The sequence below is a fragment of the Acidobacteriota bacterium genome, from assembly GCA_016716905.1.
Lineage (GTDB): Bacteria > Acidobacteriota > Vicinamibacteria > Vicinamibacterales > SCN-69-37 > SYFT01.
Genome location: JADJUS010000022.1, coordinates 459,553 through 574,895 on the forward strand (window position 1 = coordinate 459,553; position 115,343 = coordinate 574,895).

At 66.1% G+C, this 115,343-nt stretch carries 76 protein-coding genes (2 of these 76 only partly in view); 42 read left to right on the forward strand and 34 right to left on the reverse strand.

All coding sequences use genetic code 11. The annotated features are described in order from the left end of the window. The 12 genes from IPL75_18165 to IPL75_18220 all read right to left on the reverse strand — a co-directional run. Positions 1 to 574, reverse strand: the 5' portion of a protein-coding gene (locus IPL75_18165) for an FtsQ-type POTRA domain-containing protein (GenBank protein MBK9242123.1). Its footprint begins 299 nt before the window's first position; only the first 574 of its 873 coding nucleotides appear in the window; the start codon lies at positions 572 to 574; its stop codon lies off the left edge, out of view. Beyond that, on the reverse strand, positions 571 to 1,980 hold the full coding sequence (locus IPL75_18170; GenBank protein MBK9242124.1) for a UDP-N-acetylmuramate--L-alanine ligase: 1,410 nt from the start codon (positions 1,978 to 1,980) through the stop codon (positions 571 to 573). Before IPL75_18170 ends, IPL75_18165 begins: the two co-directional genes overlap by 4 nt. 2 nt (positions 1,981 to 1,982) lie before the next feature. Further along, positions 1,983 to 3,083, reverse strand: a complete 1,101-nt coding sequence (gene murG / locus IPL75_18175) for an undecaprenyldiphospho-muramoylpentapeptide beta-N-acetylglucosaminyltransferase (GenBank protein MBK9242125.1) — start codon at positions 3,081 to 3,083, stop codon at positions 1,983 to 1,985. Further along, entirely contained in the window at positions 3,080 to 4,246 is a 1,167-nt protein-coding gene (ftsW, locus tag IPL75_18180; protein MBK9242126.1) for a putative lipid II flippase FtsW, read from the reverse strand. Before ftsW ends, murG begins: the two co-directional genes overlap by 4 nt. 159 nt (positions 4,247 to 4,405) lie before the next feature. Next, positions 4,406 to 5,797 (reverse strand): UDP-N-acetylmuramoyl-L-alanine--D-glutamate ligase, encoded by a 1,392-nt coding sequence (murD, locus tag IPL75_18185; GenBank protein MBK9242127.1) that lies wholly within the window; start codon positions 5,795 to 5,797, stop codon positions 4,406 to 4,408. Next, positions 5,797 to 6,876: a phospho-N-acetylmuramoyl-pentapeptide-transferase gene (locus tag IPL75_18190; GenBank protein MBK9242128.1), complete on the reverse strand. Its 1,080-nt coding sequence runs from the start codon at positions 6,874 to 6,876 to the stop codon at positions 5,797 to 5,799. The genes murD and IPL75_18190 overlap by 1 nt, the downstream gene beginning before the upstream one ends. Beyond that, a complete protein-coding gene (murF, locus tag IPL75_18195; protein ID MBK9242129.1) occupies positions 6,876 to 8,303 on the reverse strand; it encodes a UDP-N-acetylmuramoyl-tripeptide--D-alanyl-D-alanine ligase in 1,428 nt (475 codons plus the stop codon). Before murF ends, IPL75_18190 begins: the two co-directional genes overlap by 1 nt. Then, entirely contained in the window at positions 8,300 to 9,832 is a 1,533-nt protein-coding gene (locus tag IPL75_18200; protein ID MBK9242130.1) for a UDP-N-acetylmuramoyl-L-alanyl-D-glutamate--2,6-diaminopimelate ligase, read from the reverse strand. The genes murF and IPL75_18200 overlap by 4 nt, the downstream gene beginning before the upstream one ends. Then, positions 9,829 to 11,931 (reverse strand): transpeptidase family protein, encoded by a 2,103-nt coding sequence (locus IPL75_18205; protein ID MBK9242131.1) that lies wholly within the window; start codon positions 11,929 to 11,931, stop codon positions 9,829 to 9,831. The genes IPL75_18200 and IPL75_18205 overlap by 4 nt, the downstream gene beginning before the upstream one ends. A 32-nt stretch (positions 11,932 to 11,963) precedes the next feature. Further along, on the reverse strand, positions 11,964 to 12,353 hold the full coding sequence (locus tag IPL75_18210) for a cell division protein FtsL (protein MBK9242132.1): 390 nt from the start codon (positions 12,351 to 12,353) through the stop codon (positions 11,964 to 11,966). After that, complete coding sequence (rsmH, locus tag IPL75_18215; GenBank protein MBK9242133.1) at positions 12,350 to 13,240, reverse strand: 16S rRNA (cytosine(1402)-N(4))-methyltransferase RsmH; 891 nt, start codon at positions 13,238 to 13,240, stop codon at positions 12,350 to 12,352. Before rsmH ends, IPL75_18210 begins: the two co-directional genes overlap by 4 nt. Continuing rightward, positions 13,237 to 13,677, reverse strand: a complete 441-nt coding sequence (locus IPL75_18220; GenBank protein ID MBK9242134.1) for a division/cell wall cluster transcriptional repressor MraZ — start codon at positions 13,675 to 13,677, stop codon at positions 13,237 to 13,239. The genes rsmH and IPL75_18220 overlap by 4 nt, the downstream gene beginning before the upstream one ends. 187 nt (positions 13,678 to 13,864) lie before the next feature. Here IPL75_18220 and IPL75_18225 point away from each other — a divergent pair, with 187 nt between their 5' ends. The 22 genes from IPL75_18225 to IPL75_18330 all read left to right on the forward strand — a co-directional run bounded on the left by IPL75_18225 (position 13,865) and on the right by IPL75_18330 (position 40,527). Further along, positions 13,865 to 14,902 (forward strand): glycosyltransferase family 4 protein, encoded by a 1,038-nt coding sequence (locus IPL75_18225; GenBank protein MBK9242135.1) that lies wholly within the window; start codon positions 13,865 to 13,867, stop codon positions 14,900 to 14,902. Between the two features lie 6 nt (positions 14,903 to 14,908). Beyond that, positions 14,909 to 15,883: a glycosyltransferase family 2 protein gene (locus IPL75_18230; GenBank protein ID MBK9242136.1), complete on the forward strand. Its 975-nt coding sequence runs from the start codon at positions 14,909 to 14,911 to the stop codon at positions 15,881 to 15,883. Next, the gene (locus tag IPL75_18235) at positions 15,883 to 16,746 is read left to right on the forward strand and encodes a glycosyltransferase family 2 protein (GenBank protein ID MBK9242137.1); all 864 of its coding nucleotides are present in this window, start codon (positions 15,883 to 15,885) and stop codon (positions 16,744 to 16,746) included. Before IPL75_18230 ends, IPL75_18235 begins: the two co-directional genes overlap by 1 nt. Next, a complete protein-coding gene (locus IPL75_18240) occupies positions 16,733 to 17,989 on the forward strand; it encodes a glycosyltransferase (GenBank protein MBK9242138.1) in 1,257 nt (418 codons plus the stop codon). Before IPL75_18235 ends, IPL75_18240 begins: the two co-directional genes overlap by 14 nt. Positions 17,990 to 17,997: 8 nt before the next feature. Then, on the forward strand, positions 17,998 to 18,744 hold the full coding sequence (locus tag IPL75_18245) for a glycosyltransferase family 2 protein (protein ID MBK9242139.1): 747 nt from the start codon (positions 17,998 to 18,000) through the stop codon (positions 18,742 to 18,744). Then, a complete protein-coding gene (locus IPL75_18250; GenBank protein MBK9242140.1) occupies positions 18,741 to 19,757 on the forward strand; it encodes an NAD-dependent epimerase/dehydratase family protein in 1,017 nt (338 codons plus the stop codon). The genes IPL75_18245 and IPL75_18250 overlap by 4 nt, the downstream gene beginning before the upstream one ends. Positions 19,758 to 19,780: 23 nt before the next feature. After that, positions 19,781 to 20,869 (forward strand): DegT/DnrJ/EryC1/StrS family aminotransferase, encoded by a 1,089-nt coding sequence (locus IPL75_18255; GenBank protein ID MBK9242141.1) that lies wholly within the window; start codon positions 19,781 to 19,783, stop codon positions 20,867 to 20,869. Positions 20,870 to 20,875: 6 nt separating this feature from the next. Continuing rightward, complete coding sequence (locus tag IPL75_18260; GenBank protein ID MBK9242142.1) at positions 20,876 to 23,362, forward strand: glycosyltransferase family 39 protein; 2,487 nt, start codon at positions 20,876 to 20,878, stop codon at positions 23,360 to 23,362. Between the two features lie 5 nt (positions 23,363 to 23,367). Continuing rightward, positions 23,368 to 24,531: a glycosyltransferase family 9 protein gene (locus tag IPL75_18265; protein MBK9242143.1), complete on the forward strand. Its 1,164-nt coding sequence runs from the start codon at positions 23,368 to 23,370 to the stop codon at positions 24,529 to 24,531. Position 24,532: 1 nt separating this feature from the next. Next, positions 24,533 to 26,389, forward strand: a complete 1,857-nt coding sequence (locus tag IPL75_18270) for a hypothetical protein (GenBank protein MBK9242144.1) — start codon at positions 24,533 to 24,535, stop codon at positions 26,387 to 26,389. Further along, positions 26,386 to 27,366, forward strand: coding sequence for a GDP-mannose 4,6-dehydratase (locus IPL75_18275; protein ID MBK9242145.1), 981 nt, complete (start codon positions 26,386 to 26,388; stop codon positions 27,364 to 27,366). Before IPL75_18270 ends, IPL75_18275 begins: the two co-directional genes overlap by 4 nt. Positions 27,367 to 27,370: 4 nt before the next feature. Further along, positions 27,371 to 28,321, forward strand: a complete 951-nt coding sequence (locus IPL75_18280; GenBank protein MBK9242146.1) for a radical SAM protein — start codon at positions 27,371 to 27,373, stop codon at positions 28,319 to 28,321. A gap of 311 nt (positions 28,322 to 28,632) precedes the next feature. Beyond that, the gene (locus IPL75_18285) at positions 28,633 to 29,343 is read left to right on the forward strand and encodes a hypothetical protein (GenBank protein MBK9242147.1); all 711 of its coding nucleotides are present in this window, start codon (positions 28,633 to 28,635) and stop codon (positions 29,341 to 29,343) included. A 357-nt stretch (positions 29,344 to 29,700) separates the two neighbouring features. Further along, complete coding sequence (locus IPL75_18290; protein MBK9242148.1) at positions 29,701 to 30,396, forward strand: methyltransferase domain-containing protein; 696 nt, start codon at positions 29,701 to 29,703, stop codon at positions 30,394 to 30,396. Further along, positions 30,393 to 31,661, forward strand: a complete 1,269-nt coding sequence (locus IPL75_18295) for a glycosyltransferase family 39 protein (GenBank protein MBK9242149.1) — start codon at positions 30,393 to 30,395, stop codon at positions 31,659 to 31,661. Before IPL75_18290 ends, IPL75_18295 begins: the two co-directional genes overlap by 4 nt. Then, entirely contained in the window at positions 31,658 to 33,091 is a 1,434-nt protein-coding gene (locus IPL75_18300) for a glycosyltransferase family 39 protein (GenBank protein ID MBK9242150.1), read from the forward strand. The genes IPL75_18295 and IPL75_18300 overlap by 4 nt, the downstream gene beginning before the upstream one ends. Before the next feature lie 4 nt (positions 33,092 to 33,095). Further along, positions 33,096 to 34,571 carry a lipopolysaccharide biosynthesis protein gene (locus IPL75_18305; protein MBK9242151.1) on the forward strand — a complete coding sequence of 492 codons (1,476 nt, stop codon included), beginning with the start codon at positions 33,096 to 33,098 and terminating at the stop codon, positions 34,569 to 34,571. Continuing rightward, entirely contained in the window at positions 34,561 to 36,279 is a 1,719-nt protein-coding gene (locus tag IPL75_18310; GenBank protein MBK9242152.1) for a glycosyltransferase family 39 protein, read from the forward strand. The genes IPL75_18305 and IPL75_18310 overlap by 11 nt, the downstream gene beginning before the upstream one ends. Positions 36,280 to 36,283: 4 nt before the next feature. Beyond that, the gene (locus IPL75_18315) at positions 36,284 to 37,513 is read left to right on the forward strand and encodes a radical SAM protein (protein ID MBK9242153.1); all 1,230 of its coding nucleotides are present in this window, start codon (positions 36,284 to 36,286) and stop codon (positions 37,511 to 37,513) included. Further along, positions 37,510 to 38,964 carry a radical SAM protein gene (locus IPL75_18320; GenBank protein ID MBK9242154.1) on the forward strand — a complete coding sequence of 485 codons (1,455 nt, stop codon included), beginning with the start codon at positions 37,510 to 37,512 and terminating at the stop codon, positions 38,962 to 38,964. Before IPL75_18315 ends, IPL75_18320 begins: the two co-directional genes overlap by 4 nt. A 7-nt stretch (positions 38,965 to 38,971) precedes the next feature. Beyond that, positions 38,972 to 39,289 (forward strand): hypothetical protein, encoded by a 318-nt coding sequence (locus tag IPL75_18325; protein ID MBK9242155.1) that lies wholly within the window; start codon positions 38,972 to 38,974, stop codon positions 39,287 to 39,289. Then, positions 39,271 to 40,527 carry a methyltransferase domain-containing protein gene (locus IPL75_18330; protein ID MBK9242156.1) on the forward strand — a complete coding sequence of 419 codons (1,257 nt, stop codon included), beginning with the start codon at positions 39,271 to 39,273 and terminating at the stop codon, positions 40,525 to 40,527. Before IPL75_18325 ends, IPL75_18330 begins: the two co-directional genes overlap by 19 nt. Before the next feature lie 45 nt (positions 40,528 to 40,572). Here IPL75_18330 and IPL75_18335 read toward each other — a convergent pair whose 3' ends face one another. The 12 genes from IPL75_18335 to IPL75_18390 all read right to left on the reverse strand — a co-directional run bounded on the left by IPL75_18335 (position 40,573) and on the right by IPL75_18390 (position 70,918). Continuing rightward, entirely contained in the window at positions 40,573 to 41,916 is a 1,344-nt protein-coding gene (locus IPL75_18335; protein ID MBK9242157.1) for an ABC transporter ATP-binding protein, read from the reverse strand. A gap of 37 nt (positions 41,917 to 41,953) precedes the next feature. Continuing rightward, positions 41,954 to 43,189 carry an ABC transporter permease gene (locus tag IPL75_18340; protein ID MBK9242158.1) on the reverse strand — a complete coding sequence of 412 codons (1,236 nt, stop codon included), beginning with the start codon at positions 43,187 to 43,189 and terminating at the stop codon, positions 41,954 to 41,956. A gap of 17 nt (positions 43,190 to 43,206) precedes the next feature. Then, positions 43,207 to 44,298, reverse strand: a complete 1,092-nt coding sequence (locus tag IPL75_18345) for a glycosyltransferase family 4 protein (protein MBK9242159.1) — start codon at positions 44,296 to 44,298, stop codon at positions 43,207 to 43,209. A 346-nt stretch (positions 44,299 to 44,644) separates the two neighbouring features. Next, on the reverse strand, positions 44,645 to 49,477 hold the full coding sequence (locus tag IPL75_18350) for a hypothetical protein (protein MBK9242160.1): 4,833 nt from the start codon (positions 49,475 to 49,477) through the stop codon (positions 44,645 to 44,647). Between the two features lie 340 nt (positions 49,478 to 49,817). Further along, positions 49,818 to 50,444: a hypothetical protein gene (locus tag IPL75_18355; protein MBK9242161.1), complete on the reverse strand. Its 627-nt coding sequence runs from the start codon at positions 50,442 to 50,444 to the stop codon at positions 49,818 to 49,820. Continuing rightward, positions 50,408 to 58,117, reverse strand: a complete 7,710-nt coding sequence (locus tag IPL75_18360) for a M36 family metallopeptidase (GenBank protein ID MBK9242162.1) — start codon at positions 58,115 to 58,117, stop codon at positions 50,408 to 50,410. The genes IPL75_18355 and IPL75_18360 overlap by 37 nt, the downstream gene beginning before the upstream one ends. Before the next feature lie 96 nt (positions 58,118 to 58,213). After that, positions 58,214 to 63,322: a M36 family metallopeptidase gene (locus IPL75_18365; GenBank protein MBK9242163.1), complete on the reverse strand. Its 5,109-nt coding sequence runs from the start codon at positions 63,320 to 63,322 to the stop codon at positions 58,214 to 58,216. Between the two features lie 7 nt (positions 63,323 to 63,329). Beyond that, positions 63,330 to 63,743 (reverse strand): hypothetical protein, encoded by a 414-nt coding sequence (locus IPL75_18370; protein MBK9242164.1) that lies wholly within the window; start codon positions 63,741 to 63,743, stop codon positions 63,330 to 63,332. 223 nt (positions 63,744 to 63,966) lie between these two features. Beyond that, complete coding sequence (locus tag IPL75_18375; protein ID MBK9242165.1) at positions 63,967 to 64,845, reverse strand: VWA domain-containing protein; 879 nt, start codon at positions 64,843 to 64,845, stop codon at positions 63,967 to 63,969. Beyond that, on the reverse strand, positions 64,842 to 66,167 hold the full coding sequence (locus IPL75_18380) for a hypothetical protein (GenBank protein ID MBK9242166.1): 1,326 nt from the start codon (positions 66,165 to 66,167) through the stop codon (positions 64,842 to 64,844). The genes IPL75_18375 and IPL75_18380 overlap by 4 nt, the downstream gene beginning before the upstream one ends. Further along, positions 66,164 to 66,559: a hypothetical protein gene (locus IPL75_18385; protein ID MBK9242167.1), complete on the reverse strand. Its 396-nt coding sequence runs from the start codon at positions 66,557 to 66,559 to the stop codon at positions 66,164 to 66,166. The genes IPL75_18380 and IPL75_18385 overlap by 4 nt, the downstream gene beginning before the upstream one ends. A gap of 81 nt (positions 66,560 to 66,640) precedes the next feature. After that, on the reverse strand, positions 66,641 to 70,918 hold the full coding sequence (locus IPL75_18390) for a hypothetical protein (GenBank protein ID MBK9242168.1): 4,278 nt from the start codon (positions 70,916 to 70,918) through the stop codon (positions 66,641 to 66,643). A 138-nt stretch (positions 70,919 to 71,056) separates the two neighbouring features. On the opposite strand from IPL75_18390, the gene IPL75_18395 reads away from it, so the two are divergent. Next, the gene (locus IPL75_18395; protein MBK9242169.1) at positions 71,057 to 72,508 is read left to right on the forward strand and encodes a glycosyltransferase family 4 protein; all 1,452 of its coding nucleotides are present in this window, start codon (positions 71,057 to 71,059) and stop codon (positions 72,506 to 72,508) included. After that, on the forward strand, positions 72,505 to 75,060 hold the full coding sequence (locus IPL75_18400; GenBank protein ID MBK9242170.1) for a glycosyltransferase family 2 protein: 2,556 nt from the start codon (positions 72,505 to 72,507) through the stop codon (positions 75,058 to 75,060). The genes IPL75_18395 and IPL75_18400 overlap by 4 nt, the downstream gene beginning before the upstream one ends. A 261-nt stretch (positions 75,061 to 75,321) precedes the next feature. Here the strand turns inward: IPL75_18400 and IPL75_18405 are convergent, their stop codons facing one another. The 5 genes from IPL75_18405 to IPL75_18425 form a co-directional block, all read right to left on the reverse strand. Further along, positions 75,322 to 80,190, reverse strand: a complete 4,869-nt coding sequence (locus tag IPL75_18405) for a BACON domain-containing protein (GenBank protein ID MBK9242171.1) — start codon at positions 80,188 to 80,190, stop codon at positions 75,322 to 75,324. Positions 80,191 to 80,253: 63 nt separating this feature from the next. Continuing rightward, the gene (locus IPL75_18410; GenBank protein MBK9242172.1) at positions 80,254 to 81,399 is read right to left on the reverse strand and encodes a hypothetical protein; all 1,146 of its coding nucleotides are present in this window, start codon (positions 81,397 to 81,399) and stop codon (positions 80,254 to 80,256) included. A 140-nt stretch (positions 81,400 to 81,539) separates the two neighbouring features. Continuing rightward, the gene (locus tag IPL75_18415; GenBank protein ID MBK9242173.1) at positions 81,540 to 83,342 is read right to left on the reverse strand and encodes an SGNH/GDSL hydrolase family protein; all 1,803 of its coding nucleotides are present in this window, start codon (positions 83,340 to 83,342) and stop codon (positions 81,540 to 81,542) included. Next, positions 83,339 to 84,445 (reverse strand): hypothetical protein, encoded by a 1,107-nt coding sequence (locus IPL75_18420; protein ID MBK9242174.1) that lies wholly within the window; start codon positions 84,443 to 84,445, stop codon positions 83,339 to 83,341. Before IPL75_18420 ends, IPL75_18415 begins: the two co-directional genes overlap by 4 nt. Positions 84,446 to 84,456: 11 nt before the next feature. Beyond that, complete coding sequence (locus tag IPL75_18425; GenBank protein ID MBK9242175.1) at positions 84,457 to 85,683, reverse strand: SGNH/GDSL hydrolase family protein; 1,227 nt, start codon at positions 85,681 to 85,683, stop codon at positions 84,457 to 84,459. On the opposite strand from IPL75_18425, the gene IPL75_18430 reads away from it, so the two are divergent. Then, the gene (locus tag IPL75_18430) at positions 85,682 to 85,849 is read left to right on the forward strand and encodes a hypothetical protein (GenBank protein MBK9242176.1); all 168 of its coding nucleotides are present in this window, start codon (positions 85,682 to 85,684) and stop codon (positions 85,847 to 85,849) included. The genes IPL75_18425 and IPL75_18430 overlap by 2 nt on opposite strands. Here IPL75_18430 and IPL75_18435 read toward each other — a convergent pair. Beyond that, complete coding sequence (locus tag IPL75_18435; protein ID MBK9242177.1) at positions 85,829 to 88,969, reverse strand: hypothetical protein; 3,141 nt, start codon at positions 88,967 to 88,969, stop codon at positions 85,829 to 85,831. The genes IPL75_18430 and IPL75_18435 overlap by 21 nt on opposite strands. A gap of 75 nt (positions 88,970 to 89,044) precedes the next feature. Here IPL75_18435 and IPL75_18440 point away from each other — a divergent pair, with 75 nt between their 5' ends. From IPL75_18440 to IPL75_18450, 3 genes are read left to right on the forward strand one after another with little or no spacing between them, the layout of a single operon-like run. After that, on the forward strand, positions 89,045 to 90,280 hold the full coding sequence (locus tag IPL75_18440; protein MBK9242178.1) for a class I SAM-dependent methyltransferase: 1,236 nt from the start codon (positions 89,045 to 89,047) through the stop codon (positions 90,278 to 90,280). Further along, the gene (gene rfbC, locus IPL75_18445; protein MBK9242179.1) at positions 90,280 to 90,813 is read left to right on the forward strand and encodes a dTDP-4-dehydrorhamnose 3,5-epimerase; all 534 of its coding nucleotides are present in this window, start codon (positions 90,280 to 90,282) and stop codon (positions 90,811 to 90,813) included. The genes IPL75_18440 and rfbC overlap by 1 nt, the downstream gene beginning before the upstream one ends. Before the next feature lie 10 nt (positions 90,814 to 90,823). Beyond that, entirely contained in the window at positions 90,824 to 91,705 is an 882-nt protein-coding gene (locus IPL75_18450; GenBank protein ID MBK9242180.1) for an NAD-dependent epimerase/dehydratase family protein, read from the forward strand. A 282-nt stretch (positions 91,706 to 91,987) separates the two neighbouring features. Here IPL75_18450 and IPL75_18455 read toward each other — a convergent pair whose 3' ends face one another. Continuing rightward, a complete protein-coding gene (locus tag IPL75_18455) occupies positions 91,988 to 92,848 on the reverse strand; it encodes a glycosyltransferase family 2 protein (protein MBK9242181.1) in 861 nt (286 codons plus the stop codon). Positions 92,849 to 92,903: 55 nt separating this feature from the next. Here IPL75_18455 and IPL75_18460 point away from each other — a divergent pair, with 55 nt between their 5' ends. Beyond that, complete coding sequence (locus IPL75_18460; GenBank protein ID MBK9242182.1) at positions 92,904 to 94,811, forward strand: O-antigen ligase family protein; 1,908 nt, start codon at positions 92,904 to 92,906, stop codon at positions 94,809 to 94,811. 107 nt (positions 94,812 to 94,918) lie between these two features. On the opposite strand, the gene IPL75_18465 is transcribed toward IPL75_18460, so the two are convergent. Further along, positions 94,919 to 95,908: a glycosyltransferase family 2 protein gene (locus tag IPL75_18465; GenBank protein MBK9242183.1), complete on the reverse strand. Its 990-nt coding sequence runs from the start codon at positions 95,906 to 95,908 to the stop codon at positions 94,919 to 94,921. Between the two features lie 74 nt (positions 95,909 to 95,982). Here IPL75_18465 and IPL75_18470 point away from each other — a divergent pair, with 74 nt between their 5' ends. Together IPL75_18470 and IPL75_18475 are read left to right on the forward strand one after the other, a co-directional pair. Then, a complete protein-coding gene (locus IPL75_18470) occupies positions 95,983 to 97,809 on the forward strand; it encodes a hypothetical protein (protein ID MBK9242184.1) in 1,827 nt (608 codons plus the stop codon). Positions 97,810 to 98,130: 321 nt separating this feature from the next. Next, positions 98,131 to 98,529: a GxxExxY protein gene (locus IPL75_18475; protein MBK9242185.1), complete on the forward strand. Its 399-nt coding sequence runs from the start codon at positions 98,131 to 98,133 to the stop codon at positions 98,527 to 98,529. A 185-nt stretch (positions 98,530 to 98,714) separates the two neighbouring features. On the opposite strand, the gene IPL75_18480 is transcribed toward IPL75_18475, so the two are convergent. Next, positions 98,715 to 100,121: an MBOAT family protein gene (locus IPL75_18480; protein ID MBK9242186.1), complete on the reverse strand. Its 1,407-nt coding sequence runs from the start codon at positions 100,119 to 100,121 to the stop codon at positions 98,715 to 98,717. Positions 100,122 to 100,723: 602 nt separating this feature from the next. Between IPL75_18480 and IPL75_18485 the strand changes: the two genes are divergently transcribed. Continuing rightward, complete coding sequence (locus IPL75_18485) at positions 100,724 to 102,070, forward strand: hypothetical protein (GenBank protein MBK9242187.1); 1,347 nt, start codon at positions 100,724 to 100,726, stop codon at positions 102,068 to 102,070. 106 nt (positions 102,071 to 102,176) lie between these two features. On the opposite strand, the gene IPL75_18490 is transcribed toward IPL75_18485, so the two are convergent. Next, on the reverse strand, positions 102,177 to 102,965 hold the full coding sequence (locus IPL75_18490; protein ID MBK9242188.1) for a polyprenol monophosphomannose synthase: 789 nt from the start codon (positions 102,963 to 102,965) through the stop codon (positions 102,177 to 102,179). A 22-nt stretch (positions 102,966 to 102,987) separates the two neighbouring features. Here IPL75_18490 and IPL75_18495 point away from each other — a divergent pair, with 22 nt between their 5' ends. From IPL75_18495 to IPL75_18540, 10 genes are all read left to right on the forward strand, one after another. After that, a complete protein-coding gene (locus tag IPL75_18495; protein ID MBK9242189.1) occupies positions 102,988 to 104,604 on the forward strand; it encodes a glycosyltransferase family 39 protein in 1,617 nt (538 codons plus the stop codon). Next, positions 104,601 to 106,382, forward strand: a complete 1,782-nt coding sequence (locus IPL75_18500) for a glycosyltransferase family 39 protein (protein MBK9242190.1) — start codon at positions 104,601 to 104,603, stop codon at positions 106,380 to 106,382. The genes IPL75_18495 and IPL75_18500 overlap by 4 nt, the downstream gene beginning before the upstream one ends. Next, positions 106,366 to 107,208, forward strand: a complete 843-nt coding sequence (locus tag IPL75_18505; protein ID MBK9242191.1) for a class I SAM-dependent methyltransferase — start codon at positions 106,366 to 106,368, stop codon at positions 107,206 to 107,208. The genes IPL75_18500 and IPL75_18505 overlap by 17 nt, the downstream gene beginning before the upstream one ends. Positions 107,209 to 107,210: 2 nt before the next feature. After that, positions 107,211 to 108,254 carry a GNAT family N-acetyltransferase gene (locus tag IPL75_18510; protein MBK9242192.1) on the forward strand — a complete coding sequence of 348 codons (1,044 nt, stop codon included), beginning with the start codon at positions 107,211 to 107,213 and terminating at the stop codon, positions 108,252 to 108,254. After that, complete coding sequence (locus IPL75_18515) at positions 108,251 to 109,327, forward strand: hypothetical protein (protein ID MBK9242193.1); 1,077 nt, start codon at positions 108,251 to 108,253, stop codon at positions 109,325 to 109,327. The genes IPL75_18510 and IPL75_18515 overlap by 4 nt, the downstream gene beginning before the upstream one ends. An 8-nt stretch (positions 109,328 to 109,335) precedes the next feature. After that, positions 109,336 to 110,481, forward strand: coding sequence for a glycosyltransferase (locus IPL75_18520; GenBank protein ID MBK9242194.1), 1,146 nt, complete (start codon positions 109,336 to 109,338; stop codon positions 110,479 to 110,481). Between the two features lie 14 nt (positions 110,482 to 110,495). Continuing rightward, the gene (locus IPL75_18525) at positions 110,496 to 110,951 is read left to right on the forward strand and encodes a GatB/YqeY domain-containing protein (GenBank protein ID MBK9242195.1); all 456 of its coding nucleotides are present in this window, start codon (positions 110,496 to 110,498) and stop codon (positions 110,949 to 110,951) included. A gap of 166 nt (positions 110,952 to 111,117) precedes the next feature. Beyond that, positions 111,118 to 112,758, forward strand: coding sequence for a murein biosynthesis integral membrane protein MurJ (gene murJ, locus IPL75_18530; GenBank protein MBK9242196.1), 1,641 nt, complete (start codon positions 111,118 to 111,120; stop codon positions 112,756 to 112,758). A gap of 30 nt (positions 112,759 to 112,788) precedes the next feature. After that, on the forward strand, positions 112,789 to 113,454 hold the full coding sequence (locus IPL75_18535) for a rhomboid family intramembrane serine protease (protein ID MBK9242197.1): 666 nt from the start codon (positions 112,789 to 112,791) through the stop codon (positions 113,452 to 113,454). Between the two features lie 315 nt (positions 113,455 to 113,769). Next, positions 113,770 to 115,343: the 5' portion of a dehydrogenase E1 component subunit alpha/beta gene (locus IPL75_18540; GenBank protein MBK9242198.1), read on the forward strand. It continues 550 nt past the right edge of the window; 1,574 of the gene's 2,124 nt are visible here — the first part of the coding sequence; the start codon lies at positions 113,770 to 113,772; its stop codon lies beyond the right edge, outside the window.

Here is a 115,343-nt window from a genome sequence, read left to right on the forward strand (position 1 = left end):
GCGCGGGATCGATCGATGATCCTCCGTCGGCGGCCGGCGACGCCATGCCGTCCACAATCGGCAAATCGAAGTCTGCGTAGTCGGGGCCGTAATCGTCGATGATCACGCCCCCGCCATCCACCAGATACAACCGCTGTCCCAACCGGGCAACCGCCACGGGATCCCGTTCGACGATGCGAACGTCGATGGTGGACGGGAAGCTCCGGCGCACGGTCACCGACGCCACCCATCGCGAAGCGAGTACGAGTTCCTGAAACTGCTTCAGGTCCACGCGCAGCAGGCTCTGCCCAAGCACGCTGTCTTCCAGCGTCTTGACCGCGTTGGGCGACAGACGTACCTGACCGCGCACCACCACACGATCCACGGCCAGGATTCCTGCATCCACCACCCGCGTGGACGCCAGGACGACCACCGCCACGAGCGCCCCGCCAAACAGGACGCCGCCGCCGATGCGCCACAACCGCGGCGTGATCCGGCGGTACTTTCCGGGCCGGTCAGGCCGCTTGAAACGTTTGTCGGCCACCGACGCACCGCCGCCGGGCAATCCGCGCCGCCGGCCTGGGGCTTCGCTCATTGCGCCACCTCGCGTCCATCAAGACCGGCCATTTGCCGCAACGCGGCGAGCACACGGTCGGCCACAAGCCCGATCGAACCGGCGCCGAGCGTGACAATCAGATCGCCGTCGCGCGCCAGCATCGCCACATGGCCCGGCACGTCAGCCACCTGCGGCACCACCACTAATTCCTTCACCTGTTCACGCACGCGCGCGGCCAGCGTCTCAAGCGTGACTCCGGGGATCGGCGCCTCGCCGGCCGCATAGATGTCGGTCAGCACCACCACGTCGGCCAATCCCAGCGCGGGTCCAAACTCCGCCATCAGGTCACGTGTGCGCGTGTAGCGATGGGGCTGGAAGACCGCGACCAGCCGCTGCGGTGATCCCTCACGCGCGGTGCGCAACACGGCGGCCACTTCCGTGGGGTGATGCCCGTAGTCGTCCACCACGGTCACGCCGGAGACTTCGCCGCGCACCTGATACCGGCGCTCGGCGCCGTGGAACTCGTGCAGTGCGGCGGCCATCCGGTCAAACGGCACGCCGATCTCCCGGCCAATCGCGACGGCAGCCAGCGCATTCAGCAGGTTGTGACGGCCGGGCACGCCGATGGTCAGCTCCTGGCGCCGGGTCTGGCCGCCATCCACCGTGCGCACCATGCAACGGCCCACGCGCCCATCGCTGACCGCGCCTTCACCGCGCACGTCGGCGCTCTCCGAGAATCCGTACGTGATGACGCGGCGCGTCAGCCGCGGCAGCAGGGCCGCCACCGCAGGGTCGTCCACACACGCGACCACGGCGCCGTAAAACGGCACCTTGTTGCCGAACGTCACGAACGCGTCGCTCAAATTTTCGAACGTGCCGTAGCTCTCCATGTGTTCGTGGTCGAGGTTCGTGATCACGGCGAACGTCGGCGACAAGAGCAGGAACGATCGATCGCTCTCATCCGCTTCCGCCACCATGTACTGGCTGCTGCCCAGGCGCGCGTTGCTGCCGAATGCCGACAGGCGTCCACCGATAACCGCTGTGGGATCGAGACCGCCCTTTTCAAGCAGCAGCGCCACCATCGACGTGGTGGTGGTCTTGCCGTGCGCGCCGGCGATGGCAATTCCGGTGCGCAGGCGCATCAGCTCTGCCAGCATTTCGGCGCGTGGGATCACCGGCACATGCGCCGCCCGCGCCGCCAGCACTTCGGGGTTGTCCACTGCCACGGCCGACGAGGTCACCACCACGTCGGCGTCGCCGATGTGGACGGCGTCGTGGCCAATCGCCACGCGCACACCCAACTCCGCGAGCCTGTCGGTGGTCTCGGACCGCCGCGCATCGGACCCCGACACCACGTAGCCGAGGTTGGCGAGCAACTCGGCGATGCCGCTCATGCCGATGCCCCCGATCCCGACGAAATGCACGCGCCGTGTCCGGCCCATCATGGTCATGCAGCAAGCTCCAGGATGCGCGACACAATGGCGTCGGCTGCCCCCGGCCGCGCGGCCGCGCGCATGGCGGTGCTCATCGCGGCACGGCCCGCCTCGTCGCCCACCAGGCCGGCGATGGTGCCCGCCAGCGTGACCGGGCCCTCGGGTTGATTCAGGACGCGCTCGTCCACGAGCTTCGCGGCTCCCAGATCCACCAGCACCTGCGCGTTCTTGCGCTGATGGTCGTCGGTCGCCGTCGGCAGCGGGATGAAGATGGCAGGGCGGCCCAGCGCCGCCAGTTCCGCCAGGGTCGTGGCGCCCGCGCGCGACACCACAACGTCGGCGGCCGTCATTTCGTCGGCCATCGCATCAAGGAACGCCACCACGCGCGCACCGATGCCGGCGGCCTCATATTGCGCCTGCACCCATTCGCGATCGCGGGCTCCGGTCTGATGCACGATCTCCACACCGGGGCACTGCCGCATCAGTTCAGGCGCCGCCGCCGTCATGGCCACATTGATCGCGTGCGCACCCTGCGACCCGCCGACGATCAACACCCGCGGTGGATGCGGCGCCCTGGCTGCGTCACTCCCGGCGCCCACGAACTCGGCGCGCACGGGATTGCCCGACACAAAACCCTTGCCGCCGAAATGCTCCAGCGTCCGCTCGTAGTTGACCGCGGCGGCGCGCACAAACGGCGCCAGCCACCGGTTGGTCAGGCCCGGCACCGCGTTCTGCTCCAGCACCATCGTCGCCATCCCGCGCAGCGAGGCGAGCAGGACCACGGGACCGGAACTGTATCCCCCCACGCCCACCACCACGTGTGGGCGGCGGCGCGAGAGCAGGCGCCAGGCGTCCAGCAGGCTGGCGGGCAGGAGCGCAGCACCACGCAGACGGTTGGCGATCGACTTGCCCTTCAGTCCGCGGCTGCGAATCACATCCAGCTCGAACCCCGCCTCGGGCACCACGCGCGCCTCAAGGCCGCGCGACGTGCCGGCAAACGACACCTGCGCGTCAGGCACCCGCGCCATCAGCGCGCGCGCGACGGCGAGGCCCGGATAGAGGTGTCCTCCGGTGCCGCCACCGGCAATGACAATCGTCAGGGGACCGCCGGTCAACCTTCTGCTCCTGCGGGTTGGTCCAGCCTCGCCGTGTGCGCGGCACGCGTCACGCGTCCGCCCGGGTCGACTGCAGTCGCATGCTGGGTGATGTTGAGGATGATGCCCATCGCGATCATGTTCGCGAGCATGGACGACCCGCCGTTGCTCACAAACGGCAGCGGAATGCCCTTGGTCGGCAGCAGGCCCAGCACCACGCTGATGTTGACGAAGGCCTGCACAGCGATCATCGCGGTCAGCCCGGTGGCCAGCAGGGCGCCCAGCCGATCGGGCGCAAACATCGCGGCGCGGATGCCGCGAACGGCGATGACACAAAAGCAGATGAGGACGGCTGTCGTGCCGACCAGGCCCAGTTCCTCGCCGATGATGGCGTAAATGAAGTCGGTGTGAGCTTCGGGAATGTAGAACAGCTTCTGCACGCCGTCCATGAAGCCACGTCCGAACGGGCCTCCCGACCCGATCGCGATGATCGATTGAAGCAGCTGGAAGCTGTCGCCGGTGGGGTCACTCTCCGGATCGAGAAACGACATCAGTCGCCTGACGCGGTACTGCTCCATCACCACCACTGCGCCGGCCACCGGCAACAACACGCCAACGACCACGGCCATATGCCTGAACGACAGCCCGGCGGCGAAGATCATGACGAGCACCACTCCTGACAGCGCTGCCGACGTGCCGAAGTCGGGCTGCAGCACGATGAGGCCGGTCAGGACGCCAGTGACAATGCCGATGGGGAGCAGGGCGTATATGGGTTCATTGATCCGGTGCATCCGGCGCTCTAGGAGCGCGGCCGTAAAAAAGATGGCAGCGAGCTTCGCGAACTCCGACGGTTGCAGCGTGAAGCCGGGAAAGGAGATCCACCGGCGCGCGTTGTTGATCTTGTCGAAGCCGAACACCGCAAACAGCAGCACGACCACAACGGCCAGCGCCGTCCAGATGACCGCAGGCCGACGATACACGTGATAGTCCACGCGCATGGCGACGGCGAGCAGCAACAGGCCGAGACCGATGTACGCCGACTGCTTGATCAGAAACTTGTTCTGCGAGTCGAACTTGTCCTGGGCGTAGACCGCCGAGGCGGAGTACACCATCACCAGGCTGACACCCAGCAACAGCACGGTGGCCCAGAGGAGCCACTTGTCCGATTTCAGCGTTCTTGCCACAACAGTCCCTTTCCACCCACCACGCCGGCCCTAAAGCCCGGCGCCTATCGTGCCGACACTGGACACAGCGCTGAACGATCGACAGTCATCAGTCGAGCCTCGGGTAACGACACCAGCCTCACAAGCCGGAAATGGCCTGTGTTCCCAGCGGCCAGCTCTTCACCGCGGTGCCAAAACTGATGACTGTCCATCGTTCAAGCGCTGCACTTCCTCCACAAACGCGCGCCCGCGCGCGCTGTAATCCGCGAACATGTCAAAACTCGAACACGCGGGCGCCAGCAGCACCGTGCCGCCCTCGGGCGCCATCGTGCGCGCCTGCCGCACCGCGTCACCCATCGTGGCCGCGTCCTGCACAGGTACGACGCCGGCCAGGGCGGCGCGTACCAGGGGTTGCGCTTCGCCAATCGCGACCACGCCGGCGCACTTCTGCGCCACCACGTCGCGCAGGTCCTCGAAGCGGCCGCCCTTGTGACGCCCGCCGAGAATCACCACCACTCCGGGCTCACAGCTGTCGATCGACTGGCGCGCCGACACGATGTTGGTGGCCTTTGAATCGTTGATGAACGTGATGCCGCCGATGACGGCCACACGTTCCAGTGCATGCGCGAGTCCGTGGAAGCCCTCCACGGCCCGATGCATGGCGTCGGGCGGCACACCGGCCAGGCACGCCACCGCGGCTGCGGCCAGCACGTCGCTCAACAGGTGTCGCCCGGGCAGCTTGACGGCGCCAAGCGGCAGCAGGGGCGCGCTGATGCCGCCCGACCGTCGCACGATCACGCCCTGCTCCACCGTCACGCCATCCACCAGGGTGCCGTCGAGCGAATAGTCGAAGCGCCTCGCCCTGGCGCCGCGCGCGAGCGCCACCGCCGCCGGGTCGTCGGCGTTGACCACCGCCCAATCCGCCCCGGTCTGATTCATGAAGATGCGGGCCTTGGCGGCCGCGTACGCTTCGAAGGTGCCGTGCCGATCGATGTGATCAGGCGAGAGGTTGAGCAACACGGCGATCCACGGGTGGAACGTGTCGATCGCGCTCAGCTGAAAGCTGCTGACTTCCACCACATGATGGGTGGCCGGTGTGGACGCGGCCACTTGTGCGCCCAGCGCGTCGCCGATATTGCCACCGGCCGGCGCGTCCAGGCCGCCTTCGGTCAACATGCGCGAGGTCAGGGTGGTGGTCGTGGACTTGCCCTTGGTGCCGGTAATCGCAATCACCGGTCCCAGGAGCCAGCGCGACGCCAGCTCGAGTTCCCCGATGATCGGCACGCCGGCCTGCCTGGCCTGCTCGAAGGCGGGCTGCTCGAGCGGCACGCCTGGGCTCACCACCAGCAGCTGCGCCTGCAGGAACTGATCGCGTGTATGCGGCCCAAGCTCCAGACGCACACCACGCGTACGCAGATCTTCTGCGCGAGACTCGTCGGCCAGCTGCGGCGCGGAGTCAGCCAGGGTCACGCGCGCGCCTTTAGACTGCAGCAGGTCCACGGCGGCCAGCCCGCTGCGCGCGGCTCCCACCACCGTGACGTTGAGATTCCTGACGCTGAAGTCCATGGGCATCACCTGAGCTTCAGCGTGGTGAGACTGAGCAGGGCGAAGATGATCGCGAGAATCAGGAATCGCGTGATCACCTTCGGTTCCGCCCAGCCGATGAGTTCGAAGTGATGATGCAGCGGTGCCATCTTGAAGATGCGCTTGCCGCGCAGCTTGAACGACCCCACCTGCAGAATGACCGACAGTCCCTCAAGCACGAAGACGCCGCCCACGATCGGGAGCAGCAGTTCCTGTTTGATGAGCAACGCCACCGTGCCCAGGGCCCCACCCAGGGCGAGTGACCCGACATCGCCCATGAAAATGTCTGCGGGGTGCGAGTTCCACCAGAGGAACCCCAGGCTGGCGCCGACCAGAGTGCCGCAAAAGATCGTCAGCTCCGCAGCCGGGGCCGACGGCGCGATGAGCAGATAGTCGGCGATGGCGCGATGGCCGGTCACGTAGGTCAGCGCGGTGAATGTGGCCGCCGACACGGCAAACGTGGAAATCGCCAGGCCGTCGAGCCCGTCCGTCAGGTTCACCGTGTTCGACGAACTGACAAGCACCAGCATGGCAAACGGCACATACCACCAGCCGAAGTCAGGCACCCACTCCTTGAAGAACGGGATCATCAGGCGCGTGTGGTACTGCGCGGGATTCCCATCGGCCAGGGCAATTAACGCCCCGCCAACGGCCAGCCCCACCACGACCTGCGCCAGCAGCTTGTAGCGCGCGAACAATCCGTGATGGCTGCGGCGCGCCACCTTCAGGTAGTCGTCCAGAAACCCGATCGCGCCAAAGGCCGCCGTGGCCAGCACCGCGATCCACACGTAGGCGTTGGTCAGATCCGCCCAGAGCAGCGTGGGCACAAACACGGCCGTCAGAATGAGCAGGCCGCCCATCGTCGGTGTGCCCGACTTGGCCTGGTGGCTCGCCGGGCCATCTTGTCGGACCACCTGCCCCACCTGGAACGCACGCAGCCGCCGGATCATCCACGGCCCAAGGAACAGGCCGATCGCAAACGCCGTCAGGCTCGCGGCCGCCGTGCGGAACGTGATGTAGCGCGCGATGTTGAGGCCAAGCCATTCATAGAGGAGGTGGTACAGCATCAGGCCACCTCCGCCAGTCGGTTCGAGACAAGTTCGGTGTGTGTGCCGCGCGAACCCTTGACGAGCACCAGGTCGCCGGCACGAACGATCTCGGAAACGGCCCCGGCAGCCGTCCCGCTGTCGGCGAAGCGGAACAACTGCGAGGCGGTCATGCCGGCCTCACAAGCGCCGTCGATCAAACCATCAGCGGCTGGCCCGCCGATGGCGACGAGCACATCAATGCCGGCAGCGCCGGCCGCGCGGCCGCACGCCGTGTGCAGCGCCAATGCCGCGTCGCCGAGTTCCCGCATCTCGCCAATCACGGCCACTCGTCGCCCGGTCGTCGCCGTGGCCGCAAGCGTCGCCAGCATGGCGGTGACCGCCGCAGGACTGGCGTTATACGAATCGTCCACCAGACGCACACCAGACGCGAGGTCACGCACCGCGCCGCGCTGGCGCAGCGCCTTGAGACCCGAGGCCGCGCGCGCCACGTCGGCCGGGGGCACGCCCAACTCCAACGCCACGGTGGCCGCCGCCAGCACATTCAGCACATTCGCGCGTCCGGCCAGGGCAAGCTCAAGCGAAAGTGCTCCCCACGGCGTAGTCACGGATGTCCGCGTCCCGTCAAAGCCGCGGTCCTCGAACTGCGCCGCACGGACGTCTGCATCTGCCTGAAAGCCGAATGTCCGCACGGTGGCCGGGCATCGCGACACGTGCTGCATCACCCGCGCATCGTCGGCATTCGCCACCACGATGGTGGCCGCGCCTGCGCCCTCCAGAAGTTCGGCCTTGGCGTCCGCGATCGCATCGGCCGAACCAAAGTGCCCGATGTGGGCATCGCCGACGTTGGTCCACACCCGAACGTCGGGCTCAGCCAGCGCCACGAGCGTGCTGATTTCGCCCGCGTGATTCATCCCGAGTTCTACGACGCCCACGTCGGCGCCATGCCGGAGTTCCAACAGCGACAGCGGCAAGCCGATGTGGTTGTTGAGATTGCCCACGCTGCTGAACACGCGGTACCGCGGCGCCAGACATGCCGCGGTGGCTTCCTTCGTCGTCGTCTTCCCCGCGCTGCCCGTGATGGCCACCACGCGCGCGTGTGAACGCCGGCGCACTTCGTGCCCAAGGCGCTGCAATGCCACCAGTGGATCGGAGACGACGATGACGGCCGCGTGGGTGACGATGACGGGCGGTACTGCCACCAGCACGCCGGCCACACCCTTCGCGATGGCATCTGGCAGGAACGTGTGACCGTCAAACGTGGGCCCGCTCAGCGCTATGAAGAGCGTGCCTGCCCCGCGTGCGGACGCGGGCACCGGCATCAACGTGCGGCTATCGGTGGAGATCGCATCAAAAACGCGGCCGGGATCACCGGAAATCAACTGCCCTCCGGTGGCCTCAGCCACAAGACCGGCTGTCAACAGGAACGCGCTCACAACGTCACTCACACGCCTGACGCCACTCGGCGCTGGGAAAGGGCCACTCGCGCGACCTCGACATCGTCAAACGGCAACGTCCGGTCGCCAATCACCTGATACTTTTCGTGTCCCTTGCCGGCAATCAGCACGACGTCGCCCGCACGTGATGCGCGGATGGCCTGCTCGATGGCGATGCGGCGGTCCTGATGTACCAGCAGGTGGGTGCCGGCGCGTTTGGGCGCGCCCGTGTCACTCGGCGGCACGATGCCGCGTTTGATTTCGTCGATGATGCGCTCGGGATCTTCGGAACGCGGGTTGTCGGACGTCAGCACCACGACGTCGCTGAGGCGGGCAGCCACGGCACCCATCAACGGACGCTTCGAGCGGTCGCGATCGCCGCCGCAGCCAAAGACAGTGATGAGCCGGCCGTGGGTCAGGGGCCGCGCGGTCTCGAGCAGGTTCTTCAGCGCGTCGTCGGTGTGGGCATAGTCCACAACGACGCGCACATCATCATCGGCGCCCGACACGACCTGAAAGCGGCCAGGCACGCCGTCGAGCTGCGCGAGTCCTTCTTCGATGGCGCGCGCCGGGATGTCGAGGGCGAGCGCGCACGCGACCACGCCGAGGATATTGGATACGTTGGGCCAGCCCACCAGACGCGAGCGCACCGAGAGGCGTTCGTTCGCGGTCACCACATCAAACACGAGGCCGTCGAGCGTGGACTGCACAGACTCAGGACGCACGTCGGCTGCGCGGTTGACGCCAAACGTGATGGCGCGCGGCAGAGAGGCGGCCAATTCGGCGCCGCGCGGGTCGTCGAGGTTGATGGCCGCCGGCGCGCCGGCGGGCAACAAATCAAACAACCGGCGCTTGGCCTCGAAGTACTGCGCCATGTCGCCGTGGAAATCGAGATGATCGCGGGTGAGATTCGTGAAGATGGCTGCCGCGAAACGCAGCGATGCCACGCGATGCAGCACGAGCGCGTGTGATGACACTTCCATCGCGCAGGCACGGCAGCCACGCGTCACCATCTCGCGCAACAGGCGCTGCACTTCGTTCGATTCTGGCGTGGTGTGCGCAGCGTCTGTCTCGTCGCCAGGCACGGGTCCGGTGCGCACGCTCACCGTTCCGAGGCGTCCGCACGGAAACCCGGCCGCATCCATGACGGCCGCGAGGAGGTACGTGGTGGTGGTCTTGCCGTTGGTCCCAGTGACGCCGATCACTGTGAGCTGTTCACTGGGATGTTCGTAGACGATGGCCGACAGTTCCGCCAGCGCGAGGCGCGCATCGGCGGTGCGCAGCCACGGCACGCGCACGCCGTCAGGTGCCGGCGATTCTGCGACAACGGCCACCGCGCCCTGCGCGATGGCCTGCGCCGCGAACTGGGCGCCGTCCGACCGGCGGCCCGGCACGGCCACAAACACGGTACCCGGCACGACCGCGCGCGAATCATGCGCAATCGACGTGATCTCGGTGCCCAGGATCCCCGCGTGCGCGAGGAGCGACGACGCGTCCGCAGCGAGCAGACGCGAGGCCGCCACCAGGGCGCCGGCGGTCATTGGCCTCCTCCGCCGGCAGGCACCGCGACGACGGGCCTGGCGAGGCGCAGTTGCAGGATGGCCGTATCACCGGCTTCCACCGGCATCCCGGCCTCGGGATACTGCGACGCGACCATGCCGTTGCCGGCGATCTGCACCGTCAAGCCGGCCTTCGTCAGGACGCGCGTGGCTTCCCTGGCGCTGAGGTTCAGCAGTGAGGGCATGACCACCTGGCCGCCGTTGGTGTAGGCCACGTGCTCGATCGTCGGATTCGTGTTGACGGGCCGCGCAGCGAGCGTGGCGTCGGCCGAGATGATCACCGGCGCGACGGGGTTAATCGTCGCGGGCACGCCGAGATGACGCAGAGAAGCCGAGGCGATCTTCTGGAAGACCGGCGCGGCCACAGCACCACCGTAGTACGCGCCATTGCGCGGCTGGTCGATCATGACGATGATGGCAAGCGCCGGCCGGCGCGACGGGACGAAGCCGACAAACGATCCGTAGTGCGCGGAGTCGGAGTAGACCTTGTTGATGAGCTTCTGCGCGGTGCCGGTCTTGCCGGCAACCTGGTAGCCCGGAATCAAGGCCGCAGTGCCGGTGCCGCGTTCAACGACCGCTTCCATGATGGTGGTGAGCGTGGCGGCAGTGGCCGGTAGGACGGCCGAGCGAACGGGCACTGGTGCGATGGCCTCGCGTTTGCCGTCGCGGATGATCGCGCGGACCATGTGCGGCTGAAACAACGTGCCGCCGTTGGCCACGGCCGCCACGGCGTTGACCATCTGCAGGGGCGTCACACTCACCTGGTATCCCATGGAGACCGATGCCAGCGCACCGGCGTTCAGCGTCTCAGGCGCCCACACTTTGCCGGCGGTAGCCCCGCGGAAATCCTTCGACAACACTTCGCCAAACCCGAAACGCCGCACATACCGGTTGAGCCGTTCGGCGCCAATCATCCAGCCGGCCTTGATCGCGCCGACGTTGCTCGACTTCACAATCACGTCCTCAAACGTGAGCACCCCATAGCGATGTGTGTCGGGCACGACGCGGCCCTTGCTCACCAGAATGCTGCCGGCCGAAACATCGATGAGATCCGTGGTGGCAAGGACGCCTTCTTCAATCGCGGCAGCCGCGGTCACGATCTTGAACGTGGACCCGGGCTCGTAGATGTCTTCCACCGCGCGGTTGCGACGTTGCTCGCCGGTCACCGATCCGGGATCGTTGGCATTAAAGGTCGGGTAGGTCGCCGACGCCAGGATCTCGCCCGTCATCGGATCCATGACGATGGCCGTGCCGGACACGGCGTTCTGGGCCAGGACTCCGGCTTTGATTTCGCGTTCGGCGATGTGCTGGATGGTTTGATCGATCGTCAGCTCGATGGCGGCGCCCGCCGTGGGCGCGAGTTGCACCTGCCGATCCACCGAGCGCTGGTGCGCGTCGTTGATGCGCAGCACCTTGCCGGCCTTGCCGCGAATGTCTTTGTCGAATGCCAGCTCGATGCCGGCCAGGCCGACGTTGTCGCGATCCACAAACCCAAGCACGTTCGCTGCCAGTTCTTTTTTCGGATAGTAGCGTTTGGTTTCGCTCTCAAGGCGCACGCCGGCCAGTTCGAGCGCCATCACTCGTCGCGCCACGTTTGGCGACACGCCGCGCCGGACGTTGTGAAACGACTTCGGCTTGCTCAACTGGGCGGTGAGGTCCGCGACCTCTTTAGCCGAACAGTCGCCGAGGGCCGCGCATAGCGCCTTGGCGGTGGCGGCCTTGTCTTTGACCGCGCGGGGATTCGCCACTACGGTGTCCGCATCCACGGAATACGCCAGCACTTCGCCGTTGCGGTCCAGAATCTCCGCGCGTTTGGGCGCCAGCACTTCGATGTCCAGTTGCTGCTTGTTGGCCTTGGTGAGGTACGCCTCATGACGGGCGACCTGGAGGTAGGCCAGACGCGCCTCAATCCCAGCCGTCCACACCGCGAGTACCGTGCCCACGATCAGGAGGCGACGCCGGTAGGCCCTGCGCCACGTGGCTTCAAATGTTTCGTCGGGGCGGTCGTTGACGAGCAGCGGGTCCAGAGCCTCGCGTGACAGGGCCGGCCGGCGCTGTTGATCCTGTTCCTGTCCCATCATGCCCCTCCCTTGCCGCCGAAGACCGACCGTGCTTAACGCGCGCGGGCCACGATTGCCCGTGGGGCGGTCGCGGCATTGACCCGTTCGATCACCACGGCGCGGTCAACCGCCGGGTACACCATGCCGAGTTCTTCCATGGCGCGCCGTTCCACCAGTGCCGGTGCGCGAAGCGCGTCCAGTTCCAGTCGCAGGCGGCGATTGAGCCGCTCCTCCGCCTCCTGCTTGCCGAGCAGGACCTGCGTCTTGTAGCCGTGGTCAATCAGCAGGTACTGCTGTGAGGCCCAGAACAGCAACATGCCGACCACGGCCGCGGCCAGGAACACACCGCGCGCGAACTCGCGCCGCTGCTCGGGGTCCACGCTGCGGACAACGGGGTTGTTCCGGACGTCTTTTTTGATGGCGTATTCAACGTCGATACTCATGCGACCCTCTCCACCACCCGCATCCGGGCGCTGCGCGCCCGGGGATTACGTTCCGCTTCCTCGTCCGACGGCATCACCGGCCGGCGCGTCACCACGCGCACCGCGCCGTCGCCCTCTGCCCCCAGGCGACGGAACGTGTGTTTCACCACGCGGTCTTCCAGCGAGTGAAATGCAATCACCACCACCCGGCCGCCCCGCGCCACCAACTGCGCCGCCGACTCCAGAAACGCCTCGAGGCCTTCGAGCTCGCGATTGGTCCAGATGCGCAGCGCCTGGAATGTCCGCGTCGCCGGATCCAGCCGCTGCCACGTGCCGCCACCCGCCGCCCGCCGCACCACCGATGCCAGCGCCGCCGTTCCCGTCAACGCACCGGCATCGCGCGCTTCCACAATCGCCCGTGCCACCCGGCGAGACTTGCGCTCCTCGCCAAACTCGTAAATCACGTTCGCCAGCGTGGTTTCATCCACGTCAGCGAGCATGTCGGCCAGCGTCGGCCCCTCCGACCGGTTCATCCGCATGTCCAGCGGTCCGTCCTGTCGAAAACTGAACCCGCGCTCCGGTTCGTCGAGCTGCATCGACGACACCCCCAGATCCACCAGCACCCCATCCACGTCGTCGCGACCGGCCTCGCGCGCCACCCGCGGCAACTCGCGATAGTCGGCATGCACGTAGACCACGCGATCCCCGTACTTCGCCAGCCGCTCCCGCGCGATCGCCAACGCATCGCGATCGCGGTCGATCCCGATCACCCGGCCCGCGCCCGCCTCGAGCAACGCCGCCGTGTGCCCCCCCAGCCCCAACGTGCAATCCACGTAACACCCGGCAGGCGCCGGAGACAGGTACGTCACGGCCTCGGCCACCAGGACCGGCTCGTGCGTGATCGTCAGATGCCGAACTCCGCCAGCGCCGAAGCGTCGGCATCGGTGAACGGGTCACGCTCGAACTTCGCCAGCAGGCGCTCGTGGTTCCACACCTCGAGGTAATCCACCTGCCCCAGGACATCCACATCGCCCGACATCCCCGCGCTGTCGCGCAAGCGCGGCTGCAGGGAGACGCGGCCCTGGTTGTCAAACTCGCTGAGCTGTCCGTAGTAATTGACGCGGTCGAGAAACTTCAGGCGCGCCGGATGCGTACTTGGCATGCGACGGAGGCGCTCTTCAACGCCAAGCCAGACCGGCATGGGGTAGATCCGCACTGACTCCCCCGTCACACTCGTGAGGTAGAGGCCGGCGCCGTGCTGATCCTCCACGAGTGCCCGGAAGGCATTCGGAATTTTCAGACGCCCCTTGTCGTCAATCTTGGCGGAATAATTTCCCCGAAGCACCTTTTACTCCACTTTGCTCCAAATAGGTCCACTGCGATAGTAGGAGTGTGGATGGGCACTGTCAATCGCAAAGTGTGGCAGGAATTAGGCTTACGTCTAATTTTCGCTCCGTGTTACCATCGGCCGTTCGCATGCCTGAAGCCCCCTCCCCACTACCCATCCGGCTGTCAGCCCTCCGGGCCACAAGATGAAGACGGTTCTGGTCTGCGAAGCGCAGGTTCCTTTTGTTCACGGGGGTGCCGAATATCACGTCCGGGAACTGGTCGCGCAGCTGCGCGCACACGGCCACATGGCCGAGCTCGTGAGCGTCCCGTTCAAGTGGTATCCGAAGGAAGAAATCCTGGCGCACGCCGCTGCCTGGCGCCTGCTCGACTTATCAGAGAGCAACGGCCGCCCCATCGACGTGGTGATTGCGACGAAGTTTCCGACGTACTTCGTGCGGCACCCGAACAAGGTGGCGTGGCTGATTCACCAGCACCGCGCCGCATACGAACTGGCGGGCACGATTTTTAGTGATTTTTCTCACACCGAGAGTGACGTCGCGCTGCGCGCCAGAATTATCGCGCTCGACACCGAGATGCTCGGAGAGTGCCGGCGTCTCTACGCCAACGCGCAGAACACCGCCGATCGGGCATCGCGGTTCAACGGCGTCCCTGCCGAGGGGCTGTACCACCCGCCGCGTCTGGCCGATCGCCTCGCGCCGGGGCCCTATGGCGACTATATTCTCTCGGTGGGCCGGCTCGAGTCCGTCAAGCGCGTAGACCTGGCCATTCGCGCGCTGGCCAACGTTCCGGGCCGGCTTCGCCTCAAGGTGGCCGGCACCGGCACACAGGCCCACACGTTTCAGGCGCTCGCCGAATCACTGGGCGTGGCCGACAGGGTGGACTTTCTGGGCAGCGTGGACGACGATGCGCTGTTGGCGTTGTATTCGGGGGCACTGGCGGTCGTGTTTCCGCCGTTCGACGAAGACTTCGGATACGTCACACTTGAAGCGTTCCTCTCGCGCAAAGCCGTCATCACGACGGTGGACGCCGGTGGACCGAACGAGTTTGTGGTGGACGGCGTGAACGGCTTTTCCTGTGCTCCGGATGCCGCCGCCCTGGGCCACGCGATGGCGACGCTCGACGCCGATCGGCGCCTGGCCGCTGAGTATGGCGACGCGGGCTACGCGAGGGCGCGCGAGATAACGTGGACGGGTGTGATCGAGCGCCTCGTGGGCGCCTGAGGCGACGTGACCAAACTCATCATCCAGATTCCCTGCCTCAACGAGGCCACCACCCTGCCGGCCACGCTCGCCGACCTGCCACACACCGTGCCGGGCGTGGACGTGGTCGAGTGGCTGGTCATTGACGACGGCTCACGTGACGGCACGGCAGCGGTGGCGCGCGCGCACGGCGTGCATCACGTGGTGCGGTTCCGCCGGCACAAGGGACTCGCCGCAGCCTTCACCGCGGGCATCGACGCGTGTCTGAAAGCCGGCGCCGACTACATCGTCAACACCGACGCCGACAATCAGTACGCCGCGCAGGACATCGCGCGGCTGGTGGCGCCCCTCATCGCAGGCGAAGCCGACATCGTCATCGGCGATCGCAACATTCGGATTCTCGCGAGCATGTCGTGGCAGAAGAAATTGCTGCAGCGGCTGGGCAGCTGGGTGGTGCGCAGGGTATCGAATACGCAGGTGCCCGACACCACCAGCGGATTCCGCGCCTACACACGGGAAGCCGCGCTGCGCATGACGGTGGTGTCGGAATTTTCGTACACGCTTGAATCGATCATCCAGGCGGGCAAGAAGCGCATGGCTGTGGCGCACGTGGAAATTGGCACCAATCCCAACACGCGCCCCTCGAGACTCTTCAGCAGCGTTTACGGCTACATCAAGCAGTCGGCAGCCACCATCGTGCGCACCTACACGATGTATGAGCCGCTGAAGGTGTTCAGCTACATCGGCGGCACCATCTTCGCGGTGGGCGTGGCGATCTCGCTGCGGTATCTCTATTTCCTGCTGAAGGGCGACACGTTCGGTGATCGCCATCTGCAATCGCTGATTCTCTCGGCCGTGCTGATGATCGTCGGCTTCCAGGTGATCCTGATCGGCCTGGTGGCTGACGCGATCTCGGGCACGCGCAAACTGCTTGAAGACCTGCTCTATCGCGTGCGCAAGCTGGAACTGGGCGACGATAAGACGCCGAAGGACGACCGCTGATGGCGGCACCCGCGCAAGTCTCCGTTGTCATTCCCGCGTATAACGAGGCCGACTCGATTGCGGCCGTCGTGCAGGAACTGCGCGCCGAGGCCAACTGGCACGAGATCCTGGTGATTGACGATGCGTCGACCGATGAGACGGCGGCGCTGGCGGAGCAAGCCGGCGCCCGCGTGGTGCGGCAGCCCTACAACAAGGGCAACGGCGCGGCGGTGAAGGCTGGTATCCGGGCGGCGACGGGTGAGTACATGCTCATCATCGATGGTGACGGGCAGCACAAACCGTCGGATGCCGTGCGGCTCGTGACGCAGCTCGGCCGCCATGAACTGGTGGTGGGCGCACGGTCATCGGCGACGCAGGCCGGTCCGGTGCGGCGCATGGGCAACGCGCTCCTGAACTGGCTGGCGGGGTATCTGGCCGAGCGCAAGATCCCGGACCTCACGTCGGGATTCCGGGCGGCCCGGCTCGAGCAGATGCGCGAGTTCCTCTTCCTGCTGCCCAACGGATTCTCGACGCCGACGACCACGACGCTCGCGTTTATCAAAGCGGGATACAGCGTGCACTTCGAACCGGTGGCGGCGCGCCAGCGATCGGGCCACTCGAAGATCCGGCTGTCGAGCGACGGCGTGAAATTTCTCGTCATCATCCTCCGTGTGATCACGATCTACAGTCCGATGCGCATCTTCCTGCCGGTGGCGGGCCTGACGTTTGGGCTCGGGGCTGCGTATGCGGCATGGGCGATTGCGACCGAGCCCCGCCAGATCACCAACTGGTCCGTGCTGCTCATCCTGTTCGGCGTGGTCGTGTTTCTTGTCGGCCTCGTGTCGGAACAAATCTCGGCCCAGCGTTTCGATGGGCGCAAGTAAGGGCGCGGCGCACGGGAGCGCCGGGCGCGAAGTGGTGGTCATGGTCACCACGTCGTACCCGCGATTTCCTGGAGACGGTATCGGCAGTTTCATCGAACCCATCGCCAAGGGCGTGGCCGCGCTTGGCCATGAAGTGCACCTGGTGGCGCCCTGGCATCCGGAGATCACGCGCGGTCGGGAAGAGGACGGCGTGTTCTTCCATTTCTTCAAATACGCGCCCGTGCCTTCGCTGAACGTGTTTGGCTACGCTTCGGGCCTGCGCGCCGACACGGATGTGCGGCTGGCGGCCTGGGCGGTGGCGCCGATGGCGCTTGCGGCCGGCTGGTTCAAGGCGTGGCGCGTGGCCAAGAAGCGCCACGCCACGGTCATGCATGCGCACTGGGTGATTCCCGGTGGTGTGATGGCCGCCGCGGCGGCGCGCGCCTTGCCACTCGTGGTCAGCCTGCACGGATCGGATGTCTTCGTCGCCGAGCGGCATGCGGTGATCGGCGCCGCGGCCCGTCGCGTCTTCGGGCGCGCCGGCGCCGTGACCGCGTGCAGCGACGACCTGCACAGACGCGCCATCGCACTCGGCGCCGACCCGGCGCACACCGAGACGGTGCCGTATGGTGTGGACACGGTGCGTTTCGCGCCCGACAACGGTATCCGCGCCGACGTGCGCCAATCACTGGGCGTGGGAAACGCGCCGCTCGTGCTGGCCGGCGGGCGGTTGGTGAGCAAAAAAGGGTTCGAGTACCTGATCGATGCGGTTGGCACGCTCGCAGGCAGCCACCCTGGCCTTCAGTTGCTGATTGCCGGCGAGGGTGACCTGGCCGAATCACTGCGCGCCCGCGCCGCCGGACTGCCCGTCCAGTTCCTCGGCAACCAGACGCAGGACGCGGTGGCCCGTTTCGCGGCCGCCGCTGACGTCATCGCCGTGCCCTCTGTGCGCGACGATGCCGGGAATGTGGACGGGTTGCCGAACTTCGCGCTCGAGGCGCTCGCGTCGGGCACACCTGTGGTGGCGACAGTTGCCGGTGGTCTGCCGCAGGCCATTACCGACGGCGACAACGGGTTGCTGGTGCCCGAGCGCGACCCGGCCGCACTGGCGGCCGCGATCGCGCGCCTGCTGGCGTCACCGGCGAGCGCGCGCGAGATGGGCGCGCGGGCACGCGCCCGGGTGGCCCGCGACCATTCGTGGGCGCACACGGCGGAACGAATGGCCGCAGCCTATGCGCAGGCGCGACGGCATGTTAGCGTTTGAGTGGATCGATGGTCAGCGCCACTTCACCCACAGCCCCCGGACTCAGCATCTTTTTTCCGGCGTATAACGACAGCGGGACCATTGCCAGCCTGGTGATCGCGGCCCGGTCCAGCGCGCAGAAACTGACGAACGACTTTGAGATCCTCGTGGTCAATGACGGCAGCGCCGATCACACCGCCGAGATTGCTGAAGAACTGGCGCAGACCTACCCGGAAGTGCGGGTCATCCATCACCCGGCCAATCGGGGCTACGGCGGCGCGCTGCGCACCGGGTTCTCCGAATCACGCAAGGACCTGATCTTCTATACCGACGGCGATGCCCAGTACGACCCCACGGAAATGGAAGCGCTCTGGCCGAAGATGACCCCGGGCGTGGACGTGGTGAACGGCTACAAGATCAGCCGGTCCGACCCGATGCACCGCATCATCATCGGCCGCGTCTACCACCACACCGTCAAAATCCTGTTCGGCCTCAAGGTGCGCGACGTGGATTGCGACTTCCGCCTGATTCGACGCACGGTGTTCGACCGCATCACGCTTGAACACAACAGCGGCGTCATCTGCCTCGAACTGATGAAAAAGCTGACCGATGCCGGCTGCCGCATCGAGGAAGTGCCCGTGCACCACTATCACCGCACGCACGGCAAGTCGCAGTTCTTCAACTTCCCCCGGCTCTGGCATACCGCGCAGGACGTGTTCAAGCTGTGGATGAAACTGGTGGTGGTCGGCACCCACCGGAAGACGGGCGCGGCATGAGCGACTACGGTGGCTTCTACCGCGACCGGCCGGTGCTCATCACCGGCGGGCTGGGCTTTATCGGGTCGAACCTCGCTCGCCATCTGGCGGACCTGGGCGCCGACGTCCTCCTGGTCGATTCGCTGATTCCCGACTACGGCGGCAACCTGTTCAACATCTCGGGCCTCGAAGGGCGCGTGCGCGTGAACGTGGCCGACGTGCGCCAGGCCAGCACAATGAACTACCTGGTGCGCGATCGCGAGGTCATCTTCAACCTCGCCGGCCAGGTCAGCCACATCGACAGCATGCGGGATCCGGAAACCGATCTCGACATCAACTGCCGCAGCCAGCTCATCCTGCTCGAAGCCTGCCGGCGGCACAACCCCGCCGCCAAGGTCGTCTACGCGAGCACGCGCCAGATCTACGGGCGTCCCGACCGGTTGCCGGTGGACGAGTCACACCTGGTGCGGCCCACAGACATCAACGGCATCAACAAGGCCGCCGGAGAGCAATATCACCTGGTCTACAACAACGTCTTCGGCGTGCGCGCGTGTTCGCTGCGCCTGACCAACGTGTATGGACCCCGGCAGCTCATCAGGCACAACCGCCAGGGATTCATCGGCTGGTTCATCCGCCTGGCCCTGGACGCCGGCGAAATCCAGATCTTCGGTGACGGCTCCCAGGTGCGAGACTTCGTCTACGTGGATGACGCGGCCCGCGCCTTCCTGCTGGCCGGGGCCACCGACGAGGTGAACGGCCTGGCACTCAACGTCGGGGGCCACGAACACATCGCGCACCGTGATCTGGTGGAAACGTTGATCGACATTGCCGGCACCGGACGCGTGCGCTACGTGCCCTGGCCCGAAGAGAAAAAGAAGATCGATATCGGGTCGTTCATCACCGACTCAGCGCGCTTCAGGACCGCCACGGGCTGGCAGTCCACCATCGACCTGCGCGAGGGCCTGTCACGGACGCTGGCGTTTTATCGCGACCATCGCCGACACTATGTGAACGACTCGGAGACGCCCGCGTGACTACCCCTGCCGCCATCCCGTTCATGCACTTGACGCCGGGCGCCGACGCCGGCGCCATTCGCGCGGCCATCGATCGCGTGATCGCACGCGGGTGGTTCATTCTGGGCCCTGAACTCACGGCCTTCGAAACTGAATTTGCGCAGGCTTCGGGCGCCGCCCATGCGGTGGGTGTAGGCACAGGAACGGACGCGATTGCGCTCGCGTTGCGCGCGCTCGGCATCGGCCCCGGCGACGAAGTGATCACGGCGCCACTCTCGGCCGCGTACTCGGCGTTGGCCATCATGATGGCGGGCGCCACGCCGGTGTTCGCCGACATCGACATCGACCGCCTCACGCTCGACCCGGCGCAGGTGGATGCCCTGGTGACGCCACGCACGGCGGCGATTCTGCCGGTGCATCTGTACGGGCAACCGGCCGACATGACGGCTATCGCGGCCATCGCGACGCGCCACAATCTGGTGATCGTCGAAGACGCCTGCCAGGCGCATCTCGCAAAGTCTGATGGACGACCGGTCGGCACCATCGGCGCAGCCGGCGCGTTCAGCTTTTATCCCACGAAGAACCTGGGCGCCCTCGGCGACGCCGGCGCCATCATCACAAGCGATGCCGCGCTGGCCGACAAACTCCGACGCCTGCGCAACGGCGGCCAGAAGGATCGGTATCACCACCTCGAGTTCGGCGTGAACACCCGCCTGGACGAGATGCAGGCGGCGATCCTGCGCGAGCGCCTGGCGTTGTTGCCGGCGTGGACGGACCGCCGCCGCGAAATTGCCGCGCGGTATCGCACGGCCCTGGTTGGCGCGCCCGTGATTGTGCCGCCCGAGAAAGACCCGGGCCACGTCTACCATCTCTTCCCCGTGCGATCGGCTCACCGTGAACAGGCGCAGGCGCACCTGCGAAACAACGGGATTGAGACGCTCATTCACTATCCGGTGCCCATTCCGCGCCAGCCCGCCCTGGCCGGAATACCGGCGGCGGCAAGTCCAAACGCCGATCGGGTGTGCGACGAAGTGTTCTCGCTGCCCCTGCACCCTGCCCTCTCCAACGACGAGGTCGATCGCGTGGCCGATGCGGTGCACAGGTTCAGCGCCGCGGACGCCGACGGCAGGTAACGCGTGATGATCGCGACGCTGGTCGCGTTGCTGCTGGTCGCCTATCTTCCTGGCGCAATTCTGTATCGCCTGCCGCTCTGGCAGAGAGACCGTCGCAGCGCGCTCGACGCCGAGGAACGCGTGTTCTGGCACGTGAACCTCAGCATCGCCTGGTCTCTCACGGTGGTGCTCGCCCTCGCGGCCGCGGGCGTCTATCGATTCGAATGGCTGCTCGCCGTCAACGGGACCGTCGCGGCGGTGATGCTCCTGATCGCGCGCGGACGCCTGGCGTATCGCGGCACCGCCACACACCCGACATGGACCATCGTGCTGCCGGTCTGCCTGATCGTGCTTGGCGTGTGGCGATTCTGGCCCGCATCCGAGTACATCATCGGTGGCAAAGATCCGGGCGTGTACGTCAACGAGGGCGTGCAGATCGCGCAGCGCGGCACGCTGGTGATCACTGATCACGCCATTGCCTTGGTGCCGGACTTTGCGCGTGATCTGTTCTTCCCTTCACAGCACATGGTTGAGTACTACAGCCAGGGATTCATGGGGTTCTTCATCCACGACCCGGCCAAGGGAAGTGTGGTGGGCCAGTTCCCGCACCTGTTTCCGGCGTCGATCGCCGTCGCCTATGGCTTCGGCGGGATCACCGGCGCGCGCCAGACCGTCGGATGGTGGGGCCTCGCCGGACTTCTGGGCGTGTACTTCGTGGGCGCGCGCCTCTTCGGCCGGTGGACGGGTTTCGCGGCGGCGGCGCTGCTCGGACTCCACGTTACACAGGTCTGGTTCGCGCGATATCCGAACAGCGACATCGTGCTGCAAGCCGGCCTCTTCGTGTCGCTCCTGGCATTCGCGCGGGCGCACCAGGACGATGATGCGTTCTTCGGACCTGTGGCGGCGTGGGTGATCGGCCTGCAGCTGTTCTCGAGAGTGGAAGCGGCACTGCCGATCGTGGTCATGACAGGCACGGCAGTGCTCGTGTGGCTGGTCTCCTCAAAGGACCGCCTGAAAGTGCGATTCCTCCTGCCGATGGCAGCAGCCTCATGGGTGGGCTACTACTACCTGTCGGGTCTGATGCGCGGCTACTTCTGGCGCCCGAATATCTACCTGACCAACCTGCCCCAAATCAACGTCATCGGCGGCATCGTCGCTGGCCTGGCCCTGTTGAGCTTCCTGTGGTGGGCCCGTCGGCGTCATCCGGGCGTGGCCGCACGGTGGATTCCGATCGGACTTGCAGCCGTGGTGGTGGCGCTTGCGACGTACGGGTATTTGTTCCGCGCGCAGGGCGGCAAACTGGCGCAACACGACGCCGACGCTGTGCGGACGTTTGTGGATATTTACCTGTGGTGGCCGATGCTGGTGGCCGCGATGGCGGGCCTGGTGCTCATTGCGCGCAAGGGCTTTTGGCGCGACCCGGCATTTGTGCTGTCGTTCGCCGCCTTTGCCACGTTCCTGCTCTACAAGATCCACATCGTGCCCGAACATTTCTGGTTGTCACGACGGTTCCTGGCGATCATCCTTCCGGGTGCGCTGCTCCTTGCAGCCTCGGCGGCACTTGGCCCGTTGAGCGGTCGTCTTCGCGGCATCGCCCTCGTGCGGCCCATCGCCGGCGCGTTGTTTCTGGGTGTGGTGGCACAACACTACGCGGTGGCGGCCGCGCCACTTATCCCGCATGTGGAATATCGCCACATCATTCCGTACGTGGAGCGGCTGGCGGCACGGTTCACCGAGCGTGATCTCATCATCATGGAGTCGCGCGACGCGGAGTCCGATATCCACGTCCTGGGACTGCCCCTGTCCTACATCTACGCGAAGCCCGTGCTGGTGCTCAATTCCGCGAGGCCCGATCGCGTCAGGTTCCGCGTGTTCCTCGAAATGGCACTCAGGGAATATGACCGGGTCTTCTTCGTCGGTACGGGCGGCACGACGCTCTTGTCGAAAGGCCTCGTCGCCACGCCGATCGACAGCGACCGCGTGCAGATCGACGAGTTCGAAGTGACAACCGATCGCCTGCCGCGGGCGGTGCGCCGCAAGGAATTTGACTACGGCGTCTATCAACTGACGATCGGCCAGAGCCCGAGCGGCCCCTTCACGCTCGACCTCGGGGTGCGCGATGATCTGCATGTGCTGCGATTCCACGCCAAGGAACAGGTCGACGGTCGCACCGTCCGCTGGACGCAGGACCGGTCCTTTGTCGCCCTCTCAGGGCTTGAAGGCGGGGAGCGATCCGTGACGATGGTGATGAGTGATGGTGGCCGGCCCGCCGGCGCCACACCGGCGCGCGTGCGAGTGCTCCTCGACGACGTGTTGATTGGCGAGACGGCCGTGGGGCCGGGATTCCAGACCTACGTGTTTCCCATTTCCGAGGCGCTGGCGGCCAAGGCCGCCGCATCGGTGGTTCCGGCGGAGCTGCGATTCGAGTCCACACTCTGGAGGCCGAACGAGCACGGGCGCGCCCTCGACACGCGCTACCTCGGCGTACTCGTGGACAGCGTGGCGGTGCGGTAGGCGCGATGTTTGACCACCTGCAGATCTACAGGCCTCGCGAACGGCTGCTGGTGGGCCTGGCCGACATCGCGTTGACCCCGCTCGGCTGGCGCCGCCCCGAGCGCCCCGCCGGGCCACCCAAACGTGTGCTGCTGCTGCGTCTTGAACGCATCGGCGATCTCCTCATGGTGCTGGACGCCGTCGCCGCCGCTCGGGCCGTCTGGCCTGACGCCGCGATCGATCTCGCCGTCGGCAGTTGGAACGTGCCGCTGGCCGAGTTGATTCCCGGCGTGGGCCGCGTGGACAGCATCGACGTCCCGTGGCTGGCACGCGAGGGCACCGGCCTCTCGTGGAGTGGCCTGCTCGCGCGCGCGGGTGCGTGGCGCGAACGGCGCTACGACATGGTGATCGCCTTCGAGCCCGATATCCGCACGAACCTGCTGGCGTGGCGCAGTGGCGCCCCGCATCGCCTGGGTTATTGGACCGGCGGCGGTGGACACTTCCTCACCGACGCGCTCGCGTACGACCGGAACTCGCACGTCTCGGCCAACGCCCTCGCGTTGATTCAACATGCGTCCGGCGGCGCGACGCCACACCCGGCGCCGGGGCCGCGGCTGGTGCCCAACCGCAGCGCGTCGGCTGCCGCTGACCGCGTGCTGGCCGGCCGCGACGCCACGCGACTCATCGGCCTGCACGTCAGTGGCGGCCGCGAGTCCAAGCAGTGGCACCTCTCCCGGTTCGCGGCCGTCGGCCGCGCGCTCACCAACGAGCCCGGCGCCACCGTGGTGCTCACCGGCGCCGCCGGCGACAAGGCCATCGTCGATCAGGTGCGCCGCGCGATTGGCGACCGGCCGATTATTGACACGGCCGGGGCCCTCGACTTGCCAGGCACGGCCGCCCTGTTGGCGCGGCTGGATGTGCTCGTCACCGGCGACACCGGCCCGATGCACCTGGCGGCCGCCGTGGGCACGCCGGTGGTGGCGCTGTTCGGGCCGTCAGACCCGCGACGATACGGCCCGCTCGCCACGCAGCAGCGTGTGTTGCGCGTGCAACTGCCGTGCAGCCCCTGCGGCCAGGTGCGTTTGCCACCTGAGCGCTGCCGCGGACATGTGCCCGACTGCATGGACGGCATCACGGTGGACGCCGTAGTCCGTGCCGCGCGTGAACTCATGGCCGAGAGCGCGCGCTGACATGGCCGACACCCGGGTCACGTGCATCTCGGCGCAGGGAGCCGCACACGAAGTGGCGTTCACCGCGCTTGCCACGCCCGATCTGGCCGACCGTGCACGCGCAGAGACCAACGCCTGGATCAAGCGGCTGCGCCTCGTCTCGTACGGCGGCGTGTCGATGCGTGACCGCTTCCGGTACCGGGACGACTCGTTGTGGTGGTTCACCGAGTTGTATCTGCAGAAGATGCGGCAACTCGACCAGGCGGTGCTGACGGTGCTGGCGCTCGACCACGCGCGGGCGCAGCATGCGCCCGCGCGGCTCGTGGTGACGGCGGCCGACGCCGCCACCATCGCCGCCGCGCGCGCCTTCGGCGCCGCGCGGGGCGTCCCCATCGACGTGCGTGGCGGCGCTTCCGCGCCGCCACGCCTCTACTGGCCCGGCGCGAAGGTCGGCGTCACCGCCGCCCTGTCGCGCGCGCGCCGCACGGTGTCGCAGACCGCGGGGCGGCTGCGGGGCAGCCGCCCCGCGCCGCCCACACCAGGCGCGATCGCGGCCTTCGTCCACACCGCCTTCTGGCGCGCCGGTGAAGACGCCGACGGCGGGACGGAAGGCTACATCGGCCCCGTCCTCGACGCGATCACCGCCGCCGCACCAGACGCGTTGCGTCTGGTCGGCGTAGGCCCCAAGCGCAACTTCACGACGCGGCGCTGGTGGGACCCCATCACCACGGCGCCCACGTCCGACACGATCACTCCGGTCGAAGATCTGGCGCCGTGGTCCGCACTCAGCGGATCGCTCGCGCTCTGGCGCGACCGATCCGCGCTCGCCGACGAGGTGGTCGGCGGCGAGGGCATCCGAGCCGCCGCCCTCGTCTACGGCTGCGACCTCTGGCCCGTGCTGAAGCACGAATTGCGTGGCGCCGCGCTCGTGCAGTGGCCCTGGTCCGCGCGCGCGATGGATGAAGCCGGCGCGGCCATCGACGCTCTCGAATGCCACACCGTGGTCACCTACGCCGAAGCCGGCGGATGGGGCCGCGCGCTTGTGCTTGAAGCGCGCCGGCGCGGTGTCGCGTCGGTGGGCCTGCAGCACGGCTTCATCTATCGCCACTGGCTCAATTACCTGCACGAGCCCGACGAGATGCTGGCGGCAGGCGCCGACCGGGGGTTCCCCTTGCCCGACAAGACACTGCTCTTCAACAGCTACGCCGAGGCGCACCTGCGCTCGGCCGGCGCGTTCCCCGCAGATCGCCTCGAGGTGACCGGCAGCCCGGGACTCGACGCGCTGGTCACGCGCATGGCGACATTCAGCGACGCGGATCGCGCCGCGATGCGAGCGCTCACGGGCAGCACCGGCGCCGGTCAGAAGCTGGCCGTGCTCGTCGCGAAGTTCACAGAGGTCCGCGACGCCCTGCCGGCACTGGCGGACCTGATGCGCCAGAAGCCCGAAATGCGGCTGGCCATCAAGGCCCACCCGGCCGAGACCGGCGACGTCTACGCACCGTACTTCTCAGGCCTGGGCAACGTCACGATTCTGGCGGCCGACACCGATTTGTCCAGGGTGCTGTCGGTGGCCGACGCTGTGCTCACCCGCAACTCCACCGTGGCCATCGATGCCCTCGTGCTCGGCCTGCCGGCGCTGGTGCTGGGCCGCCCCAGCAACCTCAGCCCTTTCGTGGACGAGGGCGTGATGGCCGGCGTCGATGCGGCCGACAATGCGATCGGGATCGGGGAGACGCTCGAGCGCCTCCTGTATGATCGGGAGGTTCGGGCCACTGTGACCGCTGCCGCCGACGCCTTCGTCGCCCGGTACGGCCTTCGGCCGAAGCAGGGATCCGCCGCGCGGGCAGCGGACGTCATTCTGGAGATGGCAAGACGATGAGAGCGTTGTTGACGGGCGGAGCGGGATTTGTGGGGTCGCACCTGGCTGAGGCGCTCCTCGATGCGGGCCACAGCGTGGAGGTCATCGACGACCTCTCCACGGGGTCGCTCGACAACATCCGGCACCTGATGGAACGCCCGCACTTCCGCTACACGGTCGACACGGTGATGAATGAGCCGCTCGTGGGCGAGATGGTGGACCGCTCCGACGTGGTCTTTCACCTGGCCGCGGCCGTCGGCGTGAAGCTGATCGTCGAAGCCCCGGTCCGGACCATCGAAACCAACGTGCATGGCACCGAGGTGGTGCTCAAGCAGGCCAAACGCGGCAAGCAGCGCGTGATCGTGTTCTCAACATCCGAGGTTTACGGCAAGAGCACGGCGGTGCCCTTTACCGAAACGGCAGACCTCGTCATGGGCCCGACGAGCAAACATCGCTGGGCGTATGCGTGCAGCAAGGCGCTCGACGAATTTCTGGCGCTGGCGTACTTCAAGGAATACGAGTTGCCGGTGGTGGTGGTCCGGCTGTTCAACACCGTCGGGCCGCGACAGACCGGCCGCTACGGCATGGTGATTCCGACGTTTGTGGGCCAGGCGCTCGCCGGGCAGCCGATCACGGTCTTTGGCGACGGCACGCAGTCGCGCGCGTTCACGTACGTGGGCGACGTGGTGAGCGGCCTGTTGCGGCTGGCTGAGGCGCCCGACACGATCGGCGAAGTCTTCAACATCGGCAATCACGAAGAGATCTCCATGATGGCCCTAGCAGAGCGGGTCAAGGCGATGACGGGATCCGCTTCAGACATCGTGCTCATTCCCTACGACCAGGCGTATGAGGCCGGGTTCGAGGACATGCCGCGGCGCGTGCCCAACCTGCAGAAAATCAACGCGGCCGTGGGATACACGCCAAAAGTGGGTCTCAACGAGATTCTGCAGCGGGTCATCGACCACGAGAGGGCCGCGGCGGCCTCAAGGCGAGAATAGAGACGTGCCAGGACTTTCCACCCGCGCGCGGAAGCTTGTCGAGCGCGCCCTGCTCCGGAATGCGAAGACCGTCAGGGCGGCCATGCTCAAGGCCGGGCGCGAGCGCACGCCCCGCTGGCCCGACATCGTCCAGATCGAAAGCACCAATCTGTGCAACGCGAAGTGTGTCTTCTGCCCGCGCGACGAGATGCACCGGCGCCAGGGCGTCATGGACATGGACCTGTTCAAGAAGGTCGTTGACGAGTGCGTCACGCTGGGCATCACGCACGTCCGGGTCCATAACTACGGTGAACCCTTCCTCGACAAGCAGCTCGTCGAAAAGGTGCGCTACGCCAAGGAGCGTGGCATCGCCGAAGTGGGCATGATCAGCAACGGATCGCTCATCACCGAGGACATCGCGCAGGGCATGATCGACGCCGGGCTTGATGCGATCAACATCAGCGTGGACGCCTCGGGCAAAGAGGTGTTTGAAAGCACCCGCCTCAACCTCGACTACGACGTCGTCATCAACAACATCGAAACGCTGGTGCGGCTGCGCAAGGCGAGCGGCCGCGTCCGGCCGAAGCTCATTCTCTCGTTTGTGCGGCAGAACAACTCGGTGGACGAGCAGCAGTTCATCGAACACTGGCGGAAAATTGCCGACAAGGTGCACATCACCGACCTGCACAACTGGGCGGGCACGCTCAACGCGACGTCGGACGTGAATTACCCGTGCTACCGCATGTGGCAGACGTTCACGGTGTTGTGGGACGGCCGCGTGTCGCTCTGCTGCGCCGACTTCGACGGCCGCCACATCCTCGGCGACCTACGGACCTCCACAATTGCCGAGGTCTGGAACGGCCCGGCCTACCTCGGCGTGCGACGGCAGCACCTCGAAAATGGCGGGCCTGAAATCTGCCGCTCGTGCGATCTGCCCAAGAAGGATTCGCCGCTCTGGGTGTCTCGGCTCATTTGAGCCTCGCCTGAAAATGGCGAAATGCCACAAATGTCCGAAATGGCGAACTGCGGACAAACCAATTGCAGGGCAGAATCCTGGAATGTCTTTGCCCTCCAATGGTTGAATCTGCTGCTCCAGGGTCATTCGCCCATTGCGCGCCTTCGACATTCGAGCATTTAGCCACTCCCGCATTGCAGACAATTCGCCATTTCGGACATTTGTGACATTTCGCCATTGCGCCGACGCCCTTCGCGGCCTCCGAGGCGCCCGGCCTTCCCTGCTCCCGCGGCGTCCAAACGAGGCGTAGAATGGAAGTGAGGTCCACAGTAATGGTCAGACAGGTAATCGTCGGCGTCGCCTCGCTCTTCATCGCGGCTGCGGCCTCGCAGGCCCAGGTGGCCTCGCGCAAGTTGGAGATCTCGTTCAACGAGGGCCGCGTAACGCTCGTCGCCGAAAACGTGACTCTGCGCGAGATCCTGGCCGAATGGGCGCGTAAGGGCGGGAGCCGGATCACGAACGCGGACAAGATTACCGGCCCTGCCGTGTTCCCGATGGAGTTCCGCAACGAACCTGAGGCTGCGGTATTGCGCACGTTGCTGCGCGACCTGCCGGGCTACGGTGCGTCGATGCGTATCGCGCCTTCGCCCAACGTGTCGGTGGTGGAGGCCGTGTTCATCCAGGCCACCCGGTCGATCACGTCAGGCGGGTCGTCAGGCTCGTATGCCACGCCGCCGCCGGCCACCCGGATGAACTTCCAGGAGCCGCCGCAGCCGCAGGCCGCGCCCCGCATGATTCAGGGGTCGCCAGACGATGAGATTCCACCGGTGCGTCCACTCGTCGGTGACAGGCCGCCGGTGACACCCGACACACCGCCTGCGGGTCAGCCCACACCCAATTCGTCGAACCTGCGCGTGGGCCCAGGCGGCGTGGTGACGTCCACGATTCCCGGCGTGATCATCCCCGTGCAGCCCGGCACCACCGCGCCAGGCGCCAAACCGCCCACCACCACCGGCCGCGGCGGCGGGGGCGGCGGCCGCTAAGAATTTTCACCATGGAGCGCATGAAGCTCCATGAAGGCGCGGGGTTGGGTGCCGCCTTAGGCGGCATGCGCGACCGGAGGGAAGTCACACACGAACGCAGCGACCGTGCAAAACGACCTCTGAGGTAATTACCCTGAACAATGCAGGTAATTACCTCAGAGGTCGTTTTGGTTATCAGAGGTCGTTTTGGCTCTTGGCTGCGTTCGTGTGTGACTTCCCTCCGGCCGCGCTGGCCCAGCAAAGCTGGGCCCCCAACCCCGCGCTTTCCGACGGCACGCTGAACTTCATGGATCTTCATGGAACTTCATGGTGAAGAATCCTGAAGCTACCCGTCAGCGCGGTACAATCTCCCACGGCATGACCGGCACCCCCACGGGAGAGTACGCAGTCCGCGGCGACTACCATCGCGAGCCTTCACCCGACTGGGAGTTCTACCCCACCTACCTCGCCAAGCTCACCTACGTGCGCAGCTACCTCGCGGCGTTGCCACGCGAAACTCGGGTGCTCGACGCGGGGTGTGGCGAAGGCGTGCTGGTTGAGGAGTTCCGGAACCGCCTCGCTATCGAGGGGATCGACCCGAACTACAGCTCGGAGTGCGTCACCCGAGGGTCGCTGCTCGCGCTGCCCTACCCCGACGCCTCGTTTGACCGCGCCACCTGCCTGGACGTGCTTGAACACCTGACCTTCGAAGATCAGCCGAAGGCGCTCGCGGAGCTGTTTCGGGTACTGCGCCCCGGCGGCGAATTACTCGTCTCGGTGCCGAACCTGGCGCACCTGCAGTCACGCGTTCACTTCCTGCTCCAGGGCCGGCTGATTCATACGGCGAGCCTCGAGAAACATCCCGGCGATCGGCCGATCGGCGAATACCTCGACCTGGCGCGGCGCACGGGCTTCCGCCTCGTCGAACGGCGCGGCATCTTCCCGACGGTCCCGATTCTCACGCGCTGGATTCGCAAGTCACCCGCCCGGCTGCTGCCGTTGCACCGCGCGCTCACCCGGCTGCTGCCGATTCCGGGCTGGTGCTTCCTGAACCTGCTGCGCTTCACACGATGACCGCCAGGTTCATTACCGGCGCCGCGCTGCTCGGACTGGTGCTGCGCCTGGGATTTGGCCTGGTGTACTGGGTGGACAAGCCGCTGATGAAGGACGAGCAGGAGTACCTGCTGCTCGCCACACGCGTAGCCACCGGCCACGGCTTCACCTACCCGGCATCCACCCACTCCAGCGGATTCTTCGAGCGGCCACCGGGGTTCGTGGTGTTCCTGAGCACCATCCTGGTGGCGACACAAGACCCGCTGGTCACCACAAGTCCGCCGGCCAGTTTGGCCGACTTGCCGCCCACCTCGTCGCACATCCCGACGGCGGTCAAGGTGGCCCAGTGTGTGATGGGCACGCTCGTCATCGTGCTCGTGGCGGCACTGGCCGGCCGCGCCGGAGGTCCGCGCGCCGCGAAACTGGCCGCACTCGCGGCCGCCGTCTATCCGCCGATCGCCTGGGTGTGCGGCTACGTGCTCACCGAGCCGCTGTATTCCGCGCTCGCGCTCGCCACCGTCTGGGTGCTGCAACGGGCCGGTGACGTCACCGGCGGACGGCAACTCCGACTGGGCCTCGCCGCGGGCCTCATCGCCGGCGCGGCACTCCTCACCAAAGAGGCGATGCTCTTTTTCCTCCCGCTCGCCGCACTCTGGCTGCTGCTGCACAAACGTCGTCAACTGTGCGTGGCGTTTACGCTTGGCGTGGCCCTTCTGGTGCTGCCGTGGATCGGGCGCAACTACGTGGTCCACGGGCAGTTCATCCTCACTGCGGCCCACGGCGGCGTGACGTTGTGGACGGGCAACAACCCACTCGCACACGGCGAGGGCGACCTGGCCGCGAATCCCGACATGGGCCTGGCGCGCAAGGCGCTCGAAGACCGCCACCCTGGACTCAGCAACCAGGCGATGGACGACGTGTATTACAGCGAAGTGATGAAGTTCGTGAAGGAACAGCCGGGCAGATGGCTGCTGCTTGAAGTGAGGAAGTTCTTCTACACGTTTGTGCCGATCGGCCCGTCATACACGCTGCATTCCAACCGCTACTACATCGCGTCCCTCGTGTCGTACGGACTGCTCGCGCCATTCGCGCTCGTCGGCTTGTGGGTGCTCCTGCGCCGGCCCGGCGTGTCGCCACTGTGGGCGCTCGGCCTGCTCGCGCTGTCGTCGGTGATCGTATGCCTCGTGTTTTTCCCGCAGGAGCGATTCAGGATTCCGGTCATTGACCCGGCCGCAATCGTGGCGGCGGCCGTGGCCCTGGCGTCACGCCGCCCCTCGGCATCATGAGGACGCCGATCGTCGACGCGCCGGCGTGGCGGCGGGCGGCACTCATCGTACCGGTCGCCTTCGCCGCCGCGCTGCTCGTGCACATCTACGTGCTCCAGGGCTTCGCCAACTCGGGTGACGAATACGCGTACGTGTGGCAGGCGGAAGCGTTTGCCGAAGGGCGCGTCACCGCCGAGTCTCCGCAACCGGCGGAGGCCTTCAAGCAGAATCACCTCGGCGATGTGGGCGGGCGCCGCTTCAGCAAATACCCTCCGGGCTGGCCGTTGCTCCTGGCCGTCGGCGCACGTGCGGGATGGCCGGGTCTCGTCAATCCGTTGCTTGCCGCGCTCGCACTTGCCGGCATCTATCGACTGGCCTGTTCCTGGGTGGGCCCGCGCGCCGCGGCTTTCGGCGTGCTCGTGATCGGCCTCTCGCCGTTCTTCCTCCTCAACGCCGGGTCGTACCACAGCCACCCCGCGTGCCTCTTTGCGCTCACAGGACTCGCGCTGTCGCTCGCGTGGGCCGCAGAACGTCCGGGCGCCTGGCCGCTGCTCCTTGGGGGCGCCTGCTTCGGCCTGGCCGTCCTTGTGCGTCCGTACACGGCCCTCCTCATCGGCCTGCCGCTCATCGTCGGACTCGGTCGTCCCATCATCCGGAATGCGTGGGCCGCTGATCGCAGCGCTGTACCGCTGGGCGCGTGGTTCGCCCTCGGCGGCGTGCCGGCGCTGGCAGTGCTGCTCGGCGTCAACATGGCCGCGACGGGTTCCCCCTGGACGCTTGCGTGGAACCAGTTTGATTCCAGCGAAGCGCTGGGCTTTACCAGTTACGGCCATTCGCTCTTCCGCGGACTGAAGACGGCCGTGGTCCTGTGCGGCGAGGGCGTGGTCTACACCTCGTTCGTCGCAGTGCCGCTGCTACTCGCCTCTCGCGGCCAGGCCGTCGCGCATCGCCGGCTCCTGTGGCTGATGCTCCTCGCGCCCATTGTGGGTTACGTCTTCTGGTGGTCGCACGGCGGCAACCGCTACGGCCCGCGCTTTTACTTCGAAGCCCTGCTACCCATGACCCTGCTGGTGGGCGCCGGCCTGGGCCACCTCGCGCGCACCCGGTACGCCTGGGGCGTGCTCACCGCAACCACGATTGCCATCATCGCGTCGGGCGCGGTGCTGGGCCAGCGCGCTTACACCCAGGTCCTGGCGCGCCGCGACGTCTACCGCGTCGTCGAAGCCGCCAAGCTCGATCGCGCCATCGTGCTGCTCAAGACGGCCTCTGCCGACATGGTGCGGCTGGATCTCAACCGCAACCCGCCCACCTTCCGGGATGCGCCGGTGTTATTCGGCATGGCGACCCCGGAGCTGGACCGTGAAGTGACGGTGGCGAACCCCGGCCGGCAGGTGTTCTACTACGAGTGGCGCGAGACCGGCGGCCAGTTGTCACCGGCGCCGAGACGATAAGCACGTGAGAAAACCCCTTGGCGCGCTCACCCGCAACGTGGCGATCTACGGCGCCGGCGACGTCGCCGTCACCGTGGTCAGCATGGCCCTGCTGCCGTTGTACCTCAAGGTGCTTTCCCCGGCCGACAATGGCGCGCTGGGGCTGCTGGTCGTCACGGAGACGCTGGTCAAGATCGGATTCCGCTGGGGGCTTGACGGCGCGTTCATGCGCTTCTATCTCGATCGGGACGAGGGCCCGCCACGACAGAAACTCGCCAGCACGCTGCTGACGTTTCTGGGCGTTGCCTCCGGCGGGCTGCTCCTCCTGCTCTTACTGACGGCACCAGGGCTGGCGGGCCACCTCTTCGGTGACGCCGCGGACGAATACCTCACGGCGCTGCGACTGGTACTGGTCAACACCTTCCTGCTGACGTTCACGTTTGTGCCGTTTCACGTGATGCGGATGCGGAAGGAGGCCGTGACCTTCTCGGCCTTCACGTTCGGTCGCTCTGTCGCCACGCTTCTGCTTCGCTTTGGATTCGTGCTCTACGCCGGCTGGGGCATCACCGGCATGATGCTGGCCGACCTCATCGTGACGATCGTACTGTTGCCCCTGCTCTGGCCCTGGATCCGCGCGATGTGGCGGCCGGTCTTTTCTGCCAATGAACTGCGCCTCTGCCTTCGCTTCGGCCTGCCGCGGTTGCCGCACGGCCTGGCGCAACAGGCGCTTGATGCGGGCAACCTCTACCTGCTGGGCCGGTTCATTCCGCTCGACCGCCTCGGCGTCTACCAAATCGGCACCACAATCGGTCGCGCCATCAAACTGTTTCTCTCGGCGTTCGAAACGGGCTGGGCGCCGTTTTATTACGAGACGGCCAAACAACCCGATCCGCAGATGGTCTTCAGGAAAATCACCACCTACGGCATCGCCATGTTGTCGCTCCTCGTTGCGGGCACCACCGCCATTGCCACCGATCTTGTGAAGATCCTCACGCCCGCGGCCTACGACGATGCAGCGCTTGTGGTGCCGCTGATCGCGCTGGGCATCGCGTTTCAAGGCGTCTACCTGCTGACGTCCATCGGGCTCAACCTCACCAGCCAGACGCGGTACTACCCGCTCTCCACGTTTGCGGCGGCGGTGGTCGGCCTCGGTAGTGGCTGGATCTTGATGCCGCGTTACGGCGTGGTGGGCGCGGCCGTGGCGTTTGCGCTGTCATACGCCACACTGGGCGCCGTGGCCGGATTCTTCTCGCGCTGGCACTACCCCATGACCTACGAACGCGGCCGCATCGCGCGCGTGGTGCTTGCTGGCGTCGTGGCCGCTGCGGCAGGAGTGGCGCTGCCCGATATGCCGCCACTGGCAGGACTCTTCGCACGGGGAACGACGACGGTAGTAGTCTTTGGCGTGTTGTTGTGGTCGGGGGGATTCCTTCGCGCCAGTGAGCGCGCGCTGCTGACCTCGGTGTGGCCGCTCGCGCGACGGAAGGCCCGTGCGTCGTAGCCTGGCGCTCGCCCTCGTGGCCGTCGCTTGCGCCCTGGGACTCTGGCTGCGCCTGAGGGGACTGGGCTACGGCCTGCCGGCGGTCTACAACATGGACGAAGTGGCGATCATGAATCGCGCACTGGCGTTTGGCACCGGCAACCTCAACCCGCACAACTTCCTCTACCCGACGTTTTACTTCTACGTGCTGTTCGCGTGGCAGGGCCTCACGTTTGCGGCCGGCTGGGTGATGGGCTGGTGGGATTCGCTGGCCGCTTTCCAGCGCGAGTTCTTCGTGGATCCCTCGCGCTTGTATTGGTCGGGTCGCCTGTTGTCTGCGCTCTGTGGCGTCGCCACGATCGCGGCAGTGGCGGCGCTCGTGGCCCGGCTGTTCGACAGAAGCGCGGCGGTCATCGCGGCGCTCATGATGGCCGTCATGCCCATCGCGGTGATGGATGCGCACTACGTGAAACACGATGTGCCGGTGACGCTGCTGATCGTGCTCGTGCACGTGTGGCTGGCCCGCGTCGTGACGACCGACGGACGGGCGCGCTCCAGAGACGTCCTGGTCACAGGCGCACTGGCCGGGCTCGCGATGTCTACGCACTACTACGCGGTGTTTGTGGCACTGCCGGTGGCTGCGGCGCTGCTGAGCCAGCCCGGCGTAACGTGGGCAGACCGGTTGCGCGACGGCCTTCGAGCCGGTGCAGCCGCGACGGCGGTGTTCCTCGCCGCCTCGCCGTTCCTTCTGCCGGAGCTGCAGACCGCCTGGATCGACATCACCCAGAACCAGGCCATCGTCATGGGCCGTGTCACCGAGTCCAGCAGCCTGTGGGCCGGTCTCGGGCGCTACCTCACCTTGCTGAAGGAGCACGGGACGCAACCATCGGCGTGGGCCGTGTCGCTCACAGGGTTGGTGTTTGCCTGGCAGCAGCCGCGGCGCGGTTTGCTGGTGACGCTGTTTCCACTCGTCTTTCTGCTCTTCATCGCGAACGCAGTGCCGGCGACCCGTTATCTGAATCCCATCCTCCCCTTCCTGGCGGTGGGCACGGGCGCGGCGCTGACGACGATTGCGAAGGCGTTCCCGTCCAGGCCGTGGGGCATCCTGTTCGTCGCGATCATCGGCCTCGGCCAGGTCATCCGGGGCCTGGAGCCCAGCATCACCGTGGGCTCGTTCTTCAGCCAGACAGACACACGCACGCTGGCGCAGCGGTGGATTGAGACCGACATCCCCGCCGGCGCCTCGGTCCTGATTCAGCCCTACAGCGTGGCTCTGCGGCAGTCGCGCGAGGGTCTGATTGAGGCGCTGCGGCACACCGTGGGGTCGGAAGACCGCGCCACGATCAAGTTCCAACAGCAACTGGCCCTGTCGCCCTACCCGGCGCCGGCCTACCGGACGATTTATCTCGGTGACGGCGGCCTGGACAAGGACAAGATCTACATTTCTCCACGGGAATTCGACAGCGCCCCCACACTGGCGCCGCTCAAGGCGCTCGGGGTGCAGTACGTTGTTCTGAAGCGGTACAATGTTCCGGACGCGTCGCTGGCGTCGCTTGATCGAGCGCTGGCGAGCGGCGGACGTATCGTCGCCACGTTTTCCCCGTTCCGATCGGACGTCGATCAGGGACGGCTGGCGATGGTGCCGCCGTTCCTGCACAACACTGATGCCCGTCTGGATCCCGCACTCGAGCGGCCAGGTCCGGTCATCGAGATCTGGAAGATCGACTGACCGCATGAGCCTGAGCACACGTCTTCGCGAAGTGGTGGCCCGCCGTGCGCGCAGCGTACCGGCCCTGACCAGCCTCTGGGCCAAGTACCGCCGCCAGAAGTACCGGAACCACATCGAGCGTTTCGAGCGCGAGAAAACCGGCGACGCCGGACGCCTGCCCATCGGCGTGGTCTACGAAGCGACGATGCGGTGCAACCTGACGTGTGAGTTCTGCTACGTGGGCGACTTGCTGAACCTGGAAGGCGAATGGCGGCAGGAGATGCCGATCGATGTCCTGCAGCGCGCGTTCCCGCCGCAGGACGGCCTGCAGGTGAGCCTGACGGGCGGCGAGATCTTCATGCGCAAAGACATCCTGGATGTCATGGAGATGTTCCGCGACAAGGGATACACGTGCGGCTATCTCACGACCAACGGCACGATCATCAATGACGAACGTGCCGAGGCGCTGGCGGAGCTGGCAGCGAAGGGATTCCTGAAACACATCAGCGTGTCCATCGACGGCCCGGGCGAGGTGCATGACCTGGCGCGCGGTGTGAAGGGCACCTTTGAACGGACGTCGGCCGGACTCACCCGCCTGCAGGCCGCGGCGAAGCGCAAGGGCGCACCGCTGCGCGTCAGCATCAACACCACAGTGACGCACGAAAGTCTGGACGTGCTCGATCAGATGGTGGATGTGGCCGAGTCGCTCGGCGTGGATGCCATCGGGTTGAACCACCTGATGTTCAGCACGCCTGACGAAGTGCAACAGACCATCCGCATGCTCGGCACGGACGACCCCAAGGTCATCTCCACGTTCGTGACCGACAACCCGGGCCTGGATGCGGCGCGCGTGCAGACACAGGTGGACGCGCTCGCAGCGAAATGCCGTGCCCGCGGCGTCCGCTTCGATATGCGGCCCAAGGTGCGCACGCCGATTCTGAAGGACTACTACACGCCCGGCACGCCACTCAGCGGCCGATGCCTCTACCCATTCCTGTACGCGCGGGTATCATTCAGCGGCAAGGCCTACTTCTGCCCGTTCATCCGGCTCGAGGTGGGGGATTTGACGACGCAGTCGCTGGAAGAGGTGTGGACGGGCCCGCGATACATGGAACTGCGGAAGAAGCTGGTGGAAGAAAAACTGTTCCCGGTGTGTCGCCGGTGCTGCAAAGTGGAACTCGATGGCGCGCCGATGCTCAATGGCGTGCCGATGATGGACACGCAGGCACTGGTGGCTGAAGGGGTGGCGGAATGATCGGCGACCGCACACTTCTGGTGAATCCCCCGCTGGTGGGCGGCATCGCGTTTACGCGGCAGGGCCGCTGCCAGGAACGCGAAGAGGTGCTGGGCACCACCAAGCCGCCCTACACGCTGGCGCTCATGGCGGCGCTCCTGCGCCAGCGTGGCCAGCAGGTGCGGCTGGTGGACCTGACCGCGTCCCGCCGAAGCGTGGCGGACCTCATCAAGGACCTGGACGCGGAAGGCTTCGCGCCCACGCTGATTCTGTTTCCCAGCACCACGCCGACGTTGGTCGCCGACGCGGCCGCGATGGCCGAGCTCAAGGCCCACTACAAGGCGCCGATGTTCTGCTTCGGCCCCCATGCGTCCACGACGCCGGCCGAGTCCATGGCTCGCGCGCCGAAGGTGGATGGCATGTTCGTGGGCGAGCCCGAAGACGGCGCTCTGGAACTGGCGGCGTTGACGGACATGAACGAGATCGGGAATGTCGCCAGCCTGACGTATCGACGCGGCGCCGAAGTCATTCCGCACCGCGCGCACGGCAGCTTCAACGACTTCCTGACGGCGCCGATCCCGGCCTGGGACCTGCTCGACCTCTCGCAGTACACCCTGCCCCTGGCCAATCAGTCGTATGTGATCCTCGAGTCATCCCGCGGCTGCCCGTATACCTGCGACTTCTGCGTCGCACCCATTCACCAGGGCCACAAGTTCCGCGAGCGCAGCGCCTCGTCGATCGTCGATGAAATGGCGCATGTGGTGCGCACCCACGGCGTCAAGTTCTTCTACCTCTGGGGCGACACGGTCACGCTCAACGTGAAGTCGTTCAGCGCGATCTGCGAAGAGATCATCGCGCGCAAGCTCGACGTGCAGTGGTTCGGCAACGCGCGCGCCGACAACCTGCAGGATCCTGCGTTTGTGGATCGCCTCAAGCGGTCGGGCTGCTGGATGCTGGCGCTCGGGATCGAGACCGAAAGCGACGACACGCGCAAGGACATGATGAAGCGCCTCGAGAGCGAGAAGATCCGCAAAGCCCTCATCAACATGCGCGCCTCGGGCGTGAAGTCGTTTGGGTTCTTCATCCTCGGCTACCCCGGCGAAGATGCGGCCGCACTGGAGCGCACGATCAACTACGCGATCGACCTCGACCCCGACTTCGCGAATTTTTATCCGGCGGTCCCGTATCCAGGCACCGAGCTCTACAACAAGGCCAAACGTGAAGGCCTGCTCGTCAGTGAAGACTGGACGAAGATGGAGTACTCGTACTACCTGCTCAAGGGCAACGGCCTGGACGAGCAGACGGTGATGGCGGCCACCAACCGCGCAAAGCGCCGGTTCTTTCTGCGCCCGAAGTACATCGCCCGCCACTTCGGCGACATCGTCAAGCTCGCCCTCACCAAGCGGCACGTCGCCTGGGAAATCGGCACGCGGATGATCCTGGGGTCCAAAGTCACCGACGCCAAGACCTAGGATCACCATGAAGAACATGAAGATCCATGAAGGCGCGGCGTTGGGGGCCCGGCTCCGCCGGGGCCGCACGATCGAAGGGACGTCACGAACGAACACAGCGCTTGAAAAAAGACGTCGGGTGTCTTTTTGCTCGCCGCCGCCAAAAAGACACCCGACGTCCTTTTTTCGCCTCGCTGTGTTCGTTCGTGACGTCCCTTCGATCGTGCGTGCCGCTGAAGGCGGCACCCAACGCCGCGCTTCTGACTGCGTCACCAACCCTTCATGGACCTTCATGGACCTTCATGGTGAAGAAATCAGGGAGGCGGCGTGCGCTATTCCCTCCTGAATTTCGTCGTGTGTCCGCGGTGCCATGGTGACCTCACGTGTGTCACCGTGACCGAGATCCCCTGTGGGGTCTTTCCGCAGGGGTTCAAGCCGTTTGATCGCGTGTCACCGGGCCCAGGCGTGGGACCGGCGCCTTCCACGCCCGCCACAACTGACCTTGGCCGGGCACTGGCCAGGCTCGCGTCACCGGCCGCCCCGCCCGACCGCAATTACGAAGTCTGTGTCGAGACCGGCGTCCTGACCTGCGGAGGTTGCGGCGCGTGGTTTCCGATCATCAAGAGTGTGCCGGAGGTGCTGTCCGACCACCTGCGGAACGCTGACCGTGAACGCGAGTGGCTTGCGGGAATCAGCAGCCAGTTGCCGGCCGAGTTGGTGGCCATGTGGAACACCTTCACGCTGGTGGGCGCCGCCGATGCGGGCGCGCACCACAAACTCGCCGAAATCGCGCTGCCCGCCAAGATCACCGACCCGTTCTTCTGGGGCCCCGGCCATGCGGCACCGTTTAATCTGTGGGCCCCCGAGCACACGTGGCACCTCATCAGGAACCTCGTGGTGTCTGAACCCCTGTTGCAGCTCACCAGAGGCAGCGTGGTGCTCGATGTGGGCTCTGGGTATTCGTGGACGACCGAGTGGTTCCTGCGCGGCGGCTACGAGCCCATCGGCATGGACATCTGCCGCGAGTACCTCGAGATCGCGATTCATCGGATCGGCATCAATCGCCCGCACCTGCTGGTGGGCGATGCCGAAAACCTGCCGATTCGCCAGGCCAGCGTCGATGCCGTGCTCGGGTTCGAGGCGTTTCACCACATCCCGAATCGCCCGGCGGCCATGCGCGAATTCAGCCGCGTCCTGCTCAACGACCGGCCCGTGGTGCTGGTGGAACCGGGCGGCGCGCACGAACATGCGGCCGTGTCCATCGAGGCGATGGAAAAATACGGGACGCTCGAAAAGGGCATGGACCTGGTGGACGTGGCCGGATACGCGGCCGGCTCCGACCTCGGCGACTGCCGCCAGCACTTCATGCACCGGACGTCGCCCGGACTGCACCCGGTGGAACTGACGGCCAACAACGTCTACACGCTTCGCAAGGGCGCCCCCGCGGGCATCGCCGAAGTCCCGGCCGACCTGCCGCCCCCGCCGCCACCACCCGCGCCCGCCCTGCAGCTCTCTTTCCGGCGCGCACTCATGTCCTCCCCCGCCGGCCCCTTCCTCAAACGCATCAAACGCCTGTTGGGGTAAGCAAAACGACCTCTGAGGTAATTACCTCAGAGGTCGTTTTGACCGTTACCGCGTCTTTCGCACCACGCGATACACGGGCTCGCCCCGCGGATGGCCGGCGCGGTCCACCGGCTCCACGGTCACGTCGATCGTGACGGCCACGCGCGTGAGCACTGCCAGGTGCTCGGTCAGGTCCGACGGCACCGCCAGGAACAACTGACCATTGGGCAGCAGGTGGCCCACGGTGGCCGCCACGGCACGGCCGAAGTCTTCGGCCGACACACGATGCGCCAGCGAGTGCGCCAACGCGAACGCAAACGGGTGCGGGCACTCACTCAAGTCGAAGTGCCGGTTCACGATGAAGTGCCCAAGCTCGGGCCGCAGCCCGGCATTCGGCAGCTCGATGCGCACCCCGTCCTCAAACGCACCACGGTTCGGCTCAAAGCCCCAGTACGCCCCTGGGGCCATCGCCGGCAGCATCGCGATGGTGACGGGCAATGACCCGCACCCGAGGTCCAGCACGTGCTCGTGCGGCTGCAACCCCCGCGTCATCAGGAAATCAAGCGCCCAGGCTCCCAGCTCCGACCACGCGCCGCCCATCAGCTTTCGATGCGGGCGGTCATCCAGATCTTCCGGCTCCTCCACAACTACCTCTTCGGGAGGAGCGGCCCGCGCTTCGCTGCCTGGCAGCGCGGCATCCTCGCGGTCCTCAATCAACTCTGCATACTGCCCAAGCGCGTCGTCCACCGACCCATCAAAGACCAGCCGGCCGGCCTCAAGCAGGCACGCACGCTCGCAGATGGCCTGCACCGCGGGCGCCGAGTGCGAGACAAACAGCACGGTGCATCCGCGCTCCCGCACCTCCGCCATCGTCTCCAGGCACCGCCGCTGGAAGTCGGCGTCGCCCACCGCAAACACTTCATCGATGAGCAGCATGTCGGGCTTCAGGTGGGCCGCCACCGAGAATCCAAGGCGCATGTTCATGCCGGACGAGAAGTTCCGGATCGGCACGTCCATGAAATTCGCCAGGCCCGAGTACTCGACGATGCGCGGGTAGATGTCATCGATTTCGGCACGGAGCAGGCCGTAGATCGAGGCGTTGAGATAGACGTTTTCCTTCGCGGTCAGGTCGCCGTGAAAACCGATGCCCAGTTCGATCATCGTGCCGATGCGCGCCGACCGGGCGATCGACAACCGGCCCGACGTGGGCACGTGAATGCCCGCGATGAGTTTGAGCAGCGTGCTCTTGCCCGACCCGTTCCGGCCGACCAGTGCGAGCGCCTCGCCCTTGCGCACCTCGAACGAGGCGTCGCGAAGCGCCCAGAACTCTTCCACGCGCTCACGCCGCCGGCGACCGGCCGCCGCCAGGAACGCATCCTTGATCGAACCCGTGCGGTCATGCCGCAGCATGAAACGCTTCGACAGGTGCTCGGCCCGGATGACGACGTCAGAACTGTTCGGCAAAGTTCTCCTCACAACTGGTGAAGAGCGCGGCGCCACCCAGGAACGCCGTCGCCGTGTAGAGCAGGCACGTCATCCAGACGGCCGCATCGGGCCAGCTCTGGTAGTAGAAGAGGTCGTGATAGATCGAGATGAATGGTGCCATCGGGCTCAGCATCAACACCGACCGCAGCTCGGCCGGCCGGCCCGCCACCTCATACACAATCGGCGTCGTCCAGAAAATGACCTGGAGGGCAATTTCCAGGAAGTGACGCACGTCCCTGAACTTGGCCGTGCCGGCTGACAAAGCCATGGCCACGCCAAAGGTGAATACCGTCTGCAGCCCAACCACCACCGGGAACAGGAGCATCATCGGCGTGGGCGTCACCTGGTAGAAGATCAGCATCATCGGCAGGAACACCACGGTGGTCAGCAGGTACTGCGAGAGATTAAAGAGCACGGTGGCCAGCGGCAGGATCAGCCGAGGGAAGTACACGCCCTTCACGAAGCTTCCGCTATCGATGATCGAGCCTGTGGACATCGACGCGGACACCACGAAGTAGTTCCACGCGAGCAACCCCAGCAGCAGATACATCACAAACGCCCGCTGGGTCACGCCGATGACCACGATGAAGGCGAGGGTGTAGATGGCGGTCATGATCAGCGGATTGAGCAGCGACCAGACGAAGCCGAGCACCGATCCGCGGTACTTGAGTTTCAGGTCCTTGATCACGAGGTTGCGCAGCAGTTCGCGGTGGGCAATGACGCCGAAGAGACCGAGCGTGCGCTTGCGGGAGACGTCGCGAAGTTCCAGGCCGCCGGCGCCTTCGTCACCCTCTGCCTCCGGCCGTGTCCACGCCGACGCGTCGTGCAGGATCCACGCGCTGCGCCAGGCCAGGCCGAGCAGGAAGTAGATCCAGATGAAGCTCCCGGCCACGCCTCGGGGCAGGCCGTCCAGGCCCTGTTCGTTCCAGATCCACGCGGCGCCCAGCAACGGGCCAGCTAACGCCCCCATCGTCAGAGTGGAGATGCTGCGACCGTCGCGTCCCAGCGCCATGAGCAGGAACAAGACGATGCCGACCGCGGTGATCAGGATGACGGCATTCGGCATCCACTGGGAAAACTGACCGGCGAACTCGGCCGATGTCAGTCGGATGCGCCACGCCAGCGCCAGTGCCACTGCCGACAGCACCAGTTCGCCCGGGAGAATCGCGAGCGTGGTGACGCGGGTATTCGGTCGCACGGATCGTGACTGTAGCATCACTTGGTACGGAGGCTGCGGTAGACGTCGGCGGTGAGCGCGGCGGTGGCGGCCCACGTGAATCCGGCGGCGCGGGCCAGGCCGCGGCGAGACAGATCGGCGGCATGGTCCGGCTGTTCAAGCACCTCGCGCAGTGCGCGTGCCCATCCTTCCCGATCGTCGGGTTCCACAAGCACGCCTGCATCTCCCACGACCTCGGTGAGCGACGACCCGCGGCTGGCCACGACCGGTGTGCCGCAGGCCATGGCTTCAAGGAGCGGCAGGCCAAAGCCTTCGTAGCGCGAGGGGTAGGCAAGCACCGCTGCGCGCTGATACCACGCGCACAGGTCCCGCTCGCGGACGGTGCCCGCCACTTGCAGCACGTCGGATGCGTCAAGGGTCTTGGCGAGTGCGGTGAGCGACGCGGCTTCGCCCCTGTCGGTGCCCACCAGCACGAGTGTGAGGCCCGGGATGGACAGACTGAGTCCGGCTACGACCTCAAGCAGCAGGCGCAGGTTGCGGCGTGTGTGCAGATCGCCCACGTGCAGGATGATGGGCTCGCGGCGTGAAGGCGGGCCAGGCCGGAAATCGGCGGAGACGCCGAGCGGAATGACCGCGATTTTTGCAGGGTCCACGCCGTAGGCCGCCACGATCTCATCACGTGAAAACGTGGAGTCGGTGATGATGCGATCCGCGCGTTGAGCCGACCGCCGGTAAAACGCCTGGCGAAGGGCGCCCGAGGAGTGCGGGTACCACTCCGGGTGCCGGGCATACGACACGTCGTGGATGGTGAGCACCAGCGGGCGCGCGCCCCAGAGCGGCGCGGTGTAGGCCGGCGCATGAAAGACGTCGGGGCGCAGCTTGCGGACCGCGCGTGGCAGCGCAAGCGCCGACCATCCAAGGTTGGTGGGCAGGAGCGAGCCGACGCGCTGGTGCGAGAGGCCTGCCGCACGTGCGCTGACGGCGTCACCGCCGAGCGCCACGCCCGTCACCTCCGGTTCGACACGTCCCATCGCGCGCCAGAGTTCGGTCACGTACCGGCGCACGCCTGCTGCCGGCCCACTGAGAGCCCGGCCGTCGATGGCAATACGCACACGTTCCCGCTCTGTCACCCAGAGATCATAGTCGGCAGGCGGTTTCCTGTCAGAGCTTTCACCATGAAGGGCCATGAAGATCCATGAAGCGGTCAGGCGATGGGGTGCCAGAAGCGCGGGGTTGGGGGCCCGGCTACGCCGGGGCCACAGGATCGGAGGGACGTCACAAACGAACGCAGCCGGAAACCAAAACGACCTCTGAGGTAATTACCGAGACAACTGCCCGGTAATTACCTCAGAGGTCGTTTTGTCCTTCGGCTGCGCTCGTTTGTGACGTCCCTCCGATCCTGCGTGCCGCCGAAGGCGGCACCCAACCCCTCACCCTTCATGGACCTTCATGCACTTCATGGTGAACATTCCCTGCTTACCGACCGCCAACCGTGACCGTCACCGTGATGCGGTCACCGCCACGGATAAACACCAGCCTGTACGCGCCCGTGTAGCCGGCCGGGGGCGTCCACCCGAACTGTGCGCCTGAGAGCGACGAGCCCACCGGCAACGGATGCAGTTTGCCTTCCGCCACCAGGTACCCGGCATCCACGTCGGCGCCGAGCCACAGCTCGAGCCGGCCCAGTTCCGCCAGGCGCACCGCAAACGTGCCGTCGTCTTTCGCGTGCATGGCTGCCCACGGCGTCGTCAGACTAAATCCAGCCCGGCTCCACACGCCGTCCGTGCCGGGCGCGTGCACGTCGAGGGTGGCGGCGGCGCCGAGCACCTTCGACGGCGCAGCCAGAAGCGCATCCTCAACGGCGGCCACGGGCGCGCCATTGAGCACGTTGAAGAACCGCGACCCGATGCCTTCATTCCGGCCCGCCGAGTCCGTCACACTCCACGCGATCGTGTGCAGGCCATTCGCCAGGCTCGCGGTGTTGAACGTGTAGGCGCCGATGGGCGCGCGCGCAGCATCCAGGTTCCTGAACTTCGTCGGGTTGCTGGTGCGCGGCGCATTCGGCGTCAACACCGGCGTCGGGTTCCCGAAGATGTTCGACACATCGTCGTTGCAGTAGACACCAGGGGGGACGGGATTCCCGGCGGTACCGCGGCACTGGTTGTAGGCCACGGTCGATACCGGCAATCCGTCGATGAACACGGTCATCGTGGAGCCGTTGGTGGGCACCAGGATGTCGGTGCCATCAGCGACGGTGTTCAGGTCCGGCGTGATCACCCACCCGAAGTTGTTGAAGATGCCGCCGATCGTCTGGCCCTGGCCCGGCGTATCGATCGCGCCGAAGGGTTTCGCGATCGTGTCATTCGCCATCGTGAACGTCGTCGGTGTCGAGAAGTCCGGCCCCGGCACAAACGTCCGTCCCAACAACGTCTTGTTGGCCGACGAGTCGGTGGCGACGATGTAGAGCGTGAGCGGCCCCTGGCCGCCAAAGGGCTGCGCATTCGGCACGTGCGGCAGCATCGGCGTGAGCATCAGATAGCCCCACCCGGCGCGCCCGCTTTGCGGATGCGTCGGGAAGGCGGCGGCCACGTCGGGCCGCGCGCCGGCCAGGAACGCGGCGTCGCCGATGTAGACCACGCTGTTGCCCAGCACGTTCTGGCAATTGCCCGGCTCGAACGCGAGGCAGTTGCGATAAATCTGCACGCTGCTCACGCCGCCGTCGTCGAGCGCCCAGCCGGTCACACCAATCGCGCCCTGCACGCCGGTGGCATTCTGCGTCGGGGTATCGACTTGGCCGAACGCCGGAGCCGGCACGCCGGTGGTGAAGGCCCAGAACATGGTGGCGTCGGCTTCGGCGTACGTCGTGCCCGCGCCGTTGAGCCCACGCACATGCCAGTAGTGCGTCGTGTTCGACGGCAGGCCGATCATCGGCACGCTGGTCGCCGAGCCCACCGGCACCCACGGCCCATCACACGCATTGTTATTGTTCGTGTCCACGCAGTACTCGTACCCGAATGCCCCACTGCTGGCGTTCCAGCTCAGCACAGGGTTCACCGGCTGGCCGGTTGCGCCACTAGCCGGCGTGGTCTTGCCAAACGCGCCCGGCAGCGGTGCCGGTGTCGTGAAACTCCAGAAGGTGGCGGCGTTGCCTTCGGCGTAAGTCGTGCCGCCGGGATTGATCGCGCGCACATGCCAGTAGTGAGCCGTGCCGGCCGCAAGGCCGGTCAGGCCTACGCTGGTGTTGGTCCCGGTGGAAACCCAGGTCGTGCAGGCACTGTCGTCCGTCGTGTCGATGCAGTACTCGTAACTGGCCGCACCGGTGCTCGTGCCCCACGAGAGTGTCGGGCTCGTGGACTGCCCGGTCGCCCCGTTCGCGGGACTCGTATGGCTGAACGCCGCTGGCGCCGTCACCTGAGTGGTGAAACTCCAGAAGCTGGCGGAGTTCCCTTCGGCGTAGGTCGTGCCGCCGGGGTTGATTGCCCGCACGTGCCAGTAGTGCACCGTGCCTGCGACCAAGCCGCTCAGGCCGATGCTCGTGTTCGTACCGGTGGAGGTCCAAGCTGCGTCGCACGCACTGTTGTTGGTGGTGTCGATGCAGTACTCGTAGCTCGCTGCGCCGCTGCTGGTGCCCCACGCCAGGGTCGGGCTGGTGGGAAGGCCGGTCCCGAAGTTCGCCGGACTCGTATGGCCGAAGGCGCCCGGAGGCGCGATCACGCCAGTCCCCGAAGCGGCGATGGTGTCCGTGCCACTCGTCTTGTCTGAATTGACCGTCACCGTCCCGCCGTAGCCGGTGGCGGCGACCGGCGCAAACGTCACGGACACATCCTGAGACCCACCAGCCGGGATGGATCCACTCCATGCGCCGCTGAAACCGGAAGGATACGCGAGAGCGGTCACCGTCAACGACGCGTTGCCGGCGTTGCTGATCGTCAGTGTCCGCGCCGCAGTGGTATCGACGGTGACATTGCCGAATGCCAGATTCCCAGAAAGGCCGATGACCCTCGTCTGACACGGGCTCGTGGTGACCGACATGTTTTGACCGGTCCTCGTGCCGGCCGAGTTGGTGCCGGTCGCGCGGTATTCATAGGTGGTTCCGCACGACAGTACGGCGGCCGCCGAAATGCTCTGCGCAGTGGACCCCGATTGCGTCTGGGCCGCAATCGTCAGGCCATACCCGGTGGTGAGGCCGTACTCAAACGCTGTCGTGGTGGACGCGCCATTCGGGTTCACAGTGCCGTTGAACGTGGCCGTGGTCTCCCCAATCGCACTCGCCGCAACCGTGGTGACCTCTGGCGGGCCCACAGCCGCGTTGGCATTCAGGATGGCGTTGCGCCCGGCGTCTGAGATCTGGGAGGGGTCGCGCATGCCGGAGGTATGACACCAGCCGATGGTGTGCCCCTGATTGACACCACTCGCCAGCTGCCCCCGTACCTGTTCGACCACGCCATCATTGGGCGCATCCAGAATGATCTCGGTAATGGAATTGCAGTAATCATCCACGCCCGGCGAGTCTGTGTAGGACGTCGTGTAGTAGTTGACTGCCGCGCGTTTGGCCACGGGAATGCCGGCCAGCCAATTCGCCGCGCCCGTGGGAGTCAGATCGGTGTTGGCACCGCACCCGATTCCCGCAAGCTGAGCCAGGAAGGCGTTGACGGAGAGAGCCAGAGGCGTGCCGAGGTAGGGAGTGCCTACCGACTGAATCAGGCGGCCGGGTCCCGCATTGTCCAGACCGCTCCAGTAGTTCGCGTACAGATGCAGCGCCGCCATCCCACCCTGACTGTGGGCGACGATGGAGTAGGAGTTGACCGCCAGAGCCTGGTTCAGGATCCGCTGGGCGAACTGATCGTTCGATCGGTTCTGAGTCAAGTCCAGAAACCGCATGTTGTTGGTGAACTGGGCCGCCACAGGCGCCCAGACATCACTCGAGCAGTACCCATGCACCAGCACCAACTTGTGCCCCACGCCGCTCGTGTAGAGATTGTTCGCCGCGGGCAACGTGGCAGGCCTCGGCCCCACCAGCATCTCGTCATCAATGGCGATCTGATCGCCGCGCAGGATCGTGGCCGGCAGCGTCGGCATCACGATCCGCAGGCGGTCCGCCGACGCCACCGTCACATACACATCCGGGTCTTCGACGCGCAGATGCCGCAACTCGAATGGTTCGAACGCACCGGCCCTGGTAATCCAGCGCCGGTCGAACCCGAGATTCAGCGAACCGTCCGCAATCGCCACCATCCCCCCGACCCAGGCCACAGGCCGCGATGGGGCGGCGCCGGGCGTCGCCGCGCCCCACACCTGGGCCACGACGCGATAGTGCCGGGTGGGCTGATCCGTCACCACCCCTACACGTATCCGCAGGCGGTGTTCACTGAGCACATCAACCACGGCCTCCTGCCCGCCGAGGTCAATGCGATCTTCGACGATCGGGATGGAGTGCTCGGCTGTGCGGACAAAGCCGGTGCCGACATTGTCGCGGCCGCGCACGATGACTTGCGCGTTGAACGCGCCTGCGACGTCCGCCGCGAAATCACCGCCGTAGACGCCGTCGCCGGCCCCGCCATCACCGCGCAACCCATCGTCGTACATACCGCTCGTCGTCACCGTTCCATCCGGGGCCACAACGCGAAGGACGGCGTCTTCAACATTGCCGAGCCGAAGCGGCTGCGGCCCGTTATCGCGGTCGTACACGTGTGCCAGGATGCCGATGCGCCTCCCGACCCGCTGGTCGAACGACACCTGATGCGAGAGCAGACGCGTGGCGCCCGATCCTTCGATCAGGACAAATCCCTGTCCCGGTCCCGCGGAAGAAATGGAGAGCTGGCCCGTACCTGGGTCAAGCCCCTGGAACACATAGTAGGTAGCGGGAATGCCGCTGCCCGCCGACAGGCCAAACGACTGCGACCCGATCGCGGCCACCTCTTCGGGGGCAGCCGCGCCGGTGGTCCTGCGGAGCGCCACGGTCCAGGACTGGCTGTTGCCTGCGACGGGTGCCCCGAATCTCGACGTACCGGACACGACGGCAAAACGCAGATGGCGTGCCTCGAGAGGAATGTCGGATTGCCACACCCACCGACCGCTGCCATCGTCTTCCAATACGACCGGCAGCAGGGCGCTTTTTGAATGCGTGGCCGAGCGCACCGGATCGGCCGGGGCCATGTCGGCAAACTCGTCTGGGGGGCCCGATAGTTGTTTGAACTGCGCCGACAGGGCCGCGCCTTGCGGTGCCAGGTCAAGGCGATCCACTTTCACGGGCACAGTCGCCGCGATGATCGCGCCCAGAATCAGAAACGTACGTGGGAATCGGGCCAAGAGACTGTGTATCTTACCCGCGTCTTTCAGAGCTTTCACCATGAAGCTCCATGTAGATCCATGAAGGGTCCAGGAGAGGCGGGGCGTCAGAAGCGCCTGGGTGGGAGCCCGGCTCTGCCGGGCTGCGCGATCAGAGGGAGGTCACGAACGAACACAGCCATGGGACAAAACGACCTCTGAGGTAATTACCGGCAATTGACCGGGTAATTACCTCAGAGGTCGTTTTGGTTTCCGGCTGCGTTCGTTCGTGACTTCCCTCTGATCGTGCCTTCCGCCAAAGGCGGCGCCCACCCAGGCGCCTTCATGGACCTTCATGCACTTCATGGTGAATATTCCCTGCTTACCGTCCGCCAACCGTGACCGTCACCGTGATCCGGTCGCCGCCACGGATGAACACCAGCGTGTACGCGCCTGTGTAGCCGGCCGGTGGCGTCCACCCGAACTGTGCGCCTGAGAGCGACGAGCCCACCGGCAACGGATGCAGCTTGCCTTCCGCCACCAGATACCCGGCGTCTACGTCGGCGCCGAGCCAGAGTTCAAGGCGGCCCAGTTCCGCCAGGCGCACCGCAAACGTGCCGTCGTCTTTCGCGTGCATGGCTGCCCACGGCGTCGTCAGACTAAATCCAGCCCGGCTCCACACGCCGTCCGTGCCGGGCGCGTGCACGTCGAGGGTGGCGGCGGCGCCGAGCACCTTCGACGGCGCAGCCAGAAGCGCATCCTCAACGGCGGCCACGGGCGCGCCATTGAGCACGTTGAAGAACCGCGACCCGATGCCTTCATTCCGGCCCGCCGAGTCCGTCACACTCCACGCGATCGTGTGCAGACCATTCGCCAGAGTGTTGGTGTTGAACGTGTACGCACCGATCGGCGCACGCGCGGCATCGAGGTTGCGGAACTTCGTCGGGTTGCTCGTGCGCGGCGCATTCGGCGTCAACACCGGCGTCGGGTTCCCGAAGATGTTCGACACATCGTCGTTGCAGTAGACACCAGGGGGGACGGGATTCCCGGCGTCCCGCGGCACTGGTTGTAGGCCACGGTCGATACCGGCAATCCGTCGATGAACACGGTCATCGTGGAGCCGTTGGTGGGCACCAGGATGTCGGTGCCATCAGCGACGGTGTTCAGGTCCGGCGTGATCACCCACCCGAAGTTGTTGAAGATGCCGCCGATCGTCTGGCCCTGGCCCGGCGTATCGATCGCGCCGAAGGGTTTCGCGATCGTGTCATTCGCCATCGTGAACGTCGTCGGTGTCGAGAAGTCCGGCCCCGGCACAAACGTCCGTCCCAACAACGTCTTGTTGGCCGACGAGTCGGTGGCGACGATGTAGAGCGTGAGCGGCCCTTGACCGCCAAAGGGCTGCGCATTCGGCACGTGCGGCAGCATCGGCGTGAGCATCAGATAGCCCCACCCGGCGCGCCCGCTTTGCGGATGCGTCGGGAAGGCGGCGGCCACGTCGGGCCGCGCGCCGGCCAGGAACGCCGCATCGCCGATATAGACCACACTGTTGCCCAGCACGGTCTGGCAATTGCCCGGCTCGAACGCGAGGCAGTTGCGATAAATCTGCACGCTGCTCACGCCCCCGTCGTCGAGGGCCCAGCCGGTGACGCCGATCGCGCCCTGCACCCCGGTGGCATTTTGCGCCGGGGTATCGACTTGGCCGAACGCTGGAGCCGGCACACCGGTGGTGAACGCCCAGAACATGGTGGCGTCGGCTTCGGCGTACGTCGTGCCCGCGCCGTTGATCGCGCGCACATGCCAGTAGTGGGTGGTGTTGGACGGCAGCCCGGTCACTGACGCGCTGGTCGACGTGCCAACCGCAACCCAACTGGCGTCACACGCGTTGTTGTTCGTCGTGTCGTAGCAATACTCGTAGCTGGCCGCACCACTGCTGGCGTTCCAGCTCAGCACGGGGTTCACCGGCTGGCCGGTCGCTCCACTGGCCGGCGTGGTTTTGCCAAACGCGCCCGGAGGCAGTGCCGACGTGGTGAAGCTCCAGAAGGTGGCCGAGTTGCCTTCGGCGTAGGTCGTCCCACCGGGATTGATCGCTCGCACATGCCAGTAGTGCGCCGTGCCGGCCGCGAGGCCGCTCAGGCCAACGCTCGTGTTCGTCGCGGTGGAGACCCAAGTCGTGCACGCACTGTCGTTCGTCGTATCGATGCAGTACTCGTAACTCGCTGCGCCCGTGCTCGTGCCCCAGCTTAGCGTCGGGCTCGTGGACTGGCCTGTCGCGCTATTGGAGGGGCTCGTGTGACCAAACGCCCCTGGGGCCGCCACCTGAGTGGTGAAGCTCCAGAAGGTGGCGGAGTTCCCTTCGGCGTAGGTGGTGCCGCCGGGGTTGATTGCCCGAACGTGCCAGTAGTGCGGCGTCCCCGCCGCGAGGCCGCTGAGGCCAACGCTCGTGCTTGTGGCGGTCGAGACCCAGGTCGTGCAAGCACTGTCGTTCGTCGTATCGATGCAGTACTCGTAACTCGCCGCGCCCGTGCTCGTGCCCCAGCTTAGCGTCGGGCTCGTCGACTGCCCTGTCGCGCTATTCGCCGGGCTCGTGTGAGTGAAGGCTCCCGGCGCCGCTACCTGCGTCGTGAAGCTCCAGAACGTCGCGGAGTTTCCTTCGGCGTACGTGGTGCCGCCGGGATTAATCGCCCGCGCGTGCCAGTAGTGCGCGGTGCCGGCCGGCAGACCGCTCAGGCCCACACTGGTGTTGGTGCCGGTCGAGATCCAGGTGGTGCAGGCACTGTCGTTCGTCGTATCGATGCAGTACTCGTAACTCGCTGCGCCCGTGCTCGTGCCCCACGAGAGCGTCGGGCTCGTCGACTGCCCCGTCGCACCGTTCGCGGGGCTCGTATGGCTGAACGCCCCGGGCGCTCCGACCTGGGTCGTGAAGCTCCAGAAGGTGTTGAGGTTGCCGTCGGCATAAATAGTGCCGCTGCCATTGATGGCCCGCACCTGCCAGTAATACGCCGTACCGCCGCCCAGACCACTGAGTCCGACGCTTGCGGTCGCGCCGGTTGAAATCCAACTCGTGTCGCATGCGCTGTTGTTATTGGTGTCGAGGCAGTACTCGTAGCTCACCGCGCCGGCGCTCGCACCCCAACTCAACGTCGGGTTCGTCGCCTGGCCCGTTGCACCGTTCGCCGGGCTCGTGTGACCGAAGGCAGCCGGCACGGCCAACGTGGTGAAGTTCCAGAACGTGGCAGCGTTCGCCTCTGCATAGGTGGTGCCGCCGGGATTAATCGCTCGCACGTGCCAGTAGTGCGCCGTGCCGGCAGGCAAGCCGCTCAGGCCCACGCTCGTGTTTGTACCCGTTGACGTCCAGGACGCATCACAGGCGCTGTTGTTGACCGTATCGATGCAGTATTCGTAACTCGCAGCACCACTGCTCGTACCCCACGCGAGCGTCGGACTCGTGGATTGCCCTATCGCACCATTCGACGGACTCGTATGTGTGAACGCTCCCGGGGCGGCCACCTGCGTCGTGAAATTCCAGAACGTGGAGGTGCTCCCCTCGGCGTACGTCGTCCCACCAGGATTGATCGCCCGCACATGCCAGTAGTGCGCCGTCCCAACCGCAAGGCCGCTCAGGCCCACGCTGGTGTTGGTGCCGGTCGAGACCCAGGTCGTGCAAGCACTGTCGTTCGTCGTGTCGATGCAGTACTCGTAACTCGCAGCGCCGGTGCTCGCGCCCCAGCTCAGCGTCGGGCTCGTGGACTGCGCGGTGGCGCCATTCGCCGGACTTGTGTGACTGAACGCACCCGGTGCTGCCACCTGCGTCGTGAAGCTCCAGAACGTGGCAGAGTTCGCCTCTGCATAGGTGGTGCCGCCGGGATTAATCGCTCGCACGTGCCAGTAGTGCGGCGTCCCCGCCGCGAGGCCGCTGAGGCCAACGCTCGTGCTTGTGGCGGTCGAGACCCAGGTCGTGCAGGCACTGTCGTTCGTCGTGTCGATGCAGTACTCGTAACTGGCCGCGCCAGTGCTCGTGCCCCAGCTTAGCGTCGGGCTCGTGGACTGGCCCGTCGCGCTGTTGGAGGGGCTCGTGTGACCAAACGCCCCTGGGGCCGCCACCTGCGTGGTGAAGCTCCAGAAGGTGGCGGAGTTCCCTTCGGCGTAGGTCGTCCCGCCGGGGTTGATCGCGCGCACGTGCCAGTAATGCGCCGTGCCGGCTGCGAGGCCACTCATGCCAACGCTCGTGTTCGTGCCGGTCGAGAACCAGGTCGTGCAGGCACTGTCGTTCGTCGTGTCGACGCAGTACTCGTAACTCGCAGCACCGGCGCTCGTGCCCCAGCTCAGCGTCGGGCTCGTGGACTGGCCCGTCGCGCTATTGGAGGGGCTCGTGTGACTAAACGCCCCTGGGGCCGCCACCTGCGTGGTGAAGCTCCAGAAGGTGGCGGAGTTCCCTTCCGCGTAGGTGGTCCCGCCAGGATTGATCGCACGCACATGCCAGTAGTGCGCCGTCCCCGCCGGCAACCCGCTCAGGCCGACGCTGGTGTTCGTCCCCGTCGACGTCCAGGACGCATCACAGGCGCTGTTGTTGACCGTATCGATGCAGTATTCGTAACTCGCGGCCCCACTGCTCGCGCCCCACGACAGCGTCGGGCTCGTCGACTGCCCCGTCGCCCCATTTGCCGGACTCGTGTGGCTGAACGCACCGGGTGCAGCCACCTGCGTCGTGAAGCTCCAGAAGGTGGCGGAGTTCCCTTCCGCGTAGGTGGTACCGCCAGGATTGATCGCACGCACATGCCAGTAGTGCGCCGTCCCCGCCGGCAACCCGCTCAGGCCGACGCTGGTGTTCGTCCCCGTCGAGGTCCAGGTCGCATTGCACGCGCTGTTGTTGCTGGTGTCGATGCAGTACTCGTAACTCGCGGCGCCACTACTCGTGCCCCACGACAGCGTCGGGCTCGTCGATTGCCCTGTGGCGCTATTCGCCGGGCTCGTATGACTGAACGCCCCTGGGGCCGCCACCTGCGTGGTGAAGCTCCAGAAGGTGGCGGAGTTCCCTTCCGCGTAGGTGGTACCGCCAGGATTGATCGCACGCACATGCCAGTAGTGCGCCGTCCCCGCCGGCAGCCCGCTCAGGCCCACGCTGGTGTTGGTGCCGGTCGAGACCCAGGTCGTGCAAGCACTGTCGTTCGTCGTATCGATGCAGTACTCGTAACTGGCCGCGCCAGTGCTCGCGCCCCACGACAGCGTCGGGCTCGTCGATTGCCCTGTGGCGCTATTCGCCGGGCTCGTATGACTGAACGCCCCAGGGGCGGCCACCTGCGTCGTGAAGCTCCAGAACGTGGCGGAGTTCCCCTCGGCGTACGTGGTCCCGCCGGGGTTGATCGCCCGCACGTGCCAGTAATGCGCCGTGCCGGCAGGCAAGCCGCTCAGGCCGACGCTGGTGTTCGTCCCCGTCGACGTCCAGGTCGCGTTGCACGCGCTGTTGTTGCTCGTGTCGATGCAGTACTCGTAACTCGCGGCACCAGAGCTGGCACTCCACGACAGCGTCGGACTCGTGGACTGTCCCGTCGCCCCATTTGCCGGACTCGTGTGGCTGAACGCGCCGGGCAGCGGCGCACCACAATCAAACGCCGTCAGCCGGACCACGACCGTGTCCACAGACCAGCCGAAGGTGCCGTAGACAGCGTCCGAGCCGATGCGCCACCGCAACTGAATGTTCTGGCTCTGCGAGGCTGCCGGAAGGTTTACGACAGTGGTGATGTATCCCCCTGAGATGCTGGTCCACACCGATCGCGTAGGAGTGAATGCGCCACCGCTGGTGGACGTGCCGTTGTATCCCCCACTCACGAAGCTCCCGCCGGCCGTCACGATGTCCTGAAACGCCCCACCGGCAATGGAAATCTCAAGCACGCCACCGTCCCAGCCGGGCTCCATCTCGTACGCGTGCCTGAAGGTCAGCGTGGCCGCGCCTGCCGGCATCGCGATGCTCGGCGACACCAACACGCTGTGGCTGGCCGAACCGAGGTCCGTGGCAAATGCGCGGTTGGGCGCAGTGTCTGGCTTCGTCACGCTCGTCGCCCACAAATTCGCCGTGCCCGACAACGTGCTCGTGGTCCATCCTGCGGGCAGCGCAGGCGCGCCCACGCCGTCGAAGTTCTGCGAGAGGATGACCACCGGGCTGCCCACCTGGAACGCATACGTCAGGTTCTTCGACGGTCCGCCGCTCTCGGTGATCCCGAGCGTCGCGGTCAACGTGGCACTGCACGCCGCGCTCACCGTGAACGAATAGGTGCGGCACTCCGACGCACCGGCGCCAATCGTGCCGTAGCTCTGCGCGCCCGACGGCGACGACACGCCGCCACTCGCCGCCAGTGTGCCCGTGACGCTGCCGCTGGTGCTCGGGCCGTTGTTCACGATGCACAGCGACACACTCACCACTTCGGTGGGGTCGATCCGCGAGTTCGGAATGGACTCGGCCGTGAGCGACGATGAGCCGGAGACGAGGCCGGGAAGATCAAAGGCCTCGACCACAGTCCCGGTGTTCGGATTGACGATGAGCGCGCTGGCGCCCATGCCGCGCGTGGCGAATCCCGCCCAGATGTCGGCGATGTCGGCCGCCGTGCCGCCGCCGGCGTTCGCGGCCGCGAGAATCGAATCGCGCCCCTGCAGCAGCGTGGGGTTCCACGGATCCAGCTTCATGCCGTCGGTCACGAACTGCAGGATGCGCTGGTTGCCGGTGGCCCAGCCCAACCGGTTGATGAAACGGGCGCGCACTTCGAACAGCGCCGCCGCCCATACTTCGCCGATGTTGTGCACCTGGAACGCCGTGGCCGACCCGATCGGACCCCGTGCGTATGCGCCGTCCGTCAGGTTGATCTGCGCCGGGTCGATATCGGCAAACGTCAGCGGGTTGTGCGGCTTGCCGTTGCTCCCCAGGTTCGTTTTCACCGCGTGCGGGAAGCGCCGGATCCCGTAGTAGTAGTTGTCGGTGAACCCGGCAACCATCAGGTTCGTGACATAGCCGCCCATCGAATAGATGCCGTTCACGTCTTCCGCCGCTGTGGAGAGGATGGCGCGCGCGTAGAAATCGGACCACCCCTCGCCCATGCCACCCGACATGGTCGCGAGCAGCCCGGACGCGTTGCCGTGCAGGCGGTTCGACGTGCCGTGCGTCAGCTCGTGCAGCAGGACGTCGTGATCGAGGCCGGACGTCCGGTCCGGCGTCGGCCCCGTGAACACATACATCTGCATGCGGCCGCTGGTGCCATCCGGCAGTGTCGAAAAATTGGCGTTGTTGGTGCCCGAGTAGTCCTGCGCCTCAGCGCGCACCCGGTCTCCGGCCACACCGCCGCGTCCGAAATTGTCGTTCTGGAAATTGCCTGCGGCCTCCGTGAACCCGAGCAGGTACAGCTGATCGTGGTACTTGTTGGTCCAGTAGAACTGGTTGATGACTTCTCCCACCCGGTAGTTGTTGGTGCTCGGCGCGTCAACAGCCGGGTCGTACGTGGAATTAAACACGCGCAGCGCGCCGGCAGCGACGACCTCGATGCCGTCAGGGGAGACGAGGTCGAGACCGGCCTGCACGTTGTTGCCGTCGGTCCAGCCGTTGCCGCCATTCACGCCGTCGGTCATCCACCCCAGGTTGTTGAACGACAGGGGCCCTTCGTTGCCGATGAGCGTGAGGGGTGACCGCAGGATGTACGGAGCCTGGGTGCCCGACCCCGGCAGCATCGTGCTTGGCGACATCGGTGCGGGGCTGTCGTCGTTGTAGACGTGGTACGTGGCCGACTGCGTCTGGTAGTTCGTCGCGTTCTTGCGGAAGAGCACCGTGCCGTCTTCGGCGTCAATCAGGATCAGGAACGCGTCGGGGTCGCCCCAGAGTTCCATCGCCCACGCGAGGCGCGCCGCGCCATGCGCCACGGGGAAATACACCAGCCACGCGCGCGCGTCCCCCGCCATCGTGCCTCGCGACACCATGGTGCTGCCGTTGCGGCCCGGCGATTGGTGCAGGGCCGACGCCTCCTGCGTCCAGCCCACACTGCCGGCCGCGCGCGCCACCGCTTGCGCCGCAGTGAACGCCGAGGTGGTCGCAAGACTGCCCGGATCAAATACCGACGCCAGTGTGCCGGTGGTGCGCGCCAGTTCCCCTTGAGCCGTGAAGCCGCCGCGGACCAGGCCCTGGAACACGGGGATGCCGTTGATGGACTGCTCGAACTCCACCCAGGCCATGTTGCCGGATGGGTTTGCGTAGTTGGAGAGCAGCGAGAGTGCATCCGCCTCGACCGCCGACACGCCGTAGGCATCCGAGTAACGCGACAGGAACGTGCGCATCGCGCCCACACGGTCGGGCGAAGGCCCGGTCAGAAATCCCGTGCCCGGTCGTGCGCTCACCACTTCGAGGGTCCCCAGGGTGGAACTCGACACGACGTCCACGCCGCTCATGTCGGCCTGAAGTGCGGCCAGGCCCTCGGCGCGCGCGGCCGATCGCAACTGCCGCCCGGCTGCAGCGGCTGACGCCGCCCGCTCCACATACCCGGCAGCTGCGGTGCTGCGCTCCGTGCGGATGTCGAAGTTCGGCAGCGCGCTGGTGTCGATCAACTGCGCCCCGGTGCCGTCCACCAGCAGCGCGGCGACGACTGTGACGAACGCGGCAACGCGCCACGGGAGGCGGCGCCGGGGAATGGCGGGAGTTGTGTGGGTCATGGCAGGGGCCTTCGTACGGCCGCTATTGTACAAGGCCGGATTAAAACGACCTCTGAGGTAATTACCTCAGAGGTCGTTTTCAGAGGCCGCGATCGCCTACCGAACCACCACCGTCACACTCCGCGAGTCTTCCCACCGTTCGGTGCGCTGGTTCCACGCATACGCAGTGAGCGTGTACGAGCCCGGCGCCAGCTTGGCAGTGAGCGCGAAGCGGTCACGGTCAAGCGTGGCAGCACCAAGGAAGACCGGCGAAGCCGCTCCAGGAACCCCGGGACCCCAGGCCCCCAGGACCCCAGACTCGTTCACGCGCGTAGCCCAAACGTGAACCGCATCGATGCCAGCCCCAATGGCGGCCTGCGGGTCGGCCGCGGCGCCTGTGACCCTGACCTCGCCCGCGCTGTGGCCCTCCGCCGCCAGCTCCATCCGAATCTGGCGCTCGCCGTCCACCGCCTTCGGACGTTCCACCACGGTCACCTTCACCGTGATGCGATCGCCGCCGCGGATAAACGCGAGTTCATACGTGCCCGTGTAGCCGGGCGGCGGCATCCACGCAAACTGCGGGCCCGTCAGCGACGCGCCCACCGGCAGCGGATGCAGCTTGCCTTCCGCCACCAGGTATCCGGCCTCCACATCCGTGCCCAGCCAGAGCTCCATGCGACTCAGTTCCGGCAACCGCACCGCAAACGACGCGTCGTCGCCCGCGTGCATCGCGGCCCACGGCGCAGACAGGTTGAACCCGGTCCGGCCCCACACGCCGTCGACGGCCAACTGGTTCGCGGCCAGGGAGTCGGCCGTACCCACCACGCGAGCCGGCGCATCCCGCAGCGCGTCTTCGCTGGCGGTGCCGCCTGTCAGCGGCGCCCCATTCTGCACGATGAAGAACCGCGACCCGATGCCTTCATTACGGCCCGCCGAGTCGGTCACGCTCCACGCGATTGTGTGCAAGCCGTTCGTCATCAGATTCGTGTTGAACGTGTACGCGCCAATCGCCCCCCGCGCCGCATCCAGGTTGCGGAATTTTGTCGGGTTACTGGTGCGCGTCGCCAGCGGCGTCAACACCGGCGTCACATTGCCGAAGATGTTTGCGACGTCGTCATTGCAGAAGATCCCCGGCCCCGGCGGGTTGCCGACACTGCCGCGGCACTGGTTGTACGCCACGGTCGACACGGGCAACGAGTCGATGTAGACAGTCATCGTCGATCCATTCGTGGGGATGAAGATGTCCGAGCCATCGACGATGGTGTTCAGGTCGGGGGTAATCGCCCATCCGAAGTTGTTGAAGACGCCACCGATCGTCTGGCCCTGACCCGGCGTATCGATCGCGCCGAACGGCTTCGCGATCGTGTCGTTGGTCATGCTGAACGTGGTCGGCGTGGTGAAGCCCGGCCCAGGCACAAACGTCCGGCCCAGCAACGTCTTATTCGCGTTAGTGTCGGTGGCGACGATGTAGAGCGCGAGCGTGCCCTGGCCGCCGAAGGGCTGGCTGTTGGGCACGTGCGGCAACATCGGCGTCAGCATCAGATAGCCCCACCCAGCGCGGCCGTTTTGCGGATGCGTCGGGAACGCCGCGGCCACGTCGGGCCGTGCGCCCGCGAGGAACGCCGCGTCGCCGATGTAGACCACGCTGTTGCCCAGCACGGTCTGACAGTTGCCGGGCTCAAACGCCAGACAGTTACGGTAGATCTGGATGGTGTTGACGCCGCCGTCGTCGAGCGCCCAGCCGGTGACGCCGATGGCGCCCTGCACACCGGTGGCGTTTTGCGCGGGCGTATCCACCTGACCGAAAGCCGGTCCCGGTGACCCGGTGGAGTACGACCAGAACGACGTGGCTGCGCCTTCCGCATAGGTCGTGCCACCTCCGTTGTTCGCGCGCACCTGCCAGTAGTGCGCGGTGTTCGCCGGCAACGGGCTCAACGTCGCGCTGGTGGCCGTACCAGTCGAGACCCAACTCGTGTTGCACGCGTTGTTGTTCGTCGTATCGATGCAGTACTCGTAGCTGGTCGCTGCACTCGCCGCACCCCATGTCAGCATGGTCGCCATCGGTTGATTGACCGCGCCGTTCGTGGGGGTGGCCTTGCTGAAGGCCCCGGGCGGCGAGACGACCGCGCCACACGTGAACGCTGTCAGTCGGACGATGACGGTGTCTACAGACCAGCCGTAGGTGCCGATGACTGAGTCCGATCCCATGCGCCACCGCAACTGGATGTTCTGGTTCTGCGAGGCTACGGGCAAGTTCACCACCGTGGTGATGTAGCCCTCCGAAATACCGCTCCAGACATTGCGCTGCGGACTGTAGGCACCGTCGAAATTAGAGAACATGCTGTAGCCGCCGCTGACGAAGCTTCCACCGGCAGTGACGATGTCCTGGAACACGCCGCCGGCAACACCGGGGATGGCGATCTCGAGCACGCCGCCGTCCCATCCGGGCTCCATCTCGTACCAGTGCCGGAACGTGAGGGTGGCCGCGCCGGCCGGCATGGCGATGCTCGGGCTGGTCAGGGCGCTGTGGCTTGCGGTCCCTAGGTTGAGCGCATACGCACGGTTCAACGCTGTGTCGGATTTGTTCGCGACGGTCGTCCACGGATTCGACGTGCCGGAAATGGCGACCGAGGTCCAGCCCGCGGGCAGGCCGGGCGCACCCACACCGTCAAAGTTCTGCGACATGATGATGTTGGGGCTGCCCACCTGGAGCGCATACGTCAGGTTCTTCGACGGCCCGCTGGTGTCGGTAATGCCCAGTGTCGCCGTCACCGTGGCGCCACACGACGCACTGACCGTGAAGGTATACGACTGGCACGAGATGGCGCCGGCGCCAATCGCGCCGAAGTTCTGGGCGCCTGAGGGCGACGTGACGCCGCCCGTGGCCGCAAGCGTGCCCACCACGGTGCCGGTGGTGGTGCCGCTGGTGTTGGAAACACACAGCGAGACACTCACCGTTTCCGTGGGGTCGATGCGGCCATTCGGAATGGACTCGCCCGTCATGAACCAGCCGCCGTACGCCGTGCCTGGCAGGTCGAAGGCTTCGGTCACGGTGCCGGTATTCGGATTGACGACGCGCGCGCTCACGCCCATGCCGCGTGTGGCGAAGCCCGCCCAGATGTCTGCGATATCGGCCGCGGTGCCGCCGCCGGCGTAGGCCGCGGCGATGATCGAGTCGCGGCCCTGCAGCAGCGTGGGGTTCCACGGGTCCAACTTCATGCCGTCGGTCACAAACTGCAGGATGCGCTGGTTGCCGGTGGCCCAGCCCAGTCGATTGATGAAGCGGGCGCGCACTTCGAACAGCGCGGCGGCCCACACTTCACCAATGTTGTGCACCTGAAATGCCGTGGCCGAGCCGCCAGGCCCTTTGGGGTAAGCACCGTCGGTGAGGTTGATCTGCGCCGGATCGATGTCGGCAAACGTCAGCGGGTTGTGCGGCTTGGTGTTCGCGCCCACATTCGTCTTCACCGCGTGCGGAAAACGCCGGATGCCGTAATAGTAGTTGTCGGTGTACGTGCCGCTGAACATCAGGTTCGTCACCCACCCGCCCATCGAATAGATCGCGTTCACGTCCTCGCCGGCGGAGGAGAGGAGCGCACGCGCGTAGAAGTCAGACCAGCCCTCGCCCATGCCGCCCGACATCGTGGCCAACAGACCAGAGGCGTTGCCGTGCAGGCGGTTCGACGTGCCATGCGTCAACTCGTGCAGCAGCACATCGTTGTCGAGGCCCGACGTCCGATCCGGTGTTGGTCCGGTGAACACGTACATCTGCATGCGCCCGCGTGTGCCGTCAGGGAGCGTCGTGAAGTTCGCGTTGTTCGTACCGCTGTAGTCCTGCGCTTCCGCGCTCACGCGATCGGCCTGCACTCCGCCACGGCCAAAATTGTCGTTCTGGAAGTTGCCCGCGGCTTCAGTGAAGCCCAGCAAGTAGAGCTTGTCGTGGTACATGTTCGACCAATAGAACTGGTGGACGACTTCGCCAAGCCGGTAACCGATCACGCTCGGCGCCTCCACCGCAGGGTCGTACACGGAATCAAACGTCCGGTTCACGCCACCGACGATGGTCTCGATGCCGTCGGGAGAGGCCACATCGAGGCCGGCCTGCACGTTGTTGCCGTCGGTCCAACCGTTGACGCCGTTGGTGTTGTCCGTCATCCAGCCCAGATTGTTGAACGACAACGGCCCTTCGTTGCCGATGAGCGCGATGGTCGAACGCGCGATGAAGGGCGCCTGCGTACCGGACCCGGGCAGCATCGTGACGGGCGACATGGGCGCCGGGCTGTCGTTGTTGTAGACCGTGTACGACGCTGACTGCGTCTGGTAGTTCGTGGCGTTCTTGCGGAACAGCACGGTGCCGTCCTGGGCGTCGATCACCATCAGGAATGTGTCGGGGTCGCCCCAGAGTTCCATCGCCCACGCCAGGCGCGCGGCGCCGTGCGTCACCGGGAAGTACACGAGCCACGCGCGGGCGTCGGCGGCCATGGTGCCGCGCGACACGTTGATGCTGCCGGCACGTCCGGGCGTTTCGGTCAACGCGTTCGCGTTCTGTGTCCAGCCCACGCTGCCGGCCCCACGGGCCACCGCCTGCGCGGCCGTGAAGGCGGACGTCGTCGCCAGCGTGCTCTGGTCAAAGACAGAGGCCAGCGCCCCGGTGGTGCGCGCGAGCGCGCCATCAGCCGTGAAGCCGCCGCGCACCATGCCCTGCCACACCGGAATGCCGTTGATGGCCTGTTCCATCTCCACCCACGCCATGTTGCCGGCGGGATTGACGTAGTTGGACACCACAGTCAGGCCGTCCATCTCGGTGGCGGACACGCCGTACGCGTCTGAGTATCTGGAGAGGAACGCGCGCATGGCGCCTACTCGATCCGTTCCTGGGCCGGTGAGGAAGCCGGCGCCGGGCTTGGCGCTCACCACCTCCAGCGTGCCGAGCTGCGCACTCGTGGTGACTTCCACGTCGGTCACGTCAGCCTGAAGCGCGGCAAGCCCGTCGGCGCGCGAGGCGGATCGGAATGCCTGCCCTGCCGCGGCCACTGACGCCGCGCGCGCCACATAGCCCGCGGATGCCGCGTCCCGATCGGTCCTGATGTCGAAATTGGGCAACGTCGACGTGTCAATCCTCTGCGCTCCCGTGTTGGCAAACAGAGCGGCGGCCGCAGCGCCAACGAAGGCGGTGCGCCACAGCAGGCGACGGATGGGGGACGAGGTTGTGGGTGTGTGGGTCATGTATGAATCACTTTCGTGCAATCAACAACGTCAGTCGGTAGTCTTCGGTGCGCACGCCGCCCGTGGCTGTCGGGGCTGGCGTGACGGCCTGGATGCTGATCTTCCAGGCGCCATACGTGGTCTCTTTTGCAGTGTCGAGGTTGGTGTGAAGCGTGGCGGTGGCGGGCGCAAGGTCCGGCGCGGCCAGCCGAATTCTCACCGCCGCATCACCGGCCCAGATGCACTGGACGCCGGTCGGGCACCTGGAATCTTCCACCACGGCCTCAAAGGTCACGGTGAGGTCAGTACCCGCGGCGCGCTTCGGGGCGCCGATCGCCAGCACCACCGTGCCCTCCGCCGGCGCCGGCTCCTGCGTTCTGGCGGCCGGAGCTGACGCACAGGCGGCCAACAGGAGCGCAAGCGTAAGTGTTGCTATTGGCACGTGCATCCCTAGCGCGCCAAGCATACAGCAGGAGCCAGCTGCCGTGGCGTGGCTGACGCCACGCCACGCAAACCGCGGCCTTGAGACCCAGGCCGCGCTACGAGAACCCAGACCGCGCTACGAGAACCCAGACCGCGCTACGAGAACCCAGGCCGCCCTGCGACCGCCACGCGCCGCGGCCCTGCGAGGCCTCCATCCGGAATTTCGTAGCGCGGCCTGGGTCTCAAGGCCGCGGCTCTTGGATCGCCCCCGCGAGGTAGCCGGGGCGCGCCCTGACCGTGGTGTTGCGTTGTTTCACGCGCACGTCGATGCGGTGCCAGCCTTCCCGGCCGACGCCGGTTGGGGTGTAGCTCAGCAGGTAGCGCTCTCGATATTCATTGAGCAATCGCACGAACGTGGCGCCCACGTCCGTGGTGCTCTTGACCTCGAGCAATTCACCACCGGTGGCATCCGTGAGGTCGCGCAGGAACGACTGCCTGGGCGCGGTGCCTGCCACCACGGCGTAGGTGACGACGTCCGCGCTGCGAGCGGTGGCCATGACCTTCTCGGCCGTCAGCCAGCTCGCGGTATCAACGCCGTCGCTGAAGACCAGCAACAGCGACCGGCCCACCTCCGAGGTGCCCAGCATCAGCCCCGCGAAACAGCCGTCGATGAGAGCCGTGCGTCCGCCGCCGGCAGGTTGCGCCAGCGCCGCGCGCACCGCCGCACGATCCTGCGTCAGCCGCTGTGCCACCGTGACGGCAAATCCAAAGGTCAGCAACGCCGCGCCGTCGCGCTCGGTCAATTCATCCAGCAGCCCGCGTCCGGCATTCTGCAAATCGCTGAGCCGGCTTCCGGTGACGCTGTCCGACTGGTCGAGCGCCATGACGACGTTGAGTGGCAGGGTGTCGGCGCTGAGCAGCGTGGCCTGCTGAAGGACGCCGTTGTCCCTGACTTCGAAGTCGGCGCCGGAGAGGCCACGCATCGGGACGCCGTTCTGCATCACAAGCACGTCCACGCGCACGGCCTCGGCGCGGCTCGAGAACACCGCCTGCTGCGCGTCGCCCGACGCAGACGCCACGAGGGCGAACACGACGATGATGGCCGCCAGCAGCGGTTTCATTTCCGCACGTGCTCCGCGGCCATGTGCCGCAACTGATCGACCAGGACGGCCACATCAAGGACGGCCGACAACTCGTACGTCCACCATGGGTCTTCGCGGCTGCCCGTCGCTGACGGCGCTGCGGCCAGCCCGTCGAGCACCACATCCGCACCGGCGCGATCGGCGCGTTGCCACGCGAGCTGGCCCAGTGCCAGATACGGCGACTGGGCATTCGGAAACAGCTTCCTGGCACGCTCGTACGCCGCTTTCGCCTGCGCAGCGCGACCTGCGGCCTGCTCCTCGGCGCCGAGAAACAGCTCGCCGTAGTACCGATGCCGATCGCCGGTGAGGGTCAACAGCGCCTGCTTGAGTTCAGCCACCGCCTGCGGGTGACGGCCGAGCAGGCCGATCACACGCCCGAGTCTCATGCGCGCGGGCGCAAGGCCGGGATCAAGTTCAAGCGCGCGACGATAAAACATCTCGGCCAGTTTGAGTTCCTCGGCGGGCGACTCGACGTGCGGATTAAACGTGCGCGAACTGATCGCCTGCAGCGCGGCCTGCACGGAAGCGCCCCCGTACGCTTCGTGCACCACGCCGGAGTAGAGCTGCAGGTAGGGTTCCTTCGGCAGGATGATCCGCGCCCTGGTCAGATGCGGCACCAGAAAGCCGTACTCGCGGCGAAACAGGAGGTACGCCGATGTGGCGCGATACCACGCGGCCACCAGTGGATCCTCACCTGCCTTTGGCCGCACTCCGTCCAGCGCGGTCCGTCCAAACTCCCAGTGAATCGGCCGCGAGTCCCAACCCGAATCCTGGCCATCCACCACACGCCGCGTAGTGGCCGCCAGGTCCGCGCCTCTCGGTGCGGCGATCGTGCCGCCCGGCGTGCGCGAGAGCATCACCACGTCGGTGTGCAGTATCGCGACCCGCTTCATGAATTGGGTGACGTCAGCGTCGCGGACACGGATCAAATTGGGGACGTCTTCGGCCCTGATCGTGCGCGGGCGGGACGTGGGCCTGGCCATCTCGGTGGGACGCAGGATGCGCCCGTCGCTGGTGTACTGAACCACGGCCGTGGATCCAGCGCCGCCGCTGACAAGCGCCACCACCGCCGCCAGGTCCACTCTCGCCGCGGACAGGTCTGCCGGCGACCACAACTCAATCGCGCGCACCGCGTCGTCGAATTCACCCGGTGTGTGCGCCCAGACAATGCCCGCCCACTCCTGGAAGCGCTCGAACCCTTTGACGGGCTGGACGTCACGCTGCGAGTGGGCGCCTGACGCGGCCATGCCCGCGCTCGCGAGGGTCGCAACGATCGCCAGGACGACGACGGGCCGGGTCATGGTTTGATGTCGAGCCTCACCGTGAAGCGCATGACATTGGGCTCGCAGGGCTGTTCGCGACAGCGCGTCCGCGACGTGAGCGTGACTTCTGATTCGCCCGCCTTGAGCGCGCGCCACACCCAGCCACGCACGTCGGGATTGGGCAGGTCGGAGGCGGACGTCAACAGGCGCAGGGCCTCGGGGTCAAAATCCAGCTGCCATTCGACGTTGGTGGTGGGCGGTTGTACGCCCAGCGTCTGGCCCACGCGGATGAGGGTGGGCGTATCGAAGTTCGTCAGACGAACGTCGGCCTTCCTGGCGTCAGGAGCCACCACCGGTGCCTGTGCGGAGATCGGGGCACAGGCCGAAGGCAGCACCACAAGGATGAGCGCCAAGAACTGTCGCAGGACCACGGGTCCATCATGCACCGTTTGGGTCGCCGAGGCGTGTCTTGACCTTCAGCCTTCACGCCTCGTGTAAAACCCAAGGCGGCGCTATTTTTCTCCCACGATGACCGTGACGTCGATACGCTCGCCACCGCGAATAAACACCAGCGTGTACGCACCGACGTAGCCGGCGGGCGGCGTCCACCCAAACCGCGAGCCGTTCAGGGACGAGCCCACCGGCAGCGGCTGCAGCTTGTCGTCTGCCACCAGATACCCGGCGTCCACCGACGCCCCGAGCCACAACTCCAGGCGACCCAACTCCGGCAGGTTGACCACAAGCGCCCCGTCCTCATTTGTGCGGAGCGGCAGCCAGGGCGTGGAGAGGTCAAAACCCTTGCGGCCCCACACCCCGTCAGTGCCTGGGGGTTGCGCGTGCAGAGACTCGGCCGCGCCCAGGACGCGAGCAGGCGCTGCGCGCAGCGCGGCTTCAGTCGACGCGCTGTGCGCGTCGGCCGATCCGTTCAACACGATGAAGAAGCGCGACCCGATGCCTTCATTGCGCCCTGCCGAGTCCGTCACGCTCCACGCGATGGTGTGCAGTCCGTCGGCCAGTGTCGCCGTGTTGAACGTGTACGCCCCGATAGGCGCGCGCGCGGCATCCAGGTTCCGGAATCGCGTCGGATTGCTCGTGCGCGTGGTCCCTGGCGGCTGCGGCGTCGGGTTCCCGAAAATATTCGACACATCGTCATTGCAGTACAGGCCCGGCGGCACCGGATTGCCCACATCGCCACGGCACTGGTTGTAGGCCACGAGCGACACCGGTAGTCCGTCGATGAACACGGTCATCGTGGAGCCGTTGACCGGCACGAGAATGTCGGTGCCGTCGGCAATCGTGTTGCTGTCGGGTGTGATGGCCCAGCCAAAGTTGTTGAAGATGCCGCTGATCGTCTGCCCCTGGCCCGGCGTGTCGATCGCGCCAAACGGCTTGGCAATCGTGTCGTTGGCCATGGTGATCTGGGTCGGCGTATTGAAGCCGGGGTTGTTCGGGTCGAACGACCGGCCCAGCAATTTCTTGTTGCCAGCCTGGTCTGTTGCGATGGCGTAGAGCGTCAATACACCCTGTCCGCCAAACGGCTGGCTGTTGGGCACGTGCGGCAGCATCGGCGTCAGCATCAGATAGCCCCACCCGGCTCGCGTGTTGTTGGGATACGAGGGATACGCCGCCGCCACATCGGGCCGCGCGCCATCGAGGAACGCCGCGTCGCCGATGTACACCACGCTGTTACCCAGCACGTCCTGGCAATTGCCGGGCTCGAACGCCAGGCAGTTGCGATAAATCTGCACCGTGCTCACACCCACATCGTCGAGTGACCAGCCGGTGATGCCGATGGCGCCTTGCACACCGCCCGCCCCCTGCGCCGGCGTGTCGACCTGCCCAAACGGCGGCGCCGCCGCAGCGGTTGTGAAACTCCAGAAGGCCGTGGTGCTGCCGTCAGCGTAGGTTGTGCCGTTGCCGTTGATGGCACGCACGTGCCAGTAGTGCGAGGTACTGAGCGCCAGCGCGCCCAGCCCCACACTGGTATTCGCACCTGTGGACACCCAGCTCGCGTTGCACGTGTTGTTGTTGCTGGTGTCGTAGCAGTACTCGTAGCTCGTCGCCCCGCTGGCTGCAGCCCAGCTCAGCACCGGATTCGTCGGCTGCCCCGTGGCGCCGGTGCCTGGCGCGCTCTTGCCGAACGCGCCCGGAGGTGGCGGGGGCGCGGTGGTGAAACTCCAGAACGCCGTGGGGCTCCCTTCCGCATACGTGATGCCGCCGGTGGTGGCGCGTACATGCCAGTGGTATGTGGCGCCGGCCGTCAGCCCGCCCAGGCTCACACTGGTGTTTGCGCCTGTGGGCAGCCAACTCGTGTCGCACGCGTCGTTGTCGACCGTGTCGTAGCAGTACTCGTAACTCGTGGCCCCGGCGCTCGCGCCCCACGTCAGCATCGGGCTTGTGGACTGTCCAGTGGCGCCATTGGCCGGACTCGATTTGCCGAACGCACCATCAGTGCTTGCCACAAACAGGCCCCGGCCATGCGTGACGGCCACCAGGTTCGTGCCCATCCAGAACAACTCGTCCACAGAAACGTTTGCCGGTCCATCGTGTGGCACGGCCCACGTGGCACCGCTGTCTACGCTGGCGAAGATCCCCACCTCGGTGCCGGCATAAATCCAGCTGGTGTTGGTGGGGTGAATGGCGAGTGCATACACAGGCGCGGCGGGCAGTGCCGTGCCACCACTGCCGGTGACCTGTGTCCACGACGCGCCCAGATCGGTGGTCCGCCACACGTTGTTGGAGTTGAACCCGCCAAACGACGCGTACGCGATGTTTGAGTTGCCGGGGTCTACCACCACTCGTGTGGCGGTGCGGCCGGGCAGCGCCACCGCATTGCCATCCACCTTGGTCCAGGTGGGGCTCACTGCAGTGCCGTCGGTGGTCACATACACGTCGCCGTTGTTGTGCCCCACCCAGACGATGTCGGAGTTACCGGGGGCCACGGCGATGGTGTTGATGTTGCTGTTGCCTGTCGTGGGCGCCTTGATCACGGCCCACTGGGGCCCCGTGCCCTGGCCGGTGTTCTGATCACCCGGCGCCTTGACGTCGTTGGACCGCCACAACGAACGGCCGCCCACCAGCATGCGATTGGCGTTGTTGGGATCGAGCACCAGCGGCGGAATGAAGTTGATGGTCTTGTTCCACGCGTCGCTCAGGCAATGGGGCGCGGCCTTGCACGTGCCGAGGCTGTTTGAATAGCCGAAGATGTAGCGCGAACTGCTGCTGCCGCCAGTGGTGTTGCGGTGGACGTAGCCGTATTGCACTTCGCCGTAGAGGTAGTTGACGTCGGTGGGATCGGCCGCCGAGTAGCCGCCATCTCCCCCGAATGGCGTGGTCCAGGCATTGGCGCCTGTGGCCGGCCAGTAGATCACGGTGCTGTTGTCCTGCGTGCCGCCGATGATCTTGCCACTGGTGGTATTCCCACCCGCTCCGTAAAACTGCGTGATGCCCAGGTTGTTGTTGAGCGACACGAAGGTGCTGCCGGTGGTGATGTCGTCGTTCTTGAACACCCCCCCGTCGTTGCCGATGTAGACGCGTTTGTTTGTGGTGCCGTTGTAGCCGGGATCGCTCACGAACAAGTGGAAGTCCGTGTGAATGCCAGAGAGCTGCGTCTGATTGGTCGCAAATCCGTCCGTGCTGCGATACGCGTTGACGCCTGCCGCCACCACACGATCCGAATTGGTCGGGTCCACCCAGATCGTGTTGTCGTACCACCCCTGCGAACTGAGGTGCCCCGTAGTGCGCACGAGCGCGTAGCTCTGGCCGCCGTCCACACTCTTCCAGATCTGGCCGGAGGTTGACTGCTGGCTGAGGTGATCCACTGAGAGATACACCGTCGCAGGCGTCGCCGGGGCCACACCAATTTCCACGCGATTAAACGTCCCTGTGGGGCCCATGCCCGCAGCCGGCACCCACGACACACCGGCGTCGGTGGTGAAGTACGCGTTCGTGGCAAAGCCCGAGGCCACAGCGTTCACGCTGCTGCCGGGCAGGAACTTCACATCCACCACGTCTCTTCGGGTGGTGTTGGCGATCTGGTAGAAGTTGGTCCACGTCACACCCGCGTCGGTGCTGCGGTAGATGCCCACAGACGTGCCGGCCAGCAACGTCTGGCCGTCGGCGGAAAACGCCAGACGATTCACATAGTGGAAATTGGAACTGGTGGTGGAAGGCAGCTGAGCCCACGTCGTGCCGCCGTCCACCGACTTGAAGATGCCGGCGCCGCGGATGCGGTCGAAGTTGAAGAACCCTTCGCCTGTGCCCGCGTACATGACCGACGGGTTGCCGGGCTGGAACACGAGCGTGGTCACCGCCAGATTGGTCATGAAGTCATCAACAGGCGACCAGCTGCCGCCGCTGTTCGTGGTCTTCCAGATACCGCCGGCCACGCTGCCGATGAAGAGCGTGGACGTGGTGGTGGGATGCACCACCACCGCACGAACGCGCCCGCCCTTGTTGCCGGGCCCAAGCCACGTCCAGCCCTGCCGGCTGATGCCGGCCACCGACGACATGCCGGGGTCGGCCCTGAGCTGCGCGGCGCGCAAGCCTTCCACCTCGGCCTTGGCCCGCATCAGGCCTCCCGGGGCGATGGCGCCGTTTTCACCGGCCATCAACATGTGACGCCGGCTCGCGGCCGCCTGCGGGCCTTCGGTCTTTGGACCCGCAACGGTCGGCCCGCTCACCCTCGGCCTCACGGTCGGCGGCCCGGCCATCAGCGACACCAAGCCGGCCACGGCCACCACGGACGCCAGCGCCCGACTCCACGCGAACTGATTCTTCTGAAACGCCATTGTCAACCCTCAGGCTTGCGTACGCCGCATCGTGCCATGTGATGCACTTTCCATGCCGCCGCCCGATCGCCGCTCGCGTGGTACCTGCGCGCGACGAGCTGCTCCTGGGCACGCCTGAAGTACACTTCCGTGCGATACATGACGCCCGACTCGCCCGATCCGGTACGCGCGCTCGCCGACCTGCAGGCGGCCTACGACCGGCTCGCCACAGAGGCAGAGGCGCTGCGGCTTGAGGCCGGCGACACCACGCGCGCCCTGCTCCGCGTGATCGACGAACAACGCGCCGCCCTCGAAGACGCCACCGGCATGGCCGCCACCAGGGCCGCCATTGCGGCCAGCAATTCGGGCCGGTTGCTGCGGGTGATGGCGGGGGTGCGGCGGCGTGTGCGGGCCGCGCGCATGCATGCGCGCCGCCAGAAGGCGATGCGGGCCGCCGGCCGTCGCGTGCTGCAAGTGCCCGCCGCGGTGATGTCGGCACCGATCGGCGTCAACTGCTCGGGCTACCTCAACGCCGAAAGCGGCATGGGCGAAGCAGCACGGTGTGCGCTGCGCGCGCTGTCGCGCGCGGGTGTGCCGTTTGCGCTCAACAACGTCAAGGGACCGCAACGCGCGGCCGACACCACCTTCACCGACTTCACCACCGAACATCCGCATCCGTTCAACCTGGTGCACCTCAACGCCGACAACATGGCGTGGTTTGCCGACGAACGCGGCGCCGGCTACTTCAAGGACCGGTACACGATCGGCTACTGGTTCTGGGAGCTCGCGCAGTTCCGGTCCGACTGGTTGCACGCCTTCCAACTGGTCGATGAGGTGTGGGTGGCCAGCGAGTTCAGCCGCGTCGCCATTGGCGCGGATGCGCCGGTGCCGGTCGTGCACATGCCGCTCGGCATTGAGGCTCCCGTGCCGGGGCCGTACGGCCGCGCGCATTTTGGCCTGCCGGAAGCGCCGTACATCTTCCTCTACACGTTTGATGTGTCGAGTCAGATGGAACGTAAGAACCCGATGGGCGCGTTGCGCGCGTTCCGCCAGTCTGGCTTCAAGCGACACGAAGCGGTGTTGCTGCTCAAATTCACCAACGGGCACGCCGACCGCGCGGCCGTGCGTCGTCTGGCCGAGGCGGCCTCTGGACTCAACGTCATCATGCTCGACGTGGCGCTGTCGCGGGCCGAACAAAACGCGCTGATGCAGTGCACCGACGCGTGCCTCTCGCTGCACCGCGCCGAGGGGTTCGGCATGACGATTGCTGAGCAGATGCTGCTGGGCCGGCCGGCAATTGCCACCAACTACTCAGGCAACGTGGACTTCATGACGCCCGACGTGTCGCGGCTGGTCAACGCGCCCATGGTTTCTCTCACGCGCGACTACGGCCCGTACCTGCGCGGGTTCTCGTGGGCCGATCCAGACACTGCGGAAGCCGCGAAGTACATGGTGGAACTGGTGCGCACACCGGGACTCTCCGCCGACCTGGGCGCACGCGGCCGGGCGCACGTACAGCGGGTGTTGGACCCGGCGCGCACCGCCGATTTGATGCTGACGCGACTGCGGCAAATCCAGGCCGGCCAGATTCGGGTGGAAGGACGCGCATGAGCCTGCCGCCCGACCAGGATCCACTCGCCGCGCTTCAGGCCACGCGCCAGGAACTGCGCCGCGCCGGTCGCCGCGCCACCGAAGCGCTGGATGAAGCGCAACAGGTGCGGCAGCGGCAGTTTGACGCGCTCGAAGAACTGCGCGACTCGCCCGAACGTCGTTTGTGGCTCCGCGGCCGGCGCACGTTGCTCGCGCCGGTACGCGCGCTGCGCCACCCGCTCAGGGCGCTTCGCGGCGCGGGCCACCGCGTCCTCACGGCCTCACGCCTCCATCGCCTCGGCCCACTCGCCGAACACGCGGCCTGGACGAGCGTCCCGCTGCGCGCCCACCCACCGGCGCAACAGCACACCGACCAGCCGTCGCTCTCTGACGCCCTGCGATGGATGGGCCCGGTGGACGTGCGTGGCGTTCGCCGCCATGCGCTTCTCGCACACCCGACCTCCACGATCACCTGGCGTCTGCCTGTCAGCCGGCCCGCCACACTCGTGGTCTCGTGCGCCCTCGTGCCGGAAGTCGCCACGCAGAATCGCCACGGCGTGGTGTTCAGCGTCGCCGTGCGAGTTCCCGGCGGTACAACGCCGCTGACCACCGAATTGCTGGTGCGTCCCAGTGTGTACGGCGCCGATCAGTATTGGCGTTCGCTCAGGATCGACATCCCCGGCAGTGCCGAAGGCGAAACCGAAATTTCGGTGACCACGTCGCTGCCCGAACACGGCGCGCCGGACTTCGCATGGGCCTTGGTCGGCGAGCCGCGCCTGCTGTGGCGGCGCAGCCCTTCTGAAATCGCGAGCCGGGTCAAAGGGTTGCTGCGCCGTGACGGGCTGCGCGGCCTCGTCGCGCGCGCCCGCCAGGCGGGTCCGGCTGAGATCCAGGCCGACTACCGGCGCTGGGTCGCCGACCATACACTCACGAACGACGACCTCGCGCGGCTCACAGCCGAAGGTGAGGCATTCGCCCAGCACCCGACATTCAGCATCATCACGCCCGTCTACAACACGGAAACCCGATGGCTGCGCGCGTGCATCGACTCGGTACTCGCGCAGGTCTATCCGCACTGGCAACTGTGTCTGGTAGACGACGCCTCGACGTCGGCCGAGACGGTGCGGGTGCTTGAGGAGTACAGCACACGCGACCCGCGAATCACGGTGGTGCGCCTGGCGGAGAACGGTCACATTTCGCGGGCGTCCAACGCCGGCCTTGACGTGGCCACGGGCACGTTCGTGGCGCTGCTCGACCACGACGACACGCTCTCACCCGACGCCCTGCTCGAGATGGCGAGGGCCATCAACGCCTCGCCGGATCTGGACTTCCTGTACAGCGACGAAGACAAACTCGACGAAACCGGCGCGCGGTGCGACCCCTATTTCAAGCCCGACTGGTCGCCCGAACACTTCCTCAACTTCATGTACACGAACCACCTGATGGTGCTGCGGCGCTCGGTGGTGGAGCAGGCCGGCAGGTTTCGTGTGGGATACGAAGGGTCGCAGGATTTTGATCTGGCGCTGCGCGTGATCACACACAGCTCCCGGGTGGGGCATGTGCCGCACGTGTTGTACCACTGGAGGAAAATCGCGGCGTCCACCGCAGCCGACGCCGGCGCCAAACCCTGGGCACTCGACGCTGCGCGCCGTGCCCTCAAGGAACATATCGCCCGCACCGAACCCGACAGCCAGGTGCTCGACTCCTACGCGCCGGGCCTGTTCCGCGTGAAGCGCCCCATTCGCGGCAACCCGCTTGTGTCGCTCGTGGTCACCACCGACGACCGCAGCCGCAACCTCAACGGCCGGATGGTCGCCCTGCTCCCGCACCTGCTGCAAAGCATCCTGCAAAAGACCAAATACTCAAACTACGAGATCGTCGTCATCGACAACGGACAGCTGTCGGACGCCACGCGCGACGTGCTCGCGGACATCCCGCACCGGCGGGTGTCCTACACGATTGAGGGCGCGTTCAACTTCGCGCACAAGCTCAACTTCTCCATGCGCCACGCGCGGGGCGAACACGCGGTCATCCTCAACGACGACATCGAAGTCATCTCGTCCGAATGGTTGTCAGCCATGCTCGAGTACTCGCAGGATCCGGCGATTGGCGCCGTCGGCGCGCGGCTGCTCTATCCCGACGGGCGGCTGCAGCACATCGGTATGGTGCTCGGCGTGTGCGGCGTGGCCGCGCACGCGTTCCATCAGGCGCCGGGCCACAGTTCCGGCTATGCGGGCTCCGCACTGGGCCCGCGCAACTACTCCGCCGTCACCGGCGCATGTTTGATGACCCGCAAGGCGGTGTTCGATGAGGTGGGCGGGTTCAACGAACAACTCGCGATTGACTTCAACGACGTGGACTATTGCCTGCGCCTCCGCCGCGCCGGCTACCGCATCGTCTATACGCCGCACGCGGAGTTGTATCACCTGGAGTCGGGCAGCATTTCCGATCGCACATGGAACCCGGCCGAAACGCGCCTGATGGAGGCCACGTGGGCCGACGTCATCGCGCGCGATCCGTACTACAACCCGAACCTCACGCGCGCGTTCCCTGACTATCGATTGCCGGGGTGAGGCAGATCTTTCCGGAAAGTGCTTTTCACCATGAAGAGCATGAAGATCCATGAAGAGCGCAGGGTTGGGGGCCCGGCTACGCCGGGGCCGCACGATCGAAGGGAAGCCACAAACGAACGTAGGTCGTGGTGGTCCCCTACGCTCGTTTGTGGCTTCCCTTCGATCGCGCGTGCCGCCGAAGGCGGCACCCAACCCGGCGCCTTTCTGACACCCCCGTGAATTCCTTCATGGAACTTCATGGAGCTTCATGGTGAAGCTTCTTTAGCGCACCGAAACGACGGTGGCGCGCGAGGCTTCCCAGCGCGCGGTGCGCTGGTTCCAGACGTAGGCCGTCACTTCGTAGCGGCCGGGCGTCAGCGTGGCCGTGAACTCGAACCCGGCGTGGCTGAAGCGCGCGCCGGCCGTGCGTGCGGCGTCGGGACGCTGCACGCCGAGGGTGGCCTCGCCCAGGAAGACCGGCGACGAGGGAGCGTCATCGCCGAGGCGGCGCGCCCACACGTGCACGGCGTCCACGCCGGCGCCGATGGCGCTGCCCGGATCCACCGCCCAGCCGCTGATCGTGACACCGCGGCCCGTCCACCCGCCCGTGGATGGCGCATCCAGGTGCATGCGCACCTCAGACTCGCCTTCCTTCGGCGTGCGCGACTCAATGGTCACGAGCACGTCGATCCGTTCGTCGCCGCGCAGGAAGACCAGCGCATAGTTACCGACCAGGCCCGGCCCAGGCGCCCAGGTGAAGTTTGCGCCCTGCAGGCTCGACCCTGGAGGCAACGCCCGGAGCGTGCCGTTGGCAGAGAGGTACGCCCGATCCACCGGCGCGCCCAGCCACAGGTCCAGCCGGCCCATCTCGGGCAACAGCACGCGGCGTTCACCGGCGCTGTCGAGCGGCATCGCCTGCCAGGCCTGTCGCGGGTCAAATCCGGTGCGGCCCCACACGGCCTCGGTGCCGACCGGCGTCGAATCGAGGTCGGTGGCCATCATGCGCGCCGACGTATCCTCGGCGCCGGCAAACGTGAGTGACGACGAGAGGGGCGCGCCGTTGGAGACGGTGAAGAAGCGCGAGCCCACACCTTCGCTGCGGCCGGCCGAGTCCACCACCGACCAGCTGATGGTGTGGAGTCCGTTCGTCAGAGTGTTGGTGTTGAGCACATACGAGCCGATGGCACCGCGCTGCACATCGAGGTTGCGGAAGCGCGTCGGGTTCGACGTGCGCGTGGTGTTCAGCGGCTGCGGCGTCGTGTTGCCAAAGAGATTGGCAATGTCGTCGTTGCAGTAGAGCCCGGCGGGCACGGGATTGCCCACGCTGCCGCGGCACTGGTTGAAGGTCACGGGGCCTTTGAGGAGGCCGTCGACGTAGACGTTCACCGTGGACCCGTTGATCGGAATCTGGATGTCGCCACCATCGTTGATCAGGTTGGTGTCTGGCGTCAGCGCCCAGCCGAAGACGGCGTAGACGCCGCCGATGGTCTGGCCCTGTGCCGGCGTGTCGAGCATGCCGAAGGGTTTGGCAATCGTGTCGTTGGCCAGCGTGATACTGGTCGGCGTGTTGAACGCCGGGTCACTCGGCACGAACGAACGGCCCAGCAGCTTCTTGTTGCCGCTGTTATCCGTGGCCACGGCATACAGCGTCAGCGCCCCCTGGCCACCGAGCATGAGCTGCGACGGCACGTGCGGCAGCATGTTCGTCAGCACCTGCACACCCCAACCCGCGCGATTCGCGTTGGGATAGAACGGGAAAGCGGCTTCCACGTCAGGGCGCGCGCCCTGCAGGAAGACGGCCTGCCCCACAAGCACCACGTTGTTGCCCAGCACCAGTTGGCAATTGCCCTGCGGTTCAAACGCGAGGCAGTTCCGATACACGGTCACGCTCGACACCAGCGTGTCGTCAAGCGCCCATCCTGTGATGGCGATGGCGCCCTGCACGCCAGTGGCGCTTTGCGCCGGTGAATCCACCTGGCCAAACGGATCGGCCGGCGCCGGGCCCGCGGCCACGGCCAGACTGACCGGCAGCGTTGCCGGCGAATTCACGGCACCTGGCGCAGTCACGACGATGCTGCCGCTCAGCGAAGTCTGCGAACCGATGACGTCGGACGGATTGATGACGGTGACCGAGAACTGGCCGTTCCCCGTGCCCGACCCACCGGTGACCTGCAGCCACGGCACCGTACTCGCCGCGGTCCACGCGAAGGGCGTGCCCGTGAACGTGACCGGCACCACCTGCGGCAGGAAACCACCGATGGTGGCACCGGACTTGACGATGGTGAACGCGAGGTTCGTGGGAAGGGCGACGCCGTTGGCGGTACCGCCGCCAAAGATGGGCCCGGGCGTGTCGGAGGCACTCAGGCTGATGCGCTGGACGTAGTTCGCGGCGTAGTTGACCGCCATCGAGATGCCGAACTGGCCACCCTCACCCACCGCCATGTCGGGACTGTACGTACCCGTCGTCGCGGCCGGCGTGGACAGCTGAGTGAACGGCCCGAGTTGCACCGCGCCCATGGCGTCAAGCACGGCGCCGTCAAAGTTCGGGCACGTGTCATTCGGACACCCGCCACTGCTCTGAAAGGCCATCAACACCCGGCGCGAAATCGCGTCGTAGATGCCCATCGGCTCGTCTTCGCTACGGGACGTGCCCGCCAGCGTGTAGACGCCGGCCGGCATGGTGCCGACCGTGCCGGTCGCAGACGACACGAAGCGCGCCTGCACATCGCGCCCTCCGCCCACGGGAAACGAGGTCCAGGCCACCATGAAGCCGTCGCGCTCTGGGAGAAATACCGGAATCGCGTGGATCGTGAAGCCCGACCCTACGGTCAACATATTGGTCAGCAGGGCGCCGGTTGTTCCGTCCACCACCTTGGCCCATAGACCGAGAATTTCCTGCTGAGGCGACGGACTGGCCGGTGACACACCTTCGTAGGCCACCATGATGCGATTGGTTTCCCAGTCCACCGCCAGGCGCGCGTGGTTCTGGGTCCAGTTCCCGTTGCTCACATTGACGATGCCGCCCGACGGCGTGCCGTCCACATTAAAGAACCGCAATTCGACGTCGGTCTCGGCGTTGCCCGAATACACGCGCCCCCAGGCCGCCACGAACTTCCGGGTGAACGGGTTAAAGACGATGTCGTTGGGAATTTCGTACGAGCCTTCAGACGCGAGGAACGCGTTGCCCACCAGGGCCCCGCCCGTGCCGGTAAAGCTCACGCGCTGGATCCACGCGCTGGGAGGCCCGTCAAACTGTTTGCCGCGGTCCGTCGCGTACATCACGAAGAACACGTCATCCGCCGTGTCGTTTGAGTACGCCACCATGGGGTCGTTCGCGTAGGCGATGCCGGCCTGCGACGAGATGACAAACGCATTGCCGACGGTTGCGCCGGCCGCATTGACGAACCGGCCCTTGACGCCACCGGCCACGCGGTCGTCATAGACCATCAAATAGACGTCGTGCCGCGCCGCATAGGCGATCCCGTGTTGCACCGAGAGGCCCGTGTGCACCTGGGTGGCAGACAGAATGGTGACGGCGCCGCCCGAGGGCGCCACGGTCAGGCTGACCGGCACAGTCACCGGGGAGTTGGGCGCGCCTGGCGCGGACAGCGTCACCGTGCCATTCAGAGACGTCTGCGCGCCGATCACGTCGCCAGGATTGATGATCGTCACGCTGAACTGGCCGTTGCCGTTGCCGGAGCCGGAGCCAACTTGCAACCACGGTGTGGACGTGGTCGCCGTCCATGCCACGGGCGAGGTTCCAAACGAGACGCCGACGTTCTGCGGCGTAAAGCCGCTGATGGTTGCGCCGTTCTTGTTGATCGTAAACGCGAGGCTCGAGGGCGACGCCGACACGTTGGGCGACGGCCCGCCACCACCAAAGATGGGGCCAGGCGTGCCGGCTGCCGGCCAGCTCGCACGCTGAACCCAGTTCGAGTTGTATCCGGCGGCCATCGAAAAGCCGAACTGTCCGCCCTCACCCACCGCCACGTCGGGGCTGTAGGTGCCGGTCGTCGAGGCCGGCGTTGACAGTTGGGTGAATGGACCGCTCTGCACCGCACCCATCGCGTCAAGCACAGCGCCGTCAAAGTTGGGGCAGGTATCGTTTGGACACCCGCCGCTGCTCTGGAACGCCATCAGCACCTTGCGCGAGATCGCGTCGTAGATGCCCATCGGCTCGTCTTCACTCCGGGCGGTGCCCGCCAGCGTGTAGACGCCGGCCGGCATGGTGCCCACCGTGCCGGTGGCCGACGAGACAAAACGCGCCTGCACGTCGCGCAGAGGATTAAACGCCGTCCACGCCACCATGAACCCGTCGCGCTCGGGCAGAAACACCGGGACCGCGTGAAGCGCGAAACCGGACTGCACGGTCAACATGCCGGTCAGCAGGGCGCCGGTGGATCCGTCCACAACCTTGCCCCACAGGCCCAGAATTTCCTGCTGGGGTGACGGGCTCGCCGGCGACACGCCCTCGTAGGCCACCATGATGCGATTGGTTTCCCAGTCCACGGCCAGGCGGGCGTGATTCTGGGTCCAGCTCCCATTGCTCACATTGATGGCGCCGGACGCTGCAGTGCCGTTGGCATTAAAAAACCGTACTTCGACGTCGGTTTCGGCGCTTCCGCCATACACGCGTCCCCAGGCCGCCACGAACTGCTGCGTGACCGGGTTGTAGACGATGTCGTTGGGGATCTCGTACGTGCCCTGAGACGCCAGAAACGCATTGCCCACAAGCGCCCCGCCCGTGCCGGTGAAGCTCACACGCTGGATCCACGCACTGGGCGGCCCGTCAAACCCTTTGCCGCGGTCCGTCGCGTACATGACAAAAAACACATCGTCGGCCGTATCGTGCGAGTACGCCACCATGGGGTCGTTTGCGTAGGCGACGCCGGCCTGCGACCCAATCACGAACGCATTGCCGACGGCGGTGCCAGCCGCGTTGACAAAGCGGCCCCAGACGCCACCGGCATTGCGGTCGTCATAGACCATCAGGTAGACGTCGTGCCGCGCCGCATACGCGATGCCGTGCTGCACCGAGAGCCCCGAGTGCACCTGGGTCGCAGACTGGATGTTCAGTTGGGCCGCGGCAGGCTGCCCGATGATCAGCAGACCGAGGAAAAAGGAAGCAATGAGGGCAATCCGTCGGTACATAAATTCAGACTCCGGTCGGCGGTGTATCGGCATCTAGGAGGTCAAACATTACGAGGGCGGCCTTCACAGGCCCGTTTGGCGAGACCGGCGGGCGGCCGCAGCGGTCACGGCAACGGCAGCGGCCAGGCGCACGGCCTCGTCCTCACTGGTCAGGCGCTGCACGATCTCGGCCGTGGCGCCCAGGTCCAGACGCGCCGCCACAGCCAGCCATCGCTCGCGCAGTTGACTCGACCCGTCGCGCACCCACGTGCGTACCCGGGGCAGGACCGACGATGCGGCGCCGAGGGTCGCGAGAATCTCGGCCGCGCGCAGAGCCTCGTGCTCGGCGCCGATGTTCACAAGGCTGACCAGCTCCGGTGTTCCGGACGGTTCTTTCCGTTCCGCGCGACCCTGTGCCAGCGTCAGCCGATCGGAGACCGGCAACTGCCCCTGAATTGGCGCGAGAACCTGAACGCTCTCTGGGTCGCCGTGGCGAGCGAGCCCGACCAGAATCTGATTGCGCGCACCGGGATAGGTCAGCCGGCCTTCGGCCGACAGCCGTCGCCAGATCGCCAGCGCTTCGGGCCCGGGGATGGCCTGCAGCGTGGCGAGCGCGGTAATGAGCGTCGCCCTGTCTTGACTCACCAGCATGGGCTCCAGCAACCGAACGCGCGAGGCCGGCGGCAATTCAGACCAACTCGCCGCTTCGACCGCGCTCGAGCCGGTGATGGCAGCTTCCCACCCGTTGGGCAGCGCGGCCGGCTGTTCGCCCATGACCCGCCGCAGCACCCACAATCGCGCGCGGTCCATCGCGTGGCCCTGGGTGCCGCGGGTGACCGCGTCGAGGAACTCCGTGCAGCCCGCGTCAGCCGACGTCCGCACGACCACCGCGCAAGCCGTGAGGCGGATGTCGTTGGCGGCGCTGGCCCCCTGGCTGATCCCCGAGCTGATCAATGACATCCGCGCAGTGCGGTCGCCCAGGAACGGCAGCCGGGTCACGGCCACGAGTGGTGTCTTCGGTGCGAGCGCCAGTTCAACTGCGGCCGCCACGGTTGCCGGTTCGGCAGGCAGCCTGTCAAGAATGGCCCACGCATCGTCGTTTCGGCCGGCTGCGGCCGCCGCTCGTACGTCCGCCACGGTGGCCTGAGCCGCCGCTTGAACCGATGCGCTGGCGAATGCCGTGGGACTGGCGGCCAGGGTCAGCAGGCAGCCCACCACCAGTTGTTTCATGACATCTATTCTAGCGGGTTTGCCTGGACTGGACCTGCAGCGCGGTCACTCACAAACGCGGTCCAACAAGTCCTCGGCCTTGAGGAACAGGCCGAGCTACGTCCCGGCTTGATCTCCCCGTGCGTAGCTCGGCCTGTTCCTCAAGGCCGAGGCCCTTTCAACGCCGCGTACCAATCAGCCAGGTAATCGGCCATGAATTGGTGGCCGGCGGCCGACCAATGGCAGTCGGCGCGCAGGTAGAGGGCCGGGGCGTCCGCGGGCCGCGTGCGCAGGAAATCGCGCATGGCGGCAGATGGGTCGAGGAGTTCGAACTTGTGCTCCTGAGCCACCGCGCGGAGCCAGGCCTGGATGCCTGAATCGGGGGGCAGGAGCCGATCGTCGCCCAACCCCACGAGCGGGCGGGAGACCGGACATTCGGCGGATGACACCTGGAAGGAGTTGGGGACGTACAGCACGACCAGTCGCCCTCCATCTGCGGCCACGTCCTCGGCAAACAAGCGCAGCTTCTGCGCCGTTTTTGCCGCGGCCAGTTTCTGGTCGTCGGTCCAGCGTTCGAGCGGCCGAATGCCCGGCCAAAAACCTGTCTCGCCGATCTGCCGTGCACGGGGAGAGAGACGTTCCATCGGCTCGGTCAGGAGGGCGTCCGCTTCATCCGGAGACAGAATGGCCTCGCCGGCTGTCTTCCTTGCGAGGGCCACCGCACTGGTGAGATCGAGCCCGCCCGCCTTCTCTCCAAGTCCGGAGACAGAACGCTTCACGGAGGCCAGTTCGAGCCGGTTGGCCATCTCACCGGCCAGGCGCATGGTGCGGAGGTGCGAGTACCAGACCCACCACGGTTCAACCGGCACATCGAAGTAGTCGGGGCGTCCGTCGGGTCGCATCACCGCGCGAAACGTCCGCTCCTCGTCACCGGTCGTCCAGAGATCGTTCCAGAAGAAGAACAAGACCACGGTGCGTGGCTGCAGCCGGCGGCCCGCCTTCAAGTACCAATTCCATTCGAGCAGCGGTGACCAGCCTCGCACGCCCTGGCTGACCACTGTTGCGTTCACCGACCTCGCGGCCAGCGTCTGCGGCAGGCGCGCGCCCAACGTCTGGTCCCACGGAAGCTGCCGCGCCTCCACCATGCTGTCGCCGATGATCAGGAGATCCACGGGCGCCGGGGGCACTTCCGGCCCGCGAGTGCCGAAACCGTTCGTCTCAATCAGCGTCGGAGGGAACTCGTCCAGGGCTGCCGGCTGATTGATGTATGCCGACCGCGGCGGAATGATGTGGTGGAACTGCCTGACCGCGCTCGCATCACCGACCTCGATCACGCTGTCGCCGATATGCAACACGCGGATGGCGGCTTCGGCCACGGCAAAGCTCAGCATCGTGCTCATGGTGATCGCCACCATGTTTCCGTAGATGTGGGAACGTCCGTAACGCGCGACCGCGAGGGTTGCCGCGGCCACACAGGCCATCACTGCGGAGACCCCGGCCCCAAACGGCGTCAGCCCCGAGACCAGGCCGCCAAGACTGAGTGCCCAGAGACCGACCGCGATGCCAATCAGAACACTTCGCGCGATCCGTCCCGTGCCTGGCACGGATGGCCACGGCCCGGCGCACCAGGCGCCCGACCACGCCGCCATGACGCAGAGCACGAACAGCCGCAGCGCTGAAGCCTGCTGTGTCCACCAGAGTGCGTTTGTGGCCGTGAGCACAGCCACGACCGCCCACGGCGCGACGATCGCGACCACCCGCAGGCGCGTGCGGGCGCGCGTGAGCGGGGATGGTATGAGCAGGGATAGCAGCGCGAGGGCGACAACGACACCGCCGCCGGCGAGGACGCCGCGATACAGCGCCGAGAATGGACCCAGTCGCCAGTACAGCGCCGCATACGTTGCCGCCAGCGTTGCGACGGCAATCACATGAACCAGCGACGGACGGTTGGCCTCTGCGGTCACGGCCGTGGCAACTCCGCAGGCAGATTGAGCATCCCACTGCTCCGAAGAAACACGAGCAGTGCGTCGGCGACGGCTGAGTGGCCACGAGGGGAGAGGTGGGCCGTGGTGCGAAGGAATATTCCGGCCGCATCCGGTTGCCGGGCCAGGTCCGGCTGGATATCGCGCACCGGAATGCCGAGAGGCGTCAGCGCCTCCTGGAAACGACGGGACGCGCCATTCCGATCCATCTCGCCGCCCGCCTCTTTCACGATCGCGCGCAGGTTGCTGAAATCTTCATCGTTGACCTGCAGCCGCGCCGGCATCAGCACGATGCCGGTTTGCGCGCCGACGGCACGGGCGCGGCCGGCGATTTTCTCGAACGCGCGCCGGCTCACCTCGAGCCCGTGCTGCACCACTGGCGGCGGATCGGTCAGGTACGTCGCCAGCGGGCGCTCGGGCGTCCCGGTCGCCACCCGGCTGCGCAACTGGTCCCATCGCACACGCGCGAGCTGCAGCACCGCGCTCGATCGCACGACGCGCCGGATGTTTGTCACCGCGGGCTGAGTCGGTCGAATCCGGCGCCCGGCTTCAAGCGACGCCTCACCGTCGGCGGCTTCGATCGCGTCGTTGCCCACGTAGGCCACGACCAGCACGATGTCGGGTTCAAACTGGGCGGCCACCTTGTCGAAAAACAACCAGTAGTCCACCGGACCGTAGCCCTGGACACCGCCGTTGATCACCCGCCAGCGCGTGCCGCCTGCCCCTTCGTTGAGCTGCCGTTCCAATTGCTCGCAGAACGTCTGCGTCTGTGCCACCTGCACCGAGAGGACCAACGAGTCGCCCAACACCACAATCCGTCGCTCGCCCGGGGCCTTGGCTCCGATCGGCTCATCGTCACGCACCCCCTGGTCGTTGATGGCGATGTCAGTGGTGAATTCGACGGTGGAATAGCTGATGCGGGCGTTCGGCCGCAGGCGAACGCCCACCTGCGGGTCGTCCATGAAGAGCGTCCGGAACTCCGACGAGCTCTCGAACGCGCCCCAGGTGCGCAATCCCGCTTCCAGTGCGGCAAATTCCAGAACCAGAATGACGCCGACAAGGGCGGCGCGTCGAAGGAAGAACATCAATGGAGAGACTACCGCGAGGGCAGGCCTTCACGCGAGAGCCACGCCGCGATAATGCCGGCCGCCATCTTGTGACCGCGGCCATTCCAGTGCCCGTCCACGGGCGCGCCGGTCATCTGCTCGCCGGCTTCAACGGCCGCATCCACGGCTTCACCAATACCCGGGATGAAGCGCACACCGGCACGGCGGCACACGTCAGCCCGCGACCAGAACGAGAAGAACTCTTCCGACCTCACGGAAAACGCCACGACGGGCACGCCTGCGCGCCGCCGGATCATCGTCAGCAACTCCACCGTGGCGTCGGTGGCACGTTTGACGTCGGGATCGTCCGCCTGCAGCGACGCTTCGATGGAACCGGCCGAGCGCGAGCGGAAAAACAACAGGTTGGCGTTGAGCAGACGCAGGAGATAGGAGTGACGTACCAGCCGGTACAACGCGCCCCAGTCGCGGTTCTCGGGAAAACGTTGCACCACCTGCCCTTGCTCCCAATAGGGCCGTGTCATCTGGTTGTTGTTGGTGGTGCTGCGCGACTCGATGGCGTGTGAATTATTGATGAGGTCGTTCGGGTGCATCTGCAGCAGCACGAGGTCAGGCTTCACGCGATCGATGACCTGGTCCAGCAGCATGTATTCCTGGAGCGTGCCGTAGCCGGCGGCGCCGATGGCAAAGAACTCGATGTCCGGACGCGCGGCCGCGAGGTGATGGTAGTACGCCTCGCCGTCGGAAACCATCACGGCTTCGGTAAACGAATCGCCAACGGCGAGCACTTTCAGTTTGGCCGAATTGGGATCACCGAACAGCCGGAAGCCGCCCTGCACGGTGGAATAGCGGACTCGCCCGAAGCCCGGAACGTCGCGGTCCATCGCGACGTGTTCCACCGGCCGCCAGCCGATACCGGCGGCAATCTCACGGTCCGGTGGATTGACCCAGTCTGAGACGCCGAACCAGAGGCGCAGACCGCCTTCGGCCAGCCCAAGCGCAAACACGACCGCGGCCAGTGAGAGCAGCATCTGCCGCCAGGGCGCGGCGCCACGCTTGATGAGCAGCAGCGCGCCGGCGCCGAGCGCGACGACGTCGAAGAGGCCGAGCAGGATTCGACTAGTGGGGTTGGTGACCCGGCCGGCGCGTGTGAGCCACGCGCCGAGCACCCATTCGTTGGCGACGAGTGCGGCGGCGATCAGCAGCGCGCCGACGGCCGCGAACGGCCACCCCGCACGCATGAGTGGCGGGCGCCGCATGGTGCCTCACTATACCATCCGGCCTGCGGCCGAGGTTCTCGCGCTTGAAGAACAGCGCGAGCTACGTGCGATCGGCGCGAGCTACGTACGACGCGGGCGCGGTGCGGCGTACGACGCGGGCGCGCGACGCGGACCCGGCGGTGCGTCAGCGGCGGGTGACGTGTAACGGCCGGCCGACGGTGACGATCACGGTGATGCGCTCGCCGCGGCGGAGGAACGCCAGTTCATACGCGCCGGCGTATCCCGCCGGTGGCATCCAGGCGAACTGCGCGCCCGCGAGTGACGAGCCCGTGGGCAGCGGTTGCAGCGTGCCGCCCGCCACGAGATAACCGGCATCCACCGGCGCACCAAGCCACAGTTCCAGGCGCCCCAGTTCCGGCAGGCGCACCGTATAGGTCCGCGTGGCATTGGCGCGCATCGCTATCCAGGCGGTCTCCATGTCGAAGCCCGTCCGGCCCCACACGCCGCCCGTGCCAACGCGATGCCGGCCCAGCATCGCGGTTGGCCCGACGACGCGTGCGGGTGCTGCACGCAGCGCGGCATCGCGTGCCGCACCAGGCACGGCGTTGAGCACATTAAAGAACCGTGAGCCGATGCCTTCATTCCGCCCCGCCGAGTCGGACACGCTCCAGGCGATGGTGTGCAAGCCGTCTGTCAGCGTGCTGGTGTCGAACGTGTACGCGCCGATCGGTGCGCTTGCACTATCGAGGTTCCGGAACAGAGTGGGATTCGACGTGCGCGTGGTTGTTGGCGGCTGCGGAGACGGATTGCCGAAAATGTTCGACACATCGTCATTGCAGTACACACCGATCGGCACCGGGTTCCCGACCGTGCCACGACACTGGTCGTAGGCCACAAGCGAGACGGGCAGGCCATCAATAAACACGGTCATAGTGGACCCGTTGGCCGGAATGCGAATGTCGGTGCCGTCAACAATCGCATTCATGTCGGGCGTAATCGCCCAGCCGAAGTTGTTGAAGATGCCGCTGATCGTCTCGCCCTGCCCTGGCGTATCAATGGCGCCGAACGGCTTCGCGATGGAGTCGTTGGCCATCGTGATGAGCGTGGGCGTTGCATACTCGGTGCTCGCCGGATTCGAAGACCGGCCCAGCAGAGTGCGGTTACCTTCAATGTCGGTGGCCACTGCGTAGAGGGTCAGTGGCCCCTGTCCCCCATACGCCTGCGCATTCGGCACATGCGGCAGCAGTGGCGTGAGCATGAGATAGCCCCACCCTGCGCGCGTGTTCATCGGATAGTTCGGGAAGGCGGCCGCCACGTCGGGACGCGCCCCATCGAGAAATGCCGCATCGCCGATGTAGACCACGCTGTTGCCCAGCACCGTCTGGCAGTTGGCTTGCAGTTCGAACGCGAAGCAGTTGCGGAAGACCTGCACGGTGGCGACGCCGACGTTGTCGAGAGACCATCCGGTGACACCGATCGCGCCCTGCACACCAGCCGCGTTTTGCACGGGCGTGTCCACCTGGCCGAACGCCGGAACTGCCGCCCCTGTGCTGAAGCTCCAGAAGGCGGTGGCGCTGTCTTCAGCGTAGGTGGTGCCATTCACGCTGAGGGCGCGCACGTGCCAGTAGTACGCAGTATTGAGGTTCAGGGCTACCAGCCCCACGGTCGTGCTGGTGCCCGTTGAAGTCCACGTCGTGTCGCAGATGTTGTTGTTCACCGTGTCGCGGCAGTACTCGTAGCTGGTGGCTCCGCTGCTTGCCCCCCAACTCAACGTGGGAATCGTGGACTGCCCGGTCGAGCCGTTCGGCGGGCTCAGTTTGCTGAAGGCCCCGGGTCCGGACGCCTGTTGGGTGATGCTCACCGACTGTCCGGCCACTGTCAGGGTGGCAAAGCGGGCCACGCCCGAGGGTCCCACGGCATACGACGCACCGCCCGAACCGCTCGACGACGACCCACTGGTGATGGTGGCGACCGATGTGTCGCTCGACACCGAGTTCCAGCCGCATCCACTTGCGGTCGTCACCGACACCGAGCCGCTCCCGCCGTCAGGTCCCACCACGATGGCGTTTGAGCTGAGGACAAAGCTGCAGGCGCTGTTGCGGAAATTGGCGGCCGGCACCGACGTCAGGTTGAGTGCCGCCGCATTGTTTTCGGTGGGCGTGCCGGCCACGACTGCGGACCCCGGAAACGGGACATTTGGCGATGAGAACACGGCCAATCGCGGACACGTGCCGCCGGTGGCGCAGTCGTACGCCATGACGGTGCGGGCAAACCCCGGCACGGTATAGCCGTAGGCGTAGTCAAAGGCCGGGAGGGAGCCGGCATTGGGGCGATCGTGCTGCAGGCCGATGTTGTGGCCGACCTCGTGCGCCAGAGACAGGTTGCCGTTTGCGCAGCCGAGCGCGATGGTCACGTTGAACGCGCTGGTGTGAAAAAACGTGCTCACCGACGACGGCCCCATGAGATATCCCACGCCGCACACGTCTGTGGCATTGGTCAGGAGCGACACCACGTCGGCCTTGTAGGTGTCGCGCAGGCCATGCACCTCGTCCATGTAGCCGTCACTCACCGAGCGCAGTCGCGACAAGTCGGTGCTTGACGTGCCCGACTCCGTATACCCCACCTCACCGAGATACACGAGGCGATAGCGATGCACCACGGCCGAGTTCGACAAGGCCAGATTCGCATTGTTCACGGCGGCAATCGCTTCGGCCTGGATCTGTGCGGTGCCACCAAGCGTCACGCGTGCTGACGGCGTGTAGACGACGAGCAGGTCCACCAACGCATTGGAATCCTCAACGGTGGCGGCGGCGCTGCGCGACACCGGTGGAGTGCCTCCGGCCACTTCGATGGGGTCGCCATCGCGAGGCATCGCGTCAAGATCCACTTCCACGAGTTCGTGAAACGACGAGTTGGCGAGCCGGCCGATCCGGAACAGGCGGCCGTCAAACACGATGCGACCCACGAGGATGTCGCCGACCACGGTGAAGGACATGTCGCCGTCGATCGGGCGACCAGCCGCGGAGGTGGCGACGATTGGTCCTGCCGCGAAAAATCCACGGCCCTGGGCTTCGAAGTGGCGAAGGCGCGCGATGACGTCAACGCCCGGGAGCGAGATCTGCACATCCGACCCGCGACGGCCCGCCTGCTCCAGGTCGGCCATCCTCGGCCGGACCACCAATGCGGGCCGCTGCAGGTTCCCGCCCGTCGCAATTCTCTCAAGGACCTGCACGGGCCGGCCCTGCTGCGCAGACACGGTCAGGAGGGGTGTCAGCGCAACCGCAACCAATGCGGCGAGGAGAACCTTGAACGACGGACGCAGCATTGGCAAATACCCCTGCTGGTATCATGCGACCGGCACATGGCTGGCGAAGTACCTTTTGGCACAGGTGGGAGCACCATGCCCCCTGAATCATTGCGCTGCCGGGCCTGTGGCGCGGCCCACTTTCATCCCGTCCTGTCGCTGGGCCAGACGCCGCTGGCCAATGCGTTGCTGAGCGAGGCGGATTTGGCGAACCCCGAGCCGGTGTACCCGCTCGACGTGGTCCTGTGCCGCGCCTGCACCCTGGTCCAAATCACGCTGAGCGTGCCGCCTGAGCGCCTGTTTTCGGACTACGCGTATTTTTCGTCGTTCTCGGACGCGTGGGTGGCGCACGCGCAGCGGCTGGCCGTGAGCCTGATCGAAAGCCGGGGCCTCACAAACGAGAGCCTGGTGGTGGAAGTGGCGAGCAACGACGGCTACCTGCTGCAGCACTACCAGCGCGCGGGCATCCCGGTGCTTGGCATCGAACCGGCAGAAAACATTGCGCGCATCGCCGAGTCGCGCGGCATCAACTCCATCGTGCAGTTCTTCGGTCCCGACCTCGCGCAGGACCTGCGCGCGTCAGGCCTGCTGGCCCAGGTTATCCATGCCAACAACGTGCTGGCGCACGTGCCCGATCTGACCGGGGTTGTCCGCGGCTTCCACACGCTGCTGGCGCCGGGCGGCGTGGTGGTGGTGGAAGCGCCGTACGTGCGCGACATGATCGACCACGGCGAGTTCGACACGATTTACCACGAACATCTCTGTTACTTCTCGCTCACGGCGCTCGTCGGCCTCTTCGCGGCGCAGGGCCTGACCACGGTGGGCGTGGAGCGTTTGCCCACGCATGGCGGATCGTTGCGGATCTTCGCGGAGCGGACAGAAGACCAGCCGGTGGTGGGCCCAAGTGTTGACCTGCTGCTGAGAGAAGAAGCGGCCTGGGGCATCGGGCAGCCGGAGCGCTACGACACATTCGGCGCGGATGCCGCACGGATTCGCCGGGATCTCGTCGCGTTCGTGGCCGAGAGCCGTGCCGCCGGCCGTCGGATCGCCGCCTACGGTGCTGCGGCGAAGGGCGCCACGATGCTCAACTACGCGGGCCTCACCTCACGCGACATCGACTTCGTGGTGGATCGCAACACCTACAAACACGGCCGGTTCATGCCAGGCGCACATGTGCCGATTCTGCCAGTGGAAGCGTTGCTCGATTGGCAGCCCGACGACACGCTGCTGCTCACCTGGAATTTTGCGGACGAGATTCTGGAACAACAGGCGGAGTACCGCCGCCGTGGCGGACGTTTTGTCATCGCCGTGCCGCGTCTGGAGATTCGATAGTGAAATTCATCGAACAGAAGATCGCAGGCCTCGTGGTGGTGGAATCCGACGTCTTCCCTGATGCCAGGGGATCGCTGACGCGCGCCTGGGTGCCGCAGGAATTTCGTGACCATGGGTTGTCGGTGGACGTCACTCAAGGCCTCATGGCCTTCAACCATCGTCGCGGCACCATTCGCGGGATGCACTATCAGGCGGCGCCCTTTGGTGAACATAAGGCCACGCGCGTGACCCGGGGCGCGGTGTTTGATGTGGCCGTGGACCTGCGGCCCGAGTCGCCCACGTACTGCCAGTGGTTCGGTATCGAATTGTCTGCCGACAATCGGCGGTTGCTCTACATCCCGCCGGGCTTTGCCCATGGTTACCAGACACTGGCCGACGACACGGAATTGTTCTACATGGTGTCGGGTGAGTACTCCCCCGCCCATCAGCGTGGGGTCAGATACAACGACCCCGCGTTCGGCATCAGCTGGCCACTTGGCGCGCCGACGGTGATTCACGAACGCGACGCCGCCTACCCGGATTTTGTGCGCTGAGGCAGGCACCGTGCGCGTCCTTGTCACCGGCGGTTCGGGTTACATCGGCCGCCCCGTTGTCGCGGCACTGATCGCGAGCGGGCAGGAGGTACACGTCGTCTCGCGTCGTCGCGATGCGGTGCCTGGCGCCACGGTGCATCACGGCCATCTGCTTGAGTCGGGCACACCTCAGGCCGTGATTGCGAAGGCTCGTCCACACGCGGTGCTGCACATCGCGTGGGAGGCCACACCGGGCGTTTACTGGACGTCCCACGACAACCCACGCTGGCTGGATGCCACAGTGGCCCTGGCGCGGGCCGCGCGTGACCACGGCGCCACGAGGTTCGTGGGCGTCGGGTCGAGCGCCGAATACGACTGGACGGCCGGACACTGCGACGAAGTGGGCACGCCACTGGTGCCGGCCACGCCGTACGGACGCGCGAAGCTCGCGGCGTGCGTGGCAGTCTCGGCGATGAACCAGCCGGGATTCTCCACCGCGTGGGGTCGCGTGTTCTTCCTGTTCGGCGGCGACGAACACCCGTCGCGGCTTGTGCCGTCGGTGGCGCTCGCGATTGGGCGCGGCGAACCGGCGCGCTGCTCTCACGGTGAGCAGCAGCGCGATTTCCTGCACGTGGACGATGTCGCCGGCGCATTGGTTGCGCTGCTGAGGTCGGACGTCACAGGCGCGGTCAACATCGCGTCGGGGGACGCACACCAGGTGCGCGAGGTGATCGAGGGCCTGGCCACGCGGCTCGGCCGGCCAGACCTGGTGCACCTGGGCGCCATCGAGGCGCAAGGCCCGCTGGTGCTCACGGCCGGCGCGCGGCGGCTTCGCGACGAGGTGGGCTGGCGCCCTCGCCTGTCGTTCGACGACGCGCTCGACAAAGCGGCGGAGTACTGGCAATCGCGTTGATGGCGCGATCAGGATTCACCATGTAGATCCATGAAGGTCCATGAAGGGGTGAGGGGGTGGGCGCCGCCTTCGGCGGCGGCGTGAGACGAGGATGACCTCGAGCGAGCGTGCCACCTGGAAGAGATTATTCTCGACGGCACGTTCGCTCGAGGTCATCCTCCTCTCACGTGGCCCGGCAAAAGCCGGGCTCCCACCCCCGCGTCACCTGACACACCCTGCATCAACTGACAGCCCCACAGATTTCTTCATGGAGCTTCATGGAACTTCATGGTGAAAAGAGTCTTATCGGCCGCGGAGGGCGACCTTGACCTCGGCGCGGGCCATGAGTCCGAGCCACACGACGGGCGCGAAGACGCGGCCCAGCCCCGCGTACTTCCAGTAGAGGTGGAAGGCGCTCCGGTGGAAGGCGCGGATTGACGGCACCACGTTGAGCGCCGACGAAAGGCCGCCGGTGTGACGCACGGTGCTGGTCGGCAGGTAGTGGCAGTGCAGCCCCAGCGCTCCCGCCCGGCGGCAATAGTCAGCGTCTTCCCAATACATAAAAAACGACTCGTCGAGACCGCCGAGCTGTTCAAACACGTCCCGTCGTGTGGCAAAACAGGACCCGGCCACCCAATCGGCCTTGCGTCCCGCCGGCGCATCAACGCCTGGGGGGCCCGCGCCTTGCAGCAGGTTATGGCGCGAGAACCAGTTGTTGGGAAACCGCCGGGTGAGCCACGTCGATCGGCCCCCGAACACGGTGCTGAGTCCGGGGAACCGGCGTGCAGACGGTTGCACGGTGCCATCCACGTTGACCACGCGCGGGCCCACCACCCCGCAGTCCGCATGCGCCTCGAGCCATCCGCCCAGCGCACGGACGATCGGTCCCTCCACCTCGGTATCGGGATTGAGCAGCAGCAACACGGGCGCAGAGGTGGCGGCGGCCGCCAGATTCACGCCGGCCGAAAAACCGAGATTGTCCTGGCGCGCGATCAACCGCACGCCCTGGTGTCGCAGGGCGATGGCCTCGCGCTGCGCGGCATCGCTCTGCCAGTCCACCACCACCACCTCATCGGTTTCGCTCGTAAACGGAGCGAGCGAGGTCAGGCACCGATCGAGCGCATCGTAGGTGCGGTAGTTGATGATGAGGACGGCGACGCGCACGGCACTCATTATGTGCGCATCGTGCGGTCCGTCACGTGGCACACTGGCGTGCGGCATGGTCCCGACCCCAATGCACGCGCCTGGCGCGCAGAGAATAGTCGCGCGTGCGATGTGGTTGATGGGTGCGATTGCGCTCACACTGCCGCTCCTGTCCATCTGGCGGCCGGACGCCGTGCCGTTCCCGTTCAAAGTGCTGGTCACGGCCCTGCTGGCAGTGGCCGCGATCCACCCTGTGGCCGGACTCATGGCGTTGGCGGTGCTGGGGGCCGTGGTGCTGCCACTCGTCATCACCATCGGCCAGCCGCCGTTTGGCGCCAACGAATCGATCGAGGCCATGGTGCTGGGCGTGTTGGCCGGCATCGCGTGGCGCTGGGTGGTGTTCGGGCCGCCGGCCGGAGGACGCCTGGCCCGGCCATCGATGCTGTTTGCCGCCGTGGCTGCCGCCTCGGCGGTTACCCTGCTCGGCGCGCAGCAGTTGGTGACCGAACCGATGCCGGCGTTCCTCCAGACGCTCTGGAAACATCTGTCGCGCTTCTATTTTTCCGAAGCGCGCGAGTTCCCCGCCTGGCATGAGGCGGCCGTCTGGATCGAGGCCCTGCTGCTGGCGGTCGTGATCGAACGGGTGGTGCATCGCGCGCCACGATCGGGGCCGATGCTGGCGTGGGCCGCGCTTGGCGGCCTCACGCTTGAAGCGTGTTTTTCGCTGCTGCGGCTGGCTGAGATTGCCAACCGCAACGCCGACCCGGTGGGCGCTTTCTGGCGGCACGCGTTGACCACGCGCATCAGTCCGCACTTTCCCGACATGAATGCCGTCGGCTCCCTGTTTGCGCTGGGCGCTGCGGGCTGGCTGGTGGTGGCGATTGGCCCGAAGGTGTCTCGATCGACCCGCGCTGTCGCGATCGCCGGCGCCGTCATGCTCGGCGCCGCACTCTGGCTGACCGGTTCACGCGCAGCGCTGGGCGCCACGGCGATCACGCTGGCGATCGTGTGGCTCGCGCTGCGACGCCCGTCGTGGCGGCTCGTACTGGCCGCACTGCTCGTGACCCTGGCGGCCGGCGCGCTGTTCGTGAGGGCCAATCCGAATCTGGCGCCACGGGCCACGGCGGGCATCGCGATGAAAGTGCGCATCGGCATGGCCGACCTTGGGGCGCGCATGGTGGCCGACCATCCGTGGTTTGGGGTCGGGTTGGCCGAGTTCAGCCGACAGTCCACCGAATACGCCGACCGCGACCTGATGATGCTGTTTCCGCCGCTGATGTTTGGCGAGAACGCCCACAACCAGCTCATCCAGATCGCGGGAGAACTGGGCGGCGTCGGGCTCCTGGCGTTTCTCCTTTACTGGAGCCGGGTGCTGTTCCCCGCCATCGTGAGCCTGAGAGCCGGCGGGACGAGCCTGTGGCTCTGGGCATTCACCGCGGGCCTCTGCGCGTTTCACCTCAGCGCGCTCATGGGGCATCCCTTTCTGACGCCGTATGTCGTCTTCATGGTGTTCATTTTTGTCGGGCTCGTGTCGGGCCTGACACCGGAGCCTCAGCGCCGGACGCACTGGTGGCCGGGTGTGGTGGTGGCCGCGGCCGTCATCGCGCTCGCCGCGTCTGTGCCCACCCGCATAGGCGAGACCGCCGCCGCGCAGGGACGCCTGATCATCGGCGCGTCGCCGGTGGCGGGCGAAGTGGACGGCATCAGGTATCGCGTGGCCTCCGCCACATCGACATGGTTCGTGCGCGCACCCGCCAAACTCATCACGATGCCGTTGCGCGCGTCAGCTGACTCGCGGGGGCCATGCACGGTGCAGATCAACATGGACGGCACGCCAGCCAATCAAACGGTCGTGGACGGGCAGGCGTGGCGGCAGGTGCGGTTTGTCATCGAGGCCATCCGCGAAGTTGGCTCCCACCGCCTCGATGTGATCGCATCCGGTGACGGCTGCGTGCTCCTCGTCGGCCAGATTCTGCGGCAATAGAACAACGACCTCTGAGCATGGGGAAACGACCTCTGAGGTAATTACCGCTGCCGACAGGTATCGGTAATTACCTCAGAGGTCGTTTTCCCCTACCTCTGAGGTCGTTTTTAGACGTCGTTGCCCCAGAAGTCGAATTTTTTCTCGGCGGTCTTGATCGCCCACCAGCGGCGGTCCATCACGGACCACACCGACGCCGCGGGTACGCGCGCCGTGCGCTGCACTCCGGCGCGCTTGCGCCAGAACCGCGCACTGCCCGCCACTGCGGCAGCCTTGCCACGCAACCACGGACCCAGTTGGCCGCGACGTGCGTAGGCCACGCCGCCGGCGAGATCGTAGAGCACGTGCGCAGGCAGCGACCGCCACCACAGGGACGCCGGGGTGTTCTTGATCCAGGTCCACTCCAGATTGCGCTGACCGTAGAACACCGCCGCGTCACTCACGCGTCCGAGCGCGGCGCTTCCCGCATGCCGCACCACCGCATCAGCCGCGTACCAGACGCGCGCACCCGAGAGCCGTGCGCGGTACGACAGGTCCACGTCCTCGTACACCATGAAGAAGTCTTCATCGAACCCACCGAGCTCTTCGAACAGGGTCCGGCGAATCAGGAACGCCGCGCCGCACGCGCCAAACACTTCACCCGACTCGGCGGCCGTGGCCGCCGTTGCGCCGTGCTGTCGCTTGAACGCGCCACCACACCGCAGATATCCGTCACCGGCCGAGTCAATGACATCAGGCTGATTCAGGTACACCACTTTCGACGTCACCAGTCCGCGCGTGGGATCCGCTTCCGCCGCAGCCACCAGCGCCTGCAGCCACCCGGGCTCAGGTTCAGTGTCGTTGTTGAGAAAAATCAGCGCGTCCGTGCGCGCATCCTCAGCGCCACGATTATTTCCGGCAGCAAAGCCCACATTGCTCGCGAGCACTTCCACCCGCACGTCCGGCCACCGATTCCGCAGGTGCGACACACTTTTGTCGGTTGATGCGTTGTCAACGATCACAATTTCCGTCGGCAACACACGCTGCGCGTGCAGCGCCTTCAGGCACCCATCCAGCCAATCAAGACCGTTCCAGTTGAGCACGATGACGCGCGTGGTCACGCCGCACCTGACGATGCGGGCGCATCTGTCGCGGAAGGCACGCGAATCCGATACAGTCTGAGCACCCGTTTATTATGCTGTCCAACGTCCTGGGGTTTGTCGCGGCTGGTTTTGTGGCATCGGTGTGCCTGGTGCCGGCCGCACGCTGGCTCTCGCGGAGCACGGGACTGGTGGCGCGGCCCCAAGCCGACCGATGGAGCCTGCGGCCCGTGGGCAAACTGGGCGGCATCGCGATGGCCCTGGCCCTGGGACTGGTGCTGGCCGGCGGTGGCCTTGTGCCCGCGCTCTGGCCCCTGGTCGTGACCAGCGCCTGCATTGTCGCGCTTGGCTTCCTCGACGACATCACCCCGATCGGACCGGCCACCAAACTCGTCGGCCAGATGGCGGTGACGGCGCTGCTGATCTACCTGATGCCGCCGTTTTCGATCACGGGGCACTCCAACCTGGACCCGATGCTCGGGTTCCTCTGGGTCCTGGGCCTGACCAACGCCTTCAACCTGCTCGACAACATCGACGGCCTTGCGGCCGGCATCGCGGCGATTACCGCAACGTTCCTCGCGGCCACGCTCCTCCTTGATGGCTCGCCGGGCCTCGTGCCGATCGGCCTCGCGCTGACGGCCTTCGTCGGCGTCACCGTCGGATTCCTGGTCTACAACTTCCACCCCGCGTCCATCTTCATGGGCGACAGCGGCAGCCACCTGCTCGGATTCGTCATCTCGGGCGGCGCCCTGCTCGCCGTGCCGCACCTGGATCCCACAACCCTGGTCCCCGTCGTGGTGCGGCCGATCATCATCCTGCTGATTCCGATCTTCGACACCACCTTCGTCACCATCACACGCGGCCTTGCGGGCCGCAGCATCTTCACCGGCGGCCGCGATCACACCTCCCATCGTCTGGTCGCGCTCGGCATCGGCGAACGGCGCGCGGTGCTCGTGCTCTACGCGCTCGCGGTGCTGGGTGGCCTGCTCGGCCTGGGCTTCCAGGGCGAAGAGGCGCGCTACAGCTGGGGCCTCACCGCGATGTATGGCGGGCTGCTGGTGGGCATGGGCATCTATCTGGGCCACGTGGACGCGGCGCGCCAGGATGTGGAAGCGCCCAAGCCTCATCTGCTGCCGTCCGAACTCACGAACCGTTACCGCATCCTCGAAGTGGGAATCGACGCACTGCTCATCTGTATCGCCTACTTCCTGGCGTTCGGCATCCGCTTCCGGGAGCCCGAGTTCACACACTTCCTTCCACACTTCGCCGGTTCCCTGCCCCTGGTGCTGACCCTGCAGCTGGCCGGGCTGACGCTCGCAGGCAAATATCGCATGGTGTGGCGCTCGTTTGGCTCCACCGAAGTGTGGACGCTTCTGCGCGGCATCGCCATTGGTGTTGGCCTCACTGTGGTGGCCGTGCTCTACCTCTATAACTTCCAGGGCTTTTCGCGCCTGGTGTTTGTCTTTGAAACCGCGCTGCTCCCGGTCCTGATCATCGGCGCGCGCGCGGCCTTCAGCGCCGCCGACGACTACCTCCGCCGCAAGCGTTCAATGGGCCGCATGGCCATCGTCATCGGCGCCGGCCACGGCGGGGCGCTCGCAGTGCGCGAACTGCTGCAGAATCCCGAGCTGGGCTGCGTGCCGCTCGGGTTGCTCGACGACGATGAGGCCAAACAGAAGACGAGGGTGGACGGCTATCGCGTGCTGGGCCCCATCTCCCATCTCGGCCAATTGCTCGACGCGCCTGAATCCTCAGTCGCAGTCGTGATCGTCGCCATCCGGAACCTCACCGACGAGCAGTTCGCGGGCATCTGCGAGGTGTGCGACGCTCACGGCGTGGACGTGCGTCGCCTGCGCTTTTCGATCGAAGACGTGGACTGGCGCGATCGCACGCCAGGCATCGTCAAATTCCAAAAGCGTTAGCGGCTCCGCCGCGTCCCTCTTTTCACCATGAAGCTCCATGAAGTTCCATGAAGAAATTCATGGGGCTGTCAGACGGTGTGGGGTTGGGGGCCCGGCTACGCCGGGGCCGCGGGATCGAAGGGACGTCACAAACGAGAAAAGACGTCGGGTGTCTTTTTTTTGTCGACGGCGATCAAGAAGGATTCCCGACGCCTTTTCTCGTTTGTGACGTCCCTTCGATTCCGCGTGCCGCCGAAGGCGGCACCTAACCCCGCGCCCTTCATGGATCTTCATGTCCTTCATGGTGAAACCCCTGGCCCGTCGATTGCAGGGCCGGACGGCATGCCGATTCAAGAAGATGCTGTCGCTTCCACAATCATCGGGGCCGCCATCGAGGTACATCGCTGTCTGGGTCCCGGACTCGTCGAGAACGTGTACCAAACTTGCCTGTCCCACGAACTCCTGGGACATGGAATCGGAGTTGAGACTCAGGTTCCGGTGCCGGTGATGTACAAGGGAATCCGCATGGAATGCGGCTTTCGGCTGGACATGCTCGTCGCTCGTGACGTGATCGTTGAGATCAAGAGCGTCGATCGGCTCATGCCAATTCACACAGCCCAGATCATCACTTACCTCCGCCTCACAGGCGCCCGGCAGGCACTGCTCATCAACTTCAACGGCGCCACTCTGAAGGAAGGCCTCAAGAGCTTCCTGGGTGAGCGGAACTTGCGTTCCCATTGAAGCCGACCGCGGGTCCACCACTACCCGCCCGACCTTTCCTTGACCATGAAGCTCCATGAAGTTCCATGAAGGACTTCGGAGCTTCGTGGGGCCGTCAGAAGGGGTGGGGGTGGGGGTGGGGCGCCGAAGGCGGCACCCAACCCCACGCCCCTCATGGAGCTTCATGGATCTACATGGTGATCAGATCAGAACTGGAAGTAGATGAACTCTGCGCCCTCGAAGTCACCGAAGAGCAGCACGAGATATCCGATCGCGCCAAACAGCGCGTAGCGGACGGGGCGCGGCAGCTCGAAGATCGATGACTCATCGTCATGCCGGGCCTGGTGGATGTGGACGATGAGCAGGGGGAAGACGGTGAGAACCAACGGCACCACGAGCATGTCCCAGCCGGTGGCAGACAGACCTGGGCGGGTCAGCAGGAGCCCGGTGAAGTCGGCAATCTGTCCCACTGAACGCGCGCGGAAGATGAGCCATCCGTAACACGTGACGTGAAACATCACGACGCCCAGCAGCACGTGTTGCCATGTGGCGGTGAGGGCACGGCCCCGTTCGCTGATGGAGCGCGCCACCACAAGCACCAGGCCTTGATAGAGCCCCCAGATCACAAACGTCCACGCGGCACCGTGCCACAGGCCGCCGAGCGCCATCGTGATCATCAGGTTGCGCTTGGTGGCGAACGACGAGCCCCGGTTGCCGCCGAGCGGAATGTACAGGTAGTCGCGCAGCCAGGTGGACAGGCTGATGTGCCAGTGGCGCCAGAAGGCCTGTGGCGACGTCACGAAATACGGGAACCGGAAGTTGACGTTCAGCTCGATGCCCATAAGTTTGGACATGCCGCGCGCCATGTTTGAGTAGCCGGCGAAGTCACCATAGATCTGGAACGCGAACGCGTAGCTCGCGACCAGAACGTCACCGCCCGACGGCGATGCGGACGCGCCGAACACCGACTCCACAAGGCCGCCGAGGTTGTCGGCCACAAACATCTTCTGGAACACACCCCAGGCGATGAGCCAGACGCCGTCGCGCATCTGCCGCGCGACGATGCGGCGCGGCGCGCTGATCTGCGGCAGCAGCAGTGACGCACGCAGAATGGGCCCGGCCACCAGGTGCGGAAAAAACGCCACGAAGACGGCAAAGTCGAGCAGCGATGTCGTGGCGGGAATCTCGCGGCGATAGACGTCGATCACGTAGCTGACCGACATGAACGTGTAAAACGAGATGCCGATGGGAAGGATGACGTGCAGGGTGATCGGGTCGAGATGCCATCCGAAGGCATCAAAGACGCGCGCGAGGCTGTCGGCAAAGAAGTCGAAGTATTTGAAGAACCCCAACATGCCGAAGTTGAAGGCCAGGCTGAGCCACAAGAGGTGTTTGCGGCGGCGGGGATCGCGTGCGGTGTCGATCGCGCGGGCCACCGCGTAGTCCACCACCGTGGACCCGACCAGCAGCGACAGGAAGCGCCAGTCCCACGCAGCATAGAAGTAGTAGCTGGCCAGGACCAGCAGCCAGTTCTGCCCGCGATGTGGCAGAACGCGGTAGAGCGCATACACGACCGCGAAGAAGACGACGAAATGGAGGGAGGTAAAAACCATCAGCGCGGCCGGAACAACACGGTAGCAATATACTCTTCGTCGCTTGCTTCGTGTCCTCCTGACTTCAGCCGTGGCCGCCCTCGCGGGCGCAGCCGCGCTTGTGGCCGCCTATGCGGTGACCCCGGCGTTCACGCTTGAGATGGATCGCCCGATGACCGGCATCCTGACCGGTTTCTACGACACGGAGCGCGCCGGACAAGAGACGTTTGCGTGGACGCGTCGTCAGGCCGCGATGCAGTTGCCCGGCCTGGACCGTCGCGGCGGATGGACGTGCACGGTGAGGCTGCGCGGCGGACGCGCCGCGGATGTCGCGTTACCTGAGGCCGTGTTTGCGGTGGACGGCATTGTGGCCGTGCGCCATCAAACCACCAACGAACCTGCGGATGTGCGCGTGCCGCTCGCGCCGCGCAGCGGCACCGGTGCAGTCATCACACTGACGACCGCCACGTTTGTGCCTGGGGGCGGCGACACGCGTGAGTTGGGCGTCTACGTGGATCGCTGGGCGTGTGCGCCAGACGAGGGGTTTGTGCCACTGCCGCCGGTGCCGGCCATCACCACAGCGGCCATCGCCGCGGGAGCCTTCGGTGCTCGTGATTGGGCTTATGGGCGCGCCGGTCCTCGTCGCCGGTGCAGGCATCGCGGCTGTTGCCGGACTGCAGACCATGCCGCTCGTCCACGACCTCGGCCCCTTCTCGGCCTTTGCGGTGCCCATCGAGTGGATCGCGGTGGGCCTCGCCCTCGTGATGTGGGCCGCGCTCCTGGTGTCACGGCGGGCGCTTGGCCGTGCCATCTCAGGCGCCGGCCAATTCGCGCTCTTTGTCACCGGCCTTTTCCTCTACCTGAAGCTCGTTGCGTTGTTCCACCCGTCCAAATTCATCGTGGATGCGGTGTTCCATGCCCATCGGGTGGAATGGGTGCTGGAAGGCCGCTACTTCTTCACGCAACTGATGCCGAGCGGTGTGCGGTTCCCGTATGCGATCGGCCTGTATGTGTTTACGGCGCCGTGGACCCTGTTCACGTCCGACATCGTGTCGCTGTTGCGCATCGTGGTGTCGTCGGCGGAAGCGATTGGCGGGCTGCTGCTTTATCGCCTCATCGTGCGCAGTTGGGGCGATCGGACGGTGGCGGCCACGGCCACCACGCTCTACGCGCTGGTGCCGCGCGTGTTCGAGATTGTCGGCAACGCCAACATGACCAACGCGTTCGGGCAGTCGGCGGCCCTCGTGGTGCTCGTAGCCGCCACCCTGTGGCCGCTGGGTCGCGGCCGGTGGAAGAACTGGGTGGGACTGACGCTGCTGATCGCGTTCGCGCTGCTCTGCCACATCAGCACGTTTGTGTTGCTCAGCGCCATTCTCGGCCTGCTAGCCGTGCTGTATTGGCTCCTGGGCCGCCCGTCCCTGCGAGGCGAAGCGTGGGCGATCGCCGGTGCCTTTGCCGCTGCGGCCGTGCTCTCCGTGGTGCTGTATTACGGCCACTTCGGCGAGGCGTTTCGATCGACCGCGCGGGTCACGGACACATCGGCGGCTGCGGCAACAGCCTCGCCGACCCCACCCGTGCCCACACTTGCGGCCAAGGCGCGCGGCGCGGCCACCTTCAGCGTCGCGTCAGTGGGATGGCCGTTGGTGTTGCTGGCCATCCCCGGCATCGTCGCCCTGAAACGGCGCGGATGGCGAGACCGGCTGGGACTGGCCATCGCAACCCTCAGCCTCACGTTTGGACTGGTCACAGCTGCCGTGGTGGTGATGCCGGTCGGCCAGGCGTTCGATCGCTATGCCATCGAATTCATCAGCCGGGTGACGCTGGCGACGTATCCGGCGCTGGTGATCTTCGCGGCCCTGGGCGCCGTGTGGGCATGGCGTGCCGGCGGACTCCTCCGAGTCGCCGGCGCGGCCGCGGTCGCGTGGTCCCTGGTTATTGCCGCGGACGTCTGGATGGGGTGGCTTCGGTAGACACTCGGGCTTGAGGAACAGCCCGAGCTACGTGCTGACACGTCGGAACGTAGCTCGGCCCGTCGGAACGTAGCTCGGCCCGTCCGAACGTAGCTCGGCCTGTTCCTCAAGGCCGAGATCGTAGCGCCGCGACGTCGGAGGTCGAAAGCTGGCGGTAGTCGCGGGTGCCCTCGGTGGGCCGCCGCGAGCCGGTGAGGCGTTCGCGGTAGAGGTCCCAGAGCTGCACGAGGTAGCCGGCGGCTTCACGACGGCTCATCTTGCTCTGGCCCAATTCGCGGTCGTCGAACTGGTAGGGCAATTCCACCAGGCGCTTCGCACCGCTCCGCACGATGAGTTCCAGGCAAATCTTGAAACCACCGGCCTTGATCGTGGTGCCCTGGGCAATCGCCCGCTTGATGATGAAGAACCCTGAAGCCGCATCACGAATGGGCGACAAGCCTCGCGCCAGAAGACAGGCCGTGCGCGACAACATGCGCCGGCTGAACGGCCAATCCGGTGTGGAACCCCCGGGGATGTAGCGGCTGGCCACGGCGACGTCGGCGCCGGTGGACGTGAATGCGGCGAACAACACCGGGACCAGCGACGGCGGATGGCTGAAGTCGGCATCCATCACGCCAACCACGTCGGCGGAGGCCACCTGGAAGCCCGCCACCACTGCGGTGCCGAGGCCCAACTTGCCGGCGCGATGCACCACCTGCATCCGGTAGCGCGTGGCGAGGTCATCGGCCAGCTCGCCCGTGCCGTCGGGCGAATTGTCGTCCACCACCACGAGTTCAAGTGCCAGGTTCGCCGCGTCGGCGGCTGCAAACACGGCTGCCACCAGCTCAGAAAGACGATCGCGTTCGTTGAAGGTGGGCACCACCATCGTCAGGTCGGGCACGGGACGCAGAGACACCCCAGCACTATAATTCATGCGCTTGCCCTCTTCGCCGAAGTTACGGTGGTTGGCCATCGCGGCGATTGTCGCGTTGTGGCTGTTGCGAGTGCCTTCGCTGGCACAACCCATGGCGGGCGACCAGGGCCTGTATGCCTATGCCGGCCAGCAACTGGCCGAAGGCCACGCGCCGTATGCCGCCGCGTGGGATCAGAAACCGCCAGGCATTCATGTGGTCTACGCGGTGTTGTGGACCATCTGGCCTCACGAGTCGGTGGTGGCCGGGGCGGACATGGTGGCGGCGGGGCTGGTGGCGTTCCTTCTGGTGGTGATCGGACGCCGGCGGTTCACGGAAAGGATCGGGTTCGGCGCAGCAGCTGTATTCCTGTTCTTCGCAAATCCGTCGGTCGTGCAGCGAATGAGCGGCATCCTCGTGCGCGCACAGTGCGAGACGTTTATCGCGCTTGCGGTGACGATGGCCCTGGCATTGGTGGCCAGTGAGCGTCGCATGACGCGACATTTGCTGGCCGTGGGTGTGCTGCTCGGATGCGGGTTCTGGCTGAAGTACAACGCGGCGGCCTATGCGGTGGTCGTGACCGTGGCGCTGGCCATGTGGCCGCGTGACGGCGAGCCGTCACCCCGATCGTTCCTGCGCGACCTGGGCTGGGTGGCGGTGGCGGGCGCGCTCACCGTGGTGTTGCCAATAGCGGCGATGGCGGCTGCGGGCGTCTGGCAGGACCTTTACCTGGCCACCATCACTTACAACGTGGCCTACTCGGGCGAGACATACGAGGGCGTCAGTCCGCTCGGGTATTTATTCACGTTCCCAATCGAACGTGCGGCCAACGATGCCCTCTGGCTGCTCGGAGGCCTCGGTGCGCTGATCGCCATCGTGAACTGGCTCCGCGCGCCACGAAGCTCGTCGGCCCTGTGCAGCCTGGTTGTCCTCAGTTGGGTGGCGGCGTCGTGCCTGTCGATCCTGATCAACGGCGCGCGAGAGCTGCCGCAATATTTCGTGCAGGCGGCGCCCGCGTTGGCCATGATGGCGGCCGTTGGTCTTGCGCCACTCGTGGCGCGGCGCGGCTCTGCGCCGTGGGTGCCAGCCGCGACTCTGGTGGTGCTTTTCGTCATGGTGCTCCGGCCGGGTGAGATGGGCCATCTGCCGAAGCTTGCCGACAACACGCGCAGTGACTGGAGTGCGCTGGTCGGAAGCACCGATCGCGCAACCTACCTCAGCCGTTTCGGCGGCCGCGAGCGGGACAAGTTCATCGCGCGCGAGATCGAAGCCCTGGCACTCGACATCAAGGCCACGACCGCGCCCGAAGAACCCATCTACGTCTTCGGTTTTTCACCGGGTGTGTTGGTGAAGAGCGAGCGCCGCAGTGCGTCGCGGTTCCACTGGAGCCGCCCCGTGGTGATCGAGTTTGCTGCGGGCACACCCGGCTACGGGTCTGCGGCGGTGCTGGCCGATCTTGAGCGCGAGGCCCCCAGCATCGTGGCGCTGCAAAAGCAGGACTGGGCGCACGATGACCCGGCTCTGGCGGGTGAGCCGAACTCGGTCGACTTCTTCCACCAGCACGCCGGGCTGAACGCGTGGCTCACGTCCCGGTATGTGCGTGAACGCGAAACGCCTCTCTTCGAAATATGGAGGCGGCGATGACCAGCCGCGGCCGATGGCTTATGGCCGTGATGGCGGTGCTGCTCCTCGCTGCCACGCTGCGTGGCCTGTGGCTTACCGCCGACCCGGCCTCGAGCCACACCGTGGGTGTGGTGTGGCACGACGAGGGCGCGTGGGTGCACAACGCGCGCAATCAGGCGTTGTGGGGCACGTGGCGCACCGACGAGTGGAACCCGATGTTCATCGCGCCCGTTTTCACGGCGCTGGAAGCTGCGGCATTTGAGACATTCGGTGTGGGCACGTGGCAGGCGCGCACCGTGCCGCTCGCGTCGGGCCTCGTCGCGATCCTCGCGCTGATGTGGGGCCTGTCGGCCGTGGCCGGTCGCTGGGCCGCACTCATCGGCGGCCTGCTGCTCTCCACCAGCTACACGTTCGTCATGTGGAACCGCGCAGCGCTCATGGAATCGACGATGACGATGTTCATCGTGATTGGATGGGCAGCCTACGCCCGGTCCGAGCGCCGGCCCATGTGGGGCGTGGTGGCCGGCGTCGCCGTGGTGCTCGCGTTCTTCACGAAAGCGGCGGCAGCCTTTTTCGTGGCCGCTATAGTCATCGAGGTGGGGGCGGGATGGTGGGTCCATAAGCGTGCGCTCCGAGGACCCTGGACCCTGGACCCTGGACTCTGGACGTTGCTCGGTCTCACGGTCGCGGGCACAGTTGTTCTCGCGACCTTCGTCATTCCCAACTGGACCGAGTTCGTGTCTTACAACTGGGCCATGACCGTCGAGCGGAAGCCGGAATACTCGATGACCGCCTTCGCTCGGAATGTGACGTGGCTGCCGCTGGCGCATGGCGTGTTTTCGCGCATGTGGCTGGTGATGCTCGTGGCCGGCGTGGCGGCCGCGGGCATCGTGACCCGGTGGCGCACGGCCCACCGCGCCGAGCGACTGGCCGTGTTGTGGCTGCTGGTCGGAATGGTCGAACTCGTGGTCCACGACTCCGGCAACGAACGGCGCTACGTGATGTTCGTGCCGGCGCTGGTGGCGCTGGCAAGCATGGCAATCGGTGTCCGGAAAACGCCCTCTGAGGACGCGAAAACGACCTCTGAGGTAATTACCGTCGGCGGATTACCGGTAATTACCTCAGAGGTCGTTTTCATTACCTCAGAGGTCGTTTTCCGAGCGGCCGTTTCTGTGGTCATCGCCGCCCTCGCCTACCTCGTGTTTGGCAGCGGGTTGCGCATGATCTGGCTCGACGACGTGCTGGCGAGCAACTACAGCCGGACCGTCTGGGTGTCAGCGGGGTTGTCGGTGGCGGTGGCCGCGCTGGTGTGGTGGCGGTGGAAGGCGTGGGCCGATCGATTGGGGAACGCAAGACTGCCCCTCGCAGCCACGGTTGCGGTGGTCGTGGTCACGTGCGGCACCGACCTCACCCTCTACGGACGCTGGGCCGCCCGCCGCACGTTCCACAACTACGACGCATCCCGAGCGTTGGCTGGTCTGCTGCCGTCGGGCACCCTCGTGCACGGCAAGCTGGCCAACGGCCTGGCCCTCGAAAATCAGATCAAACCCCTGTTTGTGGGTCGCGGTTTCGGCAACTACGCCGACCGGCTGGAACGCGACGATGCCCGCTATATACTCACGTATACACAGCCGCGACTCGGCCACGAAGGCCCGGTCATCCTCGATGTGCTGCAGCACTATCCCCGACAACGCGTGATCGCGGAGTTTGAGGTGGACGACGAGTGGCCGGGGCGCGACCGCGCGGCGCTCATCGACAAGTTTCCTGACGGACCGGAGTCCCGTGCGCGAAATCAGTGAAAGCCTCATCCAGTCACACGCCGACCGCCGGTTCCGATCGGAATACGACTACGCGCTGTTTGAATATTATCGGTCGGCCAAGGTGCTGGCCTTTCTCGAGCGCGCAGGCGTGAGCGTGCACGGTCGCGTGCTTGATGCGGGCTGCGGCGGGGGCGGCATGCCCCTCTCGCTCGCCGACCATGCCGACACCGTCATCGGCATCGACCCCATCAACCGGTTCGGCGACGCGGGCGTGAAGCTCGCGCAGGAACGCGGACTGTCAGACAAACTGCACTTCCTGCAGGCCGACGGCATGAAGCTGCCGTTCGCGTCGGGGTCGTTCGACCTCGTGCTGTCGCACGCAGTGATCGAACACGTCGAGGACGCCCCCCTCTACCTGCGCGAGTGCCGTCGGGTGATGGCGCCTGGCGCGCGCCTGTTCCTCTCCACGGCGCCGTATCTGTCATTTGCGGGCGCGCACCTGCCGCGCCTGAAGATCCAGATCCCGCTGCATCTCATCGCGGGCCGCTGGATCGCGTTCCGGACGTTCCGCTTGCTCGCGCGATACGCGCCCTGGACGTTGAAGGAACCGGCGCACGAAAACTCGTTCATACGCGACGCCCGCAACGGCATCTGGAAACACGACGACCTGCTTGAACTCGTCACGGTGACCCGCCTGCGCGGCCAAATCGCCGCCGCCGGCCTGCGCATCGTCCGCGAGGAACTGCACATGACCTCCACCGTGCGACGCCTGCCCGCCAGGCTCGGCCGCTTCCTCGGCCAGAGTTCGCTCACACGCGACGCGCTGATCAGTAATATGGAATACGTGTTGGAATCGGCAAGCTGACCATGGCTGACGTAGATCGATATCGCCCCGAAGACAAACGCGCGGTGGACGCGTTGTACCGGCGCGTCTTCGGCATCGATTCAGCCGAGGCCAACCGGCTGCGGTGGGAATGGCAGTACCGTCACAATCCGCATCGGCCTGCCGACGGCCCACTCATCTGGCTGGCGCGCGAAGGCACCACGATCATCGGGCAATACGCCACGATGCCGGTGAAGGTCTCGGTGCAGGGCCGCGAAATTGACGCGGCCTGGGGCATGGACGTGATGGTGGCGCCTGAACGCCAGCGGCAAGGCCTGGGTGAAGTGTTGTTCCGCACGTGGGACCGCAACGTGGGCGCGTCGCTCGGACTCGGGCTCTCGGAGTCGTCGTATCGCCTCTTCCAGAAAATGCGCTGGCCCGATCTGGGGCCGGTGCCGTGTTTCGTCAAGCCGCTGACGCGTCGCGCCCTCCGCCGCCCGGGCTGGTCGGTCACGGCCAACCGCCTGGTCTCGGCACTCACGCTGCCGTGGGTGCGGCTTGTCGCACGCACACGTCCGCTTCAAGGCGAAGTGCGTGTCATTCGAAACTTCGACGAAAGCTTCACCCAGTTGTGGGATCGCGTGGCACCTCAGTTCGCGTTCGCCGTGCGACGCGATGCCGCGTACCTCAACTGGAAGTACATCCAGGCGCCGCACGTGCGCTACACCGTTGCGGCGCTCGAACGCGACGGTGTGGTCGCGGGCTACATCGTGTATCGGCACCTGCAGGAAGCGCGCGGCCGCGTGACGATTGTCGTGGATTGGCTGACCGCGCCCGACGACCACACGGGCCTGCTCACACTGCTGCGCTGGGTGGATCGCGAAGCGCGCGCGGCGGACTCGGACAAGATTCGCGCGTTTGCCATGCATGCCGGCTACCGCAAGCTGCTGCGCCAGTCGGGGTATTTCTCGGTGAAATCCACCATGGAATTCGTCGCCAAGATCAACGCCGTGGATCTGGCGCCGGGTTTCTATAAATCCACCGACGCGTGGCACATCACGCTCGGCGATTCGGATCAGGATCGATGACCCCGGCAGGCGGTCCTGCCTTGCTCGTCGCCATCGACACCGAAGGCGACAACCAGTGGGACCTGGAGGCGCGACGGAATCAGCGCTTCGAGAACATCTACGCCCTGGGCCGCCTGCATGAGTTCTTCGCGCGCCACGGCGTGCGCCCCACCTACGTCATCACACACCCGGTGGCCACCGACCCGCGGTCGGCAGAGGTGCTGCGCGAACTTCTCGGACAGGGCGACTGCGAAATCGGCGCGCACCATCACGCGTGGGAAACCCCGCCGTGCACAGACGAGGACGTGCAACGGCATCCATACGCGCTTCAACTGCCGCTCGAACAATTCGACGCGCAGCTGCGTTCGCTGACCGAGGCCATCACGGCGGCGGTCGGCGTGCGGCCCATCTCCTATCGCTCGGGCCGATTCGGCTTTTCCGCCTCACACGTCTCCTCGCTCGAGCAACAGGGCTACCTGGTCGATTCCAGTGTCGCGCCGTTGTTCTACGAGGCGCACAAGCAGGGCCCCGACTTTGTGGGCGCCCCACTCGCGCCGTACTTTCTCGGGTACGACGATGCGACCAAGCCGGGATCGAGTGAGGTGATGGAACTGCCGATCTCGGCGGCGCTGAGCCGGCGCGTGCCGGCATTCGTGGAACACCTCTACGCGCGCGCCCCGTTCAACTACCAGACCAAACGCGCGCTGCGCCTGGCGCGCATCGCACACGTGCGCTGGCTGCGGCCGTCGTACAGCTCGGCCGCCGACATGTGCGCCCTCGGCCGCCAACTCGTAGACCGCGGCGCCCCCATCCTGAACCTCCTCTTCCACTCGAGCGAGGTCATCGTCGGCGGCAGCCCCTACAACAAGACTCAGGGTGAGCTGGACGCGTTCTACGACCGGCTCGGAACGTTCCTCACGTTCGCGACGCGAGAGCTGGCGGCGAACGGAATGACGTTCCGCGAGTTCAGAACTGTCCAGAGTCCAGGGTCCAGGGTCCAGAGTTCCCCAGTTCCCAACCTCCCCAGTTCCCCAGTTCCCCATCTCCCCACTTCCCCAGTTCCTAAGTTCCCCACTTCCCAAGTTCCCAATTGACGAGCGCGATGCACATAGTTCACATCACGCCCCACTTGCCACCTGACCAGGCGGCGAATGCCATCCTGCCGGCGCAGGCCGGGGAATGGTCGAAGGCGCGGGGGCATGAGGTGCGGTATCTGGCGCATCCACCGGCGCAGGGCGGGGGCATGGTGGGGCCGGCGGCCGGGCCGGTGGAGTGGGTGCCGCGGCGCGAGGGCGTGCCTGCGCTGTCCAGACTCCTGCGGATCGATGCCGTGCAACGGACCCGGCACATCAGCGGCCTGCTCGACCGCATCGCGGCCAATGCGAACTTGCTGCACCTGCACAGCAACGGACTTCTGGTGGAAGCTGCCGCGCGGTGGGCCACCCGCCATCGTGTGCCGTATGTGCTGACGCTCTACGGGACGGAGATCTGGCACTACCGAAAGAAGTGGCCGCTCGATCTTTTTACGCGTGCCTATCAGGGTGCTGCTGCGGTCACGTTCTACAGCCAGGGGCTGATGGCCCGTGCGGTGGAACTGGGTCTCGACCGACCGAACCTCTCGGTGGTTTACCCGGCCGTGCCGGAGATGTTCGCCGTCCATGACCAGGCGACCAGGCACGCATGGCGCGACGCGCTCGGCATCCGCGAACCCCGCCTCATCGTCAACGTCAAACGGCTGCATGAACTGGCGGGACAGACGTACCTGATCGAGGCGTTCGCCAAAGTCCGGCAGGCGCGGCAGGACGTGCGCCTCGTGGTGTGCGGTACGGGTTCGCTGCGCGAAAGCCTGGAGTCGCAGGCCGCAGCGCTCGGCATGACGGATGCGGTGACGTTTGCCGGCCTCGTCGGCAACGACCAGGTGGCTCGCTACACGGCGGCCGCGGACGTCTTCGCGCTGCCCTCGTTGCTTGAAGCGCTTCCCACCGTGGCGGTTGAAGCGCTGGCGTCGGGAACGCCCGTTGTATCGGCCGACCATCCAGGCGGGCTGGAACTCCATGAAATCTTCGGCGCCGACGTTGCGGTGGTGCCCAGGAAGGATGCCGGGCGCCTGGCCACAGCGCTCCTCGATGCGCTGGCCACGGGCCGCCGCACAAGCCCCGCCACCGACGCGGCGCTGGCCCGCCTGTTCAGGCCCGGTGCCATCGCCGAGCAGTACGAGGCCCTGTACCAGCGCGTTGCGACCCGCTGATACACTCTGAAGCCATGACACTAGTGACCACGGTGACCCAGCACATCGCCGACGCCATGCGCCAGCGCGATCAGGCGTCGCTGGGCCCCTTGCGCATGCTCAAAGCCGCCCTCATGAACCGCGAAGTCGAAAAAGGCCGCGCACTGGACGATGCGGAGTCGTTGCAGGTGGTGCAGCAGTTGGTGAAGCAGCGGCGCGATTCGATCGAACAGTTCCGGGCCGGCGGACGGCCCGAGCTGGCAGACAAGGAACAGGCCGAACTCACGTTCCTGGAACGGTATCTGCCCCCGGCCGCAGACCCGGCGGCCGTGGCCGCGGCCATTGACGCGGCGATTATCTCCGTCGGCGCCACGTCCATGAAGGACATGGGGAAGGTCATCAAGGCCGTGACGACCGCCATGGCTGGCGTGACGGTGGACGGGAAATCGGTGGCCGATGCGGTCAAGGCCAGATTGGCTCCGCCGGCCTAACCCGTGGGTGCCCCCGTCCGTACGGAAGACTGCCAAACTAATTCGACGGGTCGCCCGTCTAACCTCGGTGAAAGGCACGCAAGTGTCTCTCATCCATCCTCCGGGCAGGGGCCTCAATCGCAGGGATTGAGGCCCCTTCTTTTTGTGCCGGCCCCCTCCCCTTCCCATGTCTGAACGACTGGCCAAATCGGCCGGAACGGTCGGCTTGGCGGTGATGACCAGCCGCATCCTCGGGCTCATCCGGGATCAGGTCATGGCCGCGTTCTTCGGCCTGACCATGGCGCACGACGCGTTCAACATCGCGATGCGGGTGCCCAGCCTGGTGCGCGACCTGTTCGCCGAAGGCGCGATGAGCGCGGCGTTCATCCCGACCTTTACCCGCTACTGGAAGGAACAGGGGCAGGCCGCAGCCTGGCGCCTGGGCAACCTCGTCCTCAACGCCCTGATGGTGGTGACGGGCACCCTGGTCATCCTCGGGATGATCTTCGCCGAGCCTCTGCTGAGCCTGCTGCCGAAGGAGTTCTCGGGGCCGGACGGCCAGAATTTGCTGTCACTGACCGTCAGCATCACGCGGATCGTGCTGCCCTTCCTGATGCTTGTGGCCGTGGCCGTGGCGCTCAGCGGGATGCTCAATTCGCTGCGGCGGTTCTTCGTGCCCGCCATGTCACCGGCCATTTACAACGTCGGGGTGATCTTCAGCGCGATCGCGATCATCCCCGTGTGCACGTGGCTTGGCTGGAATCCCATCTTCGGCATCGCCATCGGCACGCTGATCGGCGGCGTCGGCCAGATCGTGTTCCAGTTGCCGCTGCTGCGTCGCGAGGGATTCCGGTACCAACCCGTCCTCAGTTTTCGCGACCCGGGCATGCGCGAGATTCTGCTGCTGATGGGGCCGGGCACGCTGGGCCTGGCGGCGTCACAGGTGAACCTCATCGTGAACACCTATCTGGCGGTTGGCGAGGGCGAGGGCGCGGTCACGGCGCTGCAACTCGCGTTTCGCCTGATGTATCTGCCCATCGGTCTCTTCGGCGTGTCGGTGGCCACGGCCGCCATTCCCGAGATCGCTCGTCAGGTGAACGCCGGCGCGCTCGGCGAGGTGCGCCGCACCGTATCGAGCAGCATCCGGATGATGCTGATGTTGAGCGTGCCGGCCACCATCGGCCTCATGGCGCTGTCGGGACCCATTGTCGAGTTGATCTTCGAACGCGGCCAGTTCACGAGCGAAAGCACACGCATGACGGCGCTTGCGCTGCTCTGCTACGCGCCTGGCCTGATCGGATATTCGGCCGTGAAAATTGCGTCGCCGACGTTTTATGCGATGAAGGATGCGCGCACTCCGGTACTGGTCAGCGTGAGCACCATCGCCCTGAACCTGGTGCTCAACCTCACGCTCGTGCGTGTGTTCAGCTTTCAGGGACTCGCGCTCGGCACGGCCATCGCAGCGCTGTTCAACTCGGGCGTGCTGATGTATTTGTTGTCGCGACGGATCGATGGCGTCGAAGGCGGCCGCGTCCTCCTGTCGTTCATGAAGATTCTGATGGCGTCGCTCGCGATGGGCGCGGCGGCCGTGGTGACCGAAGCCTGGCTGGACGCAACGTTGCCACCGCTGGACTCTCTCCTGGCCTGGCTGCCCGGCGATATGGTGGCTGCCACTGCACGCACGTTACGCGCGGGCGTTCGCGTCGGCGCCGCGATCGGCGTCGGCCTCGCAGTGCTCGCGCTTGCGGCCACCGCCCTCCGCCTGCATGAATTCACGAGCGTGCGTGCACGCATCATGGCGCGGCTGCGCCGAACGAAAGAGAAATAAATGAGCCAATTCGCCCCGGGACAATCACCTGTGAGTTTCGGCCCAGGCCCCATGACCCCGGCCGTGCAGGCCATCGTCATCGCCAACATCGTGGTGTTCGTGATCATGATGGTGGCGCGGACGCTGGTGATTGATCTGTTCGGCCTCACACCGGAGGCGGTGCTGACGCAGGGACGGGTCTGGCAACCGGTGACGTACCTGTTCCTGCACGCCGACGTGTTTCACATCCTGTTCAACATGTTGTCGGTCTGGATGTTCGGCGTCGATCTGGAGCGGCGCTGGGGTACGCAGTCGTTCGTGAGGTACTACGCCGTTACAGGTGTCGGCGCCGGCATCTGCTCGTTGCTGGTGTCTCTGCTGCCGTTTGGTGGCGATTCGTACTACATCCCCACCATCGGCGCGTCAGGCGCGGTCTACGGCCTGCTGATGGCCTGGGGGATCATCTTCCCGCACCGCACCATCCTGTTCCTGGGGATCTTCCCGCTCACCGCCCGTGTCTTCGTGCTCATCATGGGCGCCATTGCGTTCACCCAGGCGCTGGGACAAGGCGGGGGGTCTACGGTGTCGCACGTCGCGCACCTGGGCGGCATGGTCGCAGGCTATTGGTACTTAAAGACGCCGGTGCGCAGGCCGCCGCAAAAACGGCCGGGACCGCCGAAACCGCCCAACCCGGCCCAGCTGCGGCGCGTCCATTAGCGTCACAGACGGCGACACCGGCGTGGCGTCATTCGCAATGGCGAAATGTCACAAATGTCCGAAATGGCGAAATGCCGGACAAACCGATTGCAGGGAAGAATGTAGGAATGTCTCTGCCCTCCAATGGTTGAATCTGCTGCTCCAGGGTCATTCGTTCATTGCGCGCCCTTAACATTCGGGCATTCTGCCCTGCAATTGGTTTGTCCGACATTTCGCCATTTCGGTCATTTGTGACATTTCGCCATTACGAATGACGCCGACGCCAGCCGTCTATCGTCTCGCACGGCGCGCACGCGGCGTATAATCGGAGCGCCCATGAAGTCAGCAGACGCCACCGCCACCGCCGCCGCAACGTTCGAAGGTCTCACGCGCGCCGATTTGCTGCAGGCGTACAAGACCATGCTCACGTCGCGCCGGATCGATGACAAAGAAATCCAGCTCAAGAATCAGAGCCTGATTTTTTTCCAGATCAGCGGCGCCGGGCACGAGGCCATCATGGCGGCCACCGGCATGCAGATGAAGCCGGGGCACGACTGGTTTTATCCCTACTATCGCGATCGCGCGCTCTGCCTGGCGATTGGCATGACGCCGCTTGAGATGTTCCTGAGCGGCGTGGGCGCGGCCGCCGACCCCAACAGCGCGGGCCGCCAGATGCCGTCGCACTGGGGACACAAAGCGCTCAACATCGTGTCGCAGTCCAGCCCCACCGGCACACAGTGCCTCCAAGCCGTTGGCTGCGCCGAAGCCGGCCGCCTGTACGAACGCCTCACAGATATTCCTGAACGGGAGCACAAGTTCGAGAAGGACGAAGTGGTCTACGTCTCTCTCGGCGACGGTACGGTCAGCGAAGGCGAGTTCTGGGAGGCGCTCAACGCGGCCTGCGTGGGCAAGCTGCCGGTGCTCTTCATGATTGAAGACAACGGCTACGCCATTTCCGTGCCCGTCAAAGTGCAGACGGCCGGCGGCGACATGTCGAAGCTCGTCGAAAACTGGCCCGACCTCAAAGTGCTGCGCTGCGACGGCACCGACTTCCTCGAAAGCTACCGCACCGCGGCTGAAGCGCTCGCCTGGTGTCGCGACCGCAAGGGCCCGGCGCTGGTGCACGCGAAAGTGGTGCGGCCGTACTCGCACTCATTGTCGGACGATGAGAAGTTGTACAAGACGCCGGCGGAGCGGGCGGACGAAGCGCGGCGGGATCCGATCACGAAGCTGGCGGCGTGGCTGAAAACAGAGGGTCTGGCCACCGAAGGCGACCTCGCCGAGATCGCGAAGGCCGTGGATGCGGAAGTGAACGAAGCCGCAGACGCCGCCCTCAAGGCCGCGAAGCCTGCCAAAGACACTGCGGGCCACTTCGTGTATTCGCCCGACGTCGACCCTTCGAGCGCCGGGTTCGACAGCCCAGCCGAAGAAGGAGCCAAGCCCGACACCATGGTGGCGGCCATCAACCACACCATGAAAGATGAAATGGCGCGCAACCCGCGCATTGTCATGTTCGGTGAGGACGTGGCGGATGCCACAGACGAAGCCAAGCTTTCGGAAGTGCAGGGCAAGGGCGGTGTGTTCAAGGTGACGCACGGCCTGCAGAAGGCCTACGGCGGCACGCGGGTGTTCAACTCGCCGCTGGCCGAAGCCAACATCATTGGGCGGGCCATCGGGATGGCGACGCGGGGCATCAAGCCGGTGGTGGAGATTCAGTTCTTCGACTACATCTGGCCGGCGATGATGCAGCTGCGCAACGAGATGTCGATGATGCGGTACCGGTCGGGCAACTTCTTTTCGTGCCCGATGGTGGTGCGCACGGCGATCGGCGGGTACCTGCGCGGCGGCGCGCCGTACCACAGCCAGTCGGGCGAGAGCATCTTCGCGCATTGCCCCGGCATTCGCATTGC

Coding starts and splice junctions, on each gene's coding strand:
- IPL75_18315 (MBK9242153.1), top strand. CDS start 36,284: ATGAGCCTGAGCACACGTCTTCGCGAAGTGGTGGCCCGCCGTGCGCGC.
- IPL75_18380 (MBK9242166.1), bottom strand. CDS start 66,167: ATGACCCGGCCCGTCGTCGTCCTGGCGATCGTTGCGACCCTCGCGAGC.
- IPL75_18420 (MBK9242174.1), bottom strand. CDS start 84,445: ATGTTCTTCCTTCGACGCGCCGCCCTTGTCGGCGTCATTCTGGTTCTG.
- IPL75_18500 (MBK9242190.1), top strand. CDS start 104,601: ATGACCAGCCGCGGCCGATGGCTTATGGCCGTGATGGCGGTGCTGCTC.
- IPL75_18170 (MBK9242124.1), bottom strand. CDS start 1,980: ATGATGGGCCGGACACGGCGCGTGCATTTCGTCGGGATCGGGGGCATC.
- IPL75_18510 (MBK9242192.1), top strand. CDS start 107,211: ATGGCTGACGTAGATCGATATCGCCCCGAAGACAAACGCGCGGTGGAC.
- IPL75_18430 (MBK9242176.1), top strand. CDS start 85,682: ATGGTGCCTCACTATACCATCCGGCCTGCGGCCGAGGTTCTCGCGCTT.
- IPL75_18300 (MBK9242150.1), top strand. CDS start 31,658: ATGAGGACGCCGATCGTCGACGCGCCGGCGTGGCGGCGGGCGGCACTC.
- IPL75_18400 (MBK9242170.1), top strand. CDS start 72,505: ATGAGCCTGCCGCCCGACCAGGATCCACTCGCCGCGCTTCAGGCCACG.
- IPL75_18440 (MBK9242178.1), top strand. CDS start 89,045: ATGCCCCCTGAATCATTGCGCTGCCGGGCCTGTGGCGCGGCCCACTTT.
- IPL75_18360 (MBK9242162.1), bottom strand. CDS start 58,117: ATGACCCACACAACTCCCGCCATTCCCCGGCGCCGCCTCCCGTGGCGC.
- IPL75_18470 (MBK9242184.1), top strand. CDS start 95,983: ATGCTGTCCAACGTCCTGGGGTTTGTCGCGGCTGGTTTTGTGGCATCG.
- IPL75_18260 (MBK9242142.1), top strand. CDS start 20,876: ATGATCGCGACGCTGGTCGCGTTGCTGCTGGTCGCCTATCTTCCTGGC.
- IPL75_18205 (MBK9242131.1), bottom strand. CDS start 11,931: ATGATGGGACAGGAACAGGATCAACAGCGCCGGCCGGCCCTGTCACGC.
- IPL75_18480 (MBK9242186.1), bottom strand. CDS start 100,121: ATGGTTTTTACCTCCCTCCATTTCGTCGTCTTCTTCGCGGTCGTGTAT.
- IPL75_18265 (MBK9242143.1), top strand. CDS start 23,368: ATGTTTGACCACCTGCAGATCTACAGGCCTCGCGAACGGCTGCTGGTG.
- murJ (MBK9242196.1), top strand. CDS start 111,118: ATGTCTGAACGACTGGCCAAATCGGCCGGAACGGTCGGCTTGGCGGTG.
- IPL75_18520 (MBK9242194.1), top strand. CDS start 109,336: ATGCACATAGTTCACATCACGCCCCACTTGCCACCTGACCAGGCGGCG.
- IPL75_18225 (MBK9242135.1), top strand. CDS start 13,865: ATGAAGACGGTTCTGGTCTGCGAAGCGCAGGTTCCTTTTGTTCACGGG.
- IPL75_18335 (MBK9242157.1), bottom strand. CDS start 41,916: ATGCTGCGGCATGACCGCACGGGTTCGATCAAGGATGCGTTCCTGGCG.
- IPL75_18295 (MBK9242149.1), top strand. CDS start 30,393: ATGACCGCCAGGTTCATTACCGGCGCCGCGCTGCTCGGACTGGTGCTG.
- IPL75_18190 (MBK9242128.1), bottom strand. CDS start 6,876: ATGCTGTACCACCTCCTCTATGAATGGCTTGGCCTCAACATCGCGCGC.
- IPL75_18485 (MBK9242187.1), top strand. CDS start 100,724: ATGGGCGCGCCGGTCCTCGTCGCCGGTGCAGGCATCGCGGCTGTTGCC.
- IPL75_18410 (MBK9242172.1), bottom strand. CDS start 81,399: ATGAAACAACTGGTGGTGGGCTGCCTGCTGACCCTGGCCGCCAGTCCC.
- IPL75_18375 (MBK9242165.1), bottom strand. CDS start 64,845: ATGAAACCGCTGCTGGCGGCCATCATCGTCGTGTTCGCCCTCGTGGCG.
- IPL75_18460 (MBK9242182.1), top strand. CDS start 92,904: ATGGTCCCGACCCCAATGCACGCGCCTGGCGCGCAGAGAATAGTCGCG.
- IPL75_18290 (MBK9242148.1), top strand. CDS start 29,701: ATGACCGGCACCCCCACGGGAGAGTACGCAGTCCGCGGCGACTACCAT.
- IPL75_18515 (MBK9242193.1), top strand. CDS start 108,251: ATGACCCCGGCAGGCGGTCCTGCCTTGCTCGTCGCCATCGACACCGAA.
- IPL75_18425 (MBK9242175.1), bottom strand. CDS start 85,683: ATGCGGCGCCCGCCACTCATGCGTGCGGGGTGGCCGTTCGCGGCCGTC.
- IPL75_18405 (MBK9242171.1), bottom strand. CDS start 80,190: ATGTACCGACGGATTGCCCTCATTGCTTCCTTTTTCCTCGGTCTGCTG.
- IPL75_18325 (MBK9242155.1), top strand. CDS start 38,972: ATGAAGAACATGAAGATCCATGAAGGCGCGGCGTTGGGGGCCCGGCTC.
- IPL75_18365 (MBK9242163.1), bottom strand. CDS start 63,322: ATGACCCACACACCCACAACCTCGTCCCCCATCCGTCGCCTGCTGTGG.
- IPL75_18270 (MBK9242144.1), top strand. CDS start 24,533: ATGGCCGACACCCGGGTCACGTGCATCTCGGCGCAGGGAGCCGCACAC.
- IPL75_18250 (MBK9242140.1), top strand. CDS start 18,741: ATGAGCGACTACGGTGGCTTCTACCGCGACCGGCCGGTGCTCATCACC.
- IPL75_18245 (MBK9242139.1), top strand. CDS start 17,998: ATGGTCAGCGCCACTTCACCCACAGCCCCCGGACTCAGCATCTTTTTT.
- IPL75_18525 (MBK9242195.1), top strand. CDS start 110,496: ATGACACTAGTGACCACGGTGACCCAGCACATCGCCGACGCCATGCGC.
- IPL75_18435 (MBK9242177.1), bottom strand. CDS start 88,969: ATGCTGCGTCCGTCGTTCAAGGTTCTCCTCGCCGCATTGGTTGCGGTT.
- IPL75_18320 (MBK9242154.1), top strand. CDS start 37,510: ATGATCGGCGACCGCACACTTCTGGTGAATCCCCCGCTGGTGGGCGGC.
- IPL75_18390 (MBK9242168.1), bottom strand. CDS start 70,918: ATGGCGTTTCAGAAGAATCAGTTCGCGTGGAGTCGGGCGCTGGCGTCC.
- IPL75_18210 (MBK9242132.1), bottom strand. CDS start 12,353: ATGAGTATCGACGTTGAATACGCCATCAAAAAAGACGTCCGGAACAAC.
- IPL75_18255 (MBK9242141.1), top strand. CDS start 19,781: ATGCACTTGACGCCGGGCGCCGACGCCGGCGCCATTCGCGCGGCCATC.
- IPL75_18395 (MBK9242169.1), top strand. CDS start 71,057: ATGACGCCCGACTCGCCCGATCCGGTACGCGCGCTCGCCGACCTGCAG.
- IPL75_18235 (MBK9242137.1), top strand. CDS start 15,883: ATGGCGGCACCCGCGCAAGTCTCCGTTGTCATTCCCGCGTATAACGAG.
- IPL75_18200 (MBK9242130.1), bottom strand. CDS start 9,832: ATGACCGCCGGCGCCCTGGTGGCGGCCTCGCGTCTGCTCGCTGCGGAC.
- IPL75_18285 (MBK9242147.1), top strand. CDS start 28,633: ATGGTCAGACAGGTAATCGTCGGCGTCGCCTCGCTCTTCATCGCGGCT.
- IPL75_18275 (MBK9242145.1), top strand. CDS start 26,386: ATGAGAGCGTTGTTGACGGGCGGAGCGGGATTTGTGGGGTCGCACCTG.
- murD (MBK9242127.1), bottom strand. CDS start 5,797: ATGCCCATGGACTTCAGCGTCAGGAATCTCAACGTCACGGTGGTGGGA.
- IPL75_18475 (MBK9242185.1), top strand. CDS start 98,131: ATGCCGATTCAAGAAGATGCTGTCGCTTCCACAATCATCGGGGCCGCC.
- IPL75_18240 (MBK9242138.1), top strand. CDS start 16,733: ATGGGCGCAAGTAAGGGCGCGGCGCACGGGAGCGCCGGGCGCGAAGTG.